109 protein-coding genes, 1 tRNA gene, 2 pseudogenes and 1 other annotated feature (2 of these 113 only partly in view) are annotated in these 115,343 nt (G+C 35.7%); of the genes and pseudogenes, 25 read left to right on the forward strand and 87 right to left on the reverse strand.

Annotation, left to right across the window (positions count from 1 at the left end; all coding sequences use genetic code 11):
• Positions 1 to 348, forward strand: the end of a protein-coding gene (locus tag AC4BD1_RS10045) for an FUSC family protein (RefSeq protein WP_490466419.1). Its footprint begins 714 nt before the window's first position; only the last 348 of its 1,062 coding nucleotides appear in the window; the start codon falls outside the window, past its left edge; the stop codon is at positions 346 to 348.
• A 549-nt stretch (positions 349 to 897) separates the two neighbouring features.
• On the opposite strand, the gene AC4BD1_RS10050 is transcribed toward AC4BD1_RS10045, so the two are convergent.
• The 4 genes from AC4BD1_RS10050 to AC4BD1_RS10065 all read right to left on the reverse strand — a co-directional run bounded on the left by AC4BD1_RS10050 (position 898) and on the right by AC4BD1_RS10065 (position 5,605).
• On the reverse strand, positions 898 to 1,857 hold the full coding sequence (locus tag AC4BD1_RS10050) for an acyltransferase family protein (RefSeq protein ID WP_490485560.1): 960 nt from the start codon (positions 1,855 to 1,857) through the stop codon (positions 898 to 900).
• A 353-nt stretch (positions 1,858 to 2,210) separates the two neighbouring features.
• A complete protein-coding gene (locus AC4BD1_RS10055) occupies positions 2,211 to 3,608 on the reverse strand; it encodes a glycosyltransferase family 39 protein (protein ID WP_490485561.1) in 1,398 nt (465 codons plus the stop codon).
• A 1,220-nt stretch (positions 3,609 to 4,828) separates the two neighbouring features.
• A complete protein-coding gene (locus AC4BD1_RS10060; RefSeq protein WP_206907277.1) occupies positions 4,829 to 5,023 on the reverse strand; it encodes a hypothetical protein in 195 nt (64 codons plus the stop codon).
• A 30-nt stretch (positions 5,024 to 5,053) separates the two neighbouring features.
• Positions 5,054 to 5,605 carry a hypothetical protein gene (locus AC4BD1_RS10065; protein ID WP_490485562.1) on the reverse strand — a complete coding sequence of 184 codons (552 nt, stop codon included), beginning with the start codon at positions 5,603 to 5,605 and terminating at the stop codon, positions 5,054 to 5,056.
• Between the two features lie 145 nt (positions 5,606 to 5,750).
• On the opposite strand from AC4BD1_RS10065, the pseudogene AC4BD1_RS10070 reads away from it, so the two are divergent.
• A pseudogene (locus AC4BD1_RS10070) lies at positions 5,751 to 6,110 on the forward strand (hypothetical protein); the annotation flags it as partial.
• On the opposite strand, the pseudogene AC4BD1_RS10075 reads toward AC4BD1_RS10070, so the two are convergent.
• Positions 6,042 to 6,370, reverse strand: a pseudogene (locus AC4BD1_RS10075) (nucleotidyl transferase AbiEii/AbiGii toxin family protein); the annotation flags it as partial. The pseudogenes AC4BD1_RS10070 and AC4BD1_RS10075 overlap by 69 nt on opposite strands.
• A 436-nt stretch (positions 6,371 to 6,806) precedes the next feature.
• On the opposite strand from AC4BD1_RS10075, the gene AC4BD1_RS10080 reads away from it, so the two are divergent.
• Complete coding sequence (locus tag AC4BD1_RS10080; RefSeq protein ID WP_490485563.1) at positions 6,807 to 8,015, forward strand: MFS transporter; 1,209 nt, start codon at positions 6,807 to 6,809, stop codon at positions 8,013 to 8,015.
• A 110-nt stretch (positions 8,016 to 8,125) separates the two neighbouring features.
• On the opposite strand, the gene AC4BD1_RS10085 is transcribed toward AC4BD1_RS10080, so the two are convergent.
• The gene (locus AC4BD1_RS10085; protein ID WP_490485564.1) at positions 8,126 to 8,944 is read right to left on the reverse strand and encodes a MurR/RpiR family transcriptional regulator; all 819 of its coding nucleotides are present in this window, start codon (positions 8,942 to 8,944) and stop codon (positions 8,126 to 8,128) included.
• A gap of 165 nt (positions 8,945 to 9,109) precedes the next feature.
• Here AC4BD1_RS10085 and AC4BD1_RS10090 point away from each other — a divergent pair, with 165 nt between their 5' ends.
• Positions 9,110 to 9,799, forward strand: a complete 690-nt coding sequence (locus AC4BD1_RS10090) for an N-acetylmannosamine-6-phosphate 2-epimerase (protein ID WP_206907284.1) — start codon at positions 9,110 to 9,112, stop codon at positions 9,797 to 9,799.
• 11 nt (positions 9,800 to 9,810) lie between these two features.
• Positions 9,811 to 11,325 (forward strand): PTS transporter subunit EIIC, encoded by a 1,515-nt coding sequence (locus tag AC4BD1_RS10095; RefSeq protein WP_490485565.1) that lies wholly within the window; start codon positions 9,811 to 9,813, stop codon positions 11,323 to 11,325.
• Positions 11,326 to 11,410: 85 nt separating this feature from the next.
• Here the strand turns inward: AC4BD1_RS10095 and AC4BD1_RS10100 are convergent, their stop codons facing one another.
• The 10 genes from AC4BD1_RS10100 to gnd form a co-directional block, all read right to left on the reverse strand.
• Positions 11,411 to 12,130 carry an HAD family hydrolase gene (locus tag AC4BD1_RS10100; RefSeq protein WP_490466429.1) on the reverse strand — a complete coding sequence of 240 codons (720 nt, stop codon included), beginning with the start codon at positions 12,128 to 12,130 and terminating at the stop codon, positions 11,411 to 11,413.
• A 216-nt stretch (positions 12,131 to 12,346) separates the two neighbouring features.
• Positions 12,347 to 13,006, reverse strand: a complete 660-nt coding sequence (locus AC4BD1_RS10105) for a bifunctional 4-hydroxy-2-oxoglutarate aldolase/2-dehydro-3-deoxy-phosphogluconate aldolase (protein ID WP_206907290.1) — start codon at positions 13,004 to 13,006, stop codon at positions 12,347 to 12,349.
• Positions 13,007 to 13,036: 30 nt separating this feature from the next.
• Complete coding sequence (gene uxuA, locus AC4BD1_RS10110; protein WP_206907292.1) at positions 13,037 to 14,101, reverse strand: mannonate dehydratase; 1,065 nt, start codon at positions 14,099 to 14,101, stop codon at positions 13,037 to 13,039.
• 17 nt (positions 14,102 to 14,118) lie between these two features.
• Positions 14,119 to 14,562: a PTS sugar transporter subunit IIA gene (locus tag AC4BD1_RS10115; protein WP_490466431.1), complete on the reverse strand. Its 444-nt coding sequence runs from the start codon at positions 14,560 to 14,562 to the stop codon at positions 14,119 to 14,121.
• Positions 14,556 to 15,482, reverse strand: coding sequence for a hypothetical protein (locus AC4BD1_RS10120; protein ID WP_490466432.1), 927 nt, complete (start codon positions 15,480 to 15,482; stop codon positions 14,556 to 14,558). The genes AC4BD1_RS10115 and AC4BD1_RS10120 overlap by 7 nt, the downstream gene beginning before the upstream one ends.
• Before the next feature lie 85 nt (positions 15,483 to 15,567).
• The gene (locus AC4BD1_RS10125; RefSeq protein WP_490466433.1) at positions 15,568 to 16,074 is read right to left on the reverse strand and encodes a PTS sugar transporter subunit IIB; all 507 of its coding nucleotides are present in this window, start codon (positions 16,072 to 16,074) and stop codon (positions 15,568 to 15,570) included.
• 21 nt (positions 16,075 to 16,095) lie between these two features.
• Entirely contained in the window at positions 16,096 to 16,962 is an 867-nt protein-coding gene (locus AC4BD1_RS10130; RefSeq protein ID WP_206907298.1) for a PTS system mannose/fructose/sorbose family transporter subunit IID, read from the reverse strand.
• A gap of 21 nt (positions 16,963 to 16,983) precedes the next feature.
• Complete coding sequence (locus AC4BD1_RS10135; protein ID WP_490466434.1) at positions 16,984 to 17,826, reverse strand: PTS mannose/fructose/sorbose/N-acetylgalactosamine transporter subunit IIC; 843 nt, start codon at positions 17,824 to 17,826, stop codon at positions 16,984 to 16,986.
• A 77-nt stretch (positions 17,827 to 17,903) separates the two neighbouring features.
• The gene (locus AC4BD1_RS10140; RefSeq protein ID WP_206907302.1) at positions 17,904 to 18,902 is read right to left on the reverse strand and encodes a D-isomer specific 2-hydroxyacid dehydrogenase family protein; all 999 of its coding nucleotides are present in this window, start codon (positions 18,900 to 18,902) and stop codon (positions 17,904 to 17,906) included.
• Between the two features lie 13 nt (positions 18,903 to 18,915).
• The gene (gnd, locus tag AC4BD1_RS10145) at positions 18,916 to 19,827 is read right to left on the reverse strand and encodes a phosphogluconate dehydrogenase (NAD(+)-dependent, decarboxylating) (protein ID WP_490466435.1); all 912 of its coding nucleotides are present in this window, start codon (positions 19,825 to 19,827) and stop codon (positions 18,916 to 18,918) included.
• Positions 19,828 to 19,962: 135 nt separating this feature from the next.
• Between gnd and AC4BD1_RS10150 the strand changes: the two genes are divergently transcribed.
• Positions 19,963 to 20,811: a MurR/RpiR family transcriptional regulator gene (locus tag AC4BD1_RS10150; protein ID WP_206907313.1), complete on the forward strand. Its 849-nt coding sequence runs from the start codon at positions 19,963 to 19,965 to the stop codon at positions 20,809 to 20,811.
• 209 nt (positions 20,812 to 21,020) lie between these two features.
• On the opposite strand, the gene AC4BD1_RS10155 is transcribed toward AC4BD1_RS10150, so the two are convergent.
• From AC4BD1_RS10155 to AC4BD1_RS10220, 14 genes are all read right to left on the reverse strand, one after another.
• Entirely contained in the window at positions 21,021 to 21,248 is a 228-nt protein-coding gene (locus AC4BD1_RS10155; RefSeq protein ID WP_206907315.1) for a hypothetical protein, read from the reverse strand.
• Positions 21,249 to 21,470: 222 nt separating this feature from the next.
• Positions 21,471 to 22,307 carry an MBL fold metallo-hydrolase gene (locus tag AC4BD1_RS10160; protein ID WP_490466436.1) on the reverse strand — a complete coding sequence of 279 codons (837 nt, stop codon included), beginning with the start codon at positions 22,305 to 22,307 and terminating at the stop codon, positions 21,471 to 21,473.
• Between the two features lie 11 nt (positions 22,308 to 22,318).
• The gene (locus tag AC4BD1_RS10165; RefSeq protein WP_490466437.1) at positions 22,319 to 23,446 is read right to left on the reverse strand and encodes a glycoside hydrolase family 88 protein; all 1,128 of its coding nucleotides are present in this window, start codon (positions 23,444 to 23,446) and stop codon (positions 22,319 to 22,321) included.
• Between the two features lie 13 nt (positions 23,447 to 23,459).
• On the reverse strand, positions 23,460 to 25,415 hold the full coding sequence (locus tag AC4BD1_RS10170) for an alginate lyase family protein (RefSeq protein ID WP_490485566.1): 1,956 nt from the start codon (positions 25,413 to 25,415) through the stop codon (positions 23,460 to 23,462).
• Positions 25,416 to 25,426: 11 nt separating this feature from the next.
• Positions 25,427 to 27,193, reverse strand: a complete 1,767-nt coding sequence (locus AC4BD1_RS10175) for a glycoside hydrolase family 35 protein (RefSeq protein WP_490485567.1) — start codon at positions 27,191 to 27,193, stop codon at positions 25,427 to 25,429.
• Between the two features lie 22 nt (positions 27,194 to 27,215).
• Positions 27,216 to 28,040 (reverse strand): carbohydrate ABC transporter permease, encoded by an 825-nt coding sequence (locus AC4BD1_RS10180; RefSeq protein WP_206907324.1) that lies wholly within the window; start codon positions 28,038 to 28,040, stop codon positions 27,216 to 27,218.
• Positions 28,030 to 28,920 (reverse strand): carbohydrate ABC transporter permease, encoded by an 891-nt coding sequence (locus tag AC4BD1_RS10185; protein WP_206907327.1) that lies wholly within the window; start codon positions 28,918 to 28,920, stop codon positions 28,030 to 28,032. Before AC4BD1_RS10185 ends, AC4BD1_RS10180 begins: the two co-directional genes overlap by 11 nt.
• A 75-nt stretch (positions 28,921 to 28,995) precedes the next feature.
• Positions 28,996 to 30,336 (reverse strand): ABC transporter substrate-binding protein, encoded by a 1,341-nt coding sequence (locus AC4BD1_RS10190; protein WP_490485568.1) that lies wholly within the window; start codon positions 30,334 to 30,336, stop codon positions 28,996 to 28,998.
• Positions 30,337 to 30,557: 221 nt separating this feature from the next.
• Entirely contained in the window at positions 30,558 to 31,559 is a 1,002-nt protein-coding gene (locus tag AC4BD1_RS10195) for a LacI family DNA-binding transcriptional regulator (RefSeq protein ID WP_206907330.1), read from the reverse strand.
• A gap of 9 nt (positions 31,560 to 31,568) precedes the next feature.
• Positions 31,569 to 32,186, reverse strand: a complete 618-nt coding sequence (locus AC4BD1_RS10200) for a YitT family protein (protein ID WP_490466440.1) — start codon at positions 32,184 to 32,186, stop codon at positions 31,569 to 31,571.
• A gap of 410 nt (positions 32,187 to 32,596) precedes the next feature.
• Entirely contained in the window at positions 32,597 to 35,620 is a 3,024-nt protein-coding gene (gene hylB / locus AC4BD1_RS10205; RefSeq protein WP_490485569.1) for a hyaluronate lyase HylB, read from the reverse strand.
• A 264-nt stretch (positions 35,621 to 35,884) separates the two neighbouring features.
• Entirely contained in the window at positions 35,885 to 36,337 is a 453-nt protein-coding gene (locus AC4BD1_RS10210) for a MarR family winged helix-turn-helix transcriptional regulator (RefSeq protein WP_206907336.1), read from the reverse strand.
• A 3-nt stretch (positions 36,338 to 36,340) separates the two neighbouring features.
• Positions 36,341 to 36,814: a YbaK/EbsC family protein gene (locus AC4BD1_RS10215; RefSeq protein ID WP_490485570.1), complete on the reverse strand. Its 474-nt coding sequence runs from the start codon at positions 36,812 to 36,814 to the stop codon at positions 36,341 to 36,343.
• Positions 36,815 to 37,014: 200 nt separating this feature from the next.
• On the reverse strand, positions 37,015 to 37,692 hold the full coding sequence (locus AC4BD1_RS10220) for a DUF4767 domain-containing protein (RefSeq protein ID WP_490485571.1): 678 nt from the start codon (positions 37,690 to 37,692) through the stop codon (positions 37,015 to 37,017).
• A 281-nt stretch (positions 37,693 to 37,973) separates the two neighbouring features.
• On the opposite strand from AC4BD1_RS10220, the gene AC4BD1_RS10225 reads away from it, so the two are divergent.
• From AC4BD1_RS10225 to AC4BD1_RS10235, 3 genes are all read left to right on the forward strand, one after another.
• Positions 37,974 to 38,180, forward strand: coding sequence for a hypothetical protein (locus AC4BD1_RS10225; RefSeq protein WP_490466443.1), 207 nt, complete (start codon positions 37,974 to 37,976; stop codon positions 38,178 to 38,180).
• Positions 38,181 to 38,213: 33 nt separating this feature from the next.
• On the forward strand, positions 38,214 to 38,378 hold the full coding sequence (locus AC4BD1_RS10230; RefSeq protein WP_206907341.1) for a hypothetical protein: 165 nt from the start codon (positions 38,214 to 38,216) through the stop codon (positions 38,376 to 38,378).
• A gap of 74 nt (positions 38,379 to 38,452) precedes the next feature.
• Complete coding sequence (locus AC4BD1_RS10235) at positions 38,453 to 39,433, forward strand: S41 family peptidase (RefSeq protein WP_490485572.1); 981 nt, start codon at positions 38,453 to 38,455, stop codon at positions 39,431 to 39,433.
• A 731-nt stretch (positions 39,434 to 40,164) separates the two neighbouring features.
• Here the strand turns inward: AC4BD1_RS10235 and AC4BD1_RS10240 are convergent.
• The 20 genes from AC4BD1_RS10240 to AC4BD1_RS10335 all read right to left on the reverse strand — a co-directional run bounded on the left by AC4BD1_RS10240 (position 40,165) and on the right by AC4BD1_RS10335 (position 61,007).
• Positions 40,165 to 41,088: a DUF5655 domain-containing protein gene (locus AC4BD1_RS10240; RefSeq protein ID WP_490485573.1), complete on the reverse strand. Its 924-nt coding sequence runs from the start codon at positions 41,086 to 41,088 to the stop codon at positions 40,165 to 40,167.
• A gap of 2,234 nt (positions 41,089 to 43,322) precedes the next feature.
• Positions 43,323 to 43,493 carry a hypothetical protein gene (locus AC4BD1_RS10245; RefSeq protein WP_490485574.1) on the reverse strand — a complete coding sequence of 57 codons (171 nt, stop codon included), beginning with the start codon at positions 43,491 to 43,493 and terminating at the stop codon, positions 43,323 to 43,325.
• Positions 43,494 to 43,512: 19 nt separating this feature from the next.
• Positions 43,513 to 44,241 (reverse strand): hypothetical protein, encoded by a 729-nt coding sequence (locus tag AC4BD1_RS10250; protein WP_490485575.1) that lies wholly within the window; start codon positions 44,239 to 44,241, stop codon positions 43,513 to 43,515.
• A gap of 13 nt (positions 44,242 to 44,254) precedes the next feature.
• A complete protein-coding gene (locus AC4BD1_RS10255; protein ID WP_490485576.1) occupies positions 44,255 to 44,695 on the reverse strand; it encodes a thioredoxin family protein in 441 nt (146 codons plus the stop codon).
• Between the two features lie 12 nt (positions 44,696 to 44,707).
• Positions 44,708 to 45,466: a hypothetical protein gene (locus AC4BD1_RS10260; protein ID WP_490485577.1), complete on the reverse strand. Its 759-nt coding sequence runs from the start codon at positions 45,464 to 45,466 to the stop codon at positions 44,708 to 44,710.
• Between the two features lie 887 nt (positions 45,467 to 46,353).
• On the reverse strand, positions 46,354 to 47,634 hold the full coding sequence (locus AC4BD1_RS10265) for a GHKL domain-containing protein (RefSeq protein WP_490485578.1): 1,281 nt from the start codon (positions 47,632 to 47,634) through the stop codon (positions 46,354 to 46,356).
• The gene (locus AC4BD1_RS10270; RefSeq protein WP_490486030.1) at positions 47,634 to 47,915 is read right to left on the reverse strand and encodes a LytTR family transcriptional regulator DNA-binding domain-containing protein; all 282 of its coding nucleotides are present in this window, start codon (positions 47,913 to 47,915) and stop codon (positions 47,634 to 47,636) included. The genes AC4BD1_RS10265 and AC4BD1_RS10270 overlap by 1 nt, the downstream gene beginning before the upstream one ends.
• On the reverse strand, positions 47,867 to 48,352 hold the full coding sequence (locus tag AC4BD1_RS10275; RefSeq protein WP_490485579.1) for a LytR/AlgR family response regulator transcription factor: 486 nt from the start codon (positions 48,350 to 48,352) through the stop codon (positions 47,867 to 47,869). The genes AC4BD1_RS10270 and AC4BD1_RS10275 overlap by 49 nt, the downstream gene beginning before the upstream one ends.
• Before the next feature lie 1,312 nt (positions 48,353 to 49,664).
• The gene (gene sufB, locus AC4BD1_RS10280) at positions 49,665 to 51,056 is read right to left on the reverse strand and encodes a Fe-S cluster assembly protein SufB (protein WP_206897550.1); all 1,392 of its coding nucleotides are present in this window, start codon (positions 51,054 to 51,056) and stop codon (positions 49,665 to 49,667) included.
• 4 nt (positions 51,057 to 51,060) lie between these two features.
• A complete protein-coding gene (gene sufU, locus AC4BD1_RS10285; RefSeq protein WP_490485580.1) occupies positions 51,061 to 51,531 on the reverse strand; it encodes a Fe-S cluster assembly sulfur transfer protein SufU in 471 nt (156 codons plus the stop codon).
• Positions 51,518 to 52,750, reverse strand: coding sequence for a cysteine desulfurase (locus AC4BD1_RS10290; protein WP_490485581.1), 1,233 nt, complete (start codon positions 52,748 to 52,750; stop codon positions 51,518 to 51,520). Before AC4BD1_RS10290 ends, sufU begins: the two co-directional genes overlap by 14 nt.
• Entirely contained in the window at positions 52,747 to 54,036 is a 1,290-nt protein-coding gene (gene sufD, locus AC4BD1_RS10295) for a Fe-S cluster assembly protein SufD (protein ID WP_490485582.1), read from the reverse strand. The genes AC4BD1_RS10290 and sufD overlap by 4 nt, the downstream gene beginning before the upstream one ends.
• A gap of 12 nt (positions 54,037 to 54,048) precedes the next feature.
• Positions 54,049 to 54,822: a Fe-S cluster assembly ATPase SufC gene (sufC, locus tag AC4BD1_RS10300; protein ID WP_206897554.1), complete on the reverse strand. Its 774-nt coding sequence runs from the start codon at positions 54,820 to 54,822 to the stop codon at positions 54,049 to 54,051.
• 347 nt (positions 54,823 to 55,169) lie between these two features.
• Complete coding sequence (locus AC4BD1_RS10305) at positions 55,170 to 56,015, reverse strand: MetQ/NlpA family ABC transporter substrate-binding protein (protein WP_206907348.1); 846 nt, start codon at positions 56,013 to 56,015, stop codon at positions 55,170 to 55,172.
• Between the two features lie 25 nt (positions 56,016 to 56,040).
• Positions 56,041 to 56,727 carry a methionine ABC transporter permease gene (locus AC4BD1_RS10310; RefSeq protein ID WP_206897556.1) on the reverse strand — a complete coding sequence of 229 codons (687 nt, stop codon included), beginning with the start codon at positions 56,725 to 56,727 and terminating at the stop codon, positions 56,041 to 56,043.
• Positions 56,720 to 57,754 (reverse strand): methionine ABC transporter ATP-binding protein, encoded by a 1,035-nt coding sequence (locus tag AC4BD1_RS10315; protein ID WP_206907349.1) that lies wholly within the window; start codon positions 57,752 to 57,754, stop codon positions 56,720 to 56,722. Before AC4BD1_RS10315 ends, AC4BD1_RS10310 begins: the two co-directional genes overlap by 8 nt.
• A 71-nt stretch (positions 57,755 to 57,825) precedes the next feature.
• Positions 57,826 to 58,078 (reverse strand) — a binding site (T-box leader).
• 78 nt (positions 58,079 to 58,156) lie between these two features.
• Positions 58,157 to 58,495, reverse strand: coding sequence for a glycine cleavage system H family protein (locus AC4BD1_RS10320; RefSeq protein ID WP_206907350.1), 339 nt, complete (start codon positions 58,493 to 58,495; stop codon positions 58,157 to 58,159).
• A gap of 1 nt (position 58,496) precedes the next feature.
• Positions 58,497 to 58,853 (reverse strand): arsenate reductase family protein, encoded by a 357-nt coding sequence (locus tag AC4BD1_RS10325; RefSeq protein ID WP_490485583.1) that lies wholly within the window; start codon positions 58,851 to 58,853, stop codon positions 58,497 to 58,499.
• 4 nt (positions 58,854 to 58,857) lie between these two features.
• On the reverse strand, positions 58,858 to 60,045 hold the full coding sequence (locus AC4BD1_RS10330) for an FtsW/RodA/SpoVE family cell cycle protein (protein ID WP_206907353.1): 1,188 nt from the start codon (positions 60,043 to 60,045) through the stop codon (positions 58,858 to 58,860).
• A 140-nt stretch (positions 60,046 to 60,185) separates the two neighbouring features.
• Entirely contained in the window at positions 60,186 to 61,007 is an 822-nt protein-coding gene (locus AC4BD1_RS10335; RefSeq protein WP_490466466.1) for a LysR substrate-binding domain-containing protein, read from the reverse strand.
• A 305-nt stretch (positions 61,008 to 61,312) separates the two neighbouring features.
• On the opposite strand from AC4BD1_RS10335, the gene AC4BD1_RS10340 reads away from it, so the two are divergent.
• Complete coding sequence (locus AC4BD1_RS10340) at positions 61,313 to 62,278, forward strand: TDT family transporter (RefSeq protein ID WP_490466467.1); 966 nt, start codon at positions 61,313 to 61,315, stop codon at positions 62,276 to 62,278.
• Between the two features lie 178 nt (positions 62,279 to 62,456).
• Entirely contained in the window at positions 62,457 to 63,500 is a 1,044-nt protein-coding gene (locus tag AC4BD1_RS10345; protein ID WP_490466468.1) for a YeiH family protein, read from the forward strand.
• Between the two features lie 94 nt (positions 63,501 to 63,594).
• Here the strand turns inward: AC4BD1_RS10345 and AC4BD1_RS10350 are convergent, their stop codons facing one another.
• Positions 63,595 to 64,071: a methylated-DNA--[protein]-cysteine S-methyltransferase gene (locus tag AC4BD1_RS10350; protein WP_490485584.1), complete on the reverse strand. Its 477-nt coding sequence runs from the start codon at positions 64,069 to 64,071 to the stop codon at positions 63,595 to 63,597.
• A 289-nt stretch (positions 64,072 to 64,360) separates the two neighbouring features.
• Here AC4BD1_RS10350 and AC4BD1_RS10355 point away from each other — a divergent pair, with 289 nt between their 5' ends.
• The gene (locus tag AC4BD1_RS10355; protein ID WP_490485585.1) at positions 64,361 to 65,305 is read left to right on the forward strand and encodes a glycosyltransferase family 2 protein; all 945 of its coding nucleotides are present in this window, start codon (positions 64,361 to 64,363) and stop codon (positions 65,303 to 65,305) included.
• A gap of 121 nt (positions 65,306 to 65,426) precedes the next feature.
• On the opposite strand, the gene AC4BD1_RS10360 is transcribed toward AC4BD1_RS10355, so the two are convergent.
• Positions 65,427 to 65,663 (reverse strand): hypothetical protein, encoded by a 237-nt coding sequence (locus AC4BD1_RS10360; RefSeq protein WP_067482796.1) that lies wholly within the window; start codon positions 65,661 to 65,663, stop codon positions 65,427 to 65,429.
• Positions 65,664 to 65,786: 123 nt separating this feature from the next.
• Here AC4BD1_RS10360 and AC4BD1_RS10365 point away from each other — a divergent pair.
• Positions 65,787 to 65,859 (forward strand) — tRNA-Thr (locus AC4BD1_RS10365).
• Between the two features lie 324 nt (positions 65,860 to 66,183).
• Complete coding sequence (locus AC4BD1_RS10370) at positions 66,184 to 66,465, forward strand: DUF1905 domain-containing protein (protein WP_206911147.1); 282 nt, start codon at positions 66,184 to 66,186, stop codon at positions 66,463 to 66,465.
• A gap of 95 nt (positions 66,466 to 66,560) precedes the next feature.
• On the opposite strand, the gene AC4BD1_RS10375 is transcribed toward AC4BD1_RS10370, so the two are convergent.
• The 8 genes from AC4BD1_RS10375 to AC4BD1_RS10410 form a co-directional block, all read right to left on the reverse strand.
• Positions 66,561 to 68,039 carry a pectate lyase-like adhesive domain-containing protein gene (locus AC4BD1_RS10375; RefSeq protein WP_490485586.1) on the reverse strand — a complete coding sequence of 493 codons (1,479 nt, stop codon included), beginning with the start codon at positions 68,037 to 68,039 and terminating at the stop codon, positions 66,561 to 66,563.
• 67 nt (positions 68,040 to 68,106) lie between these two features.
• The gene (locus AC4BD1_RS10380; RefSeq protein WP_490485587.1) at positions 68,107 to 70,266 is read right to left on the reverse strand and encodes an Ig-like domain-containing protein; all 2,160 of its coding nucleotides are present in this window, start codon (positions 70,264 to 70,266) and stop codon (positions 68,107 to 68,109) included.
• Between the two features lie 232 nt (positions 70,267 to 70,498).
• The gene (gene upp / locus AC4BD1_RS10385) at positions 70,499 to 71,128 is read right to left on the reverse strand and encodes a uracil phosphoribosyltransferase (RefSeq protein ID WP_067482804.1); all 630 of its coding nucleotides are present in this window, start codon (positions 71,126 to 71,128) and stop codon (positions 70,499 to 70,501) included.
• A 364-nt stretch (positions 71,129 to 71,492) separates the two neighbouring features.
• The gene (glyA, locus tag AC4BD1_RS10390) at positions 71,493 to 72,737 is read right to left on the reverse strand and encodes a serine hydroxymethyltransferase (protein ID WP_490485588.1); all 1,245 of its coding nucleotides are present in this window, start codon (positions 72,735 to 72,737) and stop codon (positions 71,493 to 71,495) included.
• Between the two features lie 70 nt (positions 72,738 to 72,807).
• Positions 72,808 to 73,830, reverse strand: a complete 1,023-nt coding sequence (locus AC4BD1_RS10395) for an L-threonylcarbamoyladenylate synthase (protein ID WP_206911142.1) — start codon at positions 73,828 to 73,830, stop codon at positions 72,808 to 72,810.
• A 196-nt stretch (positions 73,831 to 74,026) separates the two neighbouring features.
• Positions 74,027 to 74,863: a peptide chain release factor N(5)-glutamine methyltransferase gene (prmC, locus tag AC4BD1_RS10400; protein WP_490485589.1), complete on the reverse strand. Its 837-nt coding sequence runs from the start codon at positions 74,861 to 74,863 to the stop codon at positions 74,027 to 74,029.
• The gene (prfA, locus tag AC4BD1_RS10405) at positions 74,856 to 75,929 is read right to left on the reverse strand and encodes a peptide chain release factor 1 (RefSeq protein ID WP_206897569.1); all 1,074 of its coding nucleotides are present in this window, start codon (positions 75,927 to 75,929) and stop codon (positions 74,856 to 74,858) included. The genes prmC and prfA overlap by 8 nt, the downstream gene beginning before the upstream one ends.
• Before the next feature lie 2 nt (positions 75,930 to 75,931).
• Positions 75,932 to 76,522, reverse strand: a complete 591-nt coding sequence (locus AC4BD1_RS10410) for a thymidine kinase (RefSeq protein WP_206911138.1) — start codon at positions 76,520 to 76,522, stop codon at positions 75,932 to 75,934.
• Between the two features lie 247 nt (positions 76,523 to 76,769).
• On the opposite strand from AC4BD1_RS10410, the gene AC4BD1_RS10415 reads away from it, so the two are divergent.
• Positions 76,770 to 77,369 carry a class I SAM-dependent methyltransferase gene (locus AC4BD1_RS10415; RefSeq protein WP_490485590.1) on the forward strand — a complete coding sequence of 200 codons (600 nt, stop codon included), beginning with the start codon at positions 76,770 to 76,772 and terminating at the stop codon, positions 77,367 to 77,369.
• Positions 77,370 to 77,585: 216 nt separating this feature from the next.
• Here the strand turns inward: AC4BD1_RS10415 and lepB are convergent, their stop codons facing one another.
• The 4 genes from lepB to AC4BD1_RS10435 form a co-directional block, all read right to left on the reverse strand.
• Complete coding sequence (gene lepB, locus AC4BD1_RS10420) at positions 77,586 to 78,158, reverse strand: signal peptidase I (RefSeq protein ID WP_206911133.1); 573 nt, start codon at positions 78,156 to 78,158, stop codon at positions 77,586 to 77,588.
• Positions 78,159 to 78,405: 247 nt separating this feature from the next.
• Complete coding sequence (locus AC4BD1_RS10425; protein ID WP_206911130.1) at positions 78,406 to 79,182, reverse strand: DUF6681 family protein; 777 nt, start codon at positions 79,180 to 79,182, stop codon at positions 78,406 to 78,408.
• Entirely contained in the window at positions 79,179 to 79,640 is a 462-nt protein-coding gene (locus AC4BD1_RS10430) for a hypothetical protein (RefSeq protein ID WP_490485591.1), read from the reverse strand. The genes AC4BD1_RS10425 and AC4BD1_RS10430 overlap by 4 nt, the downstream gene beginning before the upstream one ends.
• 95 nt (positions 79,641 to 79,735) lie before the next feature.
• Complete coding sequence (locus tag AC4BD1_RS10435) at positions 79,736 to 80,422, reverse strand: epoxyqueuosine reductase QueH (RefSeq protein WP_490486031.1); 687 nt, start codon at positions 80,420 to 80,422, stop codon at positions 79,736 to 79,738.
• A 195-nt stretch (positions 80,423 to 80,617) separates the two neighbouring features.
• On the opposite strand from AC4BD1_RS10435, the gene AC4BD1_RS10440 reads away from it, so the two are divergent.
• The gene (locus AC4BD1_RS10440) at positions 80,618 to 82,018 is read left to right on the forward strand and encodes a TrkH family potassium uptake protein (RefSeq protein WP_490466476.1); all 1,401 of its coding nucleotides are present in this window, start codon (positions 80,618 to 80,620) and stop codon (positions 82,016 to 82,018) included.
• Positions 82,019 to 82,081: 63 nt separating this feature from the next.
• On the opposite strand, the gene AC4BD1_RS10445 is transcribed toward AC4BD1_RS10440, so the two are convergent.
• On the reverse strand, positions 82,082 to 83,626 hold the full coding sequence (locus AC4BD1_RS10445) for a glycosyltransferase family 39 protein (RefSeq protein WP_206911124.1): 1,545 nt from the start codon (positions 83,624 to 83,626) through the stop codon (positions 82,082 to 82,084).
• Entirely contained in the window at positions 83,627 to 84,571 is a 945-nt protein-coding gene (locus AC4BD1_RS10450) for a glycosyltransferase family 2 protein (RefSeq protein ID WP_490485592.1), read from the reverse strand.
• Positions 84,572 to 84,796: 225 nt separating this feature from the next.
• Between AC4BD1_RS10450 and AC4BD1_RS10455 the strand changes: the two genes are divergently transcribed.
• Positions 84,797 to 86,149: a Mur ligase family protein gene (locus AC4BD1_RS10455; protein ID WP_206897576.1), complete on the forward strand. Its 1,353-nt coding sequence runs from the start codon at positions 84,797 to 84,799 to the stop codon at positions 86,147 to 86,149.
• The gene (locus AC4BD1_RS10460) at positions 86,142 to 86,852 is read left to right on the forward strand and encodes a type 1 glutamine amidotransferase (RefSeq protein WP_206909928.1); all 711 of its coding nucleotides are present in this window, start codon (positions 86,142 to 86,144) and stop codon (positions 86,850 to 86,852) included. Before AC4BD1_RS10455 ends, AC4BD1_RS10460 begins: the two co-directional genes overlap by 8 nt.
• Before the next feature lie 78 nt (positions 86,853 to 86,930).
• Here AC4BD1_RS10460 and manA read toward each other — a convergent pair whose 3' ends face one another.
• The 6 genes from manA to AC4BD1_RS10490 all read right to left on the reverse strand — a co-directional run bounded on the left by manA (position 86,931) and on the right by AC4BD1_RS10490 (position 94,694).
• Entirely contained in the window at positions 86,931 to 87,887 is a 957-nt protein-coding gene (gene manA, locus AC4BD1_RS10465; RefSeq protein ID WP_206909930.1) for a mannose-6-phosphate isomerase, class I, read from the reverse strand.
• A 38-nt stretch (positions 87,888 to 87,925) separates the two neighbouring features.
• Positions 87,926 to 88,951 carry a serine hydrolase domain-containing protein gene (locus tag AC4BD1_RS10470; RefSeq protein WP_490485593.1) on the reverse strand — a complete coding sequence of 342 codons (1,026 nt, stop codon included), beginning with the start codon at positions 88,949 to 88,951 and terminating at the stop codon, positions 87,926 to 87,928.
• Positions 88,952 to 89,187: 236 nt separating this feature from the next.
• Positions 89,188 to 90,024 carry a VOC family protein gene (locus AC4BD1_RS10475; RefSeq protein ID WP_206909934.1) on the reverse strand — a complete coding sequence of 279 codons (837 nt, stop codon included), beginning with the start codon at positions 90,022 to 90,024 and terminating at the stop codon, positions 89,188 to 89,190.
• A gap of 387 nt (positions 90,025 to 90,411) precedes the next feature.
• Positions 90,412 to 92,301 (reverse strand): ABC transporter ATP-binding protein, encoded by a 1,890-nt coding sequence (locus AC4BD1_RS10480; protein WP_206909936.1) that lies wholly within the window; start codon positions 92,299 to 92,301, stop codon positions 90,412 to 90,414.
• Complete coding sequence (locus AC4BD1_RS10485) at positions 92,298 to 94,025, reverse strand: ABC transporter ATP-binding protein (RefSeq protein WP_490485594.1); 1,728 nt, start codon at positions 94,023 to 94,025, stop codon at positions 92,298 to 92,300. Before AC4BD1_RS10485 ends, AC4BD1_RS10480 begins: the two co-directional genes overlap by 4 nt.
• Before the next feature lie 15 nt (positions 94,026 to 94,040).
• The gene (locus AC4BD1_RS10490) at positions 94,041 to 94,694 is read right to left on the reverse strand and encodes a TetR/AcrR family transcriptional regulator (protein ID WP_206909939.1); all 654 of its coding nucleotides are present in this window, start codon (positions 94,692 to 94,694) and stop codon (positions 94,041 to 94,043) included.
• A 657-nt stretch (positions 94,695 to 95,351) separates the two neighbouring features.
• Between AC4BD1_RS10490 and AC4BD1_RS10495 the strand changes: the two genes are divergently transcribed.
• Positions 95,352 to 95,972 (forward strand): FMN-dependent NADH-azoreductase, encoded by a 621-nt coding sequence (locus AC4BD1_RS10495; protein ID WP_206909941.1) that lies wholly within the window; start codon positions 95,352 to 95,354, stop codon positions 95,970 to 95,972.
• Positions 95,973 to 96,082: 110 nt separating this feature from the next.
• On the opposite strand, the gene AC4BD1_RS10500 is transcribed toward AC4BD1_RS10495, so the two are convergent.
• On the reverse strand, positions 96,083 to 97,252 hold the full coding sequence (locus AC4BD1_RS10500; protein WP_206909943.1) for an AI-2E family transporter: 1,170 nt from the start codon (positions 97,250 to 97,252) through the stop codon (positions 96,083 to 96,085).
• Between the two features lie 9 nt (positions 97,253 to 97,261).
• Positions 97,262 to 97,615, reverse strand: a complete 354-nt coding sequence (locus AC4BD1_RS10505; protein WP_206909944.1) for a PTS glucitol/sorbitol transporter subunit IIA — start codon at positions 97,613 to 97,615, stop codon at positions 97,262 to 97,264.
• Positions 97,616 to 97,779: 164 nt separating this feature from the next.
• On the opposite strand from AC4BD1_RS10505, the gene AC4BD1_RS10510 reads away from it, so the two are divergent.
• Genes AC4BD1_RS10510 through AC4BD1_RS10520 form a run of 3 tightly spaced genes read left to right on the forward strand, consistent with a single transcriptional unit; the run spans position 97,780 to position 99,384 of the window.
• A complete protein-coding gene (locus tag AC4BD1_RS10510) occupies positions 97,780 to 98,802 on the forward strand; it encodes a lactonase family protein (RefSeq protein ID WP_206909945.1) in 1,023 nt (340 codons plus the stop codon).
• Positions 98,803 to 98,828: 26 nt separating this feature from the next.
• On the forward strand, positions 98,829 to 99,179 hold the full coding sequence (locus AC4BD1_RS10515; RefSeq protein ID WP_206909946.1) for a hypothetical protein: 351 nt from the start codon (positions 98,829 to 98,831) through the stop codon (positions 99,177 to 99,179).
• Between the two features lie 22 nt (positions 99,180 to 99,201).
• On the forward strand, positions 99,202 to 99,384 hold the full coding sequence (locus AC4BD1_RS10520; RefSeq protein ID WP_206909949.1) for a hypothetical protein: 183 nt from the start codon (positions 99,202 to 99,204) through the stop codon (positions 99,382 to 99,384).
• A gap of 462 nt (positions 99,385 to 99,846) precedes the next feature.
• On the opposite strand, the gene AC4BD1_RS10525 is transcribed toward AC4BD1_RS10520, so the two are convergent.
• From AC4BD1_RS10525 to AC4BD1_RS10550, 6 genes are all read right to left on the reverse strand, one after another.
• Complete coding sequence (locus tag AC4BD1_RS10525; protein WP_206909947.1) at positions 99,847 to 100,281, reverse strand: hypothetical protein; 435 nt, start codon at positions 100,279 to 100,281, stop codon at positions 99,847 to 99,849.
• A gap of 100 nt (positions 100,282 to 100,381) precedes the next feature.
• Complete coding sequence (locus AC4BD1_RS10530) at positions 100,382 to 102,238, reverse strand: LTA synthase family protein (protein ID WP_490466483.1); 1,857 nt, start codon at positions 102,236 to 102,238, stop codon at positions 100,382 to 100,384.
• A 133-nt stretch (positions 102,239 to 102,371) separates the two neighbouring features.
• A complete protein-coding gene (locus tag AC4BD1_RS10535) occupies positions 102,372 to 103,529 on the reverse strand; it encodes an NAD(P)-dependent oxidoreductase (RefSeq protein WP_490485595.1) in 1,158 nt (385 codons plus the stop codon).
• A 131-nt stretch (positions 103,530 to 103,660) separates the two neighbouring features.
• Positions 103,661 to 104,497: a Cof-type HAD-IIB family hydrolase gene (locus tag AC4BD1_RS10540; protein WP_490466484.1), complete on the reverse strand. Its 837-nt coding sequence runs from the start codon at positions 104,495 to 104,497 to the stop codon at positions 103,661 to 103,663.
• 227 nt (positions 104,498 to 104,724) lie between these two features.
• The gene (gene nadE, locus AC4BD1_RS10545) at positions 104,725 to 105,549 is read right to left on the reverse strand and encodes an NAD(+) synthase (RefSeq protein ID WP_206910186.1); all 825 of its coding nucleotides are present in this window, start codon (positions 105,547 to 105,549) and stop codon (positions 104,725 to 104,727) included.
• Between the two features lie 25 nt (positions 105,550 to 105,574).
• Positions 105,575 to 107,047 (reverse strand): nicotinate phosphoribosyltransferase, encoded by a 1,473-nt coding sequence (locus AC4BD1_RS10550; protein WP_206910187.1) that lies wholly within the window; start codon positions 107,045 to 107,047, stop codon positions 105,575 to 105,577.
• A gap of 257 nt (positions 107,048 to 107,304) precedes the next feature.
• Between AC4BD1_RS10550 and AC4BD1_RS10555 the strand changes: the two genes are divergently transcribed.
• Entirely contained in the window at positions 107,305 to 107,535 is a 231-nt protein-coding gene (locus AC4BD1_RS10555; RefSeq protein WP_206910188.1) for a hypothetical protein, read from the forward strand.
• A gap of 36 nt (positions 107,536 to 107,571) precedes the next feature.
• Here the strand turns inward: AC4BD1_RS10555 and AC4BD1_RS10560 are convergent, their stop codons facing one another.
• Together AC4BD1_RS10560 and AC4BD1_RS10565 are read right to left on the reverse strand one after the other, a co-directional pair.
• Complete coding sequence (locus tag AC4BD1_RS10560) at positions 107,572 to 107,928, reverse strand: DUF1827 family protein (RefSeq protein WP_490485596.1); 357 nt, start codon at positions 107,926 to 107,928, stop codon at positions 107,572 to 107,574.
• A 23-nt stretch (positions 107,929 to 107,951) separates the two neighbouring features.
• A complete protein-coding gene (locus AC4BD1_RS10565) occupies positions 107,952 to 108,800 on the reverse strand; it encodes an HAD-IIB family hydrolase (protein WP_206910190.1) in 849 nt (282 codons plus the stop codon).
• A 121-nt stretch (positions 108,801 to 108,921) separates the two neighbouring features.
• On the opposite strand from AC4BD1_RS10565, the gene AC4BD1_RS10570 reads away from it, so the two are divergent.
• On the forward strand, positions 108,922 to 109,683 hold the full coding sequence (locus AC4BD1_RS10570; protein WP_206910191.1) for a MerR family transcriptional regulator: 762 nt from the start codon (positions 108,922 to 108,924) through the stop codon (positions 109,681 to 109,683).
• Between the two features lie 243 nt (positions 109,684 to 109,926).
• Here AC4BD1_RS10570 and AC4BD1_RS10575 read toward each other — a convergent pair whose 3' ends face one another.
• From AC4BD1_RS10575 to groES, 4 genes are all read right to left on the reverse strand, one after another.
• Positions 109,927 to 110,850: a LacI family DNA-binding transcriptional regulator gene (locus tag AC4BD1_RS10575; RefSeq protein ID WP_490466485.1), complete on the reverse strand. Its 924-nt coding sequence runs from the start codon at positions 110,848 to 110,850 to the stop codon at positions 109,927 to 109,929.
• Between the two features lie 18 nt (positions 110,851 to 110,868).
• On the reverse strand, positions 110,869 to 111,138 hold the full coding sequence (locus AC4BD1_RS10580) for a hypothetical protein (RefSeq protein ID WP_206910195.1): 270 nt from the start codon (positions 111,136 to 111,138) through the stop codon (positions 110,869 to 110,871).
• Between the two features lie 212 nt (positions 111,139 to 111,350).
• The gene (gene groL / locus AC4BD1_RS10585; protein ID WP_206910197.1) at positions 111,351 to 112,976 is read right to left on the reverse strand and encodes a chaperonin GroEL; all 1,626 of its coding nucleotides are present in this window, start codon (positions 112,974 to 112,976) and stop codon (positions 111,351 to 111,353) included.
• 40 nt (positions 112,977 to 113,016) lie between these two features.
• Positions 113,017 to 113,301 (reverse strand): co-chaperone GroES, encoded by a 285-nt coding sequence (groES, locus tag AC4BD1_RS10590; protein WP_071869115.1) that lies wholly within the window; start codon positions 113,299 to 113,301, stop codon positions 113,017 to 113,019.
• A 235-nt stretch (positions 113,302 to 113,536) separates the two neighbouring features.
• Between groES and AC4BD1_RS10595 the strand changes: the two genes are divergently transcribed.
• Complete coding sequence (locus tag AC4BD1_RS10595; RefSeq protein ID WP_206910198.1) at positions 113,537 to 114,190, forward strand: CPBP family intramembrane glutamic endopeptidase; 654 nt, start codon at positions 113,537 to 113,539, stop codon at positions 114,188 to 114,190.
• A 58-nt stretch (positions 114,191 to 114,248) separates the two neighbouring features.
• Here AC4BD1_RS10595 and AC4BD1_RS10600 read toward each other — a convergent pair whose 3' ends face one another.
• On the reverse strand, positions 114,249 to 115,343 hold the 3' portion of the coding sequence (locus tag AC4BD1_RS10600) for a 6-phospho-beta-glucosidase (RefSeq protein WP_490466486.1). Its footprint extends 339 nt past the window's final position; the window shows 1,095 of its 1,434 coding nt (coding positions 340-1,434); its start codon lies off the right edge, out of view; its stop codon occupies positions 114,249 to 114,251.

Here is a 115,343-nt window from a genome sequence, read left to right on the forward strand (position 1 = left end):
TTTGCGAGTTATGGATTTTCAATAATTGATTTAAACACACGTGCAACCGACCGTTTATTAGGCACAATTATTGGTATGTTTTCTTTTATTCTATTAAGTATGTATTTCCCCATTGAGATACTTAGTTTATTAGGTGGTATTTGTTTAGGATTTTGTTCAAGTTACCGTTATAAGACGGTTTTTAATTGTATTGGTGCGTTAACGATAGCTAGTCAAATGTATGGAATTCCACAAACATTAGTAATGCGGTTTACTTATAACTTGTTAGGCGTAAGCTTAGCTGTTTTAGGAATTTTATTTGTAAAAATGTTGATAAATCATAGAGACATTATAAAAGAGACCAATTGATAAAAGAGCTTGTTCATATCATATAGTAAGTATAATAACTCTTCGAATAAAAATAAGAATAGAAAATAAATTGACATTATTATCTTGTTTGTCAATCAGATTGGTTGATACAGAAACAGTCTTATTCTAAAGAATAAGGCTGTTTCTGTATGAGAGATAACATACAAATATATATTGTTTGAACAATTGTCACTTTTCTTTATAATTGGCAAAAACTAATGATCATTTGTCTTTCTATTTTTATCCTCCATTTTGTCTAAATAACGATAAATCGTTATCGATGGCTATTTCTAATACAGGCCGATTTTATGAACACTTTTTGGTCACATTTACGGGGTTTATGGTGACGTGATTGGATTAGGACAAATTGACAACTGCAACTCCACTGACAAAGAAATTCAGGAAGCTATCAAAAAATTGCTTTATTGGGGTACTGCTATTCCAAGAAATGAAGCAACAAAATAATTTTGAAGAAAAAGAGAATATACAATAGTTCTTTCTGAGAAAGAACTATTGTATATTCTCTTTTTGTTTTTCTTGTACAAAATCTTATTTACTAGTTTTTCTTACCTTCCAGAAGAAATCATTTAATTCTTTCCACAAATAAGATATTACTAAGCTAATTATTAACACAACTAATGCATTAAACGGGAAAAGGCGATACATTTGGCTACGATTAAACACTTGAATAATTACAAGATGTAAAAAAAATATAGAAAATGAATAATCGCCTATATATTTCAAAACATCAATTTTTATTTTCTTTTTACATTTAATAACCTTACTTATCATCATCAAAAATACCATGCTAGCTAATACAGAACTTAACTTCAAGGCAGATACTCCAACTTCGGGAGAATATTGGAAAAGCAAATATCCTTCAAAAAATGAAAGAAATAATAAAATCACATACAAAAGAATCATTTTTTTCTCTTTCTTTTTCTTCATATAAATTTTATTATTCCCTACAAGATAGCCTAAATAAAAAAAAGAAAACCAAGGTAAACAACTGTTTATTCTAATATTCGCCATTAAATTTGAAAAATGATAACCAGAAAATGTTGGAATAATTCTACTAAAGAATGTTTCTATTGGTGATATCAACAAAAATATACTTTTATAACGAGAGCTTCCCATCTTATCAATAATTGGAATCAATAGAGTAAGCTGAATATATACAGGAATAAAATACATGCCTGAAGCAGAATTAAATGTAACTAAACTTAAAAAAAACTTTCTGAACAATTGTGGTTCTCCATAATTATATAACAATGTATAAATCAAACTCCAAATGATATAGGAAAAAACGACTTTTTTTACTCTTTTTTTGGGTTTGTAATTCTCCATACTAGAATTAATTCCGCTTAAATAAAGAAATAAAGGAACAGCATGATTTAAAAATGAACGTATGAAAATTGAATCAACACTTTGAGGAAGACAGTGAATCATTACTACACAACAAATAGCGAATCCTCTCAGTACTTGAATTGTATAATTTTTATTCGACACCCTTTCTATACTCCTGTTACATTAACTTTGTGATTGAAATCCTTAATGATTAATAACAACATAATTATCTAATTTCTTTTATTATCCTTTTTCAAATGACATATTCGTTTATAACTGTAACTTCTTATTTACTTGTTTTTCTTATCGTAAATGGACGTTTACGATTTGTTTGTTGATTTTTCTCAGAAGTTACAATACTTTTTTCCTTTGATATAGTGATATAGTCTGTTTTTTTGAAGCCTTTCGCAGCTTTTTTCAAAAAAAATGGTTTAAATTTTGATTGGATAAAAGATACTTCTTTGTTCAATTCTGTTGGTTTATAGAACGGCTTAAAATTTCGTTTTTTATTTTTTCTACTTACTCACTATAAAAACCCTTGCGATAGGTCTCTGGCTAGGAATTGATTCTTTATATTCACAATGATAACCTTTTATAGAAACAGGGTTATCCATACCAGTTATCAATACATAATCCCCTTTTTTGTTTTGAAAAAATTCTTTTATATTTTTGTGATTATACGGATTTCCTTGTTCACTTGCACGCGTATACACTACTTTATCCTGAATATACCATGATAAAACTAATGCGAATTGATCATTTGCAAATTTATCAATAATATAACCATCATAAGAAGAATATTTTTGAATAAAATGAGTGTCTACTAATTGATTTTCAGGGGAATGAACCCTTCGATAGAAAGTGAAAAAATTACCAAAAAACAAGATTATCATACAACATATTATTAGAGTCGACTTCATTTTTTTCTGTTTACCACAAATAATTGCTAGAAAAAGTACATATAAAGGAAAGCATGGAATTAAATATTTAATAATAAATATTGGTTGAATAACAATGGATAGAAAAATACCAATTAAGAAAGTTCCTAACGGCACTAACAAGCAGAAGATTGATTTAAAATTATTTTTTTCTTGATACACGCAACAAATAACTAGAATAGAAATAATGATAAACACAAAATATGCCAAAATATTATTACTAAATTCACCAGCTATAACTGTATAGATCATCTTTATCAAACTAAATCCAGTTATTTGAGGAATCCAAAAATCATTAGAAACATCTTTTGCTTGTAAAATGAAAATTTTTATCCAAGGCATGTATCCAATAAATAGTATAAATACAGAAAGAACATACTTGTAGACATTACGTTTAGATTTGATTATACATAATAGTAGGATTCCATAAATAATCATTATAGAAATTAAAGCAAAATAATGGGTGTACATTGCACATAAACTATAAATAGACAACTTTATACAGTTAGCATAATTATAATTGACAAAAAAATCATAAGCAGATATAGCTGAAAAAAATACAAAACACGCTGCTAAAGAATACATTCTTATTTCAACAGCGTATCTTAACAAAAAAGGAGAGCAAACAAATAATAAGGCAAATAGAGTTGCTATTTTTTCTCCTAATGTCCTTTTAACCAAAATTGTTCCATTTACCAACACTACTAGATAAGGCAAGATAGAAAAGATTTTTGACCACAACAATTTATTATGAAAAAAAGTAAGGAAAATTTTTAGTAGTATATAATACAATGGCGGATGTACATCTTCTGAAGTTATTTTTATTATGTCTTTAAAAGTATTATTAACTACTCCTAAAGTGTATGCTTCATCACCCCAAATATTATTTCCTAAAAGACTCACATACATAATAATACCAAAAAAATATATTAAGTATCTCACCCATTCCATACTTATATGAAAACCTTTTTTCAAAATTAAAACACCCTCCAAAAAAAATTATGATATAGCTTTTAACTACTATTCCCCTTAATTTATATATGATTGTATCAACTAATATTTTTTATTTTTAAATACCTTGGTTGAAAATAAAAAGCTTTGACATTCATACAGCACAAAAAAAGCCCACTTTATTGCAATAAAGTGGGCTTTTTTGTTACTCATATAAAACTAAATTCTCAACTACATCATCCTTGTATAACATTTTACATGCAATTTTACTTTAATTTTTTTGTTTTCAAATTAAATTTTAAAAATGGTTGAAACTATTTTCTTGTTATATTTATATCATCCATAACACTTTAATTTTTTTATCATTTTTTCACAAAGTCATCAAATAATTTATTTGGTGACTTCTCTCTTTTATTAGCTAAAATAGCACATCCTATGCCACTCATGACAACGATTCCTCCAATTAAAGTCATCCATCTTCCAAAATATAAGACAAAACAACAATATAGCTACAAAATCAATATATTTATGTTATTTACTCCAGCATGGCGAATAATCATTTCGTCCACAAACAACACTAGAAATAGTGGAATAAGTTTATTCATTACAAATCCCTTCTTTTTTAGTTAACGAGCCTTGCTCACTTATTTCACACATTTCCACTTTTCGGTATAAATAATTATCTATCATTTTCTACATTGAGTTGTTCCTCTACGCCCTAAACAAAATAGCCCAAATCTTTTTATTCAAGTCTTGATAAATTTATTTTAAAGAAATACCTAGTTAGAAAACGTTCACACTTTTTTAGATAAAGGGTGGACGTTCGTTGATTTTACAGTTTTTTGCAATTTCATAGATTACGTCAACTGTTACTGACTGTCGTGCAGTTTGCTGAACCTGACAATATGAAACCGTCCACAATTGCTTCGTGGGTTACTAGAGAAAAAAGTGTCAAAAGCTTGCCTGCTGTATTCATCTATTCTTTATCATTATCAACAGGAAAAGATATGTCTGAAATATATAATGATTTACTAGCTATTCAGACCCAAAAATGGTGTTCGATGCAAAGAAAACACCACAAAAAAGAGAGAGTAGACTCGTAACCTCTCTTTTTATTGTTCGCTATGTAGTCTATTGATCAACCAAACGTGACTATTGTTATTCGAGGTTAGCTTGAAAATTGGCCATTCCCCATGTCGAAATAGTTCGTATTTTTTAACTGCTAGTAGTTACTTTACAATCAATTATTCTTTATTTTTAGTATGACTTTTTTTAAATAAATAACTTACAATTGTTTCATATCCCCAAGCAATAATCACTAGTAATATAATACGTATATAGATAGGAAGCTGATTAATAATAAATGTATTCACCAATTCAAAAATCACCATTAGTACTAAGAAATAAAGAACTTGTCCTATCTTAGATAAATTTTTCAAGTAATATTCCTCCAATCAAAATCAGCAATTTTATTGACTGCGTACACCTATAATTACCCAACGATCTATATCTGATCCCCATTTCCAACCAGGCTGTTTATTTATGCGAACAATGATCCCTTTACTCGTATTGATATTCGCTGCAATTGAACCTGTCACAGCTTGTGCTAGCCAGCCTAGTCCTACATAATGGACTACTGCAGCAAACCCAAGTGTTTTTGCTGTAGTAGCTATATAAGAATTGATATAGACATCCTTAGTTTCATTATTAACATTCAATACTGTATTTCTGCCTGCTCTTAACATTTCTTGACTTCTAGCTGAGGCTATTTCCTGAGCAGTAAAAACTGTAGATGGGTCAACGCCGTGTTGCTTTAACATAGTAATAAGATCATCAATTGTCAAACTAGCTAATTGATTAAACCCTTCAGTAAGTTCTTGCTCAGTGATATTTTCATTTATTGGTTGGCTTAAAGTAACTTCTGTGTTTTCATTAGCAAACACAGGTATGCCAGCTGTAAATAATAATGAACTGGAGATTAATAAAATTGAAGATGTTAAGAAAATTTTTCTTTTAATCATAAAATTCACCTCTACCTTAATATTAGTTCTTTGAAGACCTTTTAATTATATCGTCAATAACCAACCCCCAAAAAAAATTTGCAAAAAAAAGGTAGCCTAACCTCAAAAACGTTAACTAACGTTGACTCTTTGTCAATAAAGACTAATCATGGCTGAAGCAATCAGAAATCCACTCATGGAAAAATTCATTAAAGATTTGATCATTCAAATTTTGGCCATGATTACTGAACAAAAACGTACCTAATCTAAACGACGCTAGGCATAAAGGATTTAAATTGCTAAAGCGAATGGCGTTTACAAAGGACGTCCGAAGCTTTATATTATAGACGCAAAAGATCCCCAACGTCGCCTTGTTTATAAAAGCATTGTTGAGGATCTTAAAAATGGAGTTGCCATTTCAAAGATTATAAATGATTATAACAATACCAGACAAGCAGTCTACTTCAGGACAAATCGAATCTCCTATTGTCACATCCATTTTAAACGGCACACGTGCTTTCTCTAAATTAGCCATCAATTTAATTTTTCTTCAGTTAATTTCCTATTTCTAAATGTCAGATTGCTATCAATTCTTGTTCTTCTATCGATTCCATATTTTGATCCTAATAAAAAGCCGCCTTTTAAAATGAAGTCATTTTTATACTTTGATTCAGAAATTTGTTCAATTAAACCATCCATCATAAAATGCCTTTGCACTAACTGTACATTTAATCCTGTACTCTTTGCTAAATTTCTGGTTTTTGCTCCAAATTGTGTCGGTGTCATTTTTTCCTCCATCAACATAAGCTTTGCATATTGTATTTCATTTCGGGTTCACTTTCATCTCTCGGATTCCAAATATCACAAAGTGTACGTTCTTTGTTTTCATTCAGTTCTAAAGCGACTTTTCAATAGCTTTTCAGAAAATAAATGGTCGGATTTTTTTTCCATTGTCTTACTTTCCTCCAAAAATGATACGTCCAAATACTAGCACCTTCTACTAACTTTACAGAGCAAAAAAAATTTTTTACAAGGACTATAAATTGGCAGTCAGTGTCTTAAATGAGAATTTTCTAATGTCCCAATGAAATGATTTTTTTCGCGTACTTACGCAAATGTTACCAAATAGTATCTATTGCACTAAAAAGTAGGTACTTTCTACTTTCGTAAATAAGGTCTATATTTTCTATTCGTCAGGTAACAAACTTTTAGGAGGACAAAAATGAAAAATAAAATCTCACCCACGCTTACGTTGATGGCATTGGTTATCAATGCCTTTGCAATTGGTTCAACTGAATTTATCAGTGTTGGTCTCATGCCTTTAATTGTTGAGAGCTTTCACGTTAGTTTGGCACAAGCAGGACTGACAGTTTCCCTTTACGCAATTGGCGTTACTGTTGGTGCACCAGTCTTAACTATTTTAACTGGAAAATGGAATCGAAAATTTTTAATGATGATGATTATGTCTTTATTCATTATTGGAAATCTATTTGCTGCGTTTGCTGCAAGTTTTACCATGTTACTAATTGGTCGTGTTATTTCTGCCCTTGCACACGGTATCTTTATGTCAGTTTCAAGTGTCATTGCAGCAGATGTTGTTGCACCACATAAACGTGCCAGCGCAATCGCTATTATGTTTACTGGCTTAACTGTCGCTACTGTAACAGGCGTTCCATTAGGTACATTTATAGGGCAACAGACGAGTTGGCACATGACATTCATTTTTATTGCAGTTGTCGGTGCTATAGGGTTACTTGCCAATTTATTCTTGATCCCAAGTGGTTTACCCGTCCCAGGATCGATAGATTTAAAAGGTATTCTACGAATTTTTAAAAATAAATTTTTAGTTGGTTCCTTTTTGGTTACTGCTCTCGGCTATGGCGGAACTTTCGCTGCGTATACTTATCTCACACCAATTTTACAAGATAAAATTGGTTACTCTGCACATGCTGTCGTTATCTTATTAGTTATTTATGGGCTAATGGTAGCCATTGGAAATACGATTGGTGGGCATTATTCTAATCAACAACCTTTGAAAGCTCTAGGTATTATGTTTGGTTTGCTAGTACTTTCTCTTCTATTTCTATTTTTTACGATTTTAAGCGGAAATAAATTATTAGCAACAGTCGCCACTCTCGTCTTGGGACTCTTCTCATTCATGAATGTACCCGGATTACAATTTTATGTTGTCCAACTGGCGGAAAACTATACACCAAAAGATATTACCTTAGCCTCAGCATTTAATATTTCTGCATTCAATATTGGAATTGCATTCGGCTCATTTATTGGGGGACAGGTAACTAAAACCGTTGGTGTTAGCTACACACCAATTTTTGGAGCAATCATCGTCTTATTGGCTGTCTTCTTAGTTTTCAGATTGATTACCGAAAATAAAAAAGCGGAACAACTTTCTTTACACATAGAGGAATGAATCCTAAGCATTTGATTGCTGTCACAAGATAAAAAAGAGGACGAGCGCTAAGCTCGTCCTCTTTTTGCTGTTTTATTTATTTTTTTACCTCTCTTCTTTTATTTAAGGGATTAATCGATACTTTTATCGATTATTGCTCGCAATACCTTTTCCCTTAACTCGATTGAATCAATGTTATTTTTTCTTTCATAACCTTGAACTAGAATATCACAAAGATAAAGCTGAGAAATTTTTCCAGCTAAAGAAGCTCCATTCAAAAATTCTTCAATGGCCGTTTGCAGAACAAAATCTGCTGTCCGCCCAATTGGAGATTGAAGATAATTCGTAATTGCCAAAATTTTGGCACCATTTTTTTTCGCAAGTTTCATTGAGTCATACGTATCTTTTGTTTTTCCTGACAATGAAAAAACAATGACTGTGTCTCCTTCATCCAATAGTGAAGCAACCTGCGCTTGAATATGCGGATCTATTACTGCATGCGCTTTTACACCAACACGTAGAAACATAGTAGCTAAATCTAAACTAGTTGTTCCGCTAGATCCCACCCCAAAAATATAAATGTTCTTTGATTGGCTAATCAATTGAATAGCTTCTTGTAACGTTTGCTCATTAAGTAAGGATTCGGTCGCATTCAATGCTTCTTTTACGCCACTAGCGATTTCAGTAAAATAGGTTATTTCTTTTGGTTGCTCTTTTTTTTGGCTAAAATCCTCTTTCGCAATTTCGATTTTCAAATCAGAAAAGCCAGAAAAACCTAATTTTTGACAAAAACGAATGATCGTTGCATCACCAACTTGCGTTTTCGCTTTGATATCACTCATTGTATTGTAAATAACTGATTTTCCAGCATCCAAAATATAATCAGCTACTTTTTTCTCAGATTTTGTTAAAAATGGATAATGCTCACGGATTAGGTATATATAATTCATCGGTTCTCCTTTGCTCCAACTTATTCAGTTTATTATACTCCAAAACAAGTAAATAAAAAAATCTCCAAAATTCTCCATTTTGGCCTTTACACGCATGTAAGCGGATGCTATACTTCAATCGGAGTTAAACTCCAAAATAAAAATAAAAACGGAGAATTAAGGAGAATGAAAAAACAACTATTTTTAGAGACTATTTCTCATGGATTGATTGTTTCTTGTCAGGCTTTACCTGGCGAAGTATTTTACAGTGAAACAGGAGGCTTAATGCCTTTATTTGCTTTAGCTGCCCAAAAAGCAGGAGCTGTCGGGATTCGCGCAAATTCTGTTCGTGATATTTTAGAAATCAAAGAACAAGTTGATTTACCGATGATCGGTATCATCAAGCGTGATTATTTACCTGAGGAACCATTTATTACTGCCACAATGCGCGAAATTGATGAACTAGTTTCAACTGGTGTGGAAGTAATTGCCCTCGATTGTACGTTGCGTAAACGTCACGATGGTTTAACGATCAATGAATTTATTTCTCAAGTCAAGGACAAATACCCCAATCAACTATTGATGGCGGACATTGCCACATTTGCAGAAGGTATCAACGCTGCTGAAGCTGGTGTTGATTTTGTCGGAACAACGTTGAGTGGTTATACAGCAGATAGCAAACACCAAGATGGCCCCGATATTGAGCTTATCAAAAAACTAGTTGAAGCAGATTTATATGTTATTGCAGAAGGAAAGATCCACACACCCGAACAAGCAAAAAAAATCAAAGATTTAGGTGTTGCTGGAATTGTTGTTGGTGGTGCAATTACGCGACCGCAAGAAATTGCTCAGCGTTTCGTTGATGAATTAAACTAGGAGGAATCACTATGTTCAAAAAATTTTCAAAGCTTGGTCGTGCATTTATGCTTCCGATTGCTATCTTACCTGTTGCTGGCCTTCTTCTTGGACTGGGGGGTGCGTTAACAAATGAAAGCGCCATAAACGCCTATCCCCTTTTATCTCAACCTTGGTTACACACGATTTTAAGTATCATGAGTGTTGCTGGTAATGCTGTCTTTGCAAATCTAGCGTTAATTTTTGCAATCGGTATTGCAGTTGGCTTAGCAGATGGTGATAAAGGAACGGCCGGGTTAGCTGGTGGTGTTGCCTATCTCGTGTATACAGCAACAATTAGTGGATTTCTAGAACTTTTTTCTCCTGAAGGTGCCACACTTGATACTGGAGTCGTTGGCTCGATTGTCATCGGTGGCACGGTCGCCTTTTTGCATAATCGTTATCGAAAAATCGAATTACCACAGTTTCTTGGTTTCTTTGGTGGCTCTCGTTTTATTCCAATCGTTTCGAGTTTAGCTGCAATTCTCATCGGCTCATTTTTTTATTTAATCTGGCCTCCAATACAAAATGGCTTGGTTATTGCTGGTGAACAAATTGCACAAATGGGTAGTCTAGGTACATTTTTATATGGTTTTTTACTTCGTTTAACTGGTGCAGTTGGCTTACACCACACGATCTATCCATTGTTCTGGTATACTTCATTGGGTGGAACAGAAACCGTTGCTGGTTCAACGATCTCAGGTGCACAAAATATTTTCTTTGCTCAGTTAGCAGACTCAAGTCACACGGGTCTTTTCACTTATGGAACTCGCTTCTTTGCAGGAAGATTTGCTACGATGATGTTTGGGTTACCTGCTGCATGCTATGCAATGTACCGTGCCATTCCTAAACAAAACCGTAAAAAAAATGGCGGATTGTATTTTAGTGGTGCATTGACTTCTTTCTTAACTGGAATTACTGAACCTGTTGAGTATATGTTTTTATTTGTAGCACCGTGGTTATATGTCATTCACGCATTTTTGGATGGTCTCTCTTTTTATTTTGCTGATATCTTGAATATTCGGATTGGTAATTCTTTCTCTGGAGGACTTATTGACTTCTTGTTGTTTGGTGTTTTACAAGGAAACGACAAAACAAATTGGTTGAAATTACTACCTTTTGGTCTTGTTTGGGCAGTTATTTATTATATTGTCTTTTCCTTTTGTATCAAAAAATTCAAGGTCGCGATTCCAGGAATGGAGTTAGCTACAGATGAAACACCGAAGGAATTTGAGAAGCGAAACGAAAAGAAACCAACTACTTTACATGAAGAATCACTAACTATCATTACTGCACTTGGAAACCAAGAAAATATTGAATCAGTCGAGGCTTGCGCTACTCGTCTACGTATTTCTGTCACCAACGGTGAGCTTGTCAATAAACAAGTTATCCAAGAACTAGGTGCTACAGCTGTTTTTGAAGTCAAAGGTGGTATTCAAGCCGTTTTTGGTGGTAAAGCAGATCTTTTGAGTCAAGAGATCAATCAAATTTTAAATAAAGATAATTAACAGTTTACAACTTGTTGCTTGCATAAAAAAAGAAGCTCAGCTGCCTCACAATCAGCAGTTGAGCTTCTTTCAATTTACTAAACGCTTATAAAAACAACTCTTTTTTCGCCAAAAAATTTCTAGCTTGCAGCAAGTCATGAAATTGATAGTCTGCTGGTGCAGGACGTTCACGTAAACGTGAAAGGTCTTTTTTCAGCGGGTAGCGCCCTTTTCTAACTGGCAAATCTGTAATATCATCTTCAACTAAAACAGAACGAATTCCTGCACGACGTGCTGCTTCGATCCCCACTCTTGAATCTTCAAAGACAAGAGCATGAGTTGGATCGATACCAGCTTTTTGACTTGCTTTTAAAAAAATCTCTGGATTTGGTTTCCCTGCTTCAACCTCGTCTCCTGCCAATATCACATCAAAATAGTCAGTGATTCCTTCCATCTCTAAGTAAGCCAAGACTTTTTCTCGCTTTGATGACGAAGCAACAGCGATTTTAACTCCTTGTTCTTTGGCAAAATCTAGCAACGGCACCAAGCCATATTTTTTATGAACTGTTTTTTCTTTCGCCAGTAGTTCATTTTTAAACACATTCATTGAATCACGCCATTCATTGTAAGGAACGTCCTCACCGTAGAGTTCTTTCATCCCCAAACGAATATCAGAATCTGTTTTTCCTGTCAAATAATAATAAACATTATGATTCAATTCATAATCATGTTTTTCTGCAGAATTGAAGTAGCCTCGATAACTAAGACGACCTGTATCAAACATAAGTCCATCCATATCAAAAATAAATAATTCGATTTTATTCATAATAGCCTCCAATAACTTGAGTTGATTCATTCTACCCCAAAAGGAAAAGAAAGGACAGCAGTAAGCGATGAAGGAAACAGCTAATGAAAAAGTAAAATAGGTTGTTAATTTCCCTTGCCTAATTCATCAAGTAGTCATTCTCGTCAAAAAGGTGGGCAAAACGCCTAGTCGTTTTGTCCCACCCATTTTCTTACCTCTTGGATCCATTCCACAACCTTATCCACTTATCCTGAAAGATTGTCCCTTGACTGTTTCTATTAATTCGTTCAGGTGCTGACTGGCAGTTACTCCATCATCTTGTTTCAAACTTGTTTCTGAAAGAATAAATGACCCGCCAACTGCTATTACCTGAGAATGGTTCAAGTAATCGAGAACATTGGTCTCATCAATACCACCGGTGGGCAAAAATTTCACGTCATAAAAGGGCCCACTCAACGCCTTGATTGCCTTTAGCCCACCATAGATATCTGCTGGAAAAAATTTGACAATATGAATGCCATAATCCACTGCCTGTTGGATTTCACTAGGGGTTGCTGTTCCAGGGAATACAGGGATATCTTGAGTTAAACTATATTCGATAACTTCTGGGATCACAGCTGGTGACACAATAAATTTCGCACCATTTTTAATTGCTGCCTTTGCCTGTGTCAATGTTCGCACAGTGCCCGCGCCCACCAACAGTTTTCCAGATTTTGCTAATTTTTTGATGGCTGCTTCTGCCAATTCACTACGAAATGTGACTTCAACTAACGGTAACTGATTTGCTAACAGAATTTCTTCCAAGCGATCCAGATAGTCAAGATTCGTTGCAGTATAAAGCGGCAATAACTTTGCTTCCTCTATTTTTTGATAAACTTCGCTTTGAACTGTCTGCATTTTCAAACTCGCTCCCTCACAAAACGTGATCTATTTTTTTGCTTTTGTGATTGCTTCGTGTAACCCTTGCATATAAGTGATTCCCATCGCTCGGTCATATAGACCATAACCTGGCATCGCTACTTCGCCCCAGATCGTTCGGCCATGGTCAGGGCGAATCACGCCATCAAAACCAACATCCACTAAGGCTTGCATCAATGCATACATATCTAGTGAACCTTCTGTTGACAAATGTGCTGTTTCTTTAAATTTTCTTTCTCCCATAAAGCCAACATTTCTAAAGTGAACAAAGTTGATTCGTTCCCCAACCTCATGAATGATTTCAACCAAGTCATTTGCTGGATCTGCTCCCAATGAACCAGTGCATAACGTGATTCCGTTGTAAGGAGAATCAACAATTGATAAAATTCGTTTTAAGTCTGCTAGGTTTTTTGTAATGCGTGGAAAGCCAAAGATTTCCCAAGGTGGATCATCCGGATGAATCGCCATTTTCACATCCATTTCTTCACAAACCGGAATAATTTTTTGCAAGAAATAGGTTAAATTGTCAAATAGAATTTCTTCCGTTACACCTTCATAAATTTCTACCAATCGATTGAATTTATCTAGACGTTCTTTCTCCCAGCCAGGTAAACGAAATCCTTTTGATTGGCTATGGATCAATGTATACATTTCACTTGGTTGCATGTCATCCACAACAGACTGATCATAAACTAATGAAAAGCTGCCATCTGCATTTTCATAAAACAAATTGGTCTTTGCCCAACCAAAAATTGGCTTAAAGCTATAACAAATCAAATGCACGCCACACTTCGACAAATTTTTGATTGTCTGGATATAATTATCAATGTAATGATCTCTCTCATCAGTTCCTGCTTTGATTGCATCATGGATGGCTACACTTTCAATCCCCAATAATTCTAAGTTACCAGCTTCAACAGAATCTTTTAGTTTCTGAATTTCATCAACTGCCCAGACATCACCGGGTAGCTTATCCAACAAAGTACCTACGATTCCATTGATACCCGGAATTTGGCCTACATTTTCCAGCGGAATCGAGTCTCCTTGACCATACCATCTAAATCCCCACTTCATCTTGGCTTACGCCTCCTTTAAAAGTCATCTTCTTCATCATTTTCTTCAGTCATTGATGTATGCCATGCTTGTAAACTATCTTCTCCTTGTGCAAGAATTGCCGGAGCAACTTGTTCTAAAGGCGTTTCAATCAATTGATGATTGATCGTTTCCAATAGCATAGGTAGGTTAACACCACCGATGACATACACTTGTTCTTGAAGTGTTGGTTCTAATTGACTAACAGCTAGTACTGACTGATTATAAGGACTAGCACTTACTAAATCTGTTAACACAATGACGCCATTCTTTTGATTGACTTCGTGAATTGCTTCTCCAATTTTTTTGCCCAACAGTTGCACATCATCTGCTTGGTTCAAACTAACAGTTGCTGTATTATTCGTTGCCCCAATAATCACTGTGGCAGCATCTTTTAATCCCTCACTCAATGTACCATGTGTTGCAATCACGATCCCTAACATGCTGTTTCCTCCTCGACAGACAATTTTGATTCATTTTTTTTGAAAAAAGTCATCACTTTTGCGATATTTTCCATATTAAGTTCTTTTTGATCGAGCACCGCTCGACTTAAATAAAAGTCAGTTGTTTCTGCTTGATTTTCACCACTAAATAAATACATCGGCTGTTTTTCTAACAATCCTTCGGACACAACCTCAATACCGACTTTTTTAGCAACTTCACTGGTTTTCTTAGGCGCACCTAGTACTCTCAATGGTGCCTTTGCCCCAACACTATCCAATACGTACACTTCACAATTTTTCTTGATGACACTTTGTAATACAGCAACTCCTTGCTCACCGAAACATCCTTCATCAAGCAATGCGTAGGCTGTTTTTTCATCTGGTTCTTCCATCATTGCTAGCAGCGTCAAGATAGATGACGTATTCCGAACAAGATTTTTACGATTCGATAACCCTTGAGTGACCTTGCCTAAAAAATAAAAATAACTGGCAAAGACAGCAATTACGAGCCAAGAACTCAAAGTAGTCACATCAAAAGTCAATGTTTGTTTCATTAAGTAAAGAATCGTCGCTATTAAGCCGATAAAAATCAAACTAACTGTGCCTAATAAAATAAATTTAGTCGTAGCTTTCGCTTGTTCTTTTCGTTGAAACAAAGCATATGCCCCAACATGTCTAGGCGGGGTGTCATAATACGTGCAAATCACTCGCTCGGCATTTTCAACATCGCCAACGTAAATATTTCTGGAAGAAGTTCTTTTTTGTTGGTTATATTCAATGACTTGTACGTCTTCTCGCATCGGTAAAATATCTGCAATGACTGCTGAGATAAATCTTGTTTTTTGTTTGTGTGTGCGCCGTAAGCGATAGATATATTGGTAACGAAACAACCAATCTTGAAAACGTTCCTTTTTTTGCATCGTACTCCCACCTAACCTTGCTCGTTTATTTTAGGAGTCTGGCGTTCAAATCCCAGACTCCATTTGCTGATCTTTCTACGTGATCTCACAAATCAAATTTGCTTAAAATATCTTTTAACGTTGACTTTGGTGCAGATGGTGTTGCTTGGAAATAAATGTTTTCAACTCCATAATCTTCGTTCAATTCTTTTAGTTTTTGCGCATCTTCTTTATTTAAATAAACAGATTTAGTTACTAATAAATCTTTTTCTGGATCCTTTTGAGCAATCCCGCCAATATTTAGTTCTTTCATTGGCACACCATGTTTGACTAAGTCATAGATCACACTTACTGTTTTAGCAATCAAGATACAGTTATATTCTTTAAATTCATATTCATCCCAGTAAAATTTCGCTTTATCACTTGTGATAACAATCGTTTTTTGACCTGTGCGACTTCCCGCGTTTTTATAAAGGTCGCGCATGAATTTATCTTTTGCTACAACGTCATCCACTACAAAAATGGAATTGACACCACTCTTTTGTGACAAAGTCACCATTACTTGACCATGGATCAAACGTTCATCTACACGTGCTAAGTTTATTTTTCCCATCAAAAACACTTCCTTTAATTTTTATAAAATTCCGATACCTGCTAAGACAATCAAAATCAAGGTTAGCCAGAGTAATGCTTGGGTTACCTTCAATCCCTTTTTGGTGTAGAACCAATACACACCCATCACGACTGCCAATGGCAACAAGCCTGGAACAATTTGGTCCAAGATGTCTTGAATGACGAAATCTTTACCAGAAATAACAAACTTCAAGGTTGATTCGACTTTGACATAATTACCAGCTAGGACGCCCATCATGAATAGCCCTAAAACAGATAATGTTTCAATTGCTGTTTGAATACCGGTACTTTGCATCAAACCAGTAGCATTTCGCCCCATTGCAAAAGCTTGTCTTGCAAAGAATACGCCTAAAATCGCTTGATACGTAGCAAAACAGATGAATGGGAACAACGCACCTAATGGGCTCCCTTGTTGGGCCCATGGAACTGCGATTGCGATAAAGATATATTGAACAGTTCCTGAGTCAATTGCATCCCCGATTCCTGCCAACGCCCCCATCAAACCAGCTTTTGTGTTGTACATCAAATCATCTTGCATCAAAACTTCGCTGTCAGTATATTCTTCCTCTGCGCGTTGTTGTTCCATCGAAGACATCAAACCAGTGATTACGCCACCACCCCAACTCAACTGGGTATTGAAAAATAATAATTGCCGCTTATAAGCAGCTCTTCTAGCATCGTCATCTTTATACAATTTTTTTAAAATCGGCATCATTCCATACAGTAACGATGGTGCCAAATAGCGTTCAAACGAGTGAGGAATTTCATTCGCAAAATGCCAACGTAAATAGGCTTTCGTCACATCTTTTTTGGTAATTTCTTCTGGTGCTTGACTGTTTACTTGTGTTTTTTCAATTGCTTCTGTCATCATTCTTCCTCCTTACTTCACTTAGAATCCATCATCGTAGTCATCGTCATCATCATCAAATGTTGTTGTCGCTGCAGTACCATTATCAGTAGCTGCTCGGACATGTTTTCCTTGTTGCGACTTCACGAAAATCAAAGCAATCAATACACCAAAGATTGCGTAAGTTACCATCGTGATTTCTAATGATTTGAAGACAACACTTAAGAAATAAGCCAAGAAGAAGAACACCATGTAATCTTTTCGACCAATAACATACACTGTCGTAGCAATCCCGATTGCCGCTAAACCACCACCAACGACCTCTAAAATATGGATGACGACAGTTCCTTCTAAAGCAGTGATCACATCGGCAATAATTGGTGCCCCTAAGTAAAGCGCAATAAATACTAATGGTACGAATAACAGAAATGAAGCCAAGGTTGGATATAAGATAATCGAACGTTTGATTGCTTTATCATTCAAATCTTCAACAGCTTTATCCGTGTACTTCCCTAAAAATGTGTTGATAAAAAAACGTAATTGATATAAATAACTTCCTAATAATCCTACTGGAACCGCTACTGCAATCGCTGCTTCAGGTGAAAGATCTCCTAGAAGTGCTACTGGAACGGCAACTGCTGCTGCAATAGATGGTTCAGCTGGCATTGAACCTCCAGGTGAAAAGACACCCATATAAATCATTTGTAATGATGCCGTGATAATCATTGCTTGTGCCACATTTCCCATGATGACTCCGACAACTAATCCTGTCATCAATGGTGAGAATCGAAGTGTTAATGTTGCTCCTCCACCAAGCCATCTTGACATGATAGCTGCAACCCATAAGGCGATCAATAAGCTTTGTATGATACTTAAATTTTCCATAAGTCCTCCCCTAAACCTTCGTTCATTTTTTTGACCTAACGATCTTTATTCCACAAATTGATTTTATCAACTGATTTTTATACTAAATAATAGCTCTGACTTTGGACCGATCGTTCAGGTAACCGACCAGCAACAATTCGCTCGACATCTTCAACACATTTTTTCCCCATCTCTTCTAAGCATTCCCTTGTATAAGCAGAGGTGTGTGGGGTCATTACAACATTTTCAAATGATAGATAAGGATGATCTTTTCTTCCTGGTTCTTCCTCCAAGACATCTGTAGCAAAACCAGCGATTTTTCCTGATCTTAGCCCTGCAACCAATGCTTCCTCATCGATCAAAGCACCTCTAGCACTATTTGATAGATAAACTTGATCCTTCATTTTTTTGATTTCAGCCGTTGAAATCATATGATAATTTTCTTCTGTGAGATTCGCACATAAACAGATAATATCGGCTGAAGCAAGTAATTCACTCAATTCGACTTTTTTTGCACCAAAGCTTTGTAAATACAAATCTGATTTATAAGGATCATATGCCAGAACTTCGCAACGAAAACCATTTCGTAAAATTTCGACCACACAGCTCCCTGTGTTTCCAACTCCGATTACGCCAACTGTTTTGTTGAAGAGTGCCCGACCAACAAATTGTGCACGATTTTCCCAGTGATCCTTTTTCACACTGGCATCTGCTTCAACTGTACATCTTAAAATAGCTAACAAGTTTGTGATATTGTTTTCGGCTACAGCATCGCGCTCAACCAATGCTGGAATGATCGAAACGATCGTTCCTTTTTCTTTTGCTGCTTCGAGGTCAATGTTGTTATATCCAATACCATGGCGAGAAATCAAACGTAATTCATCTTTGTACTCAAAAAATTCTTTCGTAAAAAACGGGGTGACACTAGCAATAATCACATTGTAGCCATGCAACACTTCTGCCAGTTCTTTCCCAGATATCTCACCATCTACAGTAAAATGTTTGACAGTTCCTAACGCTTCCAAGCGTCGTAAATGTTCAGGAAATATTTTGCCAAAGCTACTCGAATTCACAATTGCGATTTGATACTTAGACATTTCCTTACTCCTCTCATTCTTTTTTGATAACTTCATGACCTCCAAAACCATTTCGCAAAGCAGAAACAACTTTTGCGGAAAAACTATCTTCTTCCTGTGATAGATTTCTCATGAATAAACTCATGGCAATCACTGGAACGGGGACATCCATTGCTAGCGCTGTTTCTACTGTCCACTTTGCCTCACCAGAAGCAGCTACGATTCCGCGATAATCTGCCAATTTAGGACTTTGTCGAAATTGTTCTTCTGCGATTTCCATTAACCAGCCTCGAATAACGGAACCATGATTCCAAACACGAGCTACTTTTGCCAAATCGAAATCATAGTCACTTTGTTCGACTAATTGGAAGCCTTCACCAATTGCTTGCATCATGCCATATTCGATTCCATTATGGACCATTTTCAAAAAGTGACCACTTCCGGCTGGGCCCGCATATAAGTAACCGTTTTCAATTGCAAGGTCTTTAAATAATTGCTCGATCGATAAAAAAATTGCTTTGTTTCCGCCAATCATCAGACACGCATTATTTCTTGCACCAGAAATTCCACCTGATGTTCCACAATCGAAATAATAAATACCACGTTCTTCAAAAATAGCTGATCGCCGAACTGAATCTTGATAATTTGAGTTTCCACCTTCAATCACAATATCTTTTGGTGCTAACAGTGGTAACAATTGCTCTAACACTCGATCAGTTGGTTCTCCTGCGGGTAACATCAACCAAATGATTTTTTGTTCTAGCTTCTCTTCTTGATAAGAAGCTAGCAAGTCTTCGACTGTTTGAAACGTTTTGATCCCTTCATGTTTTGCAATATTCAATGTTTCTTCAGATAGGTCTGTCCCCTTTACGTCATAGCCGCGCTCTTTCAAATTGATTGCTAAGTTCATCCCCATCTTGCCTAATCCAACAAAACTCACTTCCATGATAGCGCCTCCATTTCTATATCTCCATTATACAAAAAAATATTTTTTTGTAAATACAAAAAATAAAAATTTTTTCGTTTGATTTTTTTTACAAAACATTATATCCTTTATTTAGAGAGTAAAGGGGGAACACATATGTCTGTATCCATTCGCTTACAAATAAGAACGATGTACAATGATTTCAGTCCAAAGGAGCAAGCCATTGCAGATTACGTGCTAGAAAATTCAAGTAAAGTAGCTCACAGTTCCATTAGTGATTTAGCGAATGAACTTGGAATCGCTGACTCCACTTTTTTTCAATTTACGAAAAAACTTGGTTACAATGGATTCAAAGATTTCAAAATGGCGATGCTCATTCAAGAAAATGATTTTTCTGCGATTGCGATCCATGAAAATATTGATCAAAATGATACAGAACTGACTATGGCACAAAAAGTGTTTGATTCAAATATCACTACTTTGAATGATACACAAATATTATTACGACAAGAAGATTTAAAAAAAGCGGTTGATTTGATCAACAATTCTGATCGGCTATTCTTCTTTGGTGTAGGTGGGTCTGAAATTGTTGCAACTGATGCTTATCACAAATTTTTGCGTTCGCCAATCTCAGTTTTTCACAGCACAGATTACCATATCCAATTAATGGAAGCTTCTCTTTTGACACCTACTGATTGTGCAATCTTGATTTCCCATACAGGTCAATCGAAAGAAACGATTCGTTTAGCAGAGACAGTCAAAGCTACTGGAGCCAAAGTAATCGTCGTCACGAGCCAAGCTCATTCCCCTTTGGCTAAACTTGGTGATGTGGTCTTTATTTCCATTGCAGAAGAGACAGAATTTCGTTCGGAAGCTTTAGCTTCGCGGATTTCTCAACTAAGTATCATGGACTCGCTTTACGTTATTTTGATGTTTTATAATCAAGAAGAAGCGCGTGACTCGATTTCCAAAGTTCGTCGAGTCATTGCTCGTAGCAAACAATAAAAAATTCCACCCACCATTAGTCGATTACCAATGGTGGGTGGAATTTTTGTTTAGATGCTGGAGGTAGAGTGTTTGTTGTTTCAATCAAAAAAGAAAAAATAAACCATTCCTATATCATAGAAAATAGCACTCATCCACAAAAAAAACAGGCAACTAATTTTTCCCTACCATTCTTCACTAGTTTGTCTGTTTTTTTGAATTATGTTTACTTAATCAATCACTTGCTTCACCTTAAACTCTTTTGTCTGCTCCGATTTTTCTTCTCGGCTCGCTAATTCAAACAAAATATGTTCTCCACTCGATTCGTCTTCCACGATGACTAATTTTCCCAATGGCTGGCGTTGATCTTTCACGATTTGTGCTTCACGAATCAATTCTTTTGGATCACGTTTTGCTGCTAACGCATTTCCTAAATTAAAAAAAACTGTTTCTTCCATCCTGATCCCTCCCATTTCCACCGATGTTTGGCTTGTTCTCAAAGCTTGAACTCTTTACGCGTTGGAGACTGTCTGCTGAAAATTCTATAGTATTATTATACCATGCGTCAGAAAAACAATGTGCTTTGGACATACTCATTCATAAAAAAATAAATTGATTCTAAAAGTAGAAAAAAATGGAGCAAAACATTCGCACGTTTTGCTCCACTCTTCTCTTCATCCTTAGATTTCAATCTTCATCCCATCATAAGCTGTCAACATTTGATGTTCATCTGCTAATTCTTTCATTTCTTGATGTGTCAAACCGCCATTATGAGAGAAATGACTGAGAACATAGGTCGTCTTTTCATCACATAAACCTCGTTCGGATAACGTTTGAATCAGTCGTAAATTTTCGCCTAAATTCATGTGAATCCCACCAACATATGTCATGTTTTGTCCTGTACAATCCAAGGATATCGCATCTAGTTTCAATTGATTCCCTTCTAAATAATCCAAAACTTCATTGGTTGGAAAACCTGTATCATGTGTATAAAATAATCGCTTTCCTCCGCGTTCGATCACATAAATGAAGCAATCCCCATTTTTTTGACCATGTACAGCTGGTAATGTATGAACTTGGTACTCCCCAATTTGATACTTTTTAAATGACGCTAATTCTTGAAACTCAATACGTTCAGGTTCAATCATTTTTTCCAGTTCAAATGCGCGATCAAAGAAGCGATGAACAGTTGCATTTCCATAGACAGTTAGCTTTTTGTCCAAATCATTAGCATAAGAACTCATTCGAAAAGCTAAATCTTCTGCATATAAATGATCACTATGCCAATGTGTGATCAGTAAATGTTCGATCTCATTGAAATTCAGTTGATGTTCCCGTAAATGAAAATAGCTATCTCCAGGAAAATCAATCAATAGATCACCATCATCTATCAAGGTTTGCGTTTGAGTTCGTAAATCTTTTCCACCATGTTCTCGTGCATAGCGGCAAATACGACAGTTACAAAAAATGCCAGGAACTCTTTCCGCGGCTGCCGTGCCTAAATAATGAATTTTCATGTTGTTTCCTCCTACCAATAAGTTGCCCAACTTCGATATAAACGTGTCAGTGCCTCAAAATAAAAATAATCTCCCCACGTAGTACATTCATTAATTCCTGTTCCACCTGGCTTAGAGTATACGCCTTGAACTAACAGACCATTTGATTCTGGAACATTTTTTGTCGTGTAATTCATCAGATTAACCATGATTTTTTGCGCAGCTTCTTCATATTCTTGACGTCGTGGATCCATTAATGGTAACTGTTTTGCCAACTCCAACAAGCCACAAACCGTAATTGCTGATGCAGATGTATCTCTTTCTTCCTCGCCATCCACAAAAAACAGATCCCAATAAGCAATTTTATCTTCCGGCAAATGAGCTAAGTAGTAATCTGCTAAATGACAAGCAGATTCTAGTAACGTTGCATCTCCTATATGAGTAAAACTGATTGGAAAACCATAGATTCCCCACGCTTGGCCTCTTGACCAACAGGAATCGTCTGCGTAACCTTGCGCTGTCGCACCAAAACGAGGGTTTCCTGTCTCAATATCCATATAATATGTGTGAAAAGTTGAATAATCTTCACGAATCAAATACTTCTGCGCCAATTTCACGTGATTTTTAGCTGCTTCTCGATAACGTGAGTCACCCGTTTCATCTGAAGCAAAATACAGTAAAGGCAAATTCATATTGCAGTCAATAATCATTCGACCTTGTTGTTCTTTATCAGATAGATCACCCCAAGCTTGGAAAATCTTCGCTGTTTCGTTATAACGTCGCATCAGAACATCTGCTGCTTGGAGTGCCATTTTTCGTGAAGAAGCTGTATTGTTTTCGCGATAGTCAGCAACTGCTGCTAAGGAATATAAAAAGCCAATATCATGATGGTTCAAAACGATTTCTTCGTCTAGTCGTTGCTGAAATACTTCTAGCTGTTTGGTAATCACTTGCTGGATTCGCTCGTCTGGGCGATAACCTTGAGCCAGATGCAGCATACCAATCCAAAAACCATCTGTCCAATCTGCATTTTCAACAGCTGGATAACGATAATTTTTAGAAACTGCTGCTGGTACTAAGGTTTCAAATGTTGACAGATTATCAATGATTTTTTGATAAACAAATTCAAGTTCTTGTGCGACTTTTTCTTTTGTTAGCATATTGCCCTCCAATTTAATACAAAACGATTTTTTCTTGGTCGGTAGCTACGACCACTCGACCATAATAGTATGCTCCTTCAACACAATACGCTCTTCGTCCATGGACAGGTTCTTGATGTTGGATCAAAATTAATTTTTGCGTGCGATCTTTCAACTGAATTTTGATTGCTTCCACTATTTCATCTGATTGTTGCTCTGCTTCTGAGTAAACGGGTAGTTTCTCAACTTTTGTAATCAGTCCCCGTGGGTTTAAAAGATAAGTGGTTGCAGCTGTTCCTTGGATATTTTTCTTTAAGACAGCACAAGTGATTTTTCGTAATTCATTGTAGGTTGGTGCGCTATTTTTTTCGTAGCATTTCCAACGTGTTTCTTTCGCCAAACATGAAATCTCATAGCCTAATTCTGGGAAAATCAGTGTCTTTTGTTTTTGCTGGACTACTGATGAATCAACATGAAAAAACGTTTCAATTTCATGGTTTCCACGACAAAGATAGTTGTCACTAACGAGGCTGAATCCTTCCGGAAAATGAATCACTTTACGATCAACGTACACTGGATCAGCTAATGTCAAGTAACCTAAATGACCACCTTCAAAAAACTGGACACCTGACTTTTCGCTGGCTTTTTGATTGATTGGCGTCGCAACTTTGATGCTGTCCCACGCATCTGTATGTTGATTAAAGTTTTTTTGATCCACCACGATGGTATTATGCGCTGTTGCTTCTTTGAAAGCCAGTCGATGTTTGCTTAATTCATAGCTGTATCGACCTGAATCAATCAAAATGTCTTTTCCTTGATAAACTAAGTCAATATGGAGTAAATCATCATGTCCATGTCCGCCGCCCAGAGGTCCGCACTTAAACAAATGATACGTCAGCGGACTTTTGGCAATCATGATGCCGGCTTGCTCAAAATGATGAAAAGCTTCTTCCAATAAAAAGTGATTCGTAATCGGAAATTGACCTCTTCCTAAAGACATTTTTGCAAAAAAGGTTAAGTCTGCTTGATTTTTTTTTATTTGTCCATCTGGATTAGTTAAAATAACTTCTGCATATTGCAATAATCCAGTCATATCTTCTTGGTCGCTATCGCCATACATCGGTTGCTGACCGTTTGGTTTCACAAACAAGCTGGCTGCTCTTGCCAATTGTTTCGCATAGTCAACAATTTTTTCTGGCACATCCGTTTCTGCCCTTTGCGCGAGTTGTAAAATTTCCAATAAACAAAGCAAAACTTCATTGTGATACATAAAAGATTGTTCTCGTTGCATGCCATCTGCTTCTACCTGTAAAGCTAATGAATGCGTTAAATAAAAGAGACTTTCTACTCGCCATAAAGCTGCCTTCTCGAACGTGGGAAAAGCTAGACTTAAACTATACAACCCGGCAATTTCTAACACCTGCCAGTTGCTCTGGCCTCTTTCAATCGATAAATTTTCGTAGAGATACGTTCCTTGGCTCTCGAGAATTGCTTCCAACTCCTGCTTCAATTCGTCCGAGAAAAGTGGCAAGAAGCGATTCATTTCAATTAATTTCAACCAATTAACCACACGTAGCCCCACATCAATTGTTCGCCAGCTAAACTGTTTCGTTGTTTGATTTAGTGGGTTATGCTGAAGAAATGCATGTAAAAAACATTCAAGATATTCTTGATACTTTGGCTCTTCTGTTAACAAATAAGCCAATCCTACATCAACTAAAAAGCGATGGCGATGCAACATATAAAGCCATTCCATATCCCCATTTGGACTAGTTGACCACTCAATGTCTGCTATTTGCCAAAAAACAGGTTCGTGCGTTCTTTCCATATCCCACGCGTTATCAAAAAGATATTCTCCAGAAACAAATCGTTGACTTCTTATAAGTAGTTCTTCGCACCCATTTTCATCATTTTTCAGCAATTCTTCTCTAAATGCAATGAATTCTTCTTGACTTGTACAATTGAAAAAACCTTTAAAATTTTCCTCCATGTCACTGACTCCTATGCCATGATCGGTGTTTCAGAAAAATGGATCTCATGGATTGGCACACCCTCTGTTTCAAAAATGATGACTTCATTTTTCCCTTTTTTCCAAAAGAAATCAGGAATAAATAAAGAGTGTACCGGTCCTTCTTGCCAATAGCGTCCCATATTTTCCCCATTCACAAAGACAACACCTTTACCAAAAGTACTACAATCTAAAAATGTATTTCCGACTTCCTCTAGCAATAGCTCAATCTTATAAAAACTTGGTGTTTTTGCGATTGCCGCCTTGGTAAAATCAATTTTTGCTAACTGCTCTGGCTGTAATTCTAATGGATAATGTTCCCAATCAGAGATGTAATGGATATCCTCCATCACCCCACTCCGAATACCTTTTCGTTGACTATCCGCAACGAGCTTAGGTCCATAATTATTTCGACCCATGTTTTCAACTAACAAACTCAATTCATTTTTTTCTTGGGTCAAGTCACATGAAAAATCTTGTCCTAATTCTGCCTGATACTGAGTTGCAATCAACTGTTGATTCATGAAAAATTGAACACGATCCAAGCCATCAACGACTTTCATTTTGGCAATGTGTCGTTTGTTCAATAATTGGCTACGATACAGGATATATCCAAAATTTTGACCGATTTTTTCCATAGGCAAAGTATAGTCATTGATTATGGGCTCACTGATTTCTTCCAAAACAGAAAACAAACTGACACTTTCCTTCACTGCATAAGAACCTAAGCAAGTTGTTTTTGGATAGACAGGTTTTGAAGTTTTAGCTGTTGGCACTTCTTCTTGAATCACTTTTTGAATAGCAAAATATTTTTCCGTTGGCATACCCCATTCTGTTAACGGCGCATCATAATCATAAGAGGTGATTTGTGGCTCATTCGTTGCTCCTGCATCTGAACAACCATTATAAAATCCAAAGTTCGTGCCACCTTGAAACATATAGAAATTAATACTCCCTTTTTTTAACACTTGGCGTACTTCTTCTGCTGTTTCTTGTGGGTCGCGACGAATAATTGGTTTTCCCCAAGAGTTGAACCACCCATCCCAAAACTCCATGCACATGTAAGGTTCATTCAACCCATTTTTTTCTTGGTAATTCTGTAACCACTTGAAGTTTTCATTTGCACCAGATCCAAAATTTGCTGTCGCTAAAATTCCTTCTTGTGGTAAAGTTCCAGCTTCTAAAACCTCTTCCCAACCACCATCTGAGGTTACTAAAGGAACATCCAAGTAGTGTTGCAGTTCTTCTGCTAAAAATTTCAAATACGTTTTATCTTCGCCATAAGAACCATATTCATTTTCTACCTGAATGAGTAACAAACTTCCCCCGTGTGTCACTTGATATGGCGCTAATTTTGGCAATAACACTTGATAATATTCCTTCACTGCCTGCAAATAACCTGGATGTTGACTACGAATGCGCATGCTTGGATCTGCCAATAACCAAGCTGGCAACCCACCAAAATCCCACTCTGCACAAATATACGGACTTGGTCGGACAATGATATACAACCCTAATTCTTCTGCTATATCTAAGAACTTCGTTACATCTGCAATTCCAGTAAAATCAAACGTTCCTTTTTTCGGTTCATGTAAATTCCAAGGAATGTACGTTTCCACACAGTTACAGCCCATCGCCTGCAAGTTTTGTAACGTTTGACGCCAATGTGTCGGGGCAATTCTAAAATAATGAACGGCACCAGAGATCAGCTTGATTGGCTGCCCATCCACATAAAACTCTTCTTTGATTTCGAAATTCATCCTGCAGTTCCTCCTAAAATTCTTATTTGATTGCAGAGTCTAGACCATTTGATTTGAATTTTGATTGCAAAAACATATAAAGCAAGACAATCGGAATAACTGAGGTCGCTAAAACGGCCATCAGTGCACCATAATTCAAAGGATCGTAGTTGTTTTGTGTCATGTTTTGAATAATCAATGGGACAGTGAATTTTTTTGAGTCGGATAAAACGATCAACGGAATCAAATAAGAGTTCCAATAACCCATAAACGTCAATAACGCTGTCGTGATAATACTTGGAGTCAACACTGGAACAGCAATTTTCCAAAAAATCGTCCATTCACTAGCACCGTCGATCCGGGAAGCTTCCATCAATTCATTGGGAAACTGCTGTGCATATTGACGCATCATAAACACGGAAGTTGTCGAAGCAACGCTCGGAATGATTACCCCGGCAAATGTGTTTGTTAAACCAAATTTACTTAAAATATAGAAAGTTGGGATCAATGTCGCAAAACTTGGAATCATTCGAGAAATCATCACTAAGTTGAAAATAAGATTGCTACCTTTGAAACGATATTTTGCCATGACATACCCAGCTAACGTGGTAACAATCGTAGAAAGTGCTGTCCCTACCAATGTGATGACAGCTGAATTGAACAACACTCGAATGTAATTATATTTTTCTTGTATCTCACCAAGGTTTTTCAAAAAGTGTGGCCCAATTGTAAAATTGATTTTTTCCCCTAATATCACATCGTTCGATTGAGTTGAAGCAATGAGCATATAAACATAAGGTAAAGCAAAGATTACTAAACCAATCAGTAAAACGAAATAAATAAGTAATGGGTTCAATTTACGCTTCATTGTTTTTTCCTCCTACAATAAACTGAATAATGGATAGGATTGCTGCAATGATCACCATCGTCCAAGCAATCGCAGAAGCTTTCCCGAAATCAACCATTTCAAAACTTGTTTTATACAAATTCACACCAACTGTTACTGCAGAAGATTCTGGTCCAAATCCATTTTTGAATAAAATGTTTGGTACTTCAAAGGCACCTAATCCATTGATTGTCGAAAGAATCATTCCCATCAACACAACTGGTTTCAACAAAGGGATCGTGATTTTAAAGAATTTTTGAAAACTATTGGCTCCATCGATATCTGCGCTCTCATAAATTTCTGACGAGATATTTTGCAATCCGGCTAAAAACAAAACTGTGTAATACCCAACATTCAACCAGATCGAGATAATGATAATCGATACTCGTGCCCAAAATGGATCCGTTAGCCAAGGAATCGGTTCCATTCCAAAGGTTGTTAACACCGTATTGAATAAACCTGTTGGATTATAAAAAGTTAAGAACACTGATGACACTGCAACGATCGATGTGATTGCCGGTAAATAGTACACTGTCCGAAAAAAACCTTTTCCTTTAATCGTTGGCTTATTTAACAAAACAGCAAAAATCAAAGCAAAGAAAATCGTGATCGGAATTGAAAAAATCATAAAAATAAACACATTGAAATACGATTTAAAAAACAATGGATCTTTAAAAATAGCTGTAAAATTATCTAAACCGATAAAATCAATCGATGTCGATACTTTTGAAAAACTAAATCCCAATGACATCACTGCCGGAATCAATAAAGTAATGATGAAAAATGCTAAAAATGGCAACAACATGATATAAGCTGTTCGGGAATAATTAGTAATGGCTTTTTTCTTTTTTGGAAATTCCATATCCAGATGCTCCTTTTCTGTTCTAAAAATAGGTTAGGACAGTATGGCAGCCCTCACTATCCTAACCCGTTTGATTTACTCGTTTATTTCTACGTTATACTTCGAAGAAAAATCTTCTGCTTGTTTCTTCAATGCTTTATCGACAGACATACCCTTATTCTTGATGTCATAGCTTGCGGCCTCAATATAATTGTCTAAATCTGCCGAGTAAGGGAACGCATAACCCTTGATACTATTTTGACTGATTTTATCTAGTGTCAATAAAATCTTTTGGTTTCCGTAGTAAGGAAACTCTTTTTGAGCAACTTCGCTTTGATAAGCAGTCACATTTGCAGGCAAACCACTTAGTTCCATGTACGCATCCAACGCATCTTTATCCGTTAGTGCAAAGGTGATGAATTGTAACGCTGCTAACGCATTATCTGATTTTTTAGGTACATAATAACTAGATCCCCCACTCATTGGTGAAAAGTTTTTTGATTCGTCTACCGCAGGAATCGCACTGATTCGCCAGTTTCCTGCATCATCTGGATAATCCGTTGCTTGATAAGAAGCTAACCAGCCACCAGCAAAGATTACGCCACATTCTTGTCCAATCACTGTATAATCTTTTGAATTACCATAGGCTACTAAATCTTCATCTTGAAGTTTTTGAATGATGTCGTATGATTTTTTAACCGCGTCATCCAATAAATTTAATTTTCCATTTTTATCAAATAAAGACACACCTTGTTGTTCCGTCAAATATTTAACAAGATCCAATTCTCCTGTATCACGCATAAATAATAGCTTTTTACCTGTTTTTTCTTTTAATTTCTTCCCTGCATCAATCAATTCATCCCAATTTTTAATGGTTGTTACATCGATCCCAGCTTCTTTAAAAGCGGTTTCATTATAGAACATGCATGCATTCCCCCAGTCATTAGGAAAACCAAATACTTTTTTCGATGGTGCAATATTCCCCAACATGTTCATCTTTGCATCATAAAAATCTTTGCCGTACTCTTTTACAAAGCCAAAGTCTTCAGACGAGTAAAATAAATCTTCAAACTTATCAAAAACTGAACCAGCATTACTATCTTGCAAGAAAATCAAATCTGGCATTTTTTCATTTGCAACTAATTTTGGTGTTACCTTTTGAACCATCGGAATAGCGGGAGCTACATCCACCGGATTCAATTCTAATTCTGTATCATATTTCTGATTATAAAGCTCAATGGATTTTTGTAAGTAATCGGTATTCTTCCCTTTGGGAACATACACCTCAATACTTGCTTTTTTCACGCGTTCTTCTTTTGCCAAATCCTTAGCAGAATCTGCTCCTGCTTCTGCTTTTGAATCACCACCACCACAGGCTGCCAAACTAACTACTGCCAATAATCCTAAAGCACCGCTCAACAATTTTTTGTACTTCATAAAGTACCTCCTAAATTTTTGTAAACGCTTTATTCATTCGTAGAATACACGAAAGCTAGGCAAAGGTCAATAAGTTTAGTGAACTTTTTTATTTTATTCACTAAACTTATTTCACCTAATTTTTATACGGTTTTTTCACAAAAAAAGAGAGAGATGACAAAAACTTGTCATCCCCTCTTTTTCAAATAGACAGCGAAACAATCATCAACCACTAGTCGGATTTAATCGCCTGTGCTCCCACGCAGACTGAGTTCCGTCGCAATAATTAATTTTTTAGCCACTTGTCTTCCAGTTTCTAATTTCTCCAACAGTAACTCCACACTTGCTTCGCCCATCAGTTCTGTATGTATTCTCACTGAACTCAACGTTGGAAAAATATGTTTAGCAACACTCGTATCATTGAACCCAATTAACGATACTCTTTCAGGTACCTTGATTCCTGCTTCCAGCAACGCTCTTAGTGCACCAACCGCTAAAGGATCATTTGCAATAAAAAATGCGGTTGGCAAATGTTGCCCTAACGTAGCGATTGCTTGTTTCATCATCTCATAACCACTTTCGACATCAAAACCACTTTGGAATACATTTTCCTCTCGGTAGACGTCACGGAAACTTGTGTATTTTTCAAAAGCAATGGTTCGTTTGTCTTTTCCAACAGGATGGTTAGGCAATGTTTTACCGTAGTCCAAGCCACCGATAAATCCAATATTCTTATGACCGCGCGCACAGAAAAAGTCAATCACACTATTCACAGCCTGATCAAAATCTAGGGACACAGAATCATATTTTGTTGAAAGAATATCCATTCCAACAAAAACTAGGTTATCTGTAAAATCAATTAATGATTGTTGCTGCTCTGGTGTACATTCGCCAATCGAAATAATCCCAATTACCTCTTCATCAAATATACGTGTATCGTTATAAAAATAGCGCACAATCTCATAACCTTCATCCAAAATCTTCTTTTCAGCACTCATTCTTAGCGAAAGATAATATACATCATCGAGCTCATCTTTTTCCGTCATCCATTGAACGATCGCGATTTTTCCTTTATCAATGACGCGGTTCCGTTTATATTTGGTATATTCTAGTTTCTCTGCCGCTTCAAAAATTCGTTTTTTTGTCTCATCACTCACTGATAACGTTTGATCAAAATTCAATACTCGAGAAACAGTTGTCTTAGAAACACTTGCTAAATCTGCAATGTCTTTAATTGTTGCCATGTTAGCACCTCATTCTTCAATCCTTCGTTTTAATAAAAAATCTAAAATATACGAGTTCAGTAAACTGAACAAAATACCTATCACTACTGATTTTACCCCATAAGTCAAAAATCCCAAAGCTAGTACCATCACATTTATGTAACGGATTCCTCTGGCAATACTAAATTCTGGATGTTTTTTATTGATTGCTAAAGCAATGACATCCATTCCTACCGTAGAAGCATTCGCAGAAATACAGCAATAATACCCAATCGCGATAAAAACACAGGCAAAAAGAAAATCAACGACCAAATTGATTTGCACATTGAGTTTAAGTAGATAAAACATCGTAAAGAACAGGTTATAGCAAATACTGCTAACAATTGATTTGAGAAAATTCCCTTTTCCTAGAAAGAACCAACAAAAAATCAATAATAAGACTGTTACACCAGAAGTTAAATAAAAAATTGGTATTTGCGAGATTTTTTCTAAAATCATCGCCACACTCGTTACCCCACCATTGATAATATTATTCGGTTTCATCCAATTTGCGTAAGCAAATCCTAAAAAAATATTTCCAACAATGATTTTTAGAATATTTTTTTGTTCTGTTGTCGTTATTTTACTTTGAATCACAGCTTTTCGCATTCCTACTCTCTCCTAACAAAGCGCTTTCATTTCATTCTAGTAGAACTATACCATTGATTCACCTATTTTTTCAAATAGTTTAGTGAAAATTCAGTAAAACATTTTAGACGTTTGTTTAAACTTCTAATTTTACACAGAAAAAGAAGAACGAGTACAAACCAGCTCGTCCTTCTTTTTTTCAACTTTCATTTACAGTGTTCACCATTCAAAACAAGTCTAAATGCCACAAAAATTTGAGAAGTAATTTCTGAAAATGCATTCTTATTTATTGGAGCTGGGCATTTCTTTCACGACTTTATCTTCGTCCCAAAACAACTCCTCCCTATAGCTTTTCATTTCAACATATGAAGAACTATTTTGAATGCTTGCTCGCTATTTTGTCGAAGCTGAATGTTTTGCGCCGTAACCTTTTATTCCCACTCAACTTCCAACTGACTAGATTCACCTGTCATACCTGCCGTTTGAACTTGTGCACTTCTTCCATCTTCACTGATTGTTATATTTTCATCTGCATGAATAACTGTTTTCACTGCTTTTGAAAAATTCAGCGTCAGTGTTGCATTCGTTTGTAAAGGATTAGCGACTGTTACTTTCGCCTGATTTGATTCCTCTTTCACCAAAACTGAGGCTGGTTGATCCACTGTAATACCTGCCACTGTTTGATTGGCTACCCAAAGATTTGCTGCTGTTATTCCAGTGACTGTATCTTTGACACTTTGATTTTCCTTTTTGTTGGATAAAATTTCGATTCGATTTTGTTTTGCATAATCTTCAAGACTTTGCGTTGTTGCATTTGGCAAAAGAATATACGCATACTTTTCATCAATTGGTTTTTGACCATGGTTAAGTAAAACTTTTTGATAGTTTTCGGTATACACTTGATTGTTCGGGAAACCTTCATTGATATCGCTGTATTTTCCAGTACGCTGTTCCTTAACTAAAGTAATTGTTTCTTCTTGAGGGAAGTAATATCCAATACTCTGATTTTTTTGTGAAGATGACAAGAGGAGCCAGTCATTTGCTTGCATGGTTTGTTCGCCATTACTGGAAACCTCACCTTGATTTGTCATCAACTGGTACGTACTGTTGGAATCAAGCATTCGGTTTTCAATCACTGTTTCAATCGAAGCTGATGTCGTTCCTTGAATACCTGAGCCTAATGCAACAATTTGGCCATCAAATACAAACCAAGATTTCTGCGCTTTAAGATCCATTGGTAAAACCATACCGTTATTTTTCGTTCCCTCTTTGTTTAGCGCCATGCCAATAGCAGCATTTTTTCCGTCTGTTGCACCACCTACTTGTTTTTCTGAAGAACGCACTGTCGTAAATGAGCTCACTTCATCTGCTAATTTGACTGTATCAACTGTCGTGCCAGGCAATCGGTATGGATCAACCGTCGGCCAATAACCTTCCCCGTATTGCTGATCTTGATTGAATACATACAACATACCATCGGATGTATGCCAGCCACGTTTGTTCTCTTTGTTACCTGCCTCGAATGAAGAAATTCGGTTCGAGTACATGCTAAGTCCCACACTAAAATCACCACTAGCATAAACATAGCGATCCATTGCACCATACAATTTACTTCCTAGAAACGGTTTTTCTTTTCCAAGAATCGTTTCATCACTCATCACCTGTTTCGTTAACAATAAATCTTTGAAATCACGTGCATTGGTATAGTAATAAGCTGGATTCTCCTTCAACCAATATTTGACACTTTCTTTTAACTGACTGTTTGCTGACGGGTCTGCAAATTCTGATACTAGCAATAAATTATACATTGTTGGTGAACCAAAACCAGTTGTTTTTGTCGAAGTTGCTCGCGAAATGGAACGACCATTCACCATTGGCATCATTTCGCCCTTCTCGATTAATGGAATAAAGGCGTTATTCACATTGGTCACAAAAGAATCTGTTACTTCTTTAGGTAAATTCCATTTTGAATTGGCTAAAATTCCTAAAATCTTGCTTGTTCCTTTCACCAAAACATTTCCATATGAACCCGTGTATGGAATATCACCATGTTGAATAAACGAACCATCTTTATAGAATCCGTCTCCTTTTGTCACAAGTGCAAAAACTTCTTTGATACTTTCGCCGGAAACACTTAATTTATCTCCACTTTTTTGTAAAATACCCAACCCCATGACCGTTAACGCTAAATCCGTGCGATTCGCTCCTGTCGTTTGGAAATTGGGAATAAAATGCAAATCAACAAAGGTTCCTTGTGGCTTACCGTACAATTGTTTATAAGGATCTGGAACATACAGCGAAATGACTTGCGTGTATTTTGACAATTGCTCCGTTGTCAGCTCGTCTTTCATAATCATCAGAATATCAATAAATTTTTGTGGCACACCAATCTGCCAATCCCACCAGTTACCATGATATTTTTTACCATCGTATTTTCGAACATCTATCATAAAATCAAGTGCCTCAATAATGTCCGTTCTTGCCTGTTGATCTTGATAAAGGGTCGTTCCTTTTGTCCCATAAGCTCGAGCCAAAACAGAAAGATTCGCAAATTGGGTTGTTATATCTGCAGAGGCTGTGTCTGATGCAATCTTTTCCCACAAATACGTGCGATTGGATTCTTTATTTAGTTTCCCATATAATTCATTGGCTTGTTTTGAAAGCTTTTGCGTATACGCAATAATATCTGGATCATTTAATAATTCAGGATTTTTTTCAAAATCACCAACAAGATTCGTTTTCCATTTTTGTTGCAACTCTTTGGCTTCTGCCTCAGTTGGATCATTTGATTCTTCTGGATCTAAAGGAATCGAACCAATCTCCCCATTTTTTAGCGCCACTACCTTCAACGTTATCCGATCACCAAAAAGACGAAGTCCAATTTTGCCTTGCCATTCTCCATCAATACTTCCATTACCATTAGGATAGTTGACTTCTTGATTTTCATATAACAAATGCCCATTTAAATAAGTAACAATTTTTTTCCCTTCATAGCGTACCAACAAACGATATGTTTTTCCCTTGACCAACGGTGAACCTTTAATTGTGGTGATCCACTTTCCACCCGGTTGTCCTAGCTGCCAATCTCCATCTCCATTGTAAGCAAAGGACTGCCAAGTCGCTGAATCAGTCTCACTTCCTCTAAAAATCACCCCAAAGTTTTTTTGTCCTTCATAAAGAAAAGTCATCTCAACTTCTCCAGTTTTTTTTAACGGTGCATCTTGTAACACACTCACAGATTCAATCGAAGATCCTTGTGTTGTATTACTAATAACTAATTGATTCTCACGAAGACTAGTCTTAGAAGTCCCTTTGATATCTAACCAATTCCCCTTTTCTTGACTAAAATTAGTTTCAAAAATTTCCGTTGCTCTTACTGTTACACTCTGAAACATACCGATAGCAATGATAGTTCCCACAAAAAATACCCACTGAATCATCTTCCCTTTTTTCATCTGATACCTCCTAGATAGCTTGCCTTCAGCACCTGTCTATAATCCAATTGCGACACAACTAAATAAAGCGTTTTCACAAAGCATGATAGCATAGACTTTATTTTTAGTAAACATATAAGATAATTCACTAAACTAAGCATTTTGATTAAGTGTTCTTCTACAAAATATGTCGTTTGAACTGTTTTATCCCTGTCCACAACAAGTATTACAGACAAAAAGCCAAACAGAATATACTTCTGTTTGGCTTTTTATTGTTAGAAAAACCTAATAGATTCGTCTATTGCCGTTTTTTACAAACAGCCACTCTTCATCGACATTTTTGCTAACCTTTTTCAATAAATTTAACAAGGTTTCTTTTTCTTTTACGGAAAGTCCAAGCAATGCAGCCTTTTCCGAATAAGCTTCTTCACGCTTTAAATAGTCATAAAGTGCTTCTGCTTTTTCAGTCGTATATAATCGACGAATTTTTTTATTCTCAGCATCGATTTCTTTACGAACTAAACCAGCGTTTACAAGTTTTTGAACAGATTTCGATACAGTTGTTCGGTCTTGTTTGACTAACTCTGCTATCGCGTCATTGATAATCCCCGGGTTCTCATAGATTCTTGTTAAGTATAGATATTGTTCTTTGTTTAGCTCTAATTCCTTGAACTCAACATTACTAATATATGATAACGAACGGGAAATGATTCCAATTTCTCTTAAAATCTCAGACATTTTTTACTCCTCTACAGGTAATAGATAGGTTTCCAAATTAAGCGTTTTAATTATTCTATCCAAATCTGCTACTTTCACCACCATTGTTTGATCTGGACGTCCTGGTGCGAATACTAATTTTTCATGTGTTAATAATTCTTCGTCAATAATCATTGGAACATGTGCTTCGTAGCCAAAAGGAGAAACTGCGCCAGACTTTTGTCCCGTTTGCTCTTCCATCACTTCTGCAGAAACGACGGATACTCTTTTGCCAATCAACTTACTTAATCGTTTAAAATCACTCTTTTTCGTCGTAAAAGTCAGAAAAATATAGTTATTTTTTTGCTTATCTTTTAAGTATAAACTTTTGGTCTCGGTGCCGGTAAAACCTTGCTCTGCTTTGACCACTAACGCATCTTCATTTGTGTAAATCGCGCGATGATCATATAGTTCGAAATCAATTCCAGCTTGACTAAATGTTTCTTCTAAATTAATCAAAATGATTCACTCCTTAAAATTGTAGAAAACTCTACATTAGCTAGCTATAAACTTACCGCTTTTTTGTTGAAAAATCAACATTTTTAATTGTTGGATTGGTGCTTTTTTTCATCTATGTTTCTAAAGAGCATAAAAAAAGGCTTGTTAGAGGTACTAACAAGCCTTTTTAGTTCTTCAGTCAAAAATTTTAAACTCTCTTTTTATATGTTTCCTACAATTTCAGTGAATCCATCTTTCAATTGCTGATTCTCAGTTTCTTTGAAGTATAAATAATTGTCAGGATTTCCTTGATTCTGACTCGTCACCAAGACCTTAGGAACACCTGCATCAATCGTAAAGAAATAAACATGCTTAGCCAACGATGCTTGCGTCTCCGCATCAGAATAGACCGCTACTAACGCACAACTAGCAGCTTCACCATTTTCCGACCAAGTTAAAGTGATTGGCACATTATTAACTGTCGCTTGCCAGCCATTTGTGTTAGCAAGAACTGTATCAGGAAGCTGTAAACCATATAAATTAACGTTATTTCCAGGACCATATTCTTTATAACTTTGTTTCATGGTTTCTCCCCAGCTAGCCATAAATGTGTTTAATTGTTGCGCTTTAGCCTTACTCCACAAAACATTCATCGCTTGACTTTCTCTAACTGAAGAACTATTGCTTTCCATAGTCATCTGCTGATTACTTGAAGTTGTAGAGACAGAACTTTTGCTTGTGCTCATTTCCGTTGCAGCAGTTGAATGTTCTGTAGAAGCTACCGTTGTTTCTTGACTAATTTTGGTAGAGGCGGACATAGAACTAACCTCTTTATTTTGTTGACAAGCAGTCAACAATAATGTTGTAAACAATAAACTGATGATCGACACTTTTTTCATTTTATAACCCCTCATAAAATAACTTTAATTTAATATTTAAAAGTTATTATAACGAACTATAACTATTACTACAATCACTTGAAAAAATAATCAGATTCGAAAAATATTTATAGCGTGACTACAATGATGCTATTTACATTTGTATCTTCCTCATGTCACTGTTACCACACACGCTTCTCTCTTCATCGCTCCTTCAAGATCAGAAATATGCCTTTCAAGATACTCTTACCTTTTTTCTCAAAAATATGTTAGCGTTTACTTATTGAAGGAGGTGACTTTCTATGAAAAATGTGAAAAAATTAAGTCAACAGAACTTAAACAAAATTTTAGGGCGTGGTTACCAAGGATTCACCCCTACTGGACCAAAACCGAGTGATTGGGAAATGGCTCTTGGAGGTACGACATTTCCGGTACAAGGAGCTTGCCCTTCTGGGTCAAACACAATAGGATATATTGGTGGTGGTCAGCATTTATGTAAAAAATATTAAGCGCCATTTTCTTCGTGGAAGGAGCGATTACGAATGAATTTATTTGATTTCTGGTCCCTCACTTTTGGCGGAACGACTCGTGATTCTTATGAAAAGAAAAATGGACAATTAAACCTCTTGCCCAGTTTCTTTTGGATTCTTTTTGTCGTTGCTGGTATGTTATTCCTTCACTTCCTCATTGGTTATTTTTGGAAGTAAAAAAATGAGAGAGATCCAACTAGTGAAACCGCCGACCAATTCCTAGTTGGATCTCTTTTACTTAAGGTGATTGTATGAAAAGATTATTTGATCAGTTATTTTTAAACTTCTTTTCCTTTTTCTTAATAGGTATGTTTTTCTTACTTCCTTTCTACTTATCCAAAAGTGATGTACGCGATTATGAAGCTTTCACACTTTTGCATACGCAAGGTATTATCGAAGATCGTGGTTCTTGGCAGAAAGTTACTCAAACTATTCGGTCAAAGAAAAATATACCTACTATTGAACAAGTAAACTATGCCGTACAACTAGCAAATCATCATAATTTTGCTATGGCGCTCAATACAGCAGCTCAACAACCCACAGTAGAAATCCTACCCAGTAGACATGATTTTCTGGAATTTTCTGTGATCACTATTCCATCAATCTACAGCAATCATAATGTGTTTATAAAAAATTATGTCAATACCTTATCAAACCTGATTGAAACTGCGGAGAAAAATATTGTACTGGATTTAACAAATAACACTGGCGGATCTAGGGAACCTATGATTCTTGGTGTACGCTCACTGATACCAGATGGGCAATTGTTCGATGAAGTTGATAAGTGGAAAAATCACTATCCTTTAATTTTGAAAAACACCCTCTTACTAGGTGGGATTTCTGGTAGTACATGGAATGGGTTCAATCATCTGACAGTTAATCCCACACCAAAAAGTTTAAACAAAAAAGTCGCCGTAGTTGTCAATCACAAAACGGCAAGTGCTGCAGAAAATGTATTAATCGCCCTAAAAAATAATCACAAGGTTAAAGTATTTGGACAACAAACAGCTGGACTAACCACTTTAAACGCAGCCAAATACTTAACCACTCGTCATAATAACATTCCATGGCTCATCAATTATTCCATTGGCTATATACAAAGTACAGCCAACGGTAATCAAAATCCAGCTTCTTATCCAAACGGCATTTTGCCAGATACGAAGTCTGATTTTACCTACTTGAATCAAGAAAACAAGCAATTAGTTCAGCAACTGCGCTCTTGGTTTAAGTAAAATCGAGGCTTTTCCTGTTAGATTTGACCAGTCGTAGTTGTTCTGAAGTATTACATTAAAAAAAATCAACTCATATAGCCAACGCCAACAAAAAGCTTTTTTAATTACTTTCTCAATGTTCGATGCAATAAAAATAAATAAAATATTTTTATTTCTCGAATACTTCTATCAGTATTCGAGAAATTTTATTATCAAAGACACGATGTTATAGTATCTATGTAAAGGATAATCAGTGAGAACTAGTTGTCGTTATGAAAATAATACAAGAATAGACTCATAAAAAGTCATTGATTAAAGGTAAAGGACTACTGAGTCCCGAAGCAAAAACTACTTATTTAATGAATAAGGTCAATCTTCACGTGTATTCCAATTGCTTTTTGATGGTAAGTTACGTTTACTTGAGTATCAAAAAGAAGATTGGTGGAAAGAATATCAATCACAATAAAAATTTTATTTAGCTCTCCTAAATTCTCTCCTAGAGTGATTCTATTTTAAGATTTTTCAGGAGATAATTTATAAAATCGAATGTAAACAAAAAGCCAAGAACGTTATAGTAACAGCATTCTTGGCTTTTTTTGTTCTTTTCCCTCACGGACCTTTCCAGCAAAGAGCCGTGTTTTCTACACGTCTCAACAGCTTCTAAATACTGGTATATCCACGTTCACAGTTTGAGACGGTACCATGAAATTCTAATGATTTTTCGGGATTAGTGTTAGTTTTCATCCAAATTACTACTTGTGATATCGCCAAGATTCTTTAATTAAACTAGCAATATACTCAATATTTTGATTATCTTTCATAATGATTTCGTAGTCACCATTTCCCCAATGACCGGTTTCACTTACATTTCGAGTTATATTCTCAGGATCATTTAATTCTCCATATTTTAGATTGATCCAAATTTTTAGAGCTTTCTTCTGAATTTGAATATCTGCTATATTACGTTTCATCTTAAAAGAATTATATAATTTGACTGGCTTGATTCGAATATTACTATCCCAACTTAAAATGATTTCCTTCAATTCCTCATATAATTCTTGAATTTCTGGTGATCCCTTTTGAATATGTTCTACTTCAGTGTATACTTTGATTTCTTTTGATAAACCTTTTTTGCTAACATCTTCCTGCCTAACTTGCTTGCTTGTCGAACTTTGTTTTGAATTTGTTTTACTCAATGTTTCTACATCTATCAATCCGTTTTCATATTTTTTAACTGTAACCAAATCAATAGGTAAATCAGGATTATTCACAGCGCCATATTGATAATTGGTATAATCATTCGCTACAAAAACAACTCGTGTTTGTGACCATTCAATTTCACTAATACGCTTTAGTCGATCTGGATACTGCTCATTGTACCTCAAAACAAACTCCCCTTTATGAGCTAATAATGAGTTAAGATAAGCATAACCTTGATCAATTACACTGAATCGCTTTCCTTTTTTGTATTCAATAATTACAAAACTCTTTGTTTCTTCATCATAAGCCACCGTATCCAGTCGAAAATCATCTACAGAAAATTCAGTAGCCACAAAGTTCAAATTGAACAGCTTTTCTAAGTTTGCTTCTACTAAAAATTGTAATTCTTTTTCTTTAGCAAATGGTACTTCTTGAATTTCTACCATCTCATGTTTATTAATGTGATAAAGAGCCATCAAAACACCTCCGTTTCTAATATATTTCATGTTGAAATTATCTAATAAAGTAGATTAGCTCAATTAGTTGATATAAACAAGCTAATTAATAATTTTAGTATTGTCATTAAATGAATCTATTGATTGAATTAGTGTCTGAAATTGCCTCTGGTTATCCAAATAAATTGACAATAGTTCCGAGACGTTTAAAAGGATCTTCCAGAAGTTGTGCTTTTTCTAAATAACCATCCTGAACAACATAATCAATAATTAATTTAATAAATTCTGATTATTGTGAGTTCAAATTTTATTAGATAAAAAATCGAAAATATTGCTTTGGCAGCATCATTGCCTAAGCCTATCAGCTCCCTTATTAAGAGGGCTACAGATTTTTCTCCGTAACTTTCTTTATACTGATCTTTTGAACCCAATTTCTCCCAGAGAACTTCTTCCAACATCTCCACCATATTTCTTGGTCAATGAGCGGTCGTGATGTAACTTGTAGATAGCAACGTTATCCAAATGTGTTCTAATATAATTTTCGACTTTCTCTTTGATAAAAAAATTTATCTACCGTGGAGCGTTTTAACTTTAAAATATAATACATTTACATAAATTATTCTGATTCATTTTACTCGTATAAAGCACGTACGTATCTCATATCATATAAAGTAACTAATACCTGTTTTTTTACCAAAGAAAATAAAGAAAACACAAAATAACCAAATAGAATGAATGAGCTAAATAAAAATAAAATTTAAAAAAATAACATCATTATTCCAGAGAGAATATCCTGATTTTTCTCATTTAGCTGTTTGATGAGTATTTTAGAAAAATCCTTAATATCTTTATCATCTATACCTTTTAAAATAATATCTGAAATTTTAGAATATATATTTAACAATAAGGTTGACACTAGAACAACTAATGTCACTATTACACCAACACATCATTCAGTAAATCTCTTAATATTTTTAACGCTTTGTTCTACCTCTTGAATTAAGTATTTTAAAGTGGCATCATTAACCAACTCGCTATTGTGCAATTTATATGCACAATTCCAATTGGATGATATATTTTGTCTATTTAGAAATTTCAACGTGATATAGCATATAACAAGTATTCCCAGATAAATTAGAGCCTCTATATCATCCTTATCATTTAGCACAGGTTGTCTAGTAATAGATGCCACAAAGGTCCAAGAAGTACATACTCTAGTTAAACAAATAATATAATAAAAAACCTTCATATCGATCCCAAAATACTGTTTTTTGTTCAGTATTTCTTTTTTTATAATACGATAGTACGAACTCACTACTTTTTCACCTTTCATATCTAATGAGTATGTTTACTACAGTTATATGTATATAAGTAAAGTGAAAAAATCTGCACATCTTCCTTTTTCACTTTAAAACAACTTATAAAAAAATAGTACCATGTGCGATGAAATATTAACATCGCCTTTTTGATTTTTTTCCATTCACCATACTACCCACAAAAAAGGCAGCCTAATTTTTGGCTGCCTAGTAGTTATGGTCTTTTTATTATTCGTTTTTCTCTAAAATACTCTTTAGAACAGGCATAATCCCACTGTGTAAAGTAGTGTGGCAATAACTTTGAGAATGTTCTAGTAGAAATCCTAATTTGAGGATAGGTAGATTATGTGCAGTATTTGAATATAAGCTTGTACCATAATAAGAACCTTCTATATGTGCTGTATAAGGCTGAATATCCTTCACCTTCTTGTTCATTTTTGACTCTTTAAGCTTCAAAAAATCATTATATACCGATAGAAAATCCATCAACGCAATTTAAAGCTTTTCATTTTTTTCTTTTAGCTCTGTGTCCTCTCTGATTGTTGCATGCGCGGCTAATCTAATTTCATTCCGTAAGATAAGATTATCTAGCCATTTTTTACAAAGTTCAAGATAAGTTTTCTGATAAAACACTGACAGTTTCACAGATCCAATTATTTTTAGATAATGAAAAAGCTATAATCCTTATATATCAAGGATTATAGCTCCTATAACAGTTTTATCCAACAGAGGCCCTTTCATCTCGTCGAATAAGGTTTGTCATAATAACAACGATTTGTATTCACATACAAACAGTTTGGTAATAAGCTAAATAATTTTAAATTCATAGCATTCAAAGACACAAAACTTATATGTTTTTTTGGAAATAAAGAATTTTAATTACTGCTTTGGAAATTAAAATTCTTTAACTTCCGTTACCTCATTTGTAGCAAAAAGATTTTACTCTTTTTCTGCTACAAACAAGCCAACTAAAAATCCAACTAATAGAATTCCCCAGAATATAAATCCCCAAAATGGTATATTATATCCTTTTAGCATTTTTATTATGATTAATAAAACCATTGTTGCTACAAAAATTTTACTACTCTTTTTGTTTAGAATTTTAGCCATAATTACATCCTTTACTTTATCAACATTTTTCCCAACACCAACCAGCACCATAGCCAGCTAAAACACCTGCACAAGCAAAGCATCCAACTCCAGCCGAGACGCCACAGGCAGCGGCACATGCTGCTAATGCGATAGTTGCTTGCCAGCCACCTAATAATTTAGTGACACAATTGGTGACACATCCGACAAAAGAACGAGAATTTAAATTAATTGTTTCTATCTGATTAGCGATAATCTTTTTGGTTTTATCAAATTTTTTAATAGTATAGATATCTTTATTAGTTTTTCCAGTAATTTCGAGATTTAGATGATTATTACTATATACATAACCAGTTAAGTTATTATCTACTGACCGTGCAAACACTGATCCTGTTTCTATACATTCCTTTTTATTGTTAAAAACAAAGTATAAAAAAGAGTTCTTTTCAACTGCACCACTCATATTAAATTTAATCAAATAATTGTTATCTTGTACTACAGAAACAGTCGATGAAGTCATATCAACTCCTACTTCACCAAATTTGAATCTTGCATTTGCCAATTCGTCTTGAAGCATATCATTAGATATAAGTTTTCTCCATTCTGATTGGTTTGATTTTAATATTATTGGTAAGTTTCCCAATAGCTTCTCACTATCAGTGATTCTTTCACTATTAACTTCTGCATATGTAATAGAGGTATTAATTAATACCACAGCCAAAATCCCACTTAGTAAAGCAATAATCGAAACTAGGCTTATTTTTTTCATATTATGCCTCCCTTTAAAAAATGTTCAATTTATTTTTTGATATGTAATTATTTATTTTTTCAAAATCATTTACGACATCCCATTTATTAATAACTTGGTTTTCTTTTACTAAAATAACTGTCGGGACACTCTGAATCTGCAGTTTACTTAATAATTTATTCATTTTTTTTTCATCTGATTTTCGAGCATCGTCAGTGTTATAGTACTTTAACGTATAATAGTTTTTCTTTGATATTTTCTCTAGCTTTGGTTGAACCATCTGACAATATGGACAAGTGGGTCTTCCAATGTAAATTAGATGCTCTTTATTTGATTTGACAACCTTTTCCAATCCTTGATTATCAATTTCTTGTATACCACTTGATTCTTCTATAAATAAAAAACTTCCCATACTGAAGATTCCGATTAATAATAAAACTATTACAAATTTATAAACTTTTGATTTTTTTTGCATTATGATTCCTACTTATAAGCATCTGGCATTACATGCACCAAATGTTCCACCTGCAATAAATCCAAGCCCCGCAGCACAAGCAAGACATGCAGCACCACCTGTTACTACACAAGCTCCCGCACAAGCTCCCAACACTAAAGTTGTTGCCCAAGATGCCCAGCCGGCTCCAGCTAAACAATCATTCATACAAGAAGCCCATTGTTTAATAGATTTTTTTTCTTTTTTATCGGCAACCCACTTGCTATTAGAGTATAGATGGAAAATACCTTCACTTTTATCAGTAATTCCTGTAATTTGGTTTTTAAATGTACCATTTACCATCGAAGTAGCAATTTTACTTCCATCATCCTGTTTAGTCGCCATAATTAGCATTCTATTCACTAATTTTTTGTCTTTATCAAATGTGAACAAATAAAAACTACCATCGGTAACATTAGTTCCCTTCAACTTGAATCCAATATTTACTATTGTTTCATCATTCGTTAATTTAACATTTTGTGTTTCCATCGAATTCATATCAATTTCAATTTCATTTTCACTACGAAACTTAGATATATCAATTTCTGCTAATTTAAAATAAGCTTTGTCTATACTATAGTTGTTGTTTCGAACTTCTACATTTTTTGGCATTACACCATTCATAGATGAATTTAGCGTGTCAGATTTTTTTTCAGAAGCTAAAACATTCCCCGCCTGTAAGACTATTAATGAAAGAAGTAAAACAGATAGAACTAAAGAAATATTTTTCATTACTTTGTTACCAATTAACATTTTTATTCCTCCTAATTAAAAGTTTTTTTTAACAAATTTATTTTACTATATGACATATCACTAAAGTTCAAGTATGTCACCATCAACGTTTTATCTGTAACTTTTGAATTTGGAGTATCAAAGTAAATTAATTATTGAATTTTTATCTATATTATTTTTTACCTTTTTATACAGCATTAAAGGTACTAAAAACACCTATATTCGGTTCGTCTCAATGCAAATATAAATAATGTATAGAATAAATTTTTCTCGTAAAAAGATTTGATTTATATGTATTAAGGCAATTAATGTTTGAATTTTGATTATTTGGTAAAAAATAATATGAAAATAATATTGATAGTGTCTTAAAAAATTGATTTTTAAACAAAATTAAAGGGATTAGTAATTAAATAACCTCAAGTCTATTGCTTTTTTTTATTATATACATTTTTCTCTCTATTACTAAGAGATTAGTTTTTATGTGTTAATACCTTTGAGAATAAGGGAAACAATGTAGGTAGTACACATATGAAAACATCACACAAAATAAATTATTATATAAATACTTACCACTAATATAACACCTCGTACTAATCAATTAAAACCAAAAATATAGAAAGATATCAACCAAGTGAAAAAATAATGAAATTATTAAATCAGAAATAAACAAGTTGATATATCTTATAGTTTGTTTAATTACATATTCAATAAGTAAAGATTTTCCTTACTAATTAATGATTCGTATACTATTTTTTTCAGGTAGTTTTTTGCTAATTTATCTAAACATTCTTTTTGTATCTACCAGCTGGAGTAGAATTTTTTCTCAAAAAGTAAACATACATGTCGTATTAATATCGAAAATAATAACTTCTACAGCTACGCTTTTTAGTAAATTCAAAAAATTTTTTTCATATTTCCTCTTCTTTATTAACTACATCAAATAAAATAATTGATGTAGTATAGTAAACATCGTTTTTTTCTACTCTATAAATTCCTTGTTTTTCTTCAATTAATTTTTTAACACTTATCAAACCTAATTGAGTAGATTTAGTTTTTTGGGGAATACTTATTGATGGATCATAGGTATTTCTTATTTTCAATACTAAATTATTTTTGATTACTTTGATATTTATTTGTATTTCTTTCTTTAATCCATCATCCATTTCAAAACAAGCATTAATGGAATTATCTAGTAAATTACCTATGATTACACTTATTACATCATTACCTAAATCAATTTTTTCAGGTATTAGAATACTATGACTAACAGTTATATGATTTTTTTCAGCATTTCCAACTTTTTCATTCAATATGTAATTTAAAATTTTGTTCCATGTATAGAATTTAACTTCTGATTTATCAGTCTGATTTATCAGGTTATTCAAGAAAATTTTAGCTTTATCTGTCTGATTATTCTCAAGTAATGCTAAAGTAGTTGTTAAACTATTCTTTAAGTCATGCTTAATTAATCGAATATTTTCAAAAGATTCTTCAATGTTATTGTAACGCTGAATTTTTTTCTCTATTGAATTTACAGTTTTCAATGAGATAATATATTTTTTATAATAATCTGAAATGTTATTAATAATAATAAAAACAGTAACATTCATAATAAAAATTGTAAGTAGGATGAAGAAAATCCATTTCTTAGAGAAATCCACATAATAATAATCTAGATATAAAATGCTAGCAAGTATTGATGAAGATAAAAATGGAATTGTCAATAACCATCTAAATACTTTAATTGGTATATTATTTTCTTTTTGTGTTGTACTTCTAATCGATGAATACACTATAAAGATTATTTTAAAAGTACTTGTCAAAAAAAATGCCACTAATAAAAATGTAATATCTCTTTTATTTACAAAAGAAAGTGAGTCAAGTATATAAAAACTAATTGCTTCTGAAATCATTGAATATAGAAAATACCTACCTAAAATAAAGTATACCTTACGATTTTCTGCTATGAAAATCTTAGATATATATATATTTATTACAAAGAATGTCCCCAAATTTAAAAAGTTAATAGAATTTGTATTTCTTAATAAGTAGTCTACAAAAATAATACAAATCATGACATTTATTAGTTTAAATATTTTAAGACCCGTAATTTGGATATCTGTTCTGAAAAGATACCAGCTTAAAATAGTTTCAACCAATACTGAAACTATTATATAAACAATGTTCATTAGAGCACCCTCTCAAATGCATCTAATATTTCGTGGTAAGCTAGTTCTCGATACTTTCTACTCAATGGTAACTCAATTTCGAGATTAAAATTATTCAAAAGAACAATTTTTGTCTTGCTAATCTTTTTTACAGTATTAATATTTATAATATATGAAGTATGAATTTGGACAAATGACTTGTTTAATTGTCTTAGTACTTTGTCTGTGTTCATGTAAAATGTTACTTCACGTCCTAGCTTATTATATAAAACTGTTTGGCGTTTTTTTTTTCGAAATATAATATCTCTCCAAAAGAGATAAAATGTTTTATATTATTTACCGAATAAATAAATTTTCTATTCTTAAAATTTCCAATAAAAGACATCTTGTCCATTAAATCAAAAAATCTTGTATCTGTTATTGGTTTCATGATATAGTCAAATGTTTGCACTTTAAAAACATCACTCATATACTCCTCAAAGTTAGTGACAAAAACAATAAAAGCACCCACATCATATTTGCGAATTATTTGCGCTATTTCAATACCATTTTTTTCATCAATCTCAATATCTAGGAAATAAATTGAGTATTCATTTTTATTATTTCTTATAGTATTAATCAGTGATTGCGATGTATTATAAATATCAATCTGAAAAGCATTATAACTATACCGATTGATCAGGTCTTCAATTTGCGTAGTAAATTCATTTGAATCATCACAGACAGCAATTTTAATCATTTTTTTACCTCTCTCTTCTTTATATTTAATTTCTCGAATCTGATACTAACTTTGTAAGATTAAGACTAAACTATTATAATATTATCTCCTTGTGTATCATTCCACATGTAACAACCTACAGTTTCCTCGTAACAAATAACAAACTTAATTTCGTTATGAAAACTTCTAAATATTAATATCCAACATGAAAAAATTCCGAACTATGAATGAAGCGTATAAGTGTCACTAGTATTTTGAACTAAAAAAGTAAACAGTTTATTTTTTTATACCGTATTCTACTGAAAAAATAACCCATTTTTGCTAAGGTTTGCAGATTATTGCAAAAATTACTACTTTATTAGGCTCTCTAATTAAGTATTAAACCCCATTAACTTGGAAATGTATAGTGTATTTCTTTATCATTTTTATGTTCCTAACATGGTTAGTAATTTATGTATAATAAAAAAGGACTCTTCGTCAAATAGTGTTGGTGAGTTCATGTCCATCACTAGATACTTGACCTTATACCGTACATGGCGCGGATAGCGTAAAAAATGAGCCTTCAAATAGGTTTCCAAGATACTGATGAGTCGCTTAATATGACCGCCCATGCAGATAAAGCTCATTGCGTTACTACAAGATTTCATTGAGCGAAACTCGTCAAATGCAAAGAACTGACGATAAACAGTTAAAATTGGTCCTGAAGCTTTATACGCAGTCCCACATAATATGCATAACTGTCGTGTCAGAGACAAAATATTCTTGAGCAATATCCTTCTGGCTAATATTCTTTTTCAGATCTAGGGTGATCTTGAGTTGTAATTCGGTTGAAATAGGGCATTTTTCTCTAACAAATGCTGTTTGAGCGTTGAAGGTCGCTTCGCAGTCTTTACATAAAAAGGTGACCGTTTCAATTTTAATAAAGTCTTCTTTCCCTTGAAGGGGAGTAATTTTTTTTGTCTGGTGCGTCCCGTTTTTGATGATTTGCCCCTCATTCTTAACTTCACATTTTGTACAGGTCAAAGGTGTATAAGGTAGAACAAAATAGGAAGATCATTTTTCTGACGCTCTTCTAGCCAGTTTGTATCAAAAATAGTTTTTCATCTGTTAAACCTGTCAAAATTCTTGTAGAATAGTCCATAGAGATATCCCTTTCTTGGTGAGTGTGTTTTAATCAACTTCATTCTATCAATTTGGATATCCCTTTTTCTATACTTCGCATACAAAAAAGTGTTGGAAGAAAATCGAAGATTTTCCACCAACACTAAATATTATAGAACCTAAAAAGACTATAAGTACTGTTTTATCAATAATTATAGTCTCTGTTTGATGATTACCCTACTGACCCTTCCATCTCATAACTGATCAAACGGTTGAGTTCAACTGCGTATTCCATTGGAAGTTCTTTGGTGAATGGCTCAACAAAGCCCATCACGATCATTTCTGTCGCTTCTGATTCAGTCAAGCCACGGCTCATCAAATAGTAGAGCTGCTCTTCAGAAATTTTTGAGACTTTCGCTTCGTGTTCCAAAGAAACTTGGCTATTATGAATCTCATTGAATGGAATCGTATCTGATTTTGATAGTTCATCCATGATAATCGTGTCACATTCAATGTGGGAAATAGAACCTGCACTGTCTTTAGCAAAGGTTACTTGTCCACGATAATTGACTTCGCCACCGTCCTTTGAAATTGATTTTGAGACGATAGAGCTTGAAGTGTTTGGTGCATTGTGAATCATTTTAGCACCGGTATCTTGGATTTGGTTTGCACCAGCAAAAGCGATTGATAGCATTGTGCCTCGAGCACCTTTTCCGTCTAAGTAAACACTTGGGTATTTCATCGTTGTTTTCGCACCAAGGTTTCCGTCAATCCATTCAACTGTTGCGCCTTCGTAAGCTTTTGCCCGTTTCGTTACTAAGTTATAGACATTGTCAGACCAGTTTTGGATTGTTGTATAGCGACAATAAGCATCTTTTCTGGTATAAATTTCAACAATCGCCGCATGTAAACTATTACTTGAATAAGTTGGTGCTGTACAGCCTTCCACATAGTGAACACTAGCACCTTCATCAACAATAATTAATGTTCGTTCAAATTGTCCGGTATTTTCTGCATTGATTCGGAAGTAGGTCTGTAAAGGAACATCTACTCGAACACCTTTTGGTACATAGATGAACGTACCTCCTGACCAAACGGCAGAGTTCAGTGCAGCCAATTTGTTGTCAGTTGGTGGCACTAATTTAGCAAAATATTCCTTGAATAATTCTGGATATTCTTTCAACGCAGAGTCTGTGTCAGTAAAAATAATCCCTAATTTTTCAAATTCCTCTTTCATGTTGTGGTAAACCACTTCTGATTCGTATTGAGCTGACGCTCCCGCTAAATAAGCACGTTCGGCTTCAGGAATTCCGATTTTTTCAAAAGTTTCTTTGATTTTTTCTGGCACATCTTCCCAGTCACGCGCAGGTTTATCACTTGGTTTTTGATAATATTTGATGGCTTCAAAGTCAATATCAGACAAGTCGGGGCCCCAAGTTTGCATTGGCATTTTGTTAAATGTTTCTAATGACTTCAAACGAAAATCGAGCATCCACTCTGGTTCTTCTTTTATTCGTGACATTTCACGAATGACTTCTTCGGTCAGCCCTTCTCCGGTACTGAAAACAGGTTGCACATCATCGTGAAACCCAAATTTATATTCTTCTAATTCTGGTACGCCCATATTCTCACTCCTCTTCTTTATGGTAATGGTGGGCTGTCGCCGTGCCATTTTTGGTCACTGCTTGACTTAACGCTTTCCAAGCAAGTGTGGCACACTTGATTCTGGCTGGAAACTTCGCAACACCACTTAACATGGCTGCATCACCTAATTTTTCTTCATCAGTGACTTCGTTTCCTTGAACAAGTTGTAAAAATTCAACTGTTAAGTGTTGTGCTTCAGCAACGGTTTTACCAATTACGGCATCCGTCATCATTGAAGCACTGGCTGTACTGATTGAGCAGCCACTCCCATCAAATGCGATATTTTCAATCACACCATGTTTAACATCTACTTGTAATTCGATTACATCACCACAAGTTGGATTGTTTAGTTCAATTTTATTCGTTGATTCGGTCAAACTTCCACGGTGGTGTGGATGGGAAGAATGATCTAGAATCACTTGACGATAAAGATTGTCTAATTTAGATAGTCCCATGTTGGAAAAACTCCTTTGTTGCGAGAATTGCTTCAACTAATCGATCGGCGTCTTGCTTAGTATTGTAGAAATAAAAACTTGCTCGAGCTGTTGCAGGTACCTGTAAATAATTCAATAATGGTTGCGCGCAATGATGTCCTGCTCGAACTGCTACACCTTCCATGTCAAGAGCTGTTGCCACATCATGTGGATGTAAGTTTTCTAAATTAAACGCAATCACTCCGGTACGTATTTCTGGCTCTTGTGGGCCATAAATCGTCAATCCTTCAATTGCTTGAAGTTTAGGCAACACATAGGCTACAATTTCTTCTTCATAACGATGGATTTCTGCTAATCCAATCGTTTCCAAATAATCAATCGCATGTCCCAGTGCAATGGCGCCAGCAATGTTTGGTGTTCCGGCTTCAAATTTCCAAGGCAATTCTTTCCATGTGCTATCGTAAAGTTCAACGAAGTCAATCATTTCGCCACCGAACTCAACGGGTTCCATTTGTTCGAGCCAAGTTCTTTTGCCATATAAAACACCAATTCCAGTTGGGCCACACATTTTATGACCACTAAAAGCATAAAAATCACAATCAAGTTCTTGAACGTTGATTGGCATATGTGGTGCAGCTTGCGCCCCGTCAATCACAATTATGCCACCTTTTTCGTGAACCAATTCTGCTAATTCTTTCACTGGATTTTTGACGCCTAAAACATTGGAAACATGGGCGATTGCAAGAATTTTTGTTTTTGCTGTAATTTTTTCTTTGGCATCAGCCATATCCAGTAATCCTTCCGGTGTTAACTCGATATACTTTAAGGTTGCGCCTTTTCGTTTAGCTAACTGTTGCCATGGAATAATATTGGAGTGATGTTCCATATAAGAAAGAACGATTTCGTCTCCTTCATGAATGAACTCTCCAAAACTTCGTGCAACCCAATTCAAACTTGTCGTCGTCCCACGCGTGAATAGAACCTCTGCTGTTTCATTTGCATGGATAAACCGACGAACTTTTTCTCGAGCATCTTCGTATTCATGGGTCGCACGTTCAGCTAAAGTATGCACGCCACGATGCACATTTGCATTATCTTTTTCATAATATCTGGTTAGTGCATCTAACACTTGCTTTGGTTTTTGAGTCGTTGCAGCATTATCCAAATACACCAGAGCTTCATCATTCACTTCTTGAAATAAGATAGGAAAATCAGCGCGTAATTTTTCTGCATGAATCATGCATTCAACTTCCCTTCAATAACTTCAATCAATTCTTTTTGCACTTCTTCAACGGGGATAGCCGTTAATACCGAACCAAGGAACCCACGAATAACTAAGCGTTCAGCTTCTTCCTTGTGTAATCCACGGCTCATCAAATAATACATTTCTTCTGGATCGACACGACCAACACTCGCCGCATGGCCAGCAGTTACTTCGTTTTCGTCAATCAAAAGAATTGGATTGGCATCGCCTCGTGCTTTATCTGAAAGCATCAAGACACGACTTTCTTGCTGTGCATCTGCCCCTTTTGCGCCTTTTAATATGTGTCCGATTCCGTTGAATGTTAACACACCTCGCTCACGAATCACGCCATGTTGTAAAATATGACCAATCGTATGTGGTGCTTTATTCGTCACACGTGTATCAATTCCTTGCGTCTGTTTGCCGCCACTAATAGTCACGATCTTCACTTCAGAATGACCACCTTCGCCAACTAAATCAGAATCAAAGTCAGCAACAATATTGCCATCATTCATCACACCAATTGCCCAATCTACAGAAGCATCGCGTAAAATATGCCCACGGCGATTCATATAAGCTGTCACATTTTCACCTAACTGATCAACTGCGGAAAACTTCACTTTTGATCCAGCTTTCGCAATAACTTCTACCACGATGTTTCCAGAAACTTTTGCTAGTTGTTCGCCAGTTGTTTGGAAACGTTCAAGGTAAGAAAATTCACTATGTTCATCCGCAACAATCAAGATATGTTTAAAGAAATGTTGATCAATTGCACCATCTTGAATAAATAAGGATTCAATTGGTTCTTCAATCACAACATTTTTTGGTACATAAAGAAATAAACCGCTATTCATAAATGCTGCATGTAAGGCAGTTAACTGATCTTCATCCATATTGACAGCTTTTGTCATATAGTATTCTTGTACTAGTTCAGGATACTCTTGCATTGCAGTAAAAATGTCAGTGAAAATCACACCTTTTTCTGCTAATTCTGTCGATAATTGTTCAAAAACAGTCCAAGTTCCTTGTTGTACCAGTATTGGATTGTCTTTCATTGCATCAAACGCAGCAACATTCCCTGTATCTGTCACAACATCTGCCATTTGTTTGATCTCAAATAATGGCCAACGAGCAAATTTTACTCGTTCAATTTTTGGTAAAGTCAACTCATTTGCTTTTGCTAATGCTTGTTGACGAAGCTCTGTCATCCAAGCAGGCTCTCCTTTACTCAAAGAAAAGTCGTTGACCGCGTCAAGATAGCCGAGCCAGTTTTTCTCTTTCATTCCTGCTCCTCCTTACGCTTCTTCTTCTTTGTAGTCGATTCCTAATTCTTTACTAATTCCAGCATAGCCTTCTGCTTCCAAACGTTTTGCTAGATCAGCATTTCCAGTCATTACAACGCGACCTTCCATCATGATATGAACCACGTCAGGAGTAATATAGTTCAACAAACGTTGATAGTGCGTGATGATTAATGCTCCAAAGTTTTCACCGCGCATTTCATTCACACCTTTTGCTACTACTTTCAACGCATCAATGTCTAAGCCTGAGTCGATTTCATCTAAAATAGCAAATGTTGGTTCAAGCATCAGCAATTGTAAAATTTCATTACGTTTCTTTTCACCACCAGAAAAACCTTCATTCAGATAACGTTCAGCCATTTCTTCAGGCATATTTAATAAATCCATTTTTGCATCTAATTTTTTCAAGAAAGTCATAACAGACATCTTGTCATCTTCATCACGTTTTGCATTGATAGCTGCACGCATAAATTCTGCATTAGTGATTCCTGGAATCTCACTTGGATATTGCATTGCTAAAAATAACCCTAGTCGTGCACGTTCATCCACTTCTAAGTCTAAAATATTTTTCCCATCGAATAAGACTTCGCCTTCGGTTACTTCATAATTAGGGTTCCCCATGATGGCAGCAGATAAAGTTGATTTACCTGTTCCATTTGGTCCCATGATTGCGTGGATTTCGCCCGTTTTCATTACTAAATTAACGCCTTTAAGGATTTCTTTATCCTCGATAGATACATGTAAATTTTTTACTTCTAAGACAGACATGCCAGTTTCCCTCCAAATTCTCTTTCGTTCTCACCCATTTTAGACTAATTGAGAATGAAGCGCAATGATCTAACAAGCTGAAATTAGAATAACTTTCACTTATTCTAAAAAAAGCTTTATTTTTACATTGTAATTTGTATAAAAAGAAAGAGTCAGCGAACAAGTTTTTGTTTGCTGACTCTTTTATGAAATACCTGTAGTTGTGTGTAGTGAAGTTTGTCGTAGACTTTATTCTGGTTTTCTTCAAAATAATCTCAAGTTTCCCAAAAATATGAGTAGCTATTTTTGAAAAAATTCCTTATTTTCGGAGCTAAACGTTTTGCGCCACAACCTTTTTTCACGATTTTTTATTTTGCATCCGCTGAAACTGGCTTCACAGAACCACCCCATTTTTCAGTGATCCATTTTTGAACATCCTCACGATGTAATACTTCGATCAGAGCTTTAATCTTTTTGCTATCTTTATCTTTTGAACGTGTCGCAATGATATTTACGTAAGGCGAATTGTCTTTTTCTAATAGTACTGCATCTTCTAATGGATTCAAACCTGCACCATAAGCAAAGTTCGCATTGATGGCCACTAAGTCACCTTCACTGTTTTGGTAAGTCGACGCAAGTAAAGAAGGATCAATTGTATGATTGAATTTTAAATTTTTAGGATTTTCTGCAATGTCATCAAATGTCGCTGTTTCAAGATCCACACCATCTTTGACTTTCACTAAATCAGCATCTTGTAAGATTGTGATGATTCGTCCCCAGTCAGATTCTGAGTTTGAAGTAATGATTGTTGCACCATCTTTTAATTCAGAGATATCCTTGATTGATTGAGAGTACAAGCCCATTGGTTCAATGTGGATCGCACCTGCATTCGCAAAGTCATATCCTTTTTCTTTGATTTCTTTGTTTAAATAAGGAATATGTTGGAAATAGTTTGCATCAATGTCGCCTTCTTCAAGCGCTTGGTTCGGTAACACATAGTCATCGAACTTAACGATTTCAAGGTTGATGCCTTCTTCTTTCAATAATGGTTGTACGTGCTCAAGAATTTCTGCATGTGGTGTTGGTGATGCACCAACTTTTAATGTTGTTTCATCTGAGCTATCTTTTGCACTGTCCTTTCCGCTGTTCCCACAAGCTGCCAAACCTACTGTTAATAAAAGTGCTGCTGCTAATCCAAAAATTTTCTTTTTCATCCTAATATCCCCCTACTATTTATTCTTATCTTCTATCTGTTTTCTTCGTTAAGAAATCTCCAATTCCCTGAACAACGAATACAATAGCTAAAATAATCAATGTTGCAACAAATGTCACTGTCAAATTACCACGTTGGTAGCCCTCTTGCCAAGCCAAACCACCTAGTCCACCAGCACCAATCGCTCCTGCCATTGCGGTGAAACCAATCATTGAGATCGTCGTTACCGTTAATCCTGAAATCAACGCAGGTACACTTTCAGGAATCAACACTTTCCAAATGACTTCCCAATAACTTGCGCCCATTGCATCTGCGGCTTCAAGAACGCCCGGACTTACTTCACGAAAAGCAATTTCAACTAATCGTGCATAAAATGGTGCTGCAGATAAGACCAGTGCTGGAATCGCTGCCTGTGCGCCAAGCATTGTACCAACGATTGCTTTTGTAAATGGAATAATCAATACCATCAAGATCATAAATGGTGTGGAACGGAAAATATTACTAATAATCGAAACGATACCATATACGATACGTGCGTAAGGTTTCTTTTTTCTACCAATCGAATAAAGGACTAAACCTAAAACCAATCCGATAACTGTAACTAAAACCATCGAAATCAATGTCATGTATAAAGTATCAACAATTGCTTGTTTCATTGTATCTGCATTGATTTGGCTAAAATCTAAATATGTTTCTGAAAAGCTTTTATCCATGGTGAATCACCTCTACTTCTACGCCTTGTTCGGTAAAGAATACTTCTGCTTGATCTAATTCTTTTTCTACACCTGTCATCAAAATCGTTAGGGAACCAAACGAACCTTCTTTTGCTTGTTTGATTTTGCCATAAACAACATTGATATCCACGTTGTAACGACGAACTGCCTGAGATATCACTGGTTCATTCGCATTATTTTCGTCAAACGTTAGCGTAACTAGGCGACCATTGGGATTTTCCTTGATCAATTCAGCTAATAACTCAGTAGAGTCAGCTTCTGGTTCAATATCTTGTTGAACAAAACGTTTGGTTACTTCTTGTTTTGGATGACGGAAAACATTGAGAACTTCGCCTTCTTCAACTACTTTTCCAAGTTCCATTACAGCAACCTTATTACAAATCTTACGGATAACATTCATTTCATGTGTAATCAAAACAATTGTTAAGTTTAATTTTTTGTTGATTGCCAATAATAAGTCTAACACTTCTTCCGTTGTTTGTGGATCGAGTGCACTAGTAGCTTCATCACATAATAAAATTTCTGGGTCATTCGCCAATGCACGCGCGATACCAACCCTTTGCTTTTGACCACCAGATAGTTGTGCAGGATACGCATCTCCTCTACCTTCCAACCCAACAAGTCCCAATAATTCTTCCGCTCGTTGTCGACGTTGGGTTTTTGGTATACCTGCAAGTTCGAGCGGTAACTGGATATTTTCTAATACTGTACGTGACCATAAAAGATTGAAATGTTGGAAAATCATCCCGATTTTTTTACGAAAAGTACGTAACTCTTTATTTTTTAATTTTGTGATATCTTGATTATTTACAATTACCTCGCCACTGCTAGGTAGCTCAAGTCCATTCAACAAGCGGACTAATGTACTTTTCCCGGCGCCCGAGTACCCAACGATTCCATAAATATCTCCCTTTTCGATACTTAAAGACACATCGTTGACAGCATGAATTGCTCCGTTTTTCCCACCAAAAGTCTTTTCGACATTGGTCAATTGGATTAGTGCCATATTTTTCCCATCTTTCTTCTCAAAATTTTCTTGGATAAACAAAAAAGCTTCCGCCCATTTGCTCTATTAAGCAAAAGGACGAAAGCATAAACTTCCGTGTTACCACCTTGATTCGTTAATGCTTTGCAGCAATAACCTCTTTACAGTACTTGAATGATCAATCGTATACTGCCGTGCTATAACGGGCACTCCCGTAGTAAGTTCGCTTGCGCTCACTCACTCTGCTCTAAGACCATCTTCCATCCCATGTTCGTTACCCATTTTCAGCAAACAAGGCTCTCTTCAAACGTCTGTGAAATGTACTCTTCTTTTCAAAGCTTTCATGTAATTGCTTTTGATTATAGCAAGTAGAAATTCCAGTGTCAACAATTTTTAAAATGAACACAATGAAATGAACTGCGATTACAAACGATCAAAGTCTTGAGAATCAACCTCTTTAAAACTTAAGATCCAAGCATTCATCTCATCTTCATCATTTAAAATATTGATGTCAGCATCAATTTTTTCATTTACAGAAGAAATCGTTCCTGTAATTGGGCTGGCAATTTCACTAACCGCTTTTTCTGCTTCAACTTCAAGCAATGGTTCCCCTTTTTGATACGTCTTACCAACTTTTGGTAAATTGATAAAGGTCACTTGTCCCAATTCTTCTTGTGCCTCATTCGTTAACCCAATGCAGTATTCTTTTCCGTTAAATAAAATCCAAAGATTTTCAGTTTTCTTCAAATGTTTGCCTGCCATGTTAAACTAATGCTCCTTCATAAGTTTTTTCATTATAACCAACTGTTACTACTTGATCTTCTTTCACTAAGAGTGGACGTTTGATCAACATTCCATCAGTTGCAAGTAACTTGCTTGCTTCTTGAATCGAAAAACCATCGATTTTTGATTTCAAACCTAGTTCACGATATTTCATCCCGCTCGTATTGAATAAACGACGCATCGGTAAATCAGTATTTGTGAACCACGTTTCAATCGTTTGAGCTGTGGGTGTTTCTTGAATCATATCTACTGCTTGATAAACGATTTGATGTTCATCTAACCACGCTTTTGCTTTTTTGCAAGTCGAACATTTTGGATACCAATAAAATGTGTACAACCTTTTACCTCCTAGATGTTTTGTCAGGCACCTCATTTTGGAAACGCATAGACAGAATCAGACCAATCCCAATCATATTTCCTAGAATAGACGAACCACCTTGACTAATAAATGGTAGGGGAATCCCCGTTAGCGGTAATAAACCAATATTTGCGCCAATGTTTTCAAAAACATGGAACAACAACATCATGATTAAGCCACTAGCGATATACGCATAAAATTCATTATTTGTATCAAAACAAACGCGAATCATTCGATAAATCAAAATAAAATATAAAAAGATCACGAACGCACCGCCAATGAAGCCAAAGTTTTCACCAATCACCGTGAAGATCATATCTGACTCACGAACAGGCACATATACATCGCTAGTATTGAATCCTTTACCTAGTAAACCACCAGAACCAATGGCTAGTAATCCTTGGGCTGGTTGGTAACTCATCCCCGACGTATCATGGAAAGGATCTAACCAAGAATCGATTCGAGCAAATTGATAAGATTTAAAACCAACTTTGTATAATAAATCCCTTCCGCCTTCTGTTGTTACTAAGTAGATCAGTCCTGCACCAACAACTAAAGCAACCACTACGACAGGTATAACAATTTTCCAAGAAATCCCCGACATCAAGAAAATCCCACCGAAAATAGCCAAGAAAACTAACATCGTTCCAAAATCATCTTGTGCCATGACTAAAGCTAAAACAGGTAATGTTACAAGCAACATTTTAGCAATCAGCCATAAATCATTTTGAGTCGTTCGTTCTTTCAACTGACTATTGTGCTTGGTCACAATCAACGCCATCATCAAAATATACGCAATTTTCATCAATTCCGCTGGTTGAAAAGTGAAAGAACCAAAACTAAACCAGTTTTTTGATCCAGTTACTAACGCGAGCTGTTTATCATAAAATTTGAGTAACAACCCCATAACAACTAACCCCAGACCGTATAAATAGGGTGTTAACTTCCAAATCCACTTGGAATTCAGGTGCATAATAACAATAATTGCTACAGCTCCAACCATGTACCACACGGTCTGCATCACTACTCCCCGAAGAACAGATGGATTATTCGGATCATGACTAAGTGCTACGTATAAAGAAAGTAATCCAATTAAACATAAAAGGAACACTGGTAAAATGACACCATAGTCAATCCGATTATCATTTGACGCTCTTTTTTTCTTTTCCATGTTTCATCCCTTTTCTAAAAACCATACTGCTATTTATTATAGCGGTCTGATTCTATAATTGAAAGTCTCAGCGAATGAGATTTGGGAAAAAATTAACTTTCCCTTTTGCCCTGAAAAATTACTAACCACAATATCTTTGTCTAACTATTTTTATACTGTTCATTATAGATCAAAATTGCTTTTGCAATGTCTAATAAGCGCTCCGAAACTAAATTTGTTCGCTGAATCAGATAAAACTTACGTTGATAATCTAATGACGTTGAAGGCACATTTTCTGGTACCGCACGTTTTGAAAGAATCGAGCGACCGATACCTTCTTTCAATAATGCAGCAATCACTTCATTGCTTTTTACTAACATTTTTCTCCCATGAATATTCTTTTCTTCAAAATACCGTTGCGTATAATGAAACACTCCTGAAGTTGATTCTCTGACTAGCCAGAGATCACTCTCTGGATTCCCCGCCACAACTAATTCATCTGACATGAGTGAATTTCTTTGGACACCAGAAGTTTCGAGTGGTTTTTCGATAAAACCAAAATCCGCTTCATGTTTTGCTACTTGATTCAAAGCATCATGTGAATTAGCAAATGCAATCACAAAATTCACCTTGGGAAATTTTGGAATCAAATATTTCATCACTTTTGGCAATAAATAAACAGAAAAAGTATGTGAAGCAACAATTCGACAAATCTCTTCTTCATTCTGTTCATCTAATAATTGTTGTTTTGTTTCATCCCACTCTTCTAATAAAACTAACGTACGCTCATAGAGAAGATCTGCTTGTTTCGTTGGCATCATTTCTTTGCGCCCATTTCGTTGAAATAAGGTCACTCCTAGATCTCTTTCTAATTGTTTGACCTGACTTGAAACAGCTGGTTGTGACAAAAATAAAAGTTCTGCTGTTCGAGAAAAGTTTCGAGTTTCGTACGCGACCCGAAATGTAGCTAACAATTTAAACATACCCTCACTCCTATAACTTTTTATTATAGTAACTATAAAAACTATTTGATTTAAATATACAATAAAATCACTATAATAGGAAATGTAAAAACTTCAACATTTTTTACAGTAAACGTTCTTCTCAAAAAGGAGACACTTGATGACAACTTTCTATTCACCACGTAAAGGAACTTAAGGCATCTCTTTCTGACCCAGTTTTATAAAAGAGTACCATCCAACTCTCTATTTTATGTAGAATTCCTTTTTGAGAAGTCCTAGTTGGTTTTTGATCAATAAACGATAAATACAATAAAAGGAGAATATAAATGAAGAATTTTTTAAAAATCGTTCCTGTTCCTATTTGTGGATTGATTCTTGGTTTAGCTTCTTTAGGTAACTTATTCAAAGAGTATCATTTGGTTCCTTTAGGTAATTTGTTAGGTATCATTAGCATGGCATTGATGTTACTAATTTTAGGGAAGCTATTTCTATTGTTTGATCACACAAAGCAAAGTTTACATGATCCAATCATCGGTTCAGTTTCACCAACATTCACGATGGCACTTCTAGTGTTGTGTACATACTTTGTTTCTTTTCAAAGTATTGCACCCATCGTCAAACTGATTTGGTTGGCTGCTGTGATTTTTCAAGTTGTACTGGTCTTATACTTCACCTATCGCCATGTAGTGAAAGCTGATCTTTCCATTGAAGTGATTTACCCAAGTTGGTTCATTATTTATGTTGGTTTTGGCGTAATCACGGTTACAGCTGGAAACTTTTTCCCGCTTGTTGGAAAAATATTCTTCTGGTTATCACTTGCCTGCTATATATTCTTACTACCAATCATCCTTCGAAGAGTCTTTTTCGTAAAGAATATGGCACAACCGACGTTACCATTGATCACTATTGTTGCAGCTCCAGGTTCTCTATGCTTGACTGGTTATTTGAAAAATTTTGAGCACCCAAACCTTTACTTGGTACTTGCATTATTCTTAGTATCACAGATTTTGTATTTCATTGTGCTTTCTATGTTGCCACGCTTGTTGAAACTCCATTTCTATCCAAGCTACGCAGCTTTCACTTTCCCATTAGTCATTTCAGCAACAGCTTTGTTTTCTGCCGTACATTATTTGGAACTACACGGCTTACCTGTTGGTCTTTTAAATGTTTTAAAAGTGGTAGAATGTGCAATTGCAACAAGTATGGTCGTATATGTACTTGGCCATTACCTGCTCTTCTTACTAAAAGAGCATAGAAAACAAAAAAATTTCACTGTAAACGAATGGGTCTAGTTTTCTTTCATTTCTAGCTTTTTAACTTTTAACTTTTGTCTTTCTCAACTTTTGTTTTCAATTGTTGATTAAGGCAGAAGTATTTTTGCGTTTTTGTCAGAAATTTCAATTAATGCTACGATAATCAAGGTATTTTTTATTCAAGGATTATTTTATTTATGAAAGGAAACACATACGCATGAAATCTCAGCTCTTTTATTTAAAAATGATAAAAAAATTAGGAGGACGCAAGATTCTTCCAGGATTATTACTGGCTGTCTCAGTAGCCGCTGTTAGCAAGATTCTTGCTTTATTCTTACCTCAACTTGGTGCAGCAACTTTAGCCATATTATTAGGTATTTTACTAGGTAATACTTTTTTCAAGCAACCAAGTCTTGCAATAGGAACAAAATTTGCTGAAAGCAAATTACTAGAATGTTCTGTTTTCCTACTTGGTGCAACTGTTACTGCTCAAACAATTGCAAACATTGGAACAAAAGGTGTGGTGTTTGTCTTATTGCAAATGAGCGTTACAATCATTGGTGCTTACCTGATTGGAAGAAAGCTTCAGTTTAGTGAGACTTCTTCACTCTTGATGGCTGGCGGGAACGCCGTCTGTGGATCATCTGCAATTGCTTCGATCGCACCAGTGATCTATGCGGATGAAGAAGAAAAAGGACAGATCATCACACTGGTTAATCTTTTAGGAACTGTTATGATGTTAACCCTTCCGTTTCTGGGTTTACATTTGTTTGGTGACAACCTGATTGAAAAAAGTGCTCTTTTAGGTGGTACACTTCAATCTGTTGGACAAGTTGTTGCAGGTGCGAGTTTATTAGATGCATCAGTCGTTCAATTTGCTATGCTGTTTAAAATTTTACGTATCATGATGCTAGTTGTTGTTGTGTTTCTATTTGAAAAATTTATGCAGAAAAAAAATCCCAAAATTGCAACAGATCAAAAAAGAACAGGAACAAAACGAAAATTACCTTTGCCTTGGTACGTCTTGGGCTTCGTCCTTTTTTGTATCGTCAATAGCTTATTCAAACTTCCAGCAATTATTGGTCAATCTGCACACTTTATTAGCAATTGGTTCGAAATCACTGCTTTGGCAGCAATCGGATTACGTTTGGATTTTGCAAAATTCATGAAAGAAGGAACAAGATTTCTTTCTTACGGATTAGCTGTTGGTATCCTTCAAACCATCATGGCCTTGTTCTTTATCTGGCTGATCCAACTTTAAGATAAACAACACAGTAAACAGCATAAAAAACTTGAGATCATCCACTCATTTGTCAGTGGATGATCTCAAGCTTTTCTTTGCTTATAGGTTATTTTTAATGATTTTTGTGGTTTACTTTGACGCCTTCAAGTTCCAGTAAAACTTTTTTGATCTGCAATGCTTCCTCTTTTTTCCCCATGTATCCCGTTAGCTGACCATTTTGTCCAATCACTCGGTGACAAGGGACAATAATTGGTAGAGGGTTTACCCGATTCGCTTGTCCAATTGCTCGAACAGATTTAGGGTTCCCAATTGCTTGAGCGATTTCTTTGTAACTGCGGCTTTCCCCATAAGGAATAGCAATCAATGCTTGCCAAACATCTTGCTGGAAGGCTGTACCTGTTTGAATCGATAATGGAACTGTAAACGCTTCTCGCTTTTCAGCAAAATACTCTGAGAATTGTTCTTTTGCTAAATGTAAGATTTCCTGATTCGCATTTTCACTCTCTTCAATCGGAGTAAAACTAACTTTTGTTACTCCTTTTTCATCCGCGTCAAACCAAAGATTTCCAACAATGGTGTTCATCTTCATTATTTTCTTTGTGCCTACTCAACTGATTGATGGTAGGCTTTCCTCCTTAGAATTCTATGTAAAATGCATGCTTTAAACTATTTCAAAAGTTTGTTTCATCATCTACTATCTCAAGAAAAATTGCAACTCGTAATAGCTTTCTTCTTAACTTTTAGCAATTTCTTTAAATAAAAAATTTTTTTAATTTTGAATGAAATGCTACACTAGACATATCAATAATAAAAAGCTCTACTATCCAAACTATCAACTAACCTATTATTAGTTGTTGAGCAACAGAAAGGAACAAACAATGAAAGTCTCTATCGTCGTCCCCTGCTTTAACGAAGAAGCCGCAATTCCACTATTTTTCCAAGAGGTTGAAAAATATCGTGGCACTTATACTTTTGAATACTTATTTATTGATGATGGCTCCAAAGATCAGACCTTACCCGTCATCAAAGATTTAGCCGCTGCACATGATTCCGTGCGCTTCGTCTCATTTTCCAGAAATTTTGGAAAAGAAGCCGCATTATATGCCGGATTGCAAGCTGCAACAGGTGATTTAGTCACCGTCATGGATGTTGACTTGCAAGATCCACCTGAATTATTGCCAGAAATGATTGAACGAATCTTGACCTCTGATGTTGACTGCATCGGTACAAGACGTTCTACTCGAGAAGGCGAACCCGTGATCCGGAGCTTTTTTGCCAAAAAATTCTATCAATTGATCAATCGAATCAGCGATACTGAAATGGTGGATGGTGCACGGGATTTTCGTTTGATGACGCGTCAAATGGTCAATGCTGTTTTAGAATTAACGGAATACAACCGTTTTTCTAAGGGGCTATTTAGCTGGGTTGGTTTTAAAACAGAATATATTTCTTATGAAAATCGTGAACGTGTAGCTGGAGAAACTTCGTGGTCCTTTTGGAAATTGTTAAGTTATTCGATTGATGGTATTATCAATTTTTCTGACGCTCCTTTAACCTTAGCTGCATTAATTGGTGCACTTTCTTGTATTGGTTCTGGGATTGCAATTTTGTTCATCATTGTTCGTGCTCTTTTGTTCAGTGATCCCACATCTGGCTGGCCTTCGATGGTTTCTATCACCTTATTTATTGGTGGAGTCCAGTTGTTGTGTCTTGGTATTATTGGCAAATATATTGGAAAAATTTTCCATGAAACCAAACGTCGACCTATTTATATCGTTCGAGAAACAGAAAAGATGAAACCTCATCAACTTGATTCTCACTAAAAGATACGTCAATCAAGGTAAATTTTTTTTAAGAGACTAAGGCTAAAATAACCCTTAGTCTCTTTTGTGTTTTACAAAAAGACATAAAAAAACCATCTCACTGATACGAGATGGTTCAGAACTAAATTTTTTGTAATTGTTTATAGTTAATGATAACTACACCTTTGCTTTGGGTCATCAGGTTGGCATTTTCAGCAGTTTCATCAATCTCAACCACTGCAGAATTCTTAAGCTGCTTTGAAATCGTGCCAGTTTGTGGCTTTCCATGTACTGTAAAAGTGACGTGAGTGTCAATTGTAAATTTTTCACCCAATTCTGACGGGACGACATGTGTATCAAATTTTCCAAAAGTTGCCATTTCATAAAACCTGCCTTTCATTACAATTATAGCACATTTTATGAAAAAAATCATGAAATTGAGAAAATCTATGAATATCACTTTACATTAATTAAATTTGGGTTTATAATTTCTTTGGCTTTTGCCAGCTTAGCTCAGTAGGTAGAGCAACGCACTCGTAACGCGTAGGTCACAGGTTCGATCCCTGCAGCTGGCATAAAAAGGTTGTGGCGCCAAGCGGTCAGCTCCGAAAAAATAATGAGCAATTGACAAAAATTGCTTTTCATATTTTTGGATAGTTGTAAATTATTTTGAGGAGTTGCTTGGGGAACACCATGAATAGGGTTGTGACGCCAAGCGTTCAGCTTCAAGTAATAAAAAATTTTTTCTAGAAATAAAAAGCAGTTGACATAAAGAACTCAGTCCCTAACCAAACAATGTATGAGTCTTGGACATTCTCTTGTTCTAGGCTCCTTTTTATAGCAAAAATCATTTATTTCATATTCAAAAACCCTTTACAGTAAAAGGAAGTTTATCCATGATGAAAAATTATCAGTTTGAATCAAAAATTTATTGTTCTGAAGTTGGTAAAGGTGGTGCCTATGTCATTTTCCCCTACGATGTCCGTAAAGAATTTAATCAAGGACGTGTAAAAGTTCATGCTACTTTTGACGGTGAAGATTATCAAGGAAGTATTGTGAACATGGGCGTGAAAAATGAAGACGGTAGCATTTGCTATATCCTTGGCATCAAAAAAGAAATTCGAAAGAAAATCAAAAAAGAGATTGGCGATACTGTACATGTTTTCGTTCGCCCTCGTTAACTCTCTCGATCTCAAATAAAAAATGGACTCTCTTGGCAGCGAGAGTCCATTTTTTATTTGTAATGATTACCAAACGATTTGTGATTCGCCTGCTTTTATTCCATATGAACAGTTATACTTAGGCTGACCTTACCTTTGTATTCTTGATGAACTTCAATAACTGTACCGCTTGACTGCGCAGGAATGTCCATGGTCCATTGTTCCTTTTCGTCGACAGTTGTTCTTCCAATTTCAACATTGTCTACTTTCGCAATAACAGTCGCTCCTTTGAAGCCTGTTCCTTGTAAATTGGTAGCCGTTTTGTTTTGAACAGTAGGTGGCCACAAAAACCAAGGTGTATCGTCATTAACGAATGAACCGCCAATAATTTTCCCTACTTGGTTCGCCATAAAATTCGCTGAAAAGTCTTCATTTGAAGAAGAAATAAGTTCTTGTACTGCATTACTTCCAGTTCCAGTAAGTGAAAATTCGGCTTCCACTGGTTCAGCATAAATGTTATCCGGTGTTTGAAGAAGCGCTCGACCACGTGCCCAAGTTTTCAGTCCTTCCTTAGAACTAAGTTGGATAGTTGCTTTCCCACCATCACTGCCAAACACTGTTCCTAAACTTTGAAGATTATTATTTGCAATTTTAAAGTTAGCTCCTTCTTCAAAAACGATTTTACCATTACTCATAATTGTTCCTTGTGCTTTTGAACCAGTTGCTTCAAAGGTAGCCCCCTCTTTTACTGTAATATCAGTGTTACTTCCAACAATCCCTGTACTACCGCTTATTTTTGAGGTACTTCCTTGTGCGAAATAAGCAGAACTATCACTGCCAAAGCTAATCGCAGGACCGCCAAATCCATCAACTTCTAATGCTCCTTCATTGACCAATGCCAAATTTGAACTATTGTGTATTCCATGATGTGTACCTTGAACACTTAACGAAGCATTTTTCCCAATTGTAATAGTTGGATTTGTACCAACCATATCAACCCCATTTGTGACGGGATTCGGATAACCAACTCTTGAACTCATATTTGCCGTTGCATTCGGTAAAATAGTTAGTTTATTTCCTTGAAATGCCTCTTCTAAATTGGAAACACAGTTAAATTTACCTGCAACTTGTAATTCACCGTAAGGCAAATAAGTAAATTGATGCCCATTTTCAAAATCGACATTCTCCACGCTCAATATGACATTCGGTTGATCGCTCCAAAAGACCCCATAGTTATCCGTATTTTCAATTTTTAAATCTTTTAACGCTATCTGGGAATCTTCAGTAGTAACTTTTATTTGAAATAGATTTGCATTGATTTTATGATTATTGCCATAAATTGTTTTATTTTTAGCATTTGCTAAAATCGTTGCTTTTAGGTCCAAATCATTTTGTAAACTAATTTCTGTAATTGAACTATCAATCAAAGCAGCCTTTAATTGTTCAGGAGTAGAAACTTCGGCTAATCCCTTGTATACTTCGATATTATTTTGTGTATCTGCATTCGAAATCGTTTGTGCTAGACCAATACTTCCGTTTAGCATCATTGAACAAGCAAATACTGTCCCGGAAAAATAAATTGCTTTTTTTATCATTATTCTTTCCTCCAAAATTTTTTTATTAACGAAATATTTCGTTAATTTTGTAAGTCGTTATTTGCTCTTATTTCACCACTAAATAACCAATACCCTCTTTTTCTAATGGTGCAATCGTATGGCTACCAACGGTTGTTTCTGGAATTTCAGTAAAAATATGGGCATAGTTATCACGGACAGCACTTGCGACATTTAAGTCTTGTGTTTCGCTAAAGTCGCCTACTTCAAGTGTGATACTTAATTTATATTCTCCTGGTTCTAGCCCAGCTAGCACGGTATCTTCAACAATTGCTTGGTACCCATTAAAGACGCCGTTATTGTACCAATCATGGTTTGCACAGGCAAATGTTCCTACCTCTGTCCCATCGGCCGCTGTTAGATGAAGTGTCTTCTTCACAGCATCTTTATTCGTTAAGTCCAAACTACCATTATCGATTGATCCTTCTAAAATCAATCCATAATTTTGCCAGTAGCCTAGTTTGAAGAAATTGATTGTTTGATCTAAATGACTAACGATTTGCGAAACATACTCACTTTCCTTGCCATTAATTACTTGGTTCACGTCGATCTTAGTGCCTTCTGCTTGTGGTTCAATCGTGATTGTCCAACGACCGTCATCTCCAACAGTGCCTGTTCCAAGTAACACGCCATCTACATAGGCATTAATTGTTGCTCCTGGTGTCCCAATTCCGGTTAACTGTTTATCCTTGTCATTCACAACATTGAAAACAGGTGCGTCTACTTTTTCTTCATGCGTAACTACTTGTGAGACTTTGTCACTTTCTTTCCCATCGATTACTTGGTTCACATCAATTTTTGTACCTTCATTTTGTGGTTTCACTGTGATTGTCCACTTTCCTGTTGAATCTACTGTCCCCGTACCAATCAGCGTACCGTCTACATAGGCGTTCACTGTTGCTCCAGGTGTTCCTGTTCCCGTTAATTCTTTGTCTTGGTCAGTCACCGCATTGAAAACAGGAGCATCCACTTTCTCACCGACATAACTTCCACCTTGGATTTTGCTTGTTTTACCCGTGACATATGTAGCCGCAAAATCTGCATTACTTGATTGCATTTTCGTTTGTATCACACTTGATAAATAACCAGACAACGTAAAACTAGCCGTCGTTTTCTGATACTTTTTATCTGGTTGACTAGCTTCACTATTTCCCAAATTCCAAGTGTTGATCCCTGTGGACGAAGCAATAGTAACAGCTGCTGGAGTTGGGTAAGAACCCATAACCACTCCATTTTTATGATGATTTGTAATTGAGAAATTTGCGCCGTCTTCAAATACAATCTCCTCACCTGCAATCAACGTCCCTTGTGTCCCTTTACTTTCTGCGACAAAATCAGCACCTGTTCGTACAAAGATACTTCCTGCAGTAGCTTCAACTGCTTCTTCAATCGCGTCTCCACCCTTTGCCTTCGTGCTACTTCCTGTTTCAAAATTCATTTTGCTCTTTGAAGCTAAGTGAATTGCTTGATGTGAATCCGAAGTAACTTCTAAATTCCCTTGATTTGTCAATGTAAAATTGGTGCCACCATAAATACCAATTGAGCTAGAATGTGTCGTAAAGCTTGCACCTGTTCCAATTGTTAGTTTTGCTTGGTCATAACTCATTGATACTGGTGCCAAAAGAGTAGAATCATTTTCAAATGAAACTTCCGCATCCTTCGCTAGTTCTAGTTCTTTTCCTTGAAAAACTTCCTCTGTCTCCGAATGACTGCTAACTTTTCCGGCCATAATCAGTTTTCCATTTGGTAAGTAAATCATTTGCTTTCCGCTATGGACAATATTTTCATATGTAATTCGTACGTCTTGATCGTCACTCCACATCAAGCCATAGATATCTGTGTTGACGATCTTCGCATTGTCAATCGATCCGATTGAAGAATCTTTATCGAAGTATATTTGATGAGAGTTTGCATCAATCGTATGACCGTTTCCATGAATATGTTTTTCTATTCCCTGAATCGCTACAGTTGACTCTAATGTCAAATCAGTCGATAAGGTGATATCTGAAACGTACTCGTCACTTAACGCATCTTTTAGCTCCTGCCAGTTGGCGACTTCGACTTTCCAACCTCTTTCTTCCAATAGTGCACCGTCTGAGAATTCTTTTTCATTCCCTTGTATTACCTGCGCATTTACCGTACTAGATAACAGTAATGTCGATACCAATACACCTACTAACAAACCACTACGAATCTTCGTGTTTTTCAAAATAATACCTCCTGTTATTTTTATGTATAAAATAATTACAATAATATTATAACAACAGAAAAGTATTAGCGTCAACTTAGTTAAAAATAAAAATACAAGTTTTTTTATTTTTAATATAAGTTATTTTAAGTTCCCTTCATTCATTAGATATAATAAAAGATACCCTTTTCTCCATACGAGGAAGAAAAGGGTATCTTTTATTTGTTCACGAATTCGAACGTATCATTTTTCATTATTTTGTTCCGAATAAACGGTCACCAGCATCTCCTAAACCAGGAACGATGTAGCCTTGTTCATTTAGTTTTTCATCAAGAGCTGCTGTGTAGATGTCAATATCCGGGTGTGCTTCTTGTAAAGCTTTCACGCCTTCTGGTGCAGCAACAAGACAAACAAATTTAATGTTTGATGCGCCACGTGCTTTCAAAGCGTCAATAGCCATGATTGCTGAGCCACCAGTTGCTAACATTGGATCAACTACAAATAATTGACGTACGTCGATATCTTCAGGTAGTTTAACGAAATATTCGTGTGGTTCTAATGTTTCTTCATCACGATATAAACCAATATGGCCAACTTTAGCAGCAGGAATCAATTCTAAGATTCCATCAACCATTCCAATTCCTGCACGCAAGATTGGTACAATTGCTACTTTTTTACCTGACAATGTTTTTTGTGTTGATTCTGTAATTGGTGTTTCAATGACGATATCTTCTAGCGGCATATCACGTGATACTTCATACGCCATTAACATAGCGATTTCATCGACAACTTCACGGAAAACCTTTGTTCCGCAGTTTTTGTCTCGAATAATAGTCAGTTTGTGTTGAATTAATGGATGGTCGATCACTTGAAATTTGCCCATTTTTAGCTCTCCTTTGTTCTGTCGTTTCTTTTTTATTTTAAAACAAAATTCTCAGTTTAGCTAGTCCGAGTTGTCTTTTTCCTGAAGAAAATCATGGTGTAGTGCCATTTGTTTCAAACGAATCAGTTACATTTTCGAAGAAATCACTCCAATTTTATCAAAATCTTCATTCTTCTATTAGTTACTTGTTTTGCTCTACGCTAATTCATTGTTCAACTTTCACTTGGTCAAGAAATACTTAAAAAAAATTTCCTACAAAAAAAGGTAGGACAAAATTTTGTCCTACCTTTTTGTTTCGAATGAACAGTATTCCAAGACAACTTCTCGCTATAATTCACAACGACCTAATCATATAAAAAACTATTTATTTAGAATACAGCGGATATTTTTGCGTTAACTCACGAACACCTAGTTTCACTTCGTCTAACTGTGCATCGTCACCTTTTGATTGCAAGGCTTTCACAACAAGTTCAGCTACTTGAGCTGCATCTTCTTCTTTGAACCCACGTGTAGTGATTGCAGGTGTCCCAATTCGGATACCACTCGTTTTGAATGGACTCAATGTTTCAAATGGAATGGCGTTTTTATTTACTGTGATATTCACACTATCTAAAATCGCCTCTGCTTCTTTCCCATTAAGATCCATCTCACGAACATCAATCAGCAGTAAATGATTGTCAGTGGCACCAGAAATAACACGCGTACCTGTTGCTTGGTTGAACACTTTAACCATCGCTTTAGCATTCGCAACAACTTGTTCGCTATATTCTTTGAACTCTGGTGTCAGGGCTTCTTTAAAGGCAGCCGCTTTTCCGGCAATCACATGCTCCAATGGTCCACCTTGGATCCCTGGGAAGACAGCACTATTGATTTTTTTCGCTAGTTCTTCACTGTTTGTTAAAATCATTCCACCACGTGGACCGCGAAGTGTTTTATGTGTCGTTGTTGTTGTAATGTCTGCATACGGTACTGGACTCGGATGAATACCAGCAGCCACTAAACCAGCAATATGCGCCATATCAACCATTAATTTTGCACCGACTTCATCAGCAATTTCTCTAAATTTCGCAAAATCAATTTCTCTTCCATAAGCACTAGCACCTGCAACAATTAATTTTGGATGGTGTTTTCGTGCTAAAATTCGTACAACATTGTAGTCAATGACTTCTGTTGTTGGATCAACGCCGTAAGCCACAAAATGATACGTTTTCCCACTGAAATTCACTGGTGATCCATGTGTTAGATGTCCACCTGCAGAAAGATCCATGCCTAAAATCGTATCACCAGGTTCTACCAAGGCAAGGTATGCCGCAGTATTTGCTTGTGAACCAGAATGTGGTTGAACATTTGCAAATTTGGCACCAAATAATTCTTTGGCACGGTCAATTGCTAAATTTTCCACGATATCAACAAATTCACAGCCGCCATAGTAACGATGTCCAGGATATCCTTCAGCGTATTTGTTGGTTAAAATACTTCCTTGGGCTGCCATCACCGCTTCAGAAACAACATTCTCAGAAGCAATCAGTTCCAAATTATTTTCTTGTCGCTCTTTTTCACGTGCAATCGCATTCCATAGATCAGGGTCAAACGTTTTGTAGTCTACCACAAACAACAGCTCCTTTTAACTAGTATACTGCATTGTATCATACTAAAAATTCATCGTAAAAAGTATTAAACTAATTTTCAAAATAATTTTGAGCCGCTGCTTTTTTCAAACGATTCATGTAAGCGACACCTAGCCCTTCGTTAGGGAAAACTTGAACAAAAATCAAGTCCAATCCAAGCATTGGTTCATCTAAACCACGTAGACCCGCAAACAAACCTTTTGCCGCAGCCTCAACAGAATCATCATGAAACATGTACACAGCTGCCGTATCAAATCGTGTCTCTTCTGCAACTTTGGGACCAGCAATCACACCCACTCTGAGCCCTTTAGTTTTTGCCCAATTGATAGCATCTGCCCAATCTTGCGTATGAACCATCAAAACTTTTGTGTCAGGTGAATAATGTTTGTATTTCATTCCTGGTGATTTTGGTGTCTCAGATTCTTTCACCAGATGTTGATCCACAGAAACTTCTCCTACAACTTCTTCCAACTGTTCTTTTGTCACCGCGCCTGGTCGTAAAATCATTGGTGCTGCATCCGGGTTACTTAAATCGATCACGGTTGATTCTACGCCAATTCGAGTTGCTCCGTCTTCAATGATCCCAGTGATTTTTCCATGTAGATCGTGGTACACATGATCTGCTGTCGTCGGACTTGGCTTACCTGACGTGTTTGCACTAGGACCAACTAGAGGGACACCTGCTTGGCGAATAACCTCAAGTGTTTTTTTGTTATCTGGCATCCGAAAAGCAGCTGTGGATAAGCCACCAGTTACGACACTTGGTAACTTGTCCTTTTTGATTTCAAAAATCAGCGTCAAGGGTCCGGGCCAGAAATTTTCAACAATTTTAGCCGTTGCTGGATGAAAGTTATCCACATATTCTTTTACTTGGTCAAACGAAGCAACATGGATGATCAACGGATTATCTTGCGGTCGTCCTTTGACCGCAAATACCTTCGCAACCGAATCGGCTAAAAGTGCATTAGCACCTAATCCGTAGACCGTTTCTGTTGGAAAAGCTACCAGTGATCCGTCACGTAATGCTTGGGCCGCTTCTTTCAGTTCTGATTCATTATATCGTTTTGTTTCCACAGTCTATCCACATCCCTTTTTTTGAAAATCCTTGATTTTTTACGATTTATCCTCAGGTTATCCCCATGTTGTTGGTAAGTTATTTGTCAATAGTGGATAAGTATGTTGATAAGTGTTAAAATCGCTTTTTTAACTGTTATATCAGTGTTCTTTTATCATAAAAAAACATTAAAAAATTTTTTCATCCACAGACCTGTTAATAAACTTGGATCATTCGTTCGTTTCCCGACAGATCTTTTTTTACTATAACTGTTTTATATGGAAATGCCTCTTGAAAGATTTTTTGAACCGCCTTTCCTTGACGAAAACCGATTTCAAGAAAAATCTTTCCTTCTTTAGTCAAAACAGCGGGTGCTTCTTTTGCGATTTTTCGATAAATTGCTAAACCATCATCCTCTGCAAACAACGCCATTTTCGGTTCAAACGTCCGAACGCTCTCGTCCATCAAATGCCATTCTGTGTGACTGATATACGGTGGGTTAGAAACAATCACATCGAAACGTTGGTCTAGAACTGGTTCCAATGTATCCCCTAGAAAAAAGTCGATTTCTGTTTGTTCTTTTTCAGCATTTTCTTTCGCGACAGCAAGAGCAGACGCAGATAAATCTACTGCCGAAACTTGCCATTCGGGTCTTTCAGCTTTTAAACTAATGGCAATTGCACCTGTTCCCGTTCCAATATCAATAACCGCTGGTTCAGAATTCGCTACTTCTGACAAGCACCAGTCCACCAGTTCTTCTGTTTCTGGACGTGGAATAAGTGTTGCCTTCGTTACTTTTAGTCGATGTCCATAAAAATCTGCATAGCCCAATAAGTATTGAGGAGGATGATTTTCCATTAGTAATTTCAGATCTGCTTGAATCAAGCATTGGTCAGCTGCTGAAATCTCCTCATTCATATGCAATAGCCAATCTAATTTTTTCCATTTTTTTCTTTCTAGAAACAAGAATTGGATACTGTAGCCTTCTTTCCCTTGTGCCTCTAAAAAAGAAGAAGCCCCTAACAAGGCTTCTCGATATGTCTTCTTATCCATTTTGCATAGCTTCCAGTTTAGAAGTTTGATCATACATAATCAAGGCGTCTACGATTTCATCTAATTTTCCAGCTAAAATTTGATCTAATTTTTGAATCGTTAATCCGATTCGGTGATCGGTTACTCGGTTTTGTGGGAAGTTATACGTACGGATACGCTCTGAACGATCACCTGTACCAACCGCTGATTTTCTGGTTGCATCATATTCGCTTTGTGCTTCTTGTTGGATTTTATCATACACACGTGCACGTAAAATCTTCATTGCTTTCTCGCGGTTCTTCAATTGTGACCGCTCATCTTGCATAGCTACCACGATTCCTGTTGGTAAGTGAGTCAAGCGAACAGCAGATGCCGTTTTATTGACGTGCTGTCCACCAGCACCAGATGCATGATAAATATCTGTACGAATATCTTTGTCTTCAATATCGATTTCAACTTCTTCTGCTTCTGGCATAACAACAACTGTAGCAGTTGATGTATGGATACGCCCTTGTGATTCAGTTGATGGTACACGTTGTACACGATGTGCGCCACTTTCATATTTTAATTTTGAATACACATTTTCACCAGTAATCATCATAATCACTTCTTTATATCCGCCAATACCAGTGATATTTGCTTCCATCACTTCAGTTTTCCAACCCTGTGCTTCTGCATATTTTTGATACATATTGAATAAATCCCCTGCGAACAAGGCTGCTTCGTCTCCGCCAGCAGCGCCACGGATTTCCATAATAATATTCTTATCATCATTGGGATCTTTCGGTAAAAGTAAGATTTTGATGCGATCTTCCAAAACCTCTTTTTCTTTTTTTAGATCCGCTAACTCTTCTTTTGCCATTTCGGCCATTTCATCATCGAGCTTTTCACCTAAAAGCTCTTCCGTATCAGAAATTCCTTGGACAACTTCTTTATAACGACGATAAACTTCAACTGTTTCACGCGTATTTGCTTCTTCTTTTGATAATTCCATAAAGCGTTTTGTATCCGTAATGACTTCTGGATCACTCAGTAACTCACCCAGTTCTTCATAACGGTCTTCAATTGATTGTAATTGATCGTACATGCTTATTCTCCTTCTTTGATAACTGGTGGATGAAAATAATGATGTCTACATACTGGATAGTATGCTTCATTTCCACCAATTTGGACTTGATCTCCTTCATAGACAGGCTGATCGTCGATATAATGTAAATTCATGATTGCTTTTTTGTGACAGAACCAACAGATTGTTTTCATTTCTTCAATCTTGTCAGCATAAAGCAATAAGTATTTTGATCCTTCAAATAACTCATTTCGAAAATCATTTTTCAAACCAAATGCCATAACTGGAATATTTAGTTCGTCAACAATTCTTGTGAACGCAATGACATGCTTTTTCTTCAAAAATTGCGCTTCATCAATCAAGACACAATAAGGTCTTTTTTCATCAATCATTTGGCTGATCAATTCAAATACATCTGTTTCTTCAAAAACTGGTGTTGCTTCTCGCTTCAAACCAATTCGGCTTGAAACAACGCCAATCCCATCACGTGTATCAACACCGCTGGTCATTAATACAACATTTTTTCCTTGTTCTTCGTAGTTATGCGCTACTTTTAGAATCTCAATTGTTTTACCGCTATTCATTGCGCCATATTTAAAAAAAAGTTGTGCCATTTATTCGTTCACCTTCCAGTTTGTTCCTAAGGTATTATACTTGATTTTCATCATTTTTTACAGTGACAATTTTTAACCAGACTGAAATAAGTTTGAAAAGCCATTTTTAGTTGGCTCAAATTCACCTAAGCAAAGAGGAGACTCGTCTTGTTTTTTTCTTTGGATCAACCTAATAAATTTTTTTCAGTTGACCTGAAAATTTATGTTACAATCAGTTTCTCATCAATGAGAACAAAGGAGATGTTTTATGTCTGAAAATGTTTTTAACCAGATGGCGAATCATTACGATACACCTGACAGATTGGTGCTCGCGGAAATTATTCGTGCAGAAATCCGTCAAAATTTTCCCAAAGAAACAAGTCAAAAAGTTTTTATTGACTACGGTGGTGGCACCGGACTTGTTAGTTTACCCTTGGCAAACTTATTCAAGGAGACTTGGATCATGGACGCTTCTGAAGCAATGTTAACTGTTACTAATCAAAAAATAAATCATAGTCACTTACGCGATGTGCATACTCAGTTAGCCGACTTAACAAATGATCTCCCTAACCAAAAAGCAGATCTTCTATTGGTATCTTTAGTACTTTTACATATTCCTGATACTAAATTGATTCTTAAAAAGCTAGCAGATTTATTAAATCCTGGTGGTCAGTTATTCATTGTCGACTTCAATAAAAACGAGGCAGTCAATCATCCAAAAGTCCATAATGGATTTAAGCATGAAGAGTTGAAACAATCATTGGCAGAAGCTGGACTAACACCAATAAAATTAGAAACTTTCCATGAAGGAAAAAATCTTTTCATGAAGCAATCAGCTTCTCTATTCTTAGCCATTAGTCAGAAATAAAAAACCAAGAAACAATCTTCAAAGATTGTTTCTTGGTTTTTGTTTTTTCGTTAGTTGCTCTTTACTTTTTCTAAGCTGCTCGCTCGAAGCCATAATCTTCTCCTCGGTGTTTCCAAAACAACTCCTCCATAAAACTTGCATCCACTTCAAAATATGGAAAGCTATTTTGAGTGTCTGCTCTCTATCTTTTCGTAGCTAGACACTTCTTTCACAACCTTAACTAATCAGCGAGATTTCCGTCAATGGCCAATAACGGAAAACTACTTTTCCTTGAACCAATTTCTCATCAACCAAACCAAAAATTCGGCTATCTTTTGAAATCAAGCGATTATCGCCTAGAACCAAATAATTTCCTTTTGGCACTGTGTATTCAAAATTACTAGTAAAATTTGTTGAATTTTCCGCTTGGATTTGGAATGATTCGTTATAGGAATACTCGTTTTGCAATTTGTCATTCGCAAACTTTTCTTTGTACTCATCCAAATAAGATTCATCATATTCTTTCCCATTGATTGTCAGCTGATCGTTGACCATTTTCACCGTGTCACCAGGCATCCCAATGATTCGTTTCACGATCATTCGCTCTTCATCTTCTGGTTCTTTCGTGGTAATAATATCAAAACGCTCATATTTTGAAATTTTAGATGAAATCAGTCGCTGCCCATCACTTAATGTTGGATCCATCGAATGTCCATTGACAGTGACTGGTGTAAAGACAAAGATTCTGGCTAGCAAAATAGCTGCTAAAACGAGAATCAATACGCCCCAGTTTTTCAAAAAATTTTTCACACTATCCCTCCTTTTATCTTCTGCATTCGTTTTTTATTCTCTTTATTCGTTTAAAAACAAAACTTGATAACATAAGATTATGCTTACCTTTTATTCTACATTTTTTACAGAATAAAGAAAAGAAAAAGTGTCATTTTTAGTAACCTCTGTTTTTCAATTTTTGGCATAAAAAAGAAGAACTTGCCTCTTTTCCCAAAAGAAACGATCTGTTTTCTTTTAGAAATGTTTACTAGCAAGTTTCACTTTTTTATGAATGTTTTCGACGCTGGCTTCGACTGTAAACGACTGGTTCGTCTGTAGCTGTTTGAGGCTGCTCTTTTTTCGCTATCAATTTTAGACGATACGGCTCATGATAGCGCAGACCATCTTTCACGAAATCACCACCAACAATAAAAAGTCCTACTGGATTGATTGTTTCTTGGCCAGCTTTTGTATGGATTTTACCCACTTCAACTAATTCCGAATAGTTTTTCCCAATCTTCAACACATATTCATGCTCACTTACTTTTTTGACATAATAATATGGATATAACGTATTGCGATCAACTAAAAAACCATCCATTCGACCAAGGTCATTGACTTTGATTTGTCCCTTTTCAATCAAGTAAGTCATATTTTCAGCCAATTGCAACTGATAATCCTCATTGTAGTCAACAGGCACTTCTTCTGTGTCAACTGATTGAAGTGTATTTCCTGTTTGAATGCCACTTTCCGTTTGGATATTGAAGGCTTCATCTGGCAAATACTTAACAAACACTTGCGTGACATCTGCTTTTGAGTTTTTATCAAAGAAGTAATAAAAGACGTTTAAAACGATAAAATAAACTAAAACTAAAAAAACAATCCCATAAAGGAAAAATTGTAAATAATTTTGATTTTGCCATAAACCAAAAATGATTCGCAATAAATACATCGTTGGAATGACACTTAAAATCGTGTATCCACGATTCAAATATTTTGGACTAATATCCAGATAACCTAAAAATTTATGCACACCATTGATCAAATCTAATAGAAATGTCATTGATTATCACCTACTTGCTGATTACTCATTTGTGTTCCTGCTTTTTGTGTTGTAGCAGCATCTTGCGAGTTTACTGTCTCTGCTTCTGATGTTGCATCCTTTCCAGTCACATCACTAGTCATAGTGGAATCATCTTCAGTCCCAGATGAACTCGTGGTTGGTGTTTGATTGTTCGCATCGTTATTCACCGATCCAGAATCCACTACACCAAAATTATTTTTTGAACTACTTGTAGGTGTTTCATAAGTTGTTGAATCTGTTGTTTCAACTCCTGTTTCTGTTGATTGAGTGTTTGGTAAAGAAGAACTGGTTGGTGTCGTTTCTTCTGTAGTTGGCGGCGTGGAGTTTGAGCTAGGAGCCCGATAACTTGAGCTGTTGACTACGCCGGTTGCAGTTGCCACGATTGTTGAGATGGTCAACACTGCGATTGGTTTTAAAATCGGTGCTACTTTTCGCATCATATCTCTTCCTTTTCTACTATCATCTGATCTTTCTATGATACTTGATATTTATCATGATTCTTTTATTTTTTTCTTACGTTTTTATGAAGTTTTTATTGATTTGCTAAATATTCCTTTGCTTCGCGATTCACTTTTTTCAAATCAATCCCTTGCTGTTTAGCAGAAAATACACAGCCACAATAACATTGGCGATAGATATCGTATTCCTTACACATCTGAATCGAACGTTCATAGCCCTTATTCTTCTTAAAGTCACTTGGTAAATAATGAGTGCCATATATTTTTTGGACATCCATTCCAATTTGATTGATTAATGCCGCATTTTTTTTTGGTGAGATCGTTAGGGCACTACCAAAATAATCATAACCTAATTCTTGTGCTTTTTGTGCCACTAGATCCAAACGCATGTTGAAGCAAGCTGTACAACGTGCGCCACCTTCTTTTTCATTTTCTAACTGATTTTCCAAAACCATTTTGTTAAAGACACTAGGGCGATACTCATCGACAATTAACTTTACTTGATGGTTGGTTTTTTGATTGAACTCATCAACAAACCGTTGTTGCTCTGCTAGTCGACGTAAGTATTCACTTTTAGGATGAATATTCGAGTTTGAAAAGAATAAAGTGACTTCCGCATGCTCTGACATAAATTCCAAGGTATGGGTGCTACAAGGCGCACAACAAGTATGGATTAGAATGGTTGGCTTTTTTTTTGCCAACTCCCATTGTTTAATCATTTTTTTTAGAACAGAATCATAATTTATTTTTTGATTCTTCATTTTTTCAATTATTCCTGTGGCATCAACTACTTCCGTCACGCCAGTTCACCTCTTTTTAAAATGTTGCTTCATTATATGCTATTTTTTCATAAACAAAAAGACGAATCTCACACTTATTTTAGCGATTTTTTTGAGCTTTTGCATTTGCACCTGTTATACTGTTAGCAACAACTCAAAGAAGGAGGCTTGCTTTTTTTGAAAATTGAGCTTTTTTTGCGTAAAACGCAACGGCACACCCAACGATTTATTACGAATCACTTTACTTCGATTCAAATTATTGTGTCTTATTATATTTTGATGACTATCCTTTCATTAGGGTTGTTTTACTTACCTGTTTTTCGAGAAAAAGGTAGCCACGTGCCCTTTGTCGATATGCTGTTTATGGCAATCAGCACGGTTAGCGTGACTGGTCTTTCTACTTTTGATATCAATTCGGTATTCAATGATTCTGGCATTATTTTATTGGAAGTTCTGTTTCAAATCGGTGGGTTAGGTATCATGATGATCTCAACTGCTTTCATTATTTTATCCAAAAAGCGCATTACGTTACGTCAACGACAACTGATTATGACCGATATGAACCAGCCACGACTTTCAGGAATCGTACGCTTGATTCGGACAACCTTTTCTATTCTGATTTGGTTTCAAGTGATTTTTGGTACATTATTTTCAATTTATTTCTACTATCAAGGGTACTTTGAACGCTGGCGCGATGCTATCTTCTATGGTTTTTATCAAGCGATATCAGCCGTGACCAATTCTGGCTTTGACGTGACTGGTGATTCCATTAAACCTTTTGCTCATGACTATCCGTTTTTGATTGCTATCATGTTTTTGATTTTCATTGGTGGGATTGGTTTTCCAGTTTTAATGGAAGTTCGTGAATGGTTTTTGTATCGAAAACGAAAAGAACGTTTGCCTTTTCGTTTCTCTTTATTTACTAAATTAGCCGTTTTGGCTTTTATCATTTTATTTGTCAGTGGGACATTGTTGATTTATTTATTGGAAAAAGATCACCTCTTCCATTCTTCCAGTCAAGGTGTCCAATGGATTAATTCCATGTTCTATTCAATGACTACACGGAATGCTGGACTTCAAATCCATGATTTAGGTAATTTTCAAATCACCACATTAATTGTTTTTTCGTTACTGATGTTTATCGGATGTAGTCCAAGCTCTGTCGGTGGCGGTATTCGAACAACAACCGTTGCAATCATTGGTCTTTATCTTTACTCTTTCTTGAAAAGTGAAGATAACATCAATATTTTTGGGCGAAGAATCGATGATGATGATGTTCGTAAATCCGTTGTGGTATTTATGCTATCCCTTGGCATGTGTTTCTTCTGTATCTTGTTTTTATCGGCAACAGAAGAGCAATCTCTAATTGCAATTATCGTAGAGGTCACCTCTGCTTTTGGGACAACTGGTCTTTCATTAGGTATCACCCCTGATCTTTCTGTCATTGGGAAAATCACAATTGCCGGGCTGATGTTTATCGGACGAATTGGTATGCTTTACACATTGATGTTGTTCGTACCAAAAGAAACACGAGATTTAGGTTATGAATATCCATCAGAAAAAATTATTATTGGATAATATATATAAAAACCTAACTACGTAATCAAATCGATTAGATAGTTAGGTTTTTTATTAATGCTTTTATTCTGTAAGCTGTTTCTTTTCTATGAGTAACCCTATCATCAAAATGGCTGGAACAAAAATGCCCATTGCATATCTTGGACTTGCCTCCCAGATTAGCAAGAATGCAAAGTAACCTGAGATATAAATTGTACATAATAATATAAAATTGTTTTCTTTTTTATAAAATTTGATTCCAGTCAAGATAATTCCTAGATAAACAATGTATTGGATCGTCATCATTACAGAATACAAAGCTAGTCCTGTGGATTTGCTTTTGAACAGACGCATCTTTGACTCATCTCTACCCGTTCCTAAAAAAACTTCAAAGGAGGACTTTAAATCTCCAGAGCTCCAACTAACAGACACTTTATTATTTAACACTTGTAAAATCTGGACCATAGATAAATTACTTAGACGTTCCTTGACCACTTGAAGATTCTTTTCTTCTACTTCTTTCTTAGGAAGTTTTTCTTTTAGAAACATTGACCAAGTAAATTCCTGATCAGATGAAGAATATGCACCTACCATCCAACGATAACGTTGATCTTCAGGCAAATTATCTGGGATTGGTGTATTATTCAATCCCATCATTAAATAGTGTGTATTTGGCTGACCATAATTAGTGTCAGGAAACAACTCTTGGCTGTTGATTACTTGTTTCCAACCAAGATTCCCCAAAAATAGGAAAATGAATGGGAGTAAGCACAATAATTTCCATTGTTTTTGGTTCACGATTCCTAAAAACAGAGCAATAGCAATGACCAAAATCAAAACAGTTCCTTTACTGATAAAACCAATTGTACAGGCTATCAAAGCCAGTGATAGAAATAGAAATTTTATTCCCGTCTTTTCATGTGACACAGCTAAATAGTTTGTCATGAAATAAAAAGTAAGTGCAGTAAAAAATAATGAAAGAATATCTGTATAAGCAACAGGTACATGAAAGGCAATTTGAATAGCAAAAATCATTACCTGTACAGCAATCAGCGATGAGAGATTACTTATTTTTAAATTCTTCAGCGATAAAAACAAGAAAAAAATAGTCAATAAATGCATGATCGTGAATACTACTATAATAGCCTGATAACTTGTTCCAAATAATTGCTGTATTCCCCAGAATAGATACATTAATAGTAAGTTCTGTGGGTTTGAATACATATAATTGTATCCCCATTCTTTTCCTGCTTGAAGATCCTGTAAGTTTCTTAGAGTGATCGCCGTGTCGTCTACAGGATTAGAAAAACCAATATACTTAACAAATAATAAAACTGCTATAAAATAAATTAGTAGTTCAAAAAGTAAAACGACATACGTGATTTTATTATTCAAATCCTTACCTTTTAACTTTTTCAGCAAGAAAAAAACACCTAAATAAAGGGCAAAAGAAAAAAACAGACAGATAATATTTACGACAATAGTTATTTTATAGGAATACGTATCACGGAATAAAGAAAAAATTGCTCCGATTCGTGGAGAAATAATACTCGTAGTAATTGCCCAAATCATTGATAAACTAGCAAGTAAAATAAAAAATTGCTGAATATATCGCTTGCTTCTCTCCATTTATTCATCCCTTTCTTCGTGTTCTTGTTTCAAATTGGTTTCTTTGCAAATATAAATCGGACGTTTTTTCGTTTCCAAAAATATCCGACCAATGTATTTGCCAATAATACCAAGACACAACAACTGGACTCCACCAATAAATAAGGTAATAGATACAATGGAAGGCCAGCCAGATGTGGGGTCACCGAACAAAAGAGCACGTAAAACGATAAAAACAAGAGCAAGAATCGATCCCACACAAGACAGCGCACCTATAACAGAAGCGATTGTAAGTGGTGTATCAGAAAAATTGATGATGCCATCAATCGAATAATTAAATAAGTTCCAAAAGGACCACGAAGTTTCTCCAGCTACACGTTCACGATTTTCATAAGAAATATATTCTGTTTTAAAACCAACCCAGCTAAATAGCCCCTTAGAAAAACGGTTGTATTCCGTTAATTCTAAAACAGCATTGACCATTTGACGCGTCATCAAACGAAAATCCCGTGCACCATCCACCATTTCAGTATCGCTGATTCGGTTGATCAATTGATAGAATTTTTTGGCAAAAAAGCTCCGGATCACGGGTTCACCTTCTCGAGTAGAACGTCTTGTTCCGATGCAGTCAACATCAGAGGTCAAGATTCGTTCAATCATTTCTGGCAATAATTCAGGTGGATCTTGCAAGTCAACATCCATGACGGTGACTAAATCACCTGTTGCAGCTTGCAATCCGGCATATAATGCGGCTTCTTTTCCAAAATTTCTGGAAAATGAGACGAAGCGCACGGAATCATGTGCAGCGGCTAAATCTTTGATGACGGGTAAGGTCTGATCTTTGGAGCCATCATCAATAAATAAGTATTCAAAAGTATAAATGCCACGATATTTTTCAACTTCTTGGAAAAATAGTGGAATTGCGGCTTCTTCATTAAAGCAGGGGACGACGATACTAATCTTCATTTTTACCAACCTTTCTTCAATTTATCTTCCATGTTATTTTACCATAATAAAATTTCTAGCGAACATCCTCAGAAACTTTCTTTATTTTTCTACTCAAAAATTATGAAATGCTCTGTAAGATTTCACATTTCTTAAGAAAAAGAAAAGCAATTTAACCTTTTTTTCAACATGTGGTATGATAAGTTGAATTTACTCGTCAACACGACGTTTTTTGGAGGTTACATAATGGGAATACGCAGTCAATTTGCGATTGCAGTTGGGAAATCATCACAATGGGCATTGAAAACATTTTTTAAAGGTGGTTCAAGCTTACCTGGTAAACTTGCTCTTAAAATAGATCCACATATTTTAGATAGTTTAGCCAAAGACTATGAAGTAGTTGTCGTAACTGGAACGAATGGCAAAACATTGACTACTGCTTTAACTGTTAATATTTTACGTCAACAATTTGATGAAGTTTTGACAAATCCAACTGGTGCAAACATGGTTCAAGGAATCGTTTCAACATTTTTACAAGCCAAACCAAAAAAAGGACAGAAAAAATTTGCTGTTCTCGAAATTGACGAAGCCAGTTTGAGTAAAGTTACTGAATACATGAAACCTGAATTATTTCTATTCACAAATATTTTCCGAGATCAAATGGATCGATACGGAGAAATTTATACAACATACAAAATGATTGTTGACGGTGCTGCAAAAGCGCCAAATGCAACGATTATTTCAAATGGTGACTCACCAATTTTCAATTCGGTACAAACAGTCAATCCAAACAAATATTATGGCTTTGATCACGAAGAAGATCATGAGCAAATGGCCCACTACAACACAGACGGGGTCTTATGTCCAAAATGTCATCATATCTTGCATTATAAAATGATCACTTATGCTAATTTAGGGAAATATTATTGTCCAAATTGCGATTTTAAACGTCCTGAGCTTGATTATCGTTTAACTGAAATGATTCGTATGGACAATGTTTCTGCTGATTTTGTCATTGATGAACATGAGTATGGTATCGAAGTTGGCGGAATGTATAACGTGTATAACGCCTTAGCTGCTACAGCTGTGGCTGAATATTATGGCGTAGCACCAGAAAAAATCAAACAAGGTCTAGGCTATGATGAAAAAGTCTTTGGACGTCAAGAAACGATAACAATCAATGACAAGAAATGTACATTGATCCTTGTTAAAAACCCAGTTGGAATCAATCAAGTAATTGATATGATTGGTCTTGCACCTTATCCATTTTCATTAGTTTCATTGTTAAATGCGAATTATGCTGATGGAATTGATGTCAGTTGGATTTGGGATGGCAACTATGAAAACTTCGCAACAATGGCTATTCCAGCAGTTATCTCTGGAGGAGATCGTCACACAGATATGACTTTACGTTTAAAAGTTGCAGGAATACCAGAAGAAAAATTAACGGAAACAAAAGAAATTCCAGAAGTAATCGAAAAAATCAAAACACTTCCAACCGAACATGTTTATATTCTAGCTACTTATACCGCTGTTTTGCAGTTGCGTAAAGAATTAGCGAGTCAAGGATATATTAAAGGAGGCATGAATAATGGCTAATTATGAATTAACTATTGCGCACCTGTATGGTAACTTAATGAATACTTACGGGGATAACGGAAATTTATTGATGCTCAAATATGTTGCAGAGAAAATGGGTGTGACTTTTCATTCTGAAATCGTCAGCATCCATGAACCTTTTGATGAAAAAAAATATGATTTAGTCTTTTTCGGTGGTGGGCAAGACTTTGAACAACTGATCATTTCAGAAGATATCCAAGACAAAAAGGAATCTTTGACAAACTATATTGAAAATGATGGCGTCATGCTTGCGATTTGTGGTGGCTACCAATTACTTGGTCATTATTACATGGGTGCTAATGGTGAAAAAATCCAAGGAATCAGTGCTTTAGACCACTATACGCTTAGTCAAGACAACAATCGTTTTATTGGAGATATTGTTATTCATAATGAAGAATTCAACGAAACTTATTATGGATTTGAAAATCACAACGGGCGAACTTTCTTAGGCGAAGGCGAGCGTCCTCTCGGAAAAGTGATTCAAGGGGAAGGAAACAATGGCGAAGATCAGTCTGAAGGAGTTATTTACCGTAATGTTTATGGTTCTTACTTCCATGGTCCTATCTTAGCACGTAATGAACACTTGGCAGAACGTTTGATTCGTTTAGCTTTAGAAAAGCGTTATGGCAAAGAGTTGGATTTACCAACTGTAACAGCACAAAATATCGTACCTAGCATTTAATATAAGAAACACAAACAAAAAGAATGAACCAAAACGAAATTCGCTTTGGCTCATTCTTTTTTATATTTTTTCAATCAATTATTTCTTTTCACCTGGAACAGAAGCAATGATTGCTAACTCGCCTTGAATCGTCCATTCTTTGACGCCGTCAGGAATAATGCAGCTAGTTCCTTTTTCCAATGAATAATTTTTGCCGTCAACTACCAACTCGCCAGCACCATCAATTACTGTCATCAACGTATAAGGTGCATGTTTTTTGAATGACATGATTCCTTTAACATCCCATTCATAAACATTAAAGAACTCTGTTTCTAGATACGTAACCACAGAAGAATTTCCTTCGCGAATTTCTTTTACGTGTAATTCTGGGGTTTTTGCTGGAACAGTTGTTACATCAATTGATTGTTGAATGTGTAATTCACGGGTATTCCCTTGATCGTCTTTGCGATCGTAATCATACACACGGTAAGTCGTATCTGAACTTTGTTGTGTTTCTAAAATCATGATTCCTTTACCAATTGCGTGGATCGTTCCACTTGGTACATAGAAGAAATCACCTTTTTTCACAGGAACACGTTTCAATAAATCATCCCAACGGCCTTCTTCAATCATTTTTGCAAGTTCTTCACGTGTTTTTGCGTGATGACCATAAATGATTTCTGCACCTGGCTCTGCATCAATGATATACCAACATTCTGTTTTACCTAGTTCACCTTCATGTTCCATTCCATATGTATCATCTGGATGGACTTGAACAGATAATTCATCTTCTGCATCTAAAATTTTAATCAGCAATGGGAAAACTGGCTCTGAGGGATGTCCAAACAACTCTTTATGGTTTGCCCAAAGATCATCTAATTTTTGACCTTTAAATTCACCGTTCTCAACAATACTTACACCATGAGGATGCGCACTGATTGCCCAATCCTCTCCAATTTTGTCACTAGGAATGTCAAATCCGAATACAGAACGTAGGCGACTTCCTCCCCAAATTTTTTCTTGGAAAACTGGTTTTAAAAACATAGGTTCTTGCATAATTCAAACTCCTCTCAACTTTCATAGCTATTATAGCACTATTTCTGTAAGAACGCTTTCTCTTTCAGATAAGTTTCAACAATTTCATCACGGCATTCAAGATATGTTTCACGCGCATCAATTGGATGAATACGATTTGATAAAAAGATAAAACCTTCTTGACTAATAATATCAATTAATAGGAATGTTCCTGTATACCCTGTATGGAAAAGTATTGGATGTTGATCCTTTCGATCTAATTTTAAATCCCAACCTAGTGATCGTTGCCCATTTTTTTCAGGCGTATGATCTTGAAGTAAGGACTCAATCGTTTGTGTGGTCAAAAATTGTCCCCCATTGACTTTTCCCTTAGCTAAGTACATTTGAACAAAAGAAATACTATCTTCTAAATCCAAAAATAAGCCTGCATTTCCCGCATGCTCAGCTAAAACTCTTGCTTTTGGATCATGAGTGATCCCTCTTAAGACTTCTCCAGATGGTAATTGTTCAGTAGGAACAATTTTTTTAGATGGAAAAGGTAAAAATAAACTATTCCTCATTCCTAAAGGTTCAAGAACTTGTTCTTGAAATAGTTCAACCGCTGACTCTTGATAGATTTCTTCCAACATCAAACCAAGTAAAATCGTCCCTGCATCCGTATATTTGATCGTTTTACCTAGCTCCGCTCCGGGCTGCAATGTTAAATAAGCAGCAATCAATGCTTCTTGCGTCAATGAATCTCGGTTGGGAATCCAAGTTTGAATATCTGAAGTGTGTGTTAATAAATGACGAATAGTGATCGTCTGGTTTTCAAATGCTGGTAAATAATGGTGTAATGGTTGATCTAGTTCAATTTTTCCGTCTTCCCACAATCGTAAAACAAGTGTTGTAGTAGCAATGACTTTTGTTAACGATGCTACATCGAAAAGTAAGTCTTCTGACATCGGTTGTGGCTCAGGGACAACTTGAGCTTGCCCTGCTACAAATGATTCGACTTCACCTTGCTTGATAAAAGCAGCTACCACGCCGGGATAAAAACCTTCCTCTAGTTTCGTCAAAACCATTTGTTTGGTTTCTGGGTACATATTTTTTCCTCATTTCTACTTAAAAACTTAAAAGCTCTCTTAAACGATTTGCTTATGCGTACAGCACAAGCATATATTTTTCTGAATAGTGAAGCAAGTTGTTTCAGCTAATTTTTTTGATTAATTTATTTGACAAAAAAAGAGTAGCTGAACAGCTACTCTTTTTTTTATCAAAATGTTTGAAGTCAACACTATCGTTAAGAAATTATATTTTTGGCTAACTCCAATCAATTTAGCTATTTTTTAGGATTGCTAACGAACCACCATTCGATACCAATCGCATCATACACAGTGATAACTGATTTTTTCTTATCTAAGAAGAAATCAAGCTTTTCAGCTTGTAAATGTTGAATCAGTGTTTCCATATTTTCTGGTGTCACAACAAATTTCAAGAAGTCTAGCCCTAACACTTCATCTGTTGGTAAGTCGATTGTTCCACCAGTCGCTTGGTTCAAGCCAACATGAAAATCACCTTCGTTCAATACATGTAAACCATTTTTTTCGTTATGTACTTTTAGTCCGAGTACATGACTCAAAAATTGACGTTCTTTTGCTAGGTCGCTAACATTCAAATGAATTTTTTCAAAATAGGCGCCTGGTGTTAACTTTGTGAATTTTTCTTCAGATTTTCGCAGTAAAGCTTCTTGATCCATTTCGTCAGGTTCTGTTTTTTTAGCATCTTTTTCTTCGTAATAAATTTCAAGTTCATTACCTTCTGGATCAACTAGTAAAATCCCCATACGTGCTTGATCTTCCAGTGCATCTTTAATTGGATAATTTGTTTTACGAATACGGCATAAAATATCTGCCATTTCTTCTACACTTGGAATGATCAAAGAAAAGCGACTCAACTTTTTGATTTCACCCATATGATCATTGGCACGTGGACTTTCTTCTAGCAAAAGCATTTCGCTATCATTTTCCTGTGTACCAAAAATAGCCAACTCATTTTCTTCACGTTTCAAATCAAAACCAACCGTATCTTTATAAAAAGCAATCATTTTATCACGATCTTTGACTCGGATAGCCACACTTTTTAAATAGGTAGTAGCCCCCAATTTAAAATCCTTCATTTATTCTACTCCCCTTCTGCGTCAAATTATATTTTAACGATGGATGCCACTTCTTTCAAGCAATAACTAAGAATTTGTGAAATTTATTTAGTTAAGGAGTAATACCAGTCTTCTTTTTCTTAAAGAAAACCAAAAAATTGATGAAATTTACTAAATAGTATTCCATCAATACAGTTTTTTTAATTGTTTTTCGTTACCAATCAGCCAATTATTTCAAATATGAAAAGGGGATGTGACAATAACTCTGTCACATCCCCTTTTTTAAAGAAATGGTGTTCCCAAAGCAACTCCTCAAAATAATTCGTAACTGATCAAAAATATATGAGGCTATTTTGTCAGTTGCTCATTATCTAGTTGGAGCTAAACGCTTTGCGCCATAACCTCTTATTAAGCAACTTCTTCAGAAAATTGGCTATTATAAAGATCTGCATAGAAACCATCTTTAGCCATTAATTCTTCATGATTACCTGTTTCTACAATTGATCCATGATTCATCACAATAATATTATCCGCGTCGCGAATCGTTGACAAGCGATGTGCAACCACAAAACTTGTCCGATTTTCTAACAGACGATTCATTGCTCGTTGAATCAAAATTTCTGTTCGAGTATCGACACTTGAAGTTGCTTCATCCAGAATCAAAACATCGGGATTAGCTAGGAATGCACGAGCAATCGTGATCAATTGACGTTGTCCTTGGGAGATGTTACTTGCATCTTCATTTAAAATCGTGTCATATCCTTCTGGCAATTTGCGAACAAAATCATCGACGTGCGCAGCTTTTGCAGCGGCAATCACTTGTTCTTTTGTCGCTTGTTCATTTCCATAATGGATGTTGTCATAAATTGTTCCTGTAAATAACCAAGTATCTTGTAAGACCATCGAGAATTTAGCGCGTAATTCATCACGTGACAAGTCTCTAGTATCGACACCTTCATAGCGAATGCTTCCGCCAGATACATCGTAAAAACGTTCCAATAGATTGATTAGTGTCGTTTTACCGGCACCCGTTGGCCCAACGATTGCGACCATTTCTCCCGGTTTGACGTCTAAATTAAAATCAGTCATCAATAAATTATCATCAGTATAACCAAACTGCACATTTTCAAAACGAACTTTGTATGGAGAATCTTCTTCTACAGGAAGCCCTGAAGATTCGTCTGTCATCTCGGCTTCGTCTAGGACTTCAAATACACGTTCTGCAGAAGCCACGGTTGATTGGATCGTATTCATTAAGCTAGCGATTTGGGTAATTGGTTGTGAGAATTGACTCGTATATTGCAAGAATGCTTGCACATCCCCTAAAGAAATATTCCCATTCGCTACTTTGATCCCACCAAGGACAGCGACAAACACATAGCCTAAATTCTTAACGAAGTTCATTAATGGCATGATGATTGCCGAAATAAATTGTGCTTTCCAACCAGACGCATAAAGTTTTTCATTTTCAACTTCAAAAACTTCTTGATCTTTACCAGTATGATTAAAAGTTTTCACAATCGTGTGCCCAGCATAAGTTTCTTCTACTTGGTTATTCAATAAACCTAGGCTCTTTTGTTGATCTGAAAAGTATACTTGTGACTTAGGTGCGACGATCATCACAACGATTAAGCTTAGCGGAATCATAAGTAAAGCAACTAAAGTCAATTGCCAACTAATCGATAGCATCATCACAATAACACCAACTAGTGTAACTATACTTGTTACAAATTGTGTTAGATTTTGTTGAAGAGTACTTGCGATGTTGTCCATGTCATTGATTGCTCGAGACATAATATCACCATTCGTATGTGTATCATAATAAGAAATGGGTACTCGGTTCATTTTACCTTCTAAATCCTTACGCAAATCATAAACTGTTCGTTGTGAGACACGTGTCATAATAAACTGTTGTAAGAAACTAAACACAGCAGCAATAACATACATGATAATAACGGTCGCAATAATTTGACCGATTTTGTCAAAATCAATTGGAAACTCAGACACTTTTTGACCTTGCTGCATTTGTTTTGCGCCGATCATCACGCCTTTAAAAATTTCAGTTGTTGCACGACCTAAAACTTTCGGTGTTTGAATTTGGAAAATTACCGCTGCGATAGCCAACACAAATACTAAAACAATCGCCACTAGTCGTTTTGACATATAACTGAAGAGCCGACGAACTGTCCCCCAGAAATTTTTTGCTTTTTCTCCTTTTGCACCAATGTTGCGTCCAGGTCCATGACCGCCTCCGCCACGCATTGATCCATGAGAGGATTGTGTATTTTCTTTACTCATGCTAAGTCCTCCTCTCTTAATTGGGAACGAACGATTTCTGCATACGTTTCATTTGTTTCTAACAGTTCCTTGTGTGTTCCCTTGCCAACTAACTTACCTTCATCTAAAACTAAAATCGTATCTGCATCCATGACCGTACTTACGCGTTGTGCTACTAAAACAGTGATACTGTCCGTCATGTCCTGTTTCAATGCTTGACGAAGTTTCGCATCTGTTTTGAAATCGAGCGCAGAAAATGAATCATCAAAAACGTAAACATCCGCTGGCTTGACTAATGCACGAGCAATCGCCAATCGCTGTCTTTGCCCACCAGAAAAATTCCCTCCGCCTTGTTCAACATGACTATCAAGTCCATCTTCCAACTCAGAAACAAAGTCTTTTGCTTGAGCAATCTCTAATGCTTTCCAGATCATCTCATCTGTTGCACCAGGTGATCCGTATTGCATGTTTTCCCGAATCGTGCCAGAAAATAAAATCGCCTTTTGGGGAACGAAACCAATCAACTCGCGTAAATTTTCTTGAGTCATTTCACGAATATCCGTTTGATTCAAACGAATCTCACCGGATTCAATTTCATATAGTCGAGGAATCAAATTCACTAACGTTGTTTTACCAGATCCTGTTCCACCAATAATTGCAACGATTTCTCCCGATTTCGCATGAAAATCGATATCTTCCAACGCTAATTTTTCCGCACCACGATAACGATAATCCACATGATTGAAATCCAGTGTTGCAGACTTTCCAGCAAGGGTTACTTCTTTTGGATTTTTTGGATCCGTGATATCGATATCTTCATCTAATACTTCGTTGATCCGATCAGCAGAAGCTTGTGCACGAGGAACCATGATAAAGATCATTGATAGCATCATGAAACTAATTAGGATTTGCATCGCGTAAGTCATAAAAGCAATTAAATTCCCAACTTCTAAACTCATTTCAGCTATGTAGTGTCCACCAAACCAAGTAATTGCTACGTTTGTTCCACTCATGATCAATGTCATCAATGGCATCATCAATGCGACAATCGAATTCACTCGAATCGCTGTATTTGTGTAATCTTTATTCGCTAAATCAAAACGATTTTCTTCAAACTTTGTTTTGTCAAACGCACGAATCACGCGGACACCAGTTAGCCCTTCACGGAAAACTAAGTTCAAACGGTCTGTTTTCTTTTGCATGCTCTTGAACAATGGCACTGCAAAATACATAATACCGCCAACTAAAACTAGCATGATCGGGATAACTACCAAGAAGATTTTTGTTAACTCTTGATCCTTTTGATAAGCAAGAAAACTTGCACCCATCAATGTAATAGGTGCATTGATCATCATTCGTAAAAACATCTGAACAACCATTTGGATTTGAGTCACATCATTCGTTGTTCTTGTAATCAATGAGGCTGTTCCAAATTTATCAAAGCCATCGTTTGTTAAGCTTTCTGTTTTTTGATAAACATCCGAGCGTAACTTTTTACCTAATTTTTGTGACTCACGTGTCGCAAAAAAAGTATTCCCAATAGCAGCTAAAATACTAATCAATGAAAATCCGATCATGACTATTCCGGTTTGCCAAATATAATCAATATCTCCTTTGGCTACCCCTTTATCAATAATATTGGATGTCAATGTTGGTAAGTACAAGTCTGCTAAAACTTGAACAACCATAAAACCAACTGCAGCAATTGCAGAAGTAATGGAAATTCGTTTAATAATTTTCAGCATCTATTCCCCTTCTTTCTACTTATATGCTCCCTCTTTCAACCAAGAAAGCTTTAACTTAAATTCTTCAATTGCTTGTTCAACTGAGTAATCCTGAATCACTGAAAGTGACTTATATGAATGTGCAATCGTTGAAAACACAATATTCATCAATAGTGAAATCAATAATTCTAATTCATGTGAATCTTTTACTTTTAACTTCGTTTGATCAATTACCTCAATCAATGCCTGTGTATCCTGCTTATGCCTTTTATGTGGCATTTTCTTTGCTTTTTCTTCTTCAGAAAGATGAGGAGTCACTTTACGTGAAGCACGATAATCCATGTGCATGAATAAGTGTCGGTAAAATGCAGAATTTTCCCCCGATAAAATTTCTCGGATCATCTTTTCAAAATAAAGCTCAAATCCTTCAAAAAGATCTCCGTGAACTTCTTTCATCAAGTTCCTCATGTCTCGCGAACTATCACGTCGCAGTGTCTCAAAATAATAGAAGTAAAGATCCTCTTTATTTTCAAAGTATTGGTAAAAACTACCTCGTGGTATCTCAGCTAACTTCACAATATTAGCAATGGACGCATCCTTCAACGGTACTCGTGAAAATTCAGCACTCGCAGCAGCAAGTAAACGTTGTTGCTTTTCTTTTGGTAAATGAAAAAATGTTTGTGTTGGCATAGTCCTCCTCCTTTCGTTTTTCTCTCTAATGACACGTTGTCATATGACGCTATGTCATTATAACACCAATAGACTGTTTTGCAAGTTTTTTACATTATTTTTTTCATTTATTTCATCTTAAAAAAAGAAACAGTACATCCATTAAACGAATGCACTGTTTCTTTTAAAAATAAGTGAGTAAGGGTTTCCCACCTTTTATGTCTTAGTTCATTGTTCTTATGGAAAAAGAAAACCCGTTTGCCAGCCAGACGAACTTAGAATATGAGAAGTCACTTCGGCCATCTTTCTTGTAAAAACAATGAACTAACAACAACTCTGATGAAAGAGTGATGATTTGTTACAAGTATGTAAGAAAAAATCAACTCTCCCACTTGTGGGGTTATTTGAGATATGAATCCCAAATCAACATGGTGGAATAACTAAATTATAGCCAAGCAAATCAGGTATTTCCAATATACTTTTACCGATGTCGAGGTAAAATAATGTAAAAAAGCTATTCTTCACCCTAGATTCAAGTATGATCTAATTTTAAAGAAAAACACTAAAATAACTATTCTTTGTTTTTAAACCTTGATAGCCTTTTCTTTTTCGAGTAAACTAGCTTTGTTAGTCTTAAACATAACAAGTATGTTTACAAAAAAAGGAGATTGAATCATTATGTCATCAGTATTAATTGTCAAAGGCCATCCTTTAACTGCTGAAGAATCACGCTCAGTTAAAGCTCTTTCTACATTTTTAACTAGCTATAAAGAAAATCATCCAGAAGATGAAATCACTATTCTTGATCTTTATCGTGATGATATTCCTGAAATTGATGAAGAATTGTTATCAGGTTGGGAAGTTCTTCGTACGGGAGCAGACTTCTCAGAATTAACTGAGCATCAACAACATAAAATTGCGCGCTTTAATGAGTTAACTGAACAATTTTTAGCTGCTGATAAAATCGTTATTGCTAATGCACTTTGGAACCTAAATATCCCAACACGTTTAAAAGCTTGGTTTGACACAGTCAATGTAGCTGGTAAAACATTCAAATACACAGAAAATGGTCCTCAAGGATTGGTTCAAGGAAAGAAAGCTTTACACATCCAATCAAATGGCGGTATTTATCAAGGGCAAGATTTTGCTTCACAATATGTTAAAGGAATCTTGAACTTTATCGGAATCGACGAAATCGATCAATTATTTATTGAAGGAATCGACTACACACCTGATCGTGCAGAAGAATTAATGCAAGAAGCATTAGACAAAGCTGCTCAATTAGGTAAAGAATTTTAAACTAAGCATTTCCCTTTTTATCAGAAGAAAAAAAAGCGGACAGTGATCTAGCCTTAGATCCTTGTCCGCTGTTTTTAGTTGTCTGTCTTTTTGATTTTTTAGATGACTATCTACTCTTTTTTCGGGGCTTCAATTGGCTCATCTTCATACAATGAAGAAATCGTTGTGTACCACTCAAAAATATGTGTAATGATTACTTTGGCCGCCGCATACACGGGTATTCCAAGGATTACTCCTACGATTCCAAACAGTTTTCCAGAAGTTAGCAAAACTAATAAAATCGTTACAGGATGAATTGCTAATTGATTACCTAAAACTAATGGTGAAATCAATCGTCCTTCGATCGTTTGCTCAACAATAAAAACGATAATTACTTTCACCAACATCAGAGGTCCTGCTACGATCCCAAGAAAGATTGCAGGAATCATAGCTAAAAATGAGCCAAGGTATGGAATTAGATTTAAAAATCCCGCCACAATACCTAATGTCACTGAATACTCCAACCCAATAATCGAAAAACCAATAATAAACATGATTGCAACAGCAAAAGCTACTGTCAATTGACCTCTAATATAAGAAGATACTTGATCATTCATTTCACCTAAGACCTTCAAAGTTGGCTTTCTCATACGTGTTGGTAAAAATTTAACAAAATAAGGTGCTAATTGACGTCCATCTTTTAATAAATAAAATAAGATAAATGGCATCGTCATAATTGCAACAATAACTGTTGCTACCGCGCCTACGATACTTCCAACACTCTGAACAGTCGTTTTTGAAAGGTTCTTAATCAAATCGCCGGCGGAATTGATAATTTTGTCTCCCGCAGTCTCAAGTTGTTCACGAAATTGATTGAACAAAGGATCGCGTAAGATTTCTGTTAATTTATCATCAATTGTGTCGACATATTGTGGAAAATTACTAGCAAAACTAACAGATTGCTCTTGAATTTTTGGTACAATCACTACGATTCCCCAAACAATCAATGCCACTACAACGACAAACAAACCAATAATACTGTAAATTCTAGGAATTTTTTTCTTTTCCAAATAGTCTACTACAGGATTCATCAAATAATATAAAATGCCTGCTAAAATAATTGGTAACCCAACGATGGCTAAAAATTGCCACACAGGTTCAAATAAGTAAGACACTTTCGTAAAAAGAAAAACGATTACTAATAAAAGTAGAACAACCAATAATGCTGTTACTACTTGGTTATTTAAAAACCATTTCCAAAACCAGGAAATCGGTTTTCCTTTTTTATTTTTTTCCTCCATATGCCCCTCCTACTGATAATAAATTTGTGTTCCCAAATGAATTTCTGGAAGTTGATAGGGATTCAAATACACACCATTAACAATCGTATTATCCGATTGATGCTCATCAAACACTAGCGTTACGTGACCAACTGTTTCTAAATTTTGATTAGCGGTCGTTCCGACATGTTCGATCGTGTATTCTTGTTCATCAAATCGAATTTTTTTTCCAGATTCTAGCTTAAAGGGTTCTTTATTTAAAAATTCTTGGATAATCGAGTAGTTTCGTAAAGTAGTTGTTGCTGTGTTGTTAAATAAAATCAGCATTGGTTCTTTTTCATTAATTGCTTCTGGTCCAATTTCTACTACATTGGCTTGAATCATCTTGATCTCTCCTTTGATTACTATCACAATGAACAGTGTTTTTCTTCCTATAGCGTATTTCTACGCTCAAAAATATTATAGCATATTCTCTTTCATTATCCGCCAAGAACAGTTGTATGCTAAAATAAAAAAGAAAACAATTTCATTTTTTAGGAGGGAATCAAATGATTGAAAAAATCATTTTGGGTACTTATACACGTAGAGTAAGTGAAGGAATTTATACAATCGATCTTGATACTGAAAAAAAAGAATTATCTGGACTATCTTTAGTAGCTAAAGAAGTAAGTCCCACCTATTTAGCAAAGAGTGATGCAAAAAATCTATATACTGTCACAACAGTTGATGGATTGGGTGGCGCAGGCGCATACGATTCAAATTATCATTTTTTGAATGCGGTAACAGAAGAAGGAGCCCCTCTTTGTTATGTAGCTGTAGATGAAACACGTCAACTAGTTTACGGCGCAAATTATCATAAAGGTGAAGTGAATGTTTATCGTATTTTAGATAATGGTGGTATTGAAGCTGTCGAATCTCTTTATCATCTAGAAGAAACTGGACCACACAAAAATCAAGACCACGCACATGTCCATTACACTGATCTAGCACCCGATCAACGCCTAGTTGTTTGTGACCTTGGAACTGACCGAGTGTACACTTATGACGTTGCAGAAAGTGGAAAGTTAACCTTAGTTGCCACTTTCGTTGCTGAGCCTGGAACAGGTCCTCGTCATTTGGTGTTCCACCCGATTCAACCAATTGCTTATTTATTTGGTGAATTAGACAGCACCGTAAGCGTCCTTGCTTATCAAGAAGATGGTTCTTTTACAGAACTACAAAAGATTTCAACTTTGCCAGAAGATTTCAAAGGTGAAAATGGTGGGGCTGCTATCCGAATTTCAGCTGATGGTCATTTCTTATATGCTTCTAACCGTGGGCATAACTCGATCACAGTCTATGAGATTTCTGATAATGGTAAACAGCTTTCAACTGTTCAAAATATTTCAACAGAAGGAGATTTCCCACGTGACTTCGCCTTGGATCCAACAAATAAGTTTTTAGTTTGTGCCAATCAAAATAGTGACAACTTAACTTTATTTACACGTGATGATCAAACTGGTCAGTTGACATTACTACAAAAGGATATTTATGCACCTGAATGTGTGTGCGTTTATTTCGACCAAAACTAACCTATTCTTCAAAGGAGGAAATTTTTATGATTCAAAAATCAGCCGAAGAGTATCTATTAGACAATCTTTCTGAACTTTATAACAAGTGTCTTCCCTTATATGAATTAATTACTAGCCCACGTTATGAAAAAAATCGTGTAATTGTTGTTACCAACGAGCTGTACAGTCTTGCTCAAACAGCAGGATTATATACTCAGATACATCCAGAATTACAAATCAAAGAAGTTAGCAAATTCTTTGATGCTTTTCATCAGTTTTATGCTGAGCTCAAGCAAGTCTTCTTCAATGAAGATTCTAATACTGCTTTACTTTATAGCAAATTGACTATTATGAAACAAAACTTTGAACATTTAACTGCTATTTTTCACAGCTTATAGATGGATTCAAAGAGAATTATAAATGAAGAAAGAAGCGAAGAACATGAACCAACAGGATGTGTTAGATCGTTTGCGTGAAGACTTAAATATTCCTTTTTTTCAGGGGAAAATCGAAGATAAAGAATACACAGAGGCAGACTATCAACAAATAAAAAAAGATTTAGAAGCTTATTTTGATAACTATGTCAGAAATGTTGAAAACTGAAGAAGGTTGTGGCGCAATGCGTTTAGCTCCGAACAGATAACAAGCAAGCACTCAAAATAGCTTTCCATATTTTGAAGTGAATGCAAGTTATCTGGAGGAGTTGCTTTGGGAACACCGTAAAGAAGGTTGTGGCGCAATGCGTTTAACTCCGAACAGATAACGAGTGAGTAACAAATAATCTTCCCTACCCTAATATTACTCCCTTAAGAAGGTGTGACAAAAGTCTTGTCACACCTTCTTTTTTCGACTAATTGGCATTTTAGCATGACTTCTTCGGAATTGAAGCAAATCTTTGAGCATAAAAAACCACCGAGTTGGTTAGGCTCGGTGGAAAAGGCTACTTACTCAATGAGAGTAAATAAAGGTTGTTGTTGGTTGTGCTTTTATCATATAGCAGTAAGTAACGCTTATCATAAAAAAAACGTTATATTTAGATTAAATAACTCTAGTTTTAAATTTATCTTATTTTTTCATCAAAAGATTAGTCATTTTTTGGATTGCTAGTGAAATATCATCTGTTGCTTGGTCTTGTTTTTTTTCTGAAGCTTCAAATAAATCCGTGTCAATTCCTTTTTCGATATCAATACTTTGAATCATTTCTTCACAACCAGCTACATAAGAAAGATAGGCACGTTCAAATTTTTTGTGGATTCCCATAACTTTTGCTGGAGGACGTAAAGCACTAACTTTTTTCAACATTGCTCGGTATTGCTTTGTTCCAGCTTCAAACAATTGAACAACTTCTGTTAATTGTTCTGAATTTAATTCTGCAACTTTCTTTTCATCAATTGCTTGACGAACCATTTCGTATTTGGGATGCATCTGCTCACCAATTTCTTCTGTTTGTTTCACAATGTTGTCAACTGATTGAACATAATAACCAATATTTGGTAACATGTAATTCCCTACTTTCTCCGTTTATCTACCATTTATTGTACCTGTTTTTACTATTTTCTGACAAGTTTATTTCTCGACTTGTTCCCTTTCACTTCAACTACTATTTTTCAAAAAAACCATCCTGTAAGCTATATTGTTTACCAGAAACGATATCATACTGAATCATTTGATAGTCCTCATATAATTTTTGTTGTTGCTCATTTAATTCCGCTTCTTTACGCCATTGTCCATTCTGATAATACAAGCCACGTTCGAAAGCAGGTAAAACTTTCTCCACATTTAATAATAATTGATAAAAACCAGTCGTTGCTTGATTCGTTTGTTCCAATAAGTTAGCGGCAAAATAAAATGGACTACTGATTGCATCATGAGTACCTTGCTTCGTTAATTTTCCTGCACTATCGAACATTAAAAATTGTGTTTCATGTAGAGTTTGTTCATCGTTTGCTCCCCGAATTGCTTCTGAGTAAATACCAGGAAGATGATCTCCCCAAAAAACAACTAGAGTTCTCCGCGAAACATCTTGTAAATTATCGACAAATTCTTGCAGTGCCTCACTACTATAAGCAACATCTTGCAAATAATTAGTTAAATTATTCGTATCACTCCCATCACTCACCTGGACATCGTAAGTTGTATCTGGATACTTTCCAGCATAAGGCATATGTGTTTGCATTGTCACTAAATGAACGAATTGTGGTGAATCTTGCTGTTTTAAAATAGACAAGACTTCTTGATATGCTGCTTTATCTGAAATGTAAGGATTGTTTTGGAGCTTTTCTGTGTAATTCATCTCTTTTTCACTAATGAACGAATCAAATCCCAAAATATTATACACATCTTCACGCTTATACATTGATGTGTTATAAGGATGAATTGCTGTCGTTTGATAATTTTGTGCTGCTAAATTGGACACCAATGATGGAAATTTTGTCATTTTAGGAACTAACATCGTGTATGGAGTTGTTAATTGTGCATTAAACAGTTCCATTGAAAAACCAGTTAACGCTTCAAATTCAATATTTGCAGTCCCACCCCCATAATTTTGGGATAACATTTTTCCACTATAGGTTTGATTCGCAATGTCATAATAATCTTGCAGTGGATTTCCAGAAACTTCAATTCCGTTTAAGTGACTAGGATCAGAAAAGCTTTCACTCATTACATAAACGATGTTCGGTTGTTCTTCATCAACTGTTTGATTTTTTTTATCAGCTATTTTCTGATAATTTTTAGTTATTTCTGCTACTTTTTCTTTGGAATAGCCTTTTGGTTCATCCATTGCTTCAACTTGTAGATTGTAAAGAAACCCGCCAATAAAACCTGTATTATAGTAATTCATTTTTTGACTATAAGGAATCCACAAGGCTGTTTTGTTATACGCTTTTCGTAAAAGATTATTCGGGTTATTAAAACTACCGATGTACATCAACAAAATAACAGATAGAACGAAGACAGTTCCTCGTACAAGCTGAAAACGACGCCCTTTTTTAAAACTGCGATATAACCCCCAAGCAAATAAGATGATTACTAAGCCAGCAACCCCCATTAAGACAAAAAATGTCGTTGAGCCTGCCATTTCTCTCAACAAACCAAGTTCAGTAATCATTTTGATATCATCGGGATAAATGGGCTCTTGTCGATAACTCATCTTTAAATAGTCAGCTATCCCTAAAATCCCGATAATTGTTGTATACAAAATAGAACCAATCAAAACCGAACCGGCAACGCTACTTAGAAAGGCTAGAAAAACGAGTAAAACCAAACAAGCTAAAATAAACTTTTCTGTATGCCAAGAAAACGCAAATTTCAATGCTAAGTCATAAGACAAATCATTTTGGCACCATTGTAAAAACAAATTACTCAAGACAACTAAAATAATCACACCAATCGTAGTCAAACTAATTCGAATGATACTTTTTTGTTTGAGTGAAAGATCACTTATTCTTTTCTTCAATTAATTGCTCCTTCATCGTCTACTTTACAAGCTTAAACGACTAATTTAAATTTGACTCACTCTCTTATTTTAGTAGCATCAAATTTGAATGTAAAGCAGTCACTGGCTAATTAAGAAAATAAAAATAACTCGATTACACTTGTGGGTGAGCTAATAAACGCACGCGTTTGACATCTGCAATTGTTTCCAACTGACGTTTAGCTTCTAATAAATTTTGGACATCTGTACTCTCAATGTCTATAAGTGTATAGACGTACTCCTCTTTTTGATTACGCGTCATATTACCAATTGGCAAGACATTCTCCTCTAAGATCTTAAAAACTTCAGATAAGATACCTTGTCTTTTTTGATAGAAAATTGTAAAACGATAGGGCGCACGAAAAATCATTCGCACAGTTGGAAAATTAACGGATGAACGAACTGTTCCAAATAGCAAATAGTTTCGTAGTGCCCGAATAGCTTCGCGACTGCTATCCGCTAAAGCTTCTCGTGTGGACCCACCCATATGCGGAAGCATCATGATTTTTTCATTTCCTAAAAATTCTTGTGCTGGAAAATCTGTTATGTATTTTGCCAGTTTTCCATTCTCAATAACTTGTAAAAGTGCTGTGTTATCCACAATTTCACTTCGTCCAACATTAATCAGAACAGCTTCTTCTTTCATTAAAGATAACTGTTCTTCCCCCAACAAACCGTTTGTGTCCGGTGTTGAAGGCAACATAATCACGACGAAATCAGATAAGCGTAAAATATCAGGCAAGGGTAATTGTTCTACATAGTCTAACTCATGGTCTCTTCTAGCATAGCCCAAAACTTCCATGCCTAATTCATAACAGACTCGAGCAACTTCTCTTCCGATTGAACCCAATCCCAGTAAACCAATCACCTTGCCTTGTAATTCTTGACCAACAAACGGTTTTCGATTTGCTTCTGCTTGTTCTAATAAATTTTCTCCCTCTAATTTTTGAACCATCTCGCTTGCTTTGGTAACCGGGCGAACAGACAGAAACAAACAGCTTAGGACTAATTCTTTAACTGCATTTGCATTCACACCAGGAGTATTCATCACGATCGTGCCATTTTCAGTAGCTTTTTGTACCTGAATCGTGTTGACACCCACACCAGCTCTTGAAATTGCTAGCAATTCTGGACTTATCCAGTCTTCTTCAACGACAGAGCTTCTTACGAGCAAGCCATGCGCGTTTTGTTTCTTCGTACGTTCAAAAAATGGTCCTTCTAATTGTTTCAACTGTTCCTCTGCAATCTCATCAACGAACGAAATTCGGTACATAAAAACGCCTCCTTTTTATCAGTATCTCTGATTACCGAAATTTAGACAAGAATTAACTTCTACTAACCATCCGTCGTTATTCCATTCGTTTTCTAAGTAGAACAGTTTGTCTCCTTCATAAAGAAATACAATCAACTTTCTTTCAAAAGAATCTGATTCAACAATGCTTTTGACACACCATTTTCATCATTGGTCAAAGTTTGGAGATTTGCTTCTTTAATCACTTCTTCTGGTGCATTGCCCATTGCCACACCCAGTCCAGATAATTTGATCATAGGCAAATCGTTAAAATTATCCCCAATTGCCATCGTACTTTCCAAAGGAATTTGATAGTAATCTGCCACAGTCGTTAACGCTTTTTCTTTCGATACCTCATAGTGGGTAACTTCAAGATAATTTTTCTTTGATAAATAAAACGAACTAGTTTCCAGATTTAATGTTTCACAAACTTTTTTTAATTTCTTAATTTCTGGCGTTGCCCCTATCAATAATAGTTTATGCACAGGTAGCTTTTGTTCTAAAAGTAGTTGGGTAAGACTGGCTACAATTGGTTCCAGTTTCGTGATGGCAGCTTCTTGTGCTACCCATTCATCCACTGCCTCTACATACCAGTCACTTCCTGAATATAAACTAATTGAGATGTCTTTGAATTGTTTTGTTAATAGTCCAATGAGCTGAAGCGTTTCTTCTATATTCAATTCTTGACTAAAAATTTGTTGAAATTGATCATTTTCTACCTCTCGAACAATCAAGGCACCATTGTAACAAGCCATTGGGTATTCAGTGATTTCCAATTTCTTAGCAATGGCCTGCATTCCCTTAGGTGATCTGGCAGATGCCAAGACAAAAGGAATCTTTTTAGTTTTGAGCTGTTTCAAACGAACAGCTAATTCGTCATCAATTTTGTGTTGGCTAGTTAAAATCGTTCCGTCAATATCACTCATTACTAGTTTGATTTTTTGTGTCATTTTTCTTCACCTACTAAATGATTATTTTTTCAATTTTATAATTGGCATTCCTTGCTAATAATTGAAAACTTCTTCGAAACATATTTCTCATTTTTTTTGATTTCTCCTTTTATTATAACGTTTTCCGCTATTCTTTGTATTTCTTTATCGGGACTTGCAAAATATGACTTGCTCGAAACAAAAAAGAAGTCTGAGAATTTTTAAATTCTCAGACTTCTTCAAAGCCTTTACTTCCAAAAGTCATCGAAAACTGTGATTGGTAGATGACGTTTATGTTTGGTTTTGTTCCACCAAGCTTCAAGGGTTTCTTGCGCATGTTCAGGAATTTCTTTTCCTTCTAAATAATCATCAATTTGATCATAAGTGATACCTAAAGCAACTTCATCCGCAATCAATGGTTTACCATCTTCCAAGTCAGCTGTTGGGATTTTAGTGTACAATTCGGTTGGGGCGCCTAATTCTTTTAAGAGGGTTTTTCCTTGTCGTTTATTCAAACGAAAAAGTGGCAAGATGTCCGCCCCACCATCACCAAATTTTGTAAAGAATCCTGTAATATTTTCTGCTGCATGGTCTGTCCCTAAGACGGCACCAAATTTTGCACCAGCAATGCCATATTGGGTAATCATTCGTTGACGTGCTTTGATATTGCCTTTGTTAAAATCACTGATTTCGATACCTGCTTCAACTAATGAAGAAACTTGTGCATCCACGGCTGGTTTGATATCAACACGTAAACTCACATCAGGCTGAATAAAATCCAATGCAGCTTTTGCATCTTCTTCATCCGCTTGTTCGCCATAAGGTAAGCGAACAGCAACAAATTGATAACTGTCATCCTGTGTTTCTTCACGCATTTCAGACATTGCTAATTGTGCCAGACGGCCAGCTAAAGTTGAATCTTGTCCGCCACTGATCCCTAAAACAAATGTTTTGATAAATGGATATTTTTTCAAGTAGTCTTTCAAGAAATCCACACTTCGACGAATTTCTACTTGCGCATCAATGACAGGTTTCACGCCTAATTCTTTGATGATTTCTTGTTGTAAACTCATGTTTTTTCCCCCTCAGCGATTTTACTCATGCTTCATTGTGTAGCTCAGCAACGCTTTTTTTCATTCGTTCCATAATAGACATCTTATGATTCCAGCATTCTGTTGATAGATCGACTGGATATTTTTGTGGGTTCAAATCACGTTTATACTCTTCCCATAGAGAATCCAGATTTTCACGTGCATACTCTTTGATTTCATTTAAACTTGGCAATGAATAGACTAACTTACCTTCAACGAAAATATCTTGTAACATCGGACGCGCAGAAAAATCGCGTACCGTTTTATTGATAAACGTGTGAACAGGATGGAACATGAAGATTTCTTCTTCCTTACGAGGATCTTCATTCCACAATGTGACATAGTCACCTTCAGATTTCCCATCAAAGTTCCGTGTGATACGCCAAACTTGCTTTTTCCCTGGCGTTGTTACTTTTTCTGCGTTGCTAGATAATTTGATGGTATCGATCATTTTTCCCTCTTCGTTTTCAATCGATACTAATTTGAACACCGCTCCTAATGCCGGTTGATCATAAGCTGTAATCAACTTAGTGCCAACACCCCAAACATCAATTTTAGCCTTTTGCATTTTTAAATTTAGAATTGTTGCTTCATCTAAATCGTTAGAAGCATAGATTTTTGCATCTGTAAATCCTGCCGCATCTAACTGTTCACGTACACGTTTTGAAATATATGCCATATCACCACTATCGATTCGAACACCTTGAAAATTGATTTTATCGCCCATTTCTTTTGCTACTCGAATCGCACTTGGCACACCTGACTTCAATGTATTATACGTATCAACTAAAAAGACACAGTCTTTATGTGTTTTTGCGTAAGCCATGAAGGCATCATAATCGTTTCCATAGGATTGAACCAATGAATGAGCATGCGTTCCACTCGCAGGAATACCAAAAATTTTCCCAGCACGCACATTACTTGTCGCATCGGCACCACCAATGAAGGCCGCACGTGTTCCCCAAACTGCTGCATCCAGTTCTTGCGCACGCCTTGTCCCAAACTCCAATAGTGGATCATCACCAATAACGGATTTGATTCGGGCTGCTTTCGTAGCAATCAATGTTTGAAAATTGACCATATTCAGTAGCGCTGTTTCAACCAATTGACAATGTGCTAGTGGTCCTTCTACTTGAATAAGTGGTTCATTGTTAAAGACGATTTCGCCTTCAAGCATTGAACGAACAGTTGCTTTAAATTCAAATTCTTTTAAATAAATAAGGAAGTCTTCTGGGTAGTTACCCTCTTCTCGTAAATAATCAATATCTGATTCGCTGAAAGTTAAGTTTTCTAAATACTGAACCAAACGTTCCAGACCAGCAAAGACAGCATAACCATGGTTAAAAGGCATTTCTCGAAAGTAACATTCAAAAACGGCATGTAAATCTGCGCGACCTAATTCCCAGTATGTCTGCATCATATTGATTTGGTACAAATCAGTGTGTAGCGTCAAACTGTCATCTGGGTAAATTTTATTCATCTGTTTAATACTCCTCTTGGCGATTTTTCATTTCCTAACCATTATATCAAAAAAACGAAATAGGAAAAGCAAACTTGATTTTTTTCCGAAAATATCAATTTTATATTCTTCAATCATTTTCATTTTTTCTTCTATGAATGGATTGACAGAGATACGAACGTATGTTCTAATTGATTTGTAAAAGATTTCAATTCATTTTGTTATTAATTCATTTATTCGTGCACTCTATTTAGACAGTATCGATTAAGGAGGCCGGTATGCGTACAATCACACAACACTTTGAAACAGTTATTATCACTGCTTATATCGCAAAGCAAAAGATTATCGTTGAGCGCTTGGATCATAGTTATGCAGAAGGATTTGTTCAACCAACCATCACACCTGATGGCTTCTATATTGATGAGCATTTTATCCAATGGGAACAGATTTCAACGATTTGCTTAGCTGAACAATATTTTCATTTTTGGAAAGAAATTATTCAAAAATAAAAAAACTTCTCAGTTTTTTACTGAGAAGTTTTTTTATTATATATTGGCTACGTTTTGTTCGATGATCACAATATCTTTATTTGGACGTTTGAATTGGAGGCCGGCCCTTTCCAATTCTTGTTTGACTCCGACATGAACAGATACCTCTTCCCGTGCTACTTTCAAAATTCGGCGAATAGCATAGTCGATTTCTTGTTTTGTGATCTTCTTTTTCGTATTAATCATCATCAACTGAATCTTATCGTATGTATCTACATATAAAATTTGTGTACGATCTAGTGCGTAGAATTTGTAATAGTTGATTGTTTGATCTCCAAAAAAGAAATTCACTATTTTTGGGTAAAATGTCTTGATATTTAGATTACTATTGATTGGTGTTTCAACTAATTTCATCTCATCCCTCTTTTTCTTTTTACTTATAGAACATGTTCAAAAATAAACTGACCGACGCCACCTTCACTACAACTTGGTGCAATCATATGACTATTTTCTTTTACATTCCTTGCAGCGTTTTCCACAGCAACAGGCACATCAACAACAGCTAACATAGCTAAGTCATTTTCTCCGTCCCCAATACCATAGCTGGTCGCTAATGGATAGTCTGATAAATAATTGGTGATAGCACTTCCTTTTGTACTATTAGGATGCACAATTTCTAAGGTCTTTATAAATGAATGGAATACAAGTAACTCTGTTTCTTGTAAAGAAGATCGAATCACTTCGTGACGCTCGTCATCTGCTTCCATCAATTCGATTTTGACCACGACTGTTTCAGGTCTTTCGGAAAGATATTTTGCAATATCTTCCGTATGTACGCAATCGTTTTCAAAATATTGTTCTTTATAATCCATGATTCGTTTACCTTGTTCTCCAAGTTTTTCTAATGATTCTCGCAGCGCACTTAGCTGTTTCGTGTATTCTTTTGTTGGGCGTATCACCACACCACGATCTGTATGAACAAAGTATAAAATTTCTTGCTTTTCTAAAATTTGAATCACTTCTTTTGTTTCTTGGTGCGTTAGGGTGCTAGTGTAACGCTCAGGCTCACCTACTTTTTTAATGCCTGCACCATTTCCAAAAATAACATCACAATCAATTAACAACTCATCATTCATTTGCTTGACTAAGTCATATCCTCGTCCTGTGACAAAAACGAAATGATCTCCCTTTGCTTGCAATGCTTGAATGGCTTCGCGATTAATCGATGGGATTTCTTTTCCTAGCTCTTGAAACGTACCATCAATATCTGAAAAAACAATGTTCATTGATTTCTCCTTTTCCTTTTCTTATAAAATAGTATAACATAATTTTTAATAGGATTTTGAAATTTTTCCTTGACCTTCTCGTTACGTGAGGGAGTATTCTAGCAATTGTCAGGAGGAAAAAATGGAATATACAATTAAAAAAATAGCAGAGTTATCCGGTGTCAGTCCCCGAACATTACGTTTCTATGATGAAATTGGATTGCTTAAACCAGCTAAGATCAACTCTTCTGGTTATCGCATCTATGGTGCAAAAGAGATTGATCGGCTCCAACAGATTTTATTTTATCGCTCACTTGAGTTCAAACTTGAACAAATTCAGGAATTACTAAACCAACCAGACTTTGATCAACAGCAAGCATTACGTAACCATCAGCAACTGCTATTAAAGAAACGTGCACAAATCGACGCCCTTTTGACAACTGTTCAAAAAACACTTACTAGTTACGAAGGAGGAATAACCATGTCAGACCAAGAAAAATTCGAAGGATTTAAACAACAAAAAATCAGCGAAAATGAAGAACAATTTGGACAAGAGATCCGAGAAAAATATGGCGAAAAAACAGTTGAGGAAGCCAATCAAAAATGGGCAAATATGACTGAGCAACAATTTCAAGAAATGCAGGTAATTGAAGAACAGCTTTTAACAGATTTAGCAACTTATCTTACACAGCCGGAACTAGATCAACCACTAGCGAAGGCCATTTTTGACGCGCACAAAGAATGGTTAGCATTTAGTTGGTCTACTTATACACCACAAGCTCACCAGGGCTTGGGACAAATGTATCTAGCAGATGAGCGCTTTACCGCTTATTATGATGATCGCAGTGGGAATGGTGCAACCAAAGCATTGAATGAAATCATTCAATATTATACGAATAAATAATGATTACTTTTTGATCCTTTATCCGTTCTAGGAAAAAATGAATGGATTATTTCATTCCATTCTGTTTTGATTTATCCGAAGAAAAAAACTGGGATAGCCTACTCAAGTGTCCATCAAAAGTTCCATTTGAAAATCGAACTTTTTGTGGCATCACATAAAGCTATTCCAGTCTTTTTTATTATTTTATAACCAGATCTCTTAAAATCACTAATCATTTTTTCTATTAGTTCGTTCCAATTATCTTTATCTTTGAATAAATTCATATGGAATCTTGATTTGTTCAGGTTTCTTTTTCAAGAATAAGTAAAATGCCATTTCCCCACACTTTTTCAAGTGATGGTCAATGGTGGAAAAGTTCAATAGCTCACTCACATACAGATTATCTCTGCCAACTAATTTAGGTGCTCTTCCTTTAGGAAATGCTTTGAGGATACCAGCTGCAACCATATCTGCATTTGTAAAAATACCGTCTACTGGATGCTCATTAAAAAAGGTCCCCGCCTTGATTCCATCTTCCAACCCAATACAGTCCCAGATAACCATTTCTTCTTCAAAATTTGGATAGAGTTTCCGACATAATTGTAAGGTGATTTTAGAATTGAAACTGATTCGGCTACTCCTTCCTAAAGTAACACCCAATTTTTTGACACCAACTTTTTGTAAATAATCCAATGCTTCTGTAATCGACTGCTCCCGATCAATAAATACGCAACTTGACTTTTCATCTTTGATTTCTTCACAAAAAATAATAGGACCATATTTTTGATATGCCTTCAGTGTTTCTAATGAATTAGCACGTGATGTTACAACTAGGCCATCAAATCTTTTTGCTGCAAATTCTTCGAGATACGCTTTCTCACGATTTATTTGATAATTTGTTGGTAATAAAGTGACTTTATAATTGGAATCAAAGGCTGCCTCAGTGATTCCGCTAATCAGCTGATCAAAGTAGGGGTGATTAGTATAGGGCAAAATGACGCCCAAATTTTTCGTTTCCCCATAACTTAATGTTCGTGCATTTGCATTAGGAATATAATCTAGTTCCTTCATAACCGCTAAAATTTCTGCACGTTTCTTTTCATCCACATAAGGGTGTTCATTAATAACTCGAGAAATAGTCGAAACGGAATAGCCTGTCAAACGTGCAATATCTCGAATAGTTGCCACGATGTCAATCCACCTACCTTAAACGAAAAGTTTTTCTTGTAGATAGTCTATCACAGCTGGCCCACATTCATAAAATTGATACAACTTTTCTTGATAATAAAAACTAATTCGTTGTCCGCCCCAAAAGGTATCTTTGGTTAAATTGGTTAACTCGCTGATATCAATTTTTTCTATCACTGGTTTATTCAGGCCTTGAAAACTTTTTAAAACTAATTTATTTTCACGACAATCTACCAACGCGTAAAAACAAGTGCTTGATGTTCCCAAAATTTTCACATAAGTATGCATAGGTAAGCCCTCCTTCTTGATAGTTCGAGTATAATTTATGAAACGCGTCCCAGAGCAAGCAAAACGTTTTGATAACAAAAAAGAAGACAGTTGACGGATGAATTCGTCAACTGTCTTCTTTTTTATTTAGATGATTGTTCTTTATCTGTAGATACCTCATTCAATAAAAGAGAGCTGTAACCATACAGCTCTCTTTTATATATGTTAGATTACTACATCATACCGCCCATCATTGATGGATCCATCGCTGGAGCAGCAGGAGCAGCTGGTTCTGGTTTATCCGCAACAACTGCTTCAGTTGTTAATAACAACGCTGAAACGGAAGCAGCATTTTGCAATGCAGAACGTGTTACTTTCGTTGGGTCAACGATACCGGCTTCCACCATGTTTACCCATTCGCCTGTTGCTGCATTGAATCCAGTACCAAGTTCAACATTTTTCAATTTGTCAACGATTACTGAGCCTTCATATCCAGCATTTTCAGCGATTTGACGAATTGGTTCTTCTAATGCACGAACAACGATTTTAATCCCTGTTGCTACGTCACCTTGAGCTTCTACTTCAGAAACTTTACCAATGACATTCACTAATGCAGTACCACCACCAGATACCATGCCTTCTTCTACGGCAGCACGAGTAGCATTTAGCGCATCCTCAATACGTAATTTCAATTCTTTTAGCTCAGTTTCAGTCGCCGCACCAACTTTGACAACTGCAACACCACCAGCTAATTTAGCTAAACGTTCTTGTAATTTTTCACGATCGAAATCAGAAGTTGTTTCAGCAATTTGGTTTTTGATCAATTGAACACGTGCATCAATTGCTGTTTTATCGCCAGAACCTTCAACGATTGTTGTATTATCTTTATCAACAACGACTTTTGAAGCATTTCCTAAGTTATCAACCGTTGCATCTTTCAATTCTAGACCTAAGTCATCAGTGATCACTGTACCACCTGTCAAAATAGCGATATCTTCAAGCATTGCTTTACGACGGTCGCCAAATCCTGGTGCTTTGACAGCAACTACATTAAATGTTCCACGAATTTTGTTCAAGACTAATGTTGGTAATGCTTCGCCATCTACGTCATCTGCAATGATCAATAATGGACGAGATTGTTGTAAAATTTGTTCTAATAAAGGTAAGATATCTTGAATATTTGAGATTTTTTTATCTGTGATCAAGATATAAGGATTATCTAAAACAGCTTCCATTTTGTCATTATCAGTGACCATGTATTGTGATAAATACCCACGGTCAAATTGCATTCCTTCAACAACATCTAATTCTGTTTCGATTCCTTTTGATTCTTCAATTGTGATTACCCCGTCGTTACCGACTTTTTCCATTGCATCTGCAATCAAATGACCCACTTGTTCTGAACCAGAAGAAACAGCAGCAACTTGTGCGATTGCTTCTTTTGAATCAACAACTGTAGAAATATTGTGTAATTCTTCTACTGCTGCTTTTGTAGCTAATTCAATTCCTCGGCGAATACCTAAAGGATTAGCACCAGCAGTTACGTTTTTCAAACCTTCTCTAACGATTGCTTGTGTTAAAACAGTAGCAGTAGTTGTACCGTCACCTGCAATATCATTCGTTTTTGAAGCAACTTCAGAAACTAATTTTGCACCCATGTTTTCAAAATGATCTTCTAATTCAATTTCTTTTGCAATTGTTACCCCATCATTAGTAATCAATGGAGAACCATAAGATTTTTCTAAAACAACATTACGACCTTTTGGCCCTAAAGTAACTTTTACTGTATCAGCTAATTTATCTACGCCACGAAGCATTGCTGCGCGTGCGTCTTCTGCGAATTTCAATTCTTTTGCCATGATTGGTTTCACCTCAATAATAAATTTTATTTATCTAACTTTACTCAACGATCGCCATAATATCTTTGCCAGAAACGATCAAATATTCTTTGCCTTCAAATTTCACTTCTGTTCCGGCATACTTTTCAAACATTACTTGATCGCCTTCTTTAACAGCGGCAGGAACTTTTTCACCGTTTTCTAATAAACGGCCTTCACCAACCGCAACGATTCTACCAGTTTGTGGTTTTTCTTTTGCAGAGGAAGCTAAGACGATTCCTCCCACAGTTTTTTCTTCTTCTTTTGCGACTTCGATGATGACACGGTCACCTAATGGTTTTAACACGATAAATCCCTCCGATAACACGATTTTTAGTTCTGTTAGCACTCTTACTCATCGAGTGCTAACCTACATTTTTAATAATACTCATTCTGCTCCTTTTTTGCAAGCTTTTTAAATCAAAGAAATCTGATTTTTTATTTTCATCGGCGAACAACTTTCGTATGGTATAATTACCAATAAATCTTGACTACTAACACAGGTAAGCCATCTTTTATAAGAGCCTGCAAGGAGGAATTTTATGTCATTAAAAAAATATAGTCTACTAAGCATTTTTTGCTACGGTTTAGTTTTTGTTTCCCCTGTACTTTTGAGCATTACTGGTATTGTTACTACTTCGACTGGTTTGATTTCAGCGACAACGATCACGTATTTACTAGGAGCTTTGATTCTACTATTTCTGTATTTTAAGCAAAAAGAACCTTTAACGATAGAAGCAGATGTACCCAAAGCAAGTGTTCCTGAAATCATTTTGCTTGGATTAGGTGGTATTTTGATAGCGATCCTTTTACAAGGTGTAGCTGTCAGAATAGAAACTTTTTTATTTGGTCAAAGCGCTCCATCTGAAAATACGCAAAATATCATCCAGATGATTTTAAAAGCACCTGCCTTTATTTTAGCAACGACTATTGGTGGCCCAATTATGGAAGAACTTGTTTTTCGTCGTAGCATTCTAGGTCTTATTAGTCACTACTCTAATTTTTGGGTAGGCGCTGTAATCAGTTCTCTACTTTTTGCCGTTGCACATGCAGATGGACATCTATTAGTTTACTTTTTTTTGGGTTTCTTCTTTAGTTTATTGTATAAATCAACTGGTCGAATTTGGACTTCGATGATCACACACGTTGGTATGAATACATTAGTTATCGTTGTACAGTTGTTGATCCAAAAATAATTTTCACCTTCAATTAAAAACTGCGACAAAATCATTTGAGATTTTGTCGCAGTTTTTTTTAGCTTAATGTTTCACCGTTCGTAGCAATAACTTCCTTATACCAATCAAACGATTTTTTCTTGCTTCTTGCCAATGTCCCATTTCCTTCGTTGTCCTTATCAACATAGATAAAGCCATAACGTTTTTTCATTTCTCCTGTTCCAGCCGAAACCAAGTCAATGAATCCCCATGGCGTATAGCCCATTAAATCAATACCGTCATATTCAACAGCGTCTTTCATTGAAGCAATATGTTCTTGTAAATACTCAATACGATAATCATCTTCAACTTGTCCGCTTTCCCCAATCTCATCGATCGCGCCAAATCCATTTTCCACAATAAATAATGGTTTTTCGTAACGTTCATTGAACCAGTTCATTGCGTAGCGTAAGCCCATAGGATCAATTTGCCAACCCCAATCAGATGCTTTCACGTAAGGATTTTCTACTAAATCTGCTGCTTCATCATAATCAAAAGTTGGTGCTTTTCCATGATCTTTGATTGCAAACGACATGTAGTAACTAAAGCCAATATAGTCGACACATCCTGCCTTTAAAATATGGGCATCTTCTGCTGTTCGATCTAAGTCAAATCCTTTTCGTTTGAAGTATGCATCCATATAACTTGGGTAATGACCTTTGCAATGCACATCAGTAAACCAATAGCGTCTTTGCATTGCAACTGTTGCTGCCATCATATCATTGGGACTACATGAGTAACTATAGATTGGAACCATGGCAATCATACACCCAATTTCAAAGTTTGGATTGATTCGATGACCAATCTCCACTGCCTGCGCACTTGCTACTAATTCATAATGTGCAGCCTGATACATGATTGCTTCGCGATCTTCGCCTTCTTCATAACGAATACCAGAATTAGTAAATGGTGCGAAATCTTCATGGAAATTTGCTTGATTGTTGATTTCATTAAAGGTCATCCAGTATTTCACTTTCTCTTGATAACGAGTGAAACAAGTTTCCGCAAATCGAGTAAAAAACTCAATCATTTTTCGATTTCGCCAGCCCCCATATTTTTTCACCAAATGATACGGCATTTCAAAATGAGAAAGTGTGATAACTGGTTCAATTCCATACTTTAAACATTCATCGAA

This window comes from Enterococcus sp. DJ147D b (genome assembly GCF_058216655.1).

Excerpts from the sequence above, each read along its gene's own strand:
- groL (WP_206910197.1), bottom strand. The coding sequence starts at position 112,976 with ATGGCAAAAGAATTGAAATTCGCAGAAGACGCACGCGCAGCAATGCTT.
- gnd (WP_490466435.1), bottom strand. The coding sequence starts at position 19,827 with ATGGAAGTGAGTTTTGTTGGATTAGGCAAGATGGGGATGAACTTAGCA.
- AC4BD1_RS10140 (WP_206907302.1), bottom strand. The coding sequence starts at position 18,902 with ATGTCTAAGTATCAAATCGCAATTGTGAATTCGAGTAGCTTTGGCAAA.
- AC4BD1_RS10415 (WP_490485590.1), top strand. The coding sequence starts at position 76,770 with ATGTCTGAAAATGTTTTTAACCAGATGGCGAATCATTACGATACACCT.
- upp (WP_067482804.1), bottom strand. The coding sequence starts at position 71,128 with ATGGGCAAATTTCAAGTGATCGACCATCCATTAATTCAACACAAACTG.
- AC4BD1_RS10445 (WP_206911124.1), bottom strand. The coding sequence starts at position 83,626 with ATGGAGAGAAGCAAGCGATATATTCAGCAATTTTTTATTTTACTTGCT.
- AC4BD1_RS10240 (WP_490485573.1), bottom strand. The coding sequence starts at position 41,088 with ATGGCTCTTTATCACATTAATAAACATGAGATGGTAGAAATTCAAGAA.
- AC4BD1_RS10120 (WP_490466432.1), bottom strand. The coding sequence starts at position 15,482 with ATGCAAAAAAAGGAACGTTTTCAAGATTGGTTGTTTCGTTACCAATAT.
- AC4BD1_RS10290 (WP_490485581.1), bottom strand. The coding sequence starts at position 52,750 with ATGATTCATGCAGAAAAATTACGCGCTGATTTTCCTATCTTATTTCAA.
- AC4BD1_RS10225 (WP_490466443.1), top strand. The coding sequence starts at position 37,974 with ATGAAAAATGTGAAAAAATTAAGTCAACAGAACTTAAACAAAATTTTA.
- AC4BD1_RS10255 (WP_490485576.1), bottom strand. The coding sequence starts at position 44,695 with ATGCAAAAAAAATCAAAAGTTTATAAATTTGTAATAGTTTTATTATTA.
- AC4BD1_RS10100 (WP_490466429.1), bottom strand. The coding sequence starts at position 12,130 with ATGAATAAAATCGAATTATTTATTTTTGATATGGATGGACTTATGTTT.
- sufB (WP_206897550.1), bottom strand. The coding sequence starts at position 51,056 with ATGGGCGTACCAGAATTAGAAGAATATAAATTTGGGTTTCACGATGAT.
- AC4BD1_RS10305 (WP_206907348.1), bottom strand. The coding sequence starts at position 56,015 with ATGAAAAAGAAAATTTTTGGATTAGCAGCAGCACTTTTATTAACAGTA.
- AC4BD1_RS10250 (WP_490485575.1), bottom strand. The coding sequence starts at position 44,241 with ATGAAAAAAATAAGCCTAGTTTCGATTATTGCTTTACTAAGTGGGATT.
- AC4BD1_RS10105 (WP_206907290.1), bottom strand. The coding sequence starts at position 13,006 with ATGCAGACAGTTCAAAGCGAAGTTTATCAAAAAATAGAGGAAGCAAAG.
- AC4BD1_RS10370 (WP_206911147.1), top strand. The coding sequence starts at position 66,184 with ATGAAAAATTATCAGTTTGAATCAAAAATTTATTGTTCTGAAGTTGGT.
- AC4BD1_RS10450 (WP_490485592.1), bottom strand. The coding sequence starts at position 84,571 with ATGAAGATTAGTATCGTCGTCCCCTGCTTTAATGAAGAAGCCGCAATT.
- AC4BD1_RS10190 (WP_490485568.1), bottom strand. The coding sequence starts at position 30,336 with ATGAAGTACAAAAAATTGTTGAGCGGTGCTTTAGGATTATTGGCAGTA.
- AC4BD1_RS10550 (WP_206910187.1), bottom strand. The coding sequence starts at position 107,047 with ATGAATAAAATTTACCCAGATGACAGTTTGACGCTACACACTGATTTG.
- AC4BD1_RS10085 (WP_490485564.1), bottom strand. The coding sequence starts at position 8,944 with ATGAATTATATATACCTAATCCGTGAGCATTATCCATTTTTAACAAAA.
- AC4BD1_RS10430 (WP_490485591.1), bottom strand. The coding sequence starts at position 79,640 with ATGCGAAAAGTAGCACCGATTTTAAAACCAATCGCAGTGTTGACCATC.
- nadE (WP_206910186.1), bottom strand. The coding sequence starts at position 105,549 with ATGAGTTTACAACAAGAAATCATCAAAGAATTAGGCGTGAAACCTGTC.
- AC4BD1_RS10155 (WP_206907315.1), bottom strand. The coding sequence starts at position 21,248 with ATGGAAGAAACAGTTTTTTTTAATTTAGGAAATGCGTTAGCAGCAAAA.
- AC4BD1_RS10495 (WP_206909941.1), top strand. The coding sequence starts at position 95,352 with ATGTCATCAGTATTAATTGTCAAAGGCCATCCTTTAACTGCTGAAGAA.
- AC4BD1_RS10515 (WP_206909946.1), top strand. The coding sequence starts at position 98,829 with ATGATTCAAAAATCAGCCGAAGAGTATCTATTAGACAATCTTTCTGAA.
- AC4BD1_RS10115 (WP_490466431.1), bottom strand. The coding sequence starts at position 14,562 with ATGTTAGGGATCGTGATTGCAACACATGGTACATTGAGTGAGGGATTA.
- AC4BD1_RS10535 (WP_490485595.1), bottom strand. The coding sequence starts at position 103,529 with ATGTACCGAATTTCGTTCGTTGATGAGATTGCAGAGGAACAGTTGAAA.
- AC4BD1_RS10160 (WP_490466436.1), bottom strand. The coding sequence starts at position 22,307 with ATGAAAATTCATTATTTAGGCACGGCAGCCGCGGAAAGAGTTCCTGGC.
- sufD (WP_490485582.1), bottom strand. The coding sequence starts at position 54,036 with ATGAAAGAGAAAAACTGGCTCGGCTATCTTGACGCGGTCAACGACTTT.
- AC4BD1_RS10165 (WP_490466437.1), bottom strand. The coding sequence starts at position 23,446 with ATGCTAACAAAAGAAAAAGTCGCACAAGAACTTGAATTTGTTTATCAA.
- AC4BD1_RS10195 (WP_206907330.1), bottom strand. The coding sequence starts at position 31,559 with ATGGCAACAATTAAAGACATTGCAGATTTAGCAAGTGTTTCTAAGACA.
- AC4BD1_RS10065 (WP_490485562.1), bottom strand. The coding sequence starts at position 5,605 with ATGATTAAAAGAAAAATTTTCTTAACATCTTCAATTTTATTAATCTCC.
- AC4BD1_RS10135 (WP_490466434.1), bottom strand. The coding sequence starts at position 17,826 with ATGGAAAATTTAAGTATCATACAAAGCTTATTGATCGCCTTATGGGTT.
- AC4BD1_RS10375 (WP_490485586.1), bottom strand. The coding sequence starts at position 68,039 with ATGATAAAAAAAGCAATTTATTTTTCCGGGACAGTATTTGCTTGTTCA.
- manA (WP_206909930.1), bottom strand. The coding sequence starts at position 87,887 with ATGCAAGAACCTATGTTTTTAAAACCAGTTTTCCAAGAAAAAATTTGG.
- AC4BD1_RS10310 (WP_206897556.1), bottom strand. The coding sequence starts at position 56,727 with ATGGATAAAAGCTTTTCAGAAACATATTTAGATTTTAGCCAAATCAAT.
- AC4BD1_RS10130 (WP_206907298.1), bottom strand. The coding sequence starts at position 16,962 with ATGACAGAAGCAATTGAAAAAACACAAGTAAACAGTCAAGCACCAGAA.
- AC4BD1_RS10230 (WP_206907341.1), top strand. The coding sequence starts at position 38,214 with ATGAATTTATTTGATTTCTGGTCCCTCACTTTTGGCGGAACGACTCGT.
- sufU (WP_490485580.1), bottom strand. The coding sequence starts at position 51,531 with ATGGGACTATCTAAATTAGACAATCTTTATCGTCAAGTGATTCTAGAT.
- AC4BD1_RS10125 (WP_490466433.1), bottom strand. The coding sequence starts at position 16,074 with ATGGGAAAAATAAACTTAGCACGTGTAGATGAACGTTTGATCCATGGT.
- AC4BD1_RS10410 (WP_206911138.1), bottom strand. The coding sequence starts at position 76,522 with ATGGCACAACTTTTTTTTAAATATGGCGCAATGAATAGCGGTAAAACA.
- hylB (WP_490485569.1), bottom strand. The coding sequence starts at position 35,620 with ATGAAAAAAGGGAAGATGATTCAGTGGGTATTTTTTGTGGGAACTATC.
- AC4BD1_RS10595 (WP_206910198.1), top strand. The coding sequence starts at position 113,537 with ATGTCATTAAAAAAATATAGTCTACTAAGCATTTTTTGCTACGGTTTA.
- AC4BD1_RS10265 (WP_490485578.1), bottom strand. The coding sequence starts at position 47,634 with ATGAACATTGTTTATATAATAGTTTCAGTATTGGTTGAAACTATTTTA.
- AC4BD1_RS10560 (WP_490485596.1), bottom strand. The coding sequence starts at position 107,928 with ATGAAATTAGTTGAAACACCAATCAATAGTAATCTAAATATCAAGACA.
- AC4BD1_RS10435 (WP_490486031.1), bottom strand. The coding sequence starts at position 80,422 with ATGAAGAATCAAAAAATAAATTATGATTCTGTTCTAAAAAAAATGATT.
- AC4BD1_RS10500 (WP_206909943.1), bottom strand. The coding sequence starts at position 97,252 with ATGGAGGAAAAAAATAAAAAAGGAAAACCGATTTCCTGGTTTTGGAAA.
- AC4BD1_RS10150 (WP_206907313.1), top strand. The coding sequence starts at position 19,963 with ATGTCTGTATCCATTCGCTTACAAATAAGAACGATGTACAATGATTTC.
- AC4BD1_RS10180 (WP_206907324.1), bottom strand. The coding sequence starts at position 28,040 with ATGAAGCGTAAATTGAACCCATTACTTATTTATTTCGTTTTACTGATT.
- AC4BD1_RS10235 (WP_490485572.1), top strand. The coding sequence starts at position 38,453 with ATGAAAAGATTATTTGATCAGTTATTTTTAAACTTCTTTTCCTTTTTC.
- uxuA (WP_206907292.1), bottom strand. The coding sequence starts at position 14,101 with ATGAAGTGGGGATTTAGATGGTATGGTCAAGGAGACTCGATTCCGCTG.
- AC4BD1_RS10460 (WP_206909928.1), top strand. The coding sequence starts at position 86,142 with ATGGCTAATTATGAATTAACTATTGCGCACCTGTATGGTAACTTAATG.
- sufC (WP_206897554.1), bottom strand. The coding sequence starts at position 54,822 with ATGTCTGTCTTAGAAGTAAAAAATTTACATGTATCTATCGAGGATAAA.
- AC4BD1_RS10355 (WP_490485585.1), top strand. The coding sequence starts at position 64,361 with ATGAAAGTCTCTATCGTCGTCCCCTGCTTTAACGAAGAAGCCGCAATT.
- AC4BD1_RS10455 (WP_206897576.1), top strand. The coding sequence starts at position 84,797 with ATGGGAATACGCAGTCAATTTGCGATTGCAGTTGGGAAATCATCACAA.
- AC4BD1_RS10570 (WP_206910191.1), top strand. The coding sequence starts at position 108,922 with ATGGAATATACAATTAAAAAAATAGCAGAGTTATCCGGTGTCAGTCCC.
- AC4BD1_RS10170 (WP_490485566.1), bottom strand. The coding sequence starts at position 25,415 with ATGGAGGAAAATTTTAAAGGTTTTTTCAATTGTACAAGTCAAGAAGAA.
- AC4BD1_RS10425 (WP_206911130.1), bottom strand. The coding sequence starts at position 79,182 with ATGACATTTCTATTAGATTTGATCAATGGTGTGCATAAATTTTTAGGT.
- prmC (WP_490485589.1), bottom strand. The coding sequence starts at position 74,863 with ATGGATAAGAAGACATATCGAGAAGCCTTGTTAGGGGCTTCTTCTTTT.
- AC4BD1_RS10520 (WP_206909949.1), top strand. The coding sequence starts at position 99,202 with ATGAAGAAAGAAGCGAAGAACATGAACCAACAGGATGTGTTAGATCGT.
- AC4BD1_RS10470 (WP_490485593.1), bottom strand. The coding sequence starts at position 88,951 with ATGTACCCAGAAACCAAACAAATGGTTTTGACGAAACTAGAGGAAGGT.
- AC4BD1_RS10475 (WP_206909934.1), bottom strand. The coding sequence starts at position 90,024 with ATGAAGGATTTTAAATTGGGGGCTACTACCTATTTAAAAAGTGTGGCT.
- AC4BD1_RS10080 (WP_490485563.1), top strand. The coding sequence starts at position 6,807 with ATGAAAAATAAAATCTCACCCACGCTTACGTTGATGGCATTGGTTATC.
- AC4BD1_RS10275 (WP_490485579.1), bottom strand. The coding sequence starts at position 48,352 with ATGATTAAAATTGCTGTCTGTGATGATTCAAATGAATTTACTACGCAA.
- AC4BD1_RS10185 (WP_206907327.1), bottom strand. The coding sequence starts at position 28,920 with ATGGAATTTCCAAAAAAGAAAAAAGCCATTACTAATTATTCCCGAACA.
- AC4BD1_RS10485 (WP_490485594.1), bottom strand. The coding sequence starts at position 94,025 with ATGCTGAAAATTATTAAACGAATTTCCATTACTTCTGCAATTGCTGCA.
- AC4BD1_RS10330 (WP_206907353.1), bottom strand. The coding sequence starts at position 60,045 with ATGGAAAAGAAAAAAAGAGCGTCAAATGATAATCGGATTGACTATGGT.
- AC4BD1_RS10565 (WP_206910190.1), bottom strand. The coding sequence starts at position 108,800 with ATGAACATTGTTTTTTCAGATATTGATGGTACGTTTCAAGAGCTAGGA.
- AC4BD1_RS10505 (WP_206909944.1), bottom strand. The coding sequence starts at position 97,615 with ATGATTCAAGCCAATGTAGTAGAAATTGGACCAGAAGCAATTAATGAA.
- AC4BD1_RS10245 (WP_490485574.1), bottom strand. The coding sequence starts at position 43,493 with ATGGCTAAAATTCTAAACAAAAAGAGTAGTAAAATTTTTGTAGCAACA.
- AC4BD1_RS10525 (WP_206909947.1), bottom strand. The coding sequence starts at position 100,281 with ATGTTACCAAATATTGGTTATTATGTTCAATCAGTTGACAACATTGTG.
- AC4BD1_RS10095 (WP_490485565.1), top strand. The coding sequence starts at position 9,811 with ATGTTCAAAAAATTTTCAAAGCTTGGTCGTGCATTTATGCTTCCGATT.
- AC4BD1_RS10555 (WP_206910188.1), top strand. The coding sequence starts at position 107,305 with ATGCGTACAATCACACAACACTTTGAAACAGTTATTATCACTGCTTAT.
- AC4BD1_RS10090 (WP_206907284.1), top strand. The coding sequence starts at position 9,110 with ATGAAAAAACAACTATTTTTAGAGACTATTTCTCATGGATTGATTGTT.
- AC4BD1_RS10210 (WP_206907336.1), bottom strand. The coding sequence starts at position 36,337 with ATGTCTGAGATTTTAAGAGAAATTGGAATCATTTCCCGTTCGTTATCA.
- AC4BD1_RS10580 (WP_206910195.1), bottom strand. The coding sequence starts at position 111,138 with ATGCATACTTATGTGAAAATTTTGGGAACATCAAGCACTTGTTTTTAC.
- AC4BD1_RS10220 (WP_490485571.1), bottom strand. The coding sequence starts at position 37,692 with ATGAAAAAAGTGTCGATCATCAGTTTATTGTTTACAACATTATTGTTG.
- AC4BD1_RS10320 (WP_206907350.1), bottom strand. The coding sequence starts at position 58,495 with ATGGCAGGCAAACATTTGAAGAAAACTGAAAATCTTTGGATTTTATTT.
- AC4BD1_RS10480 (WP_206909936.1), bottom strand. The coding sequence starts at position 92,301 with ATGAGTAAAGAAAATACACAATCCTCTCATGGATCAATGCGTGGCGGA.
- AC4BD1_RS10510 (WP_206909945.1), top strand. The coding sequence starts at position 97,780 with ATGATTGAAAAAATCATTTTGGGTACTTATACACGTAGAGTAAGTGAA.
- AC4BD1_RS10350 (WP_490485584.1), bottom strand. The coding sequence starts at position 64,071 with ATGAAGATGAACACCATTGTTGGAAATCTTTGGTTTGACGCGGATGAA.
- AC4BD1_RS10315 (WP_206907349.1), bottom strand. The coding sequence starts at position 57,754 with ATGGCACTAATCCAATTGACCAATGTCGAAAAGACTTTTGGTGGGAAA.
- prfA (WP_206897569.1), bottom strand. The coding sequence starts at position 75,929 with ATGTACGATCAATTACAATCAATTGAAGACCGTTATGAAGAACTGGGT.
- AC4BD1_RS10335 (WP_490466466.1), bottom strand. The coding sequence starts at position 61,007 with ATGTTTAAATTGTTAGCTACATTTCGGGTCGCGTACGAAACTCGAAAC.
- AC4BD1_RS10345 (WP_490466468.1), top strand. The coding sequence starts at position 62,457 with ATGAAATCTCAGCTCTTTTATTTAAAAATGATAAAAAAATTAGGAGGA.
- AC4BD1_RS10200 (WP_490466440.1), bottom strand. The coding sequence starts at position 32,186 with ATGCGAAAAGCTGTGATTCAAAGTAAAATAACGACAACAGAACAAAAA.
- AC4BD1_RS10360 (WP_067482796.1), bottom strand. The coding sequence starts at position 65,663 with ATGGCAACTTTTGGAAAATTTGATACACATGTCGTCCCGTCAGAATTG.
- AC4BD1_RS10175 (WP_490485567.1), bottom strand. The coding sequence starts at position 27,193 with ATGAATTTCGAAATCAAAGAAGAGTTTTATGTGGATGGGCAGCCAATC.
- AC4BD1_RS10540 (WP_490466484.1), bottom strand. The coding sequence starts at position 104,497 with ATGACACAAAAAATCAAACTAGTAATGAGTGATATTGACGGAACGATT.
- AC4BD1_RS10490 (WP_206909939.1), bottom strand. The coding sequence starts at position 94,694 with ATGCCAACACAAACATTTTTTCATTTACCAAAAGAAAAGCAACAACGT.
- AC4BD1_RS10340 (WP_490466467.1), top strand. The coding sequence starts at position 61,313 with ATGAAGAATTTTTTAAAAATCGTTCCTGTTCCTATTTGTGGATTGATT.
- AC4BD1_RS10260 (WP_490485577.1), bottom strand. The coding sequence starts at position 45,466 with ATGTTAATTGGTAACAAAGTAATGAAAAATATTTCTTTAGTTCTATCT.